Annotated in this window: 97 protein-coding genes; 67 read left to right on the top strand and 30 right to left on the bottom strand. The window is 61.8% G+C overall.

Translation table 11 applies throughout. The features are described 5' to 3' along the window. Positions 1-607, top strand: a 607-nt coding sequence (locus GH665_RS38995; protein WP_217361940.1) for a hypothetical protein, incomplete at its 5' end; no start/stop codon positions are given. 1,348 nt (positions 608-1,955) lie between these two features. Beyond that, positions 1,956-3,161 (top strand): DNA-binding protein, encoded by a 1,206-nt coding sequence (locus tag GH665_RS38610; RefSeq protein ID WP_153142221.1) that lies wholly within the window; start codon positions 1,956-1,958, stop codon positions 3,159-3,161. Positions 3,162-3,249: 88 nt separating this feature from the next. On the opposite strand, the gene GH665_RS38605 is transcribed toward GH665_RS38610, so the two are convergent. The 3 genes from GH665_RS38605 to GH665_RS38595 form a co-directional block, all read right to left on the bottom strand. Then, positions 3,250-4,317, bottom strand: coding sequence for a tyrosine-type recombinase/integrase (locus tag GH665_RS38605; RefSeq protein WP_153142220.1), 1,068 nt, complete (start codon positions 4,315-4,317; stop codon positions 3,250-3,252). Positions 4,318-4,381: 64 nt separating this feature from the next. After that, entirely contained in the window at positions 4,382-4,780 is a 399-nt protein-coding gene (locus GH665_RS38600) for a DUF2471 family protein (RefSeq protein WP_025496523.1), read from the bottom strand. A gap of 105 nt (positions 4,781-4,885) precedes the next feature. Continuing rightward, positions 4,886-5,512, bottom strand: a complete 627-nt coding sequence (locus tag GH665_RS38595) for a helix-turn-helix domain-containing protein (RefSeq protein WP_153142219.1) — start codon at positions 5,510-5,512, stop codon at positions 4,886-4,888. Positions 5,513-5,686: 174 nt separating this feature from the next. Here GH665_RS38595 and GH665_RS38590 point away from each other — a divergent pair, with 174 nt between their 5' ends. Continuing rightward, positions 5,687-6,886 (top strand): glycine C-acetyltransferase, encoded by a 1,200-nt coding sequence (locus GH665_RS38590; RefSeq protein WP_030102310.1) that lies wholly within the window; start codon positions 5,687-5,689, stop codon positions 6,884-6,886. Between the two features lie 13 nt (positions 6,887-6,899). Further along, complete coding sequence (tdh, locus tag GH665_RS38585; protein WP_028195988.1) at positions 6,900-7,931, top strand: L-threonine 3-dehydrogenase; 1,032 nt, start codon at positions 6,900-6,902, stop codon at positions 7,929-7,931. Positions 7,932-7,996: 65 nt separating this feature from the next. Here tdh and GH665_RS38580 read toward each other — a convergent pair whose 3' ends face one another. Further along, positions 7,997-8,647 carry a YceI family protein gene (locus tag GH665_RS38580; protein WP_153142218.1) on the bottom strand — a complete coding sequence of 217 codons (651 nt, stop codon included), beginning with the start codon at positions 8,645-8,647 and terminating at the stop codon, positions 7,997-7,999. Positions 8,648-8,756: 109 nt separating this feature from the next. On the opposite strand from GH665_RS38580, the gene GH665_RS38575 reads away from it, so the two are divergent. The 11 genes from GH665_RS38575 to GH665_RS38525 all read left to right on the top strand — a co-directional run bounded on the left by GH665_RS38575 (position 8,757) and on the right by GH665_RS38525 (position 19,775). Next, complete coding sequence (locus GH665_RS38575; protein WP_153142217.1) at positions 8,757-9,446, top strand: TetR/AcrR family transcriptional regulator; 690 nt, start codon at positions 8,757-8,759, stop codon at positions 9,444-9,446. 13 nt (positions 9,447-9,459) lie between these two features. After that, positions 9,460-9,939: a nuclear transport factor 2 family protein gene (locus tag GH665_RS38570; RefSeq protein ID WP_025496743.1), complete on the top strand. Its 480-nt coding sequence runs from the start codon at positions 9,460-9,462 to the stop codon at positions 9,937-9,939. A gap of 223 nt (positions 9,940-10,162) precedes the next feature. Then, a complete protein-coding gene (locus GH665_RS38565; RefSeq protein WP_153142216.1) occupies positions 10,163-10,681 on the top strand; it encodes a hypothetical protein in 519 nt (172 codons plus the stop codon). 611 nt (positions 10,682-11,292) lie between these two features. Beyond that, positions 11,293-11,988 (top strand): DNA alkylation repair protein, encoded by a 696-nt coding sequence (locus tag GH665_RS38560; protein WP_153142215.1) that lies wholly within the window; start codon positions 11,293-11,295, stop codon positions 11,986-11,988. Positions 11,989-12,330: 342 nt separating this feature from the next. Next, on the top strand, positions 12,331-14,721 hold the full coding sequence (locus tag GH665_RS38555; protein ID WP_153142214.1) for a HAMP domain-containing protein: 2,391 nt from the start codon (positions 12,331-12,333) through the stop codon (positions 14,719-14,721). A 73-nt stretch (positions 14,722-14,794) separates the two neighbouring features. Next, positions 14,795-15,529 (top strand): methyl-accepting chemotaxis protein, encoded by a 735-nt coding sequence (locus tag GH665_RS38550; protein ID WP_153142213.1) that lies wholly within the window; start codon positions 14,795-14,797, stop codon positions 15,527-15,529. Further along, a complete protein-coding gene (locus GH665_RS38545; RefSeq protein WP_153142212.1) occupies positions 15,526-16,065 on the top strand; it encodes a hypothetical protein in 540 nt (179 codons plus the stop codon). Before GH665_RS38550 ends, GH665_RS38545 begins: the two co-directional genes overlap by 4 nt. Positions 16,066-16,116: 51 nt before the next feature. Further along, complete coding sequence (locus tag GH665_RS38540) at positions 16,117-17,088, top strand: chemotaxis protein CheX (RefSeq protein WP_153142211.1); 972 nt, start codon at positions 16,117-16,119, stop codon at positions 17,086-17,088. A gap of 20 nt (positions 17,089-17,108) precedes the next feature. Further along, entirely contained in the window at positions 17,109-17,474 is a 366-nt protein-coding gene (locus tag GH665_RS38535) for a response regulator (RefSeq protein WP_153142210.1), read from the top strand. 118 nt (positions 17,475-17,592) lie between these two features. Next, the gene (locus GH665_RS38530; RefSeq protein WP_153142209.1) at positions 17,593-18,462 is read left to right on the top strand and encodes a class II glutamine amidotransferase; all 870 of its coding nucleotides are present in this window, start codon (positions 17,593-17,595) and stop codon (positions 18,460-18,462) included. Between the two features lie 146 nt (positions 18,463-18,608). Further along, the gene (locus tag GH665_RS38525) at positions 18,609-19,775 is read left to right on the top strand and encodes a porin (RefSeq protein ID WP_153142208.1); all 1,167 of its coding nucleotides are present in this window, start codon (positions 18,609-18,611) and stop codon (positions 19,773-19,775) included. A gap of 122 nt (positions 19,776-19,897) precedes the next feature. On the opposite strand, the gene GH665_RS38520 is transcribed toward GH665_RS38525, so the two are convergent. Next, on the bottom strand, positions 19,898-20,863 hold the full coding sequence (locus GH665_RS38520; protein ID WP_174771785.1) for a LysR family transcriptional regulator: 966 nt from the start codon (positions 20,861-20,863) through the stop codon (positions 19,898-19,900). A 237-nt stretch (positions 20,864-21,100) separates the two neighbouring features. Between GH665_RS38520 and GH665_RS38515 the strand changes: the two genes are divergently transcribed. The 6 genes from GH665_RS38515 (at position 21,101) to GH665_RS38490 (ending at position 28,534) form a co-directional block, all read left to right on the top strand. Then, positions 21,101-22,438: an MFS transporter gene (locus GH665_RS38515; protein ID WP_153142206.1), complete on the top strand. Its 1,338-nt coding sequence runs from the start codon at positions 21,101-21,103 to the stop codon at positions 22,436-22,438. Between the two features lie 12 nt (positions 22,439-22,450). Further along, positions 22,451-23,230: an SDR family NAD(P)-dependent oxidoreductase gene (locus GH665_RS38510; protein WP_153142205.1), complete on the top strand. Its 780-nt coding sequence runs from the start codon at positions 22,451-22,453 to the stop codon at positions 23,228-23,230. Positions 23,231-23,269: 39 nt separating this feature from the next. After that, the gene (gene ilvD / locus GH665_RS38505; protein WP_153142204.1) at positions 23,270-24,997 is read left to right on the top strand and encodes a dihydroxy-acid dehydratase; all 1,728 of its coding nucleotides are present in this window, start codon (positions 23,270-23,272) and stop codon (positions 24,995-24,997) included. Next, a complete protein-coding gene (locus GH665_RS38500; protein ID WP_153142203.1) occupies positions 24,994-25,923 on the top strand; it encodes an NAD(P)-dependent oxidoreductase in 930 nt (309 codons plus the stop codon). The genes ilvD and GH665_RS38500 overlap by 4 nt, the downstream gene beginning before the upstream one ends. Positions 25,924-25,936: 13 nt before the next feature. Then, a complete protein-coding gene (locus tag GH665_RS38495) occupies positions 25,937-27,250 on the top strand; it encodes an MFS transporter (protein ID WP_153142202.1) in 1,314 nt (437 codons plus the stop codon). 537 nt (positions 27,251-27,787) lie between these two features. Further along, complete coding sequence (locus tag GH665_RS38490; RefSeq protein ID WP_153142201.1) at positions 27,788-28,534, top strand: winged helix-turn-helix domain-containing protein; 747 nt, start codon at positions 27,788-27,790, stop codon at positions 28,532-28,534. Between the two features lie 9 nt (positions 28,535-28,543). Here GH665_RS38490 and GH665_RS38485 read toward each other — a convergent pair whose 3' ends face one another. The 5 genes from GH665_RS38485 to GH665_RS38465 all read right to left on the bottom strand — a co-directional run bounded on the left by GH665_RS38485 (position 28,544) and on the right by GH665_RS38465 (position 34,916). Further along, complete coding sequence (locus GH665_RS38485) at positions 28,544-29,467, bottom strand: dihydrodipicolinate synthase family protein (RefSeq protein WP_174771784.1); 924 nt, start codon at positions 29,465-29,467, stop codon at positions 28,544-28,546. A gap of 45 nt (positions 29,468-29,512) precedes the next feature. Further along, positions 29,513-30,871, bottom strand: a complete 1,359-nt coding sequence (locus GH665_RS38480) for an MFS transporter (protein WP_153142200.1) — start codon at positions 30,869-30,871, stop codon at positions 29,513-29,515. 71 nt (positions 30,872-30,942) lie between these two features. After that, positions 30,943-32,670, bottom strand: a complete 1,728-nt coding sequence (locus GH665_RS38475; protein WP_153142199.1) for an IlvD/Edd family dehydratase — start codon at positions 32,668-32,670, stop codon at positions 30,943-30,945. 371 nt (positions 32,671-33,041) lie between these two features. After that, entirely contained in the window at positions 33,042-33,800 is a 759-nt protein-coding gene (locus tag GH665_RS38470; protein ID WP_153142198.1) for an SDR family oxidoreductase, read from the bottom strand. Positions 33,801-33,953: 153 nt separating this feature from the next. Beyond that, positions 33,954-34,916, bottom strand: coding sequence for a GlxA family transcriptional regulator (locus GH665_RS38465; RefSeq protein WP_153142197.1), 963 nt, complete (start codon positions 34,914-34,916; stop codon positions 33,954-33,956). A 239-nt stretch (positions 34,917-35,155) separates the two neighbouring features. Between GH665_RS38465 and GH665_RS38460 the strand changes: the two genes are divergently transcribed. Continuing rightward, a complete protein-coding gene (locus GH665_RS38460; protein WP_153142196.1) occupies positions 35,156-35,794 on the top strand; it encodes an HD domain-containing protein in 639 nt (212 codons plus the stop codon). Positions 35,795-36,059: 265 nt separating this feature from the next. Then, complete coding sequence (locus tag GH665_RS38455) at positions 36,060-36,353, top strand: hypothetical protein (protein ID WP_028196015.1); 294 nt, start codon at positions 36,060-36,062, stop codon at positions 36,351-36,353. Positions 36,354-36,406: 53 nt separating this feature from the next. Here the strand turns inward: GH665_RS38455 and GH665_RS38450 are convergent, their stop codons facing one another. Then, entirely contained in the window at positions 36,407-37,993 is a 1,587-nt protein-coding gene (locus GH665_RS38450; RefSeq protein WP_153142195.1) for a Na+/H+ antiporter, read from the bottom strand. Between the two features lie 304 nt (positions 37,994-38,297). Here GH665_RS38450 and GH665_RS38445 point away from each other — a divergent pair, with 304 nt between their 5' ends. Further along, positions 38,298-39,368, top strand: coding sequence for an IS30 family transposase (locus tag GH665_RS38445; RefSeq protein WP_153135631.1), 1,071 nt, complete (start codon positions 38,298-38,300; stop codon positions 39,366-39,368). Between the two features lie 165 nt (positions 39,369-39,533). Here GH665_RS38445 and GH665_RS38440 read toward each other — a convergent pair whose 3' ends face one another. Continuing rightward, positions 39,534-40,259, bottom strand: a complete 726-nt coding sequence (locus GH665_RS38440) for a GntR family transcriptional regulator (RefSeq protein ID WP_030102283.1) — start codon at positions 40,257-40,259, stop codon at positions 39,534-39,536. A gap of 162 nt (positions 40,260-40,421) precedes the next feature. Between GH665_RS38440 and GH665_RS38435 the strand changes: the two genes are divergently transcribed. The 4 genes from GH665_RS38435 to GH665_RS38420 all read left to right on the top strand — a co-directional run bounded on the left by GH665_RS38435 (position 40,422) and on the right by GH665_RS38420 (position 46,953). Next, entirely contained in the window at positions 40,422-41,642 is a 1,221-nt protein-coding gene (locus GH665_RS38435) for a pyridoxal-phosphate-dependent aminotransferase family protein (RefSeq protein WP_030102282.1), read from the top strand. 192 nt (positions 41,643-41,834) lie between these two features. Continuing rightward, positions 41,835-43,121 carry an MFS transporter gene (locus GH665_RS38430; protein WP_153142194.1) on the top strand — a complete coding sequence of 429 codons (1,287 nt, stop codon included), beginning with the start codon at positions 41,835-41,837 and terminating at the stop codon, positions 43,119-43,121. Between the two features lie 37 nt (positions 43,122-43,158). Further along, the gene (locus tag GH665_RS38425) at positions 43,159-43,908 is read left to right on the top strand and encodes a 2-keto-4-pentenoate hydratase (RefSeq protein WP_153142193.1); all 750 of its coding nucleotides are present in this window, start codon (positions 43,159-43,161) and stop codon (positions 43,906-43,908) included. 24 nt (positions 43,909-43,932) lie between these two features. Then, positions 43,933-46,953, top strand: coding sequence for an FAD-binding and (Fe-S)-binding domain-containing protein (locus tag GH665_RS38420; protein WP_153142192.1), 3,021 nt, complete (start codon positions 43,933-43,935; stop codon positions 46,951-46,953). Positions 46,954-46,966: 13 nt separating this feature from the next. Here the strand turns inward: GH665_RS38420 and GH665_RS38415 are convergent, their stop codons facing one another. Further along, on the bottom strand, positions 46,967-47,887 hold the full coding sequence (locus GH665_RS38415; RefSeq protein ID WP_153142191.1) for an AraC family transcriptional regulator: 921 nt from the start codon (positions 47,885-47,887) through the stop codon (positions 46,967-46,969). Positions 47,888-48,049: 162 nt separating this feature from the next. On the opposite strand from GH665_RS38415, the gene GH665_RS38410 reads away from it, so the two are divergent. Further along, positions 48,050-48,949 (top strand): DMT family transporter, encoded by a 900-nt coding sequence (locus GH665_RS38410; RefSeq protein WP_153142190.1) that lies wholly within the window; start codon positions 48,050-48,052, stop codon positions 48,947-48,949. A gap of 25 nt (positions 48,950-48,974) precedes the next feature. Here GH665_RS38410 and GH665_RS38405 read toward each other — a convergent pair whose 3' ends face one another. After that, on the bottom strand, positions 48,975-49,892 hold the full coding sequence (locus tag GH665_RS38405; protein WP_153142189.1) for a LysR substrate-binding domain-containing protein: 918 nt from the start codon (positions 49,890-49,892) through the stop codon (positions 48,975-48,977). A 232-nt stretch (positions 49,893-50,124) separates the two neighbouring features. Here GH665_RS38405 and GH665_RS38400 point away from each other — a divergent pair, with 232 nt between their 5' ends. The 7 genes from GH665_RS38400 to GH665_RS38370 all read left to right on the top strand — a co-directional run bounded on the left by GH665_RS38400 (position 50,125) and on the right by GH665_RS38370 (position 57,786). Beyond that, complete coding sequence (locus tag GH665_RS38400; protein WP_153142188.1) at positions 50,125-51,453, top strand: MFS transporter; 1,329 nt, start codon at positions 50,125-50,127, stop codon at positions 51,451-51,453. Positions 51,454-51,573: 120 nt separating this feature from the next. Then, the gene (locus GH665_RS38395) at positions 51,574-52,833 is read left to right on the top strand and encodes a CaiB/BaiF CoA transferase family protein (RefSeq protein WP_153142187.1); all 1,260 of its coding nucleotides are present in this window, start codon (positions 51,574-51,576) and stop codon (positions 52,831-52,833) included. Positions 52,834-52,873: 40 nt separating this feature from the next. Continuing rightward, on the top strand, positions 52,874-53,674 hold the full coding sequence (gene scpB, locus GH665_RS38390; protein WP_153142186.1) for a methylmalonyl-CoA decarboxylase: 801 nt from the start codon (positions 52,874-52,876) through the stop codon (positions 53,672-53,674). Positions 53,675-54,309: 635 nt separating this feature from the next. Then, complete coding sequence (locus GH665_RS38385; RefSeq protein ID WP_153142185.1) at positions 54,310-55,026, top strand: ABC transporter permease; 717 nt, start codon at positions 54,310-54,312, stop codon at positions 55,024-55,026. Then, positions 55,023-55,919, top strand: coding sequence for a glycine betaine ABC transporter substrate-binding protein (locus tag GH665_RS38380; protein ID WP_153142184.1), 897 nt, complete (start codon positions 55,023-55,025; stop codon positions 55,917-55,919). Before GH665_RS38385 ends, GH665_RS38380 begins: the two co-directional genes overlap by 4 nt. 14 nt (positions 55,920-55,933) lie before the next feature. Beyond that, positions 55,934-56,587 (top strand): ABC transporter permease, encoded by a 654-nt coding sequence (locus tag GH665_RS38375; RefSeq protein WP_028196030.1) that lies wholly within the window; start codon positions 55,934-55,936, stop codon positions 56,585-56,587. Then, the gene (locus GH665_RS38370; RefSeq protein WP_153142183.1) at positions 56,584-57,786 is read left to right on the top strand and encodes an osmoprotectant ABC transporter ATP-binding protein OsmV; all 1,203 of its coding nucleotides are present in this window, start codon (positions 56,584-56,586) and stop codon (positions 57,784-57,786) included. The genes GH665_RS38375 and GH665_RS38370 overlap by 4 nt, the downstream gene beginning before the upstream one ends. 83 nt (positions 57,787-57,869) lie before the next feature. On the opposite strand, the gene GH665_RS38365 is transcribed toward GH665_RS38370, so the two are convergent. Beyond that, positions 57,870-59,300 carry an MFS transporter gene (locus GH665_RS38365; protein ID WP_153142182.1) on the bottom strand — a complete coding sequence of 477 codons (1,431 nt, stop codon included), beginning with the start codon at positions 59,298-59,300 and terminating at the stop codon, positions 57,870-57,872. A 129-nt stretch (positions 59,301-59,429) separates the two neighbouring features. On the opposite strand from GH665_RS38365, the gene GH665_RS38360 reads away from it, so the two are divergent. Then, on the top strand, positions 59,430-60,299 hold the full coding sequence (locus tag GH665_RS38360) for a LysR family transcriptional regulator (protein WP_217361956.1): 870 nt from the start codon (positions 59,430-59,432) through the stop codon (positions 60,297-60,299). A 39-nt stretch (positions 60,300-60,338) separates the two neighbouring features. On the opposite strand, the gene GH665_RS38355 is transcribed toward GH665_RS38360, so the two are convergent. Both GH665_RS38355 and GH665_RS38350 read right to left on the bottom strand, forming a co-directional pair. Then, positions 60,339-61,334, bottom strand: a complete 996-nt coding sequence (locus GH665_RS38355) for a LysR family transcriptional regulator (protein ID WP_153142180.1) — start codon at positions 61,332-61,334, stop codon at positions 60,339-60,341. Continuing rightward, a complete protein-coding gene (locus GH665_RS38350) occupies positions 61,331-62,767 on the bottom strand; it encodes an MFS transporter (RefSeq protein ID WP_153142179.1) in 1,437 nt (478 codons plus the stop codon). The genes GH665_RS38355 and GH665_RS38350 overlap by 4 nt, the downstream gene beginning before the upstream one ends. 86 nt (positions 62,768-62,853) lie before the next feature. Here GH665_RS38350 and GH665_RS38345 point away from each other — a divergent pair, with 86 nt between their 5' ends. The 3 genes from GH665_RS38345 to GH665_RS38335 all read left to right on the top strand — a co-directional run bounded on the left by GH665_RS38345 (position 62,854) and on the right by GH665_RS38335 (position 64,608). Continuing rightward, positions 62,854-63,519 carry a helix-turn-helix domain-containing protein gene (locus GH665_RS38345; RefSeq protein WP_153142178.1) on the top strand — a complete coding sequence of 222 codons (666 nt, stop codon included), beginning with the start codon at positions 62,854-62,856 and terminating at the stop codon, positions 63,517-63,519. Between the two features lie 136 nt (positions 63,520-63,655). After that, entirely contained in the window at positions 63,656-63,913 is a 258-nt protein-coding gene (locus GH665_RS38340) for a hypothetical protein (protein ID WP_028196034.1), read from the top strand. Positions 63,914-64,008: 95 nt separating this feature from the next. Then, on the top strand, positions 64,009-64,608 hold the full coding sequence (locus GH665_RS38335) for a LysE family translocator (RefSeq protein ID WP_153142177.1): 600 nt from the start codon (positions 64,009-64,011) through the stop codon (positions 64,606-64,608). Positions 64,609-64,641: 33 nt separating this feature from the next. Here GH665_RS38335 and GH665_RS38330 read toward each other — a convergent pair whose 3' ends face one another. The 6 genes from GH665_RS38330 to GH665_RS38305 all read right to left on the bottom strand — a co-directional run bounded on the left by GH665_RS38330 (position 64,642) and on the right by GH665_RS38305 (position 72,094). Then, entirely contained in the window at positions 64,642-65,865 is a 1,224-nt protein-coding gene (locus GH665_RS38330) for a winged helix-turn-helix domain-containing protein (protein WP_153142176.1), read from the bottom strand. Between the two features lie 199 nt (positions 65,866-66,064). Then, the gene (locus GH665_RS38325) at positions 66,065-66,352 is read right to left on the bottom strand and encodes a hypothetical protein (protein ID WP_153142175.1); all 288 of its coding nucleotides are present in this window, start codon (positions 66,350-66,352) and stop codon (positions 66,065-66,067) included. A gap of 157 nt (positions 66,353-66,509) precedes the next feature. Continuing rightward, positions 66,510-68,222 carry an FAD-dependent oxidoreductase gene (locus GH665_RS38320; protein WP_153142174.1) on the bottom strand — a complete coding sequence of 571 codons (1,713 nt, stop codon included), beginning with the start codon at positions 68,220-68,222 and terminating at the stop codon, positions 66,510-66,512. A gap of 93 nt (positions 68,223-68,315) precedes the next feature. Further along, positions 68,316-69,308 carry a DedA family protein/thiosulfate sulfurtransferase GlpE gene (locus GH665_RS38315; protein ID WP_153142173.1) on the bottom strand — a complete coding sequence of 331 codons (993 nt, stop codon included), beginning with the start codon at positions 69,306-69,308 and terminating at the stop codon, positions 68,316-68,318. Positions 69,309-69,651: 343 nt separating this feature from the next. Continuing rightward, on the bottom strand, positions 69,652-69,903 hold the full coding sequence (locus tag GH665_RS38310) for a hypothetical protein (protein WP_007178686.1): 252 nt from the start codon (positions 69,901-69,903) through the stop codon (positions 69,652-69,654). A 487-nt stretch (positions 69,904-70,390) separates the two neighbouring features. Further along, on the bottom strand, positions 70,391-72,094 hold the full coding sequence (locus GH665_RS38305; protein ID WP_153142172.1) for a methyl-accepting chemotaxis protein: 1,704 nt from the start codon (positions 72,092-72,094) through the stop codon (positions 70,391-70,393). 299 nt (positions 72,095-72,393) lie between these two features. On the opposite strand from GH665_RS38305, the gene GH665_RS38300 reads away from it, so the two are divergent. Next, positions 72,394-75,903: an ATP-binding protein gene (locus tag GH665_RS38300; RefSeq protein ID WP_153142171.1), complete on the top strand. Its 3,510-nt coding sequence runs from the start codon at positions 72,394-72,396 to the stop codon at positions 75,901-75,903. A gap of 12 nt (positions 75,904-75,915) precedes the next feature. On the opposite strand, the gene GH665_RS38295 is transcribed toward GH665_RS38300, so the two are convergent. Next, entirely contained in the window at positions 75,916-77,316 is a 1,401-nt protein-coding gene (locus GH665_RS38295) for a GntP family permease (protein WP_153142170.1), read from the bottom strand. 311 nt (positions 77,317-77,627) lie between these two features. Between GH665_RS38295 and GH665_RS38290 the strand changes: the two genes are divergently transcribed. From GH665_RS38290 to GH665_RS38220, 15 genes are all read left to right on the top strand, one after another. Continuing rightward, positions 77,628-79,094 carry a sigma-54 interaction domain-containing protein gene (locus GH665_RS38290; RefSeq protein ID WP_153142169.1) on the top strand — a complete coding sequence of 489 codons (1,467 nt, stop codon included), beginning with the start codon at positions 77,628-77,630 and terminating at the stop codon, positions 79,092-79,094. Positions 79,095-79,181: 87 nt separating this feature from the next. Then, complete coding sequence (locus GH665_RS39375; RefSeq protein ID WP_153142168.1) at positions 79,182-79,442, top strand: hypothetical protein; 261 nt, start codon at positions 79,182-79,184, stop codon at positions 79,440-79,442. A gap of 508 nt (positions 79,443-79,950) precedes the next feature. Next, positions 79,951-80,154: a hypothetical protein gene (locus GH665_RS38280; RefSeq protein ID WP_106352257.1), complete on the top strand. Its 204-nt coding sequence runs from the start codon at positions 79,951-79,953 to the stop codon at positions 80,152-80,154. Positions 80,155-80,245: 91 nt separating this feature from the next. Further along, positions 80,246-81,445: a serine hydrolase domain-containing protein gene (locus GH665_RS38275; RefSeq protein WP_153142167.1), complete on the top strand. Its 1,200-nt coding sequence runs from the start codon at positions 80,246-80,248 to the stop codon at positions 81,443-81,445. 235 nt (positions 81,446-81,680) lie between these two features. Beyond that, positions 81,681-81,971, top strand: a complete 291-nt coding sequence (locus GH665_RS38270; RefSeq protein WP_153142166.1) for an H-NS histone family protein — start codon at positions 81,681-81,683, stop codon at positions 81,969-81,971. Positions 81,972-82,596: 625 nt separating this feature from the next. After that, on the top strand, positions 82,597-83,121 hold the full coding sequence (gene fae, locus GH665_RS38265) for a formaldehyde-activating enzyme (RefSeq protein ID WP_028196048.1): 525 nt from the start codon (positions 82,597-82,599) through the stop codon (positions 83,119-83,121). Between the two features lie 82 nt (positions 83,122-83,203). Next, positions 83,204-84,241: an aldo/keto reductase gene (locus tag GH665_RS38260; protein ID WP_153142165.1), complete on the top strand. Its 1,038-nt coding sequence runs from the start codon at positions 83,204-83,206 to the stop codon at positions 84,239-84,241. Beyond that, the gene (locus tag GH665_RS38255; protein WP_153142164.1) at positions 84,238-85,677 is read left to right on the top strand and encodes an NAD-dependent succinate-semialdehyde dehydrogenase; all 1,440 of its coding nucleotides are present in this window, start codon (positions 84,238-84,240) and stop codon (positions 85,675-85,677) included. Before GH665_RS38260 ends, GH665_RS38255 begins: the two co-directional genes overlap by 4 nt. Positions 85,678-85,804: 127 nt before the next feature. Beyond that, positions 85,805-87,190, top strand: coding sequence for an MFS transporter (locus tag GH665_RS38250; protein WP_153142163.1), 1,386 nt, complete (start codon positions 85,805-85,807; stop codon positions 87,188-87,190). Between the two features lie 361 nt (positions 87,191-87,551). Continuing rightward, positions 87,552-88,115, top strand: a complete 564-nt coding sequence (locus GH665_RS38245; protein WP_028196052.1) for a fimbrial protein — start codon at positions 87,552-87,554, stop codon at positions 88,113-88,115. Between the two features lie 82 nt (positions 88,116-88,197). Next, positions 88,198-88,941 (top strand): fimbrial biogenesis chaperone, encoded by a 744-nt coding sequence (locus tag GH665_RS38240; protein ID WP_153142162.1) that lies wholly within the window; start codon positions 88,198-88,200, stop codon positions 88,939-88,941. 134 nt (positions 88,942-89,075) lie between these two features. Then, on the top strand, positions 89,076-91,805 hold the full coding sequence (locus GH665_RS38235; RefSeq protein ID WP_153142161.1) for a fimbria/pilus outer membrane usher protein: 2,730 nt from the start codon (positions 89,076-89,078) through the stop codon (positions 91,803-91,805). A gap of 100 nt (positions 91,806-91,905) precedes the next feature. After that, positions 91,906-92,874 (top strand): fimbrial protein, encoded by a 969-nt coding sequence (locus GH665_RS38230; RefSeq protein ID WP_246216547.1) that lies wholly within the window; start codon positions 91,906-91,908, stop codon positions 92,872-92,874. 312 nt (positions 92,875-93,186) lie between these two features. Beyond that, complete coding sequence (locus GH665_RS38225; protein WP_153142159.1) at positions 93,187-94,788, top strand: peptide chain release factor 3; 1,602 nt, start codon at positions 93,187-93,189, stop codon at positions 94,786-94,788. Positions 94,789-95,271: 483 nt separating this feature from the next. Beyond that, positions 95,272-96,438: an IS30 family transposase gene (locus GH665_RS38220; RefSeq protein ID WP_153134736.1), complete on the top strand. Its 1,167-nt coding sequence runs from the start codon at positions 95,272-95,274 to the stop codon at positions 96,436-96,438. Between the two features lie 125 nt (positions 96,439-96,563). Here GH665_RS38220 and GH665_RS38215 read toward each other — a convergent pair whose 3' ends face one another. Both GH665_RS38215 and GH665_RS38210 read right to left on the bottom strand, forming a co-directional pair. Next, the gene (locus tag GH665_RS38215; protein WP_167531068.1) at positions 96,564-97,514 is read right to left on the bottom strand and encodes a fimbrial protein; all 951 of its coding nucleotides are present in this window, start codon (positions 97,512-97,514) and stop codon (positions 96,564-96,566) included. Positions 97,515-97,856: 342 nt separating this feature from the next. Beyond that, the gene (locus GH665_RS38210; RefSeq protein WP_153142157.1) at positions 97,857-98,726 is read right to left on the bottom strand and encodes a LysR family transcriptional regulator; all 870 of its coding nucleotides are present in this window, start codon (positions 98,724-98,726) and stop codon (positions 97,857-97,859) included. 377 nt (positions 98,727-99,103) lie between these two features. Between GH665_RS38210 and GH665_RS38205 the strand changes: the two genes are divergently transcribed. Next, positions 99,104-101,461: a bifunctional acetate--CoA ligase family protein/GNAT family N-acetyltransferase gene (locus GH665_RS38205; RefSeq protein WP_153142156.1), complete on the top strand. Its 2,358-nt coding sequence runs from the start codon at positions 99,104-99,106 to the stop codon at positions 101,459-101,461. A 43-nt stretch (positions 101,462-101,504) separates the two neighbouring features. On the opposite strand, the gene GH665_RS38200 is transcribed toward GH665_RS38205, so the two are convergent. Continuing rightward, positions 101,505-102,050: a hypothetical protein gene (locus GH665_RS38200; RefSeq protein WP_153142155.1), complete on the bottom strand. Its 546-nt coding sequence runs from the start codon at positions 102,048-102,050 to the stop codon at positions 101,505-101,507. Positions 102,051-102,152: 102 nt separating this feature from the next. Next, positions 102,153-102,941: an IclR family transcriptional regulator gene (locus GH665_RS38195; RefSeq protein WP_153142154.1), complete on the bottom strand. Its 789-nt coding sequence runs from the start codon at positions 102,939-102,941 to the stop codon at positions 102,153-102,155. A gap of 316 nt (positions 102,942-103,257) precedes the next feature. On the opposite strand from GH665_RS38195, the gene GH665_RS38190 reads away from it, so the two are divergent. The 9 genes from GH665_RS38190 to GH665_RS38150 all read left to right on the top strand — a co-directional run bounded on the left by GH665_RS38190 (position 103,258) and on the right by GH665_RS38150 (position 112,354). Then, the gene (locus GH665_RS38190; protein ID WP_167531067.1) at positions 103,258-104,307 is read left to right on the top strand and encodes a sugar ABC transporter substrate-binding protein; all 1,050 of its coding nucleotides are present in this window, start codon (positions 103,258-103,260) and stop codon (positions 104,305-104,307) included. Continuing rightward, on the top strand, positions 104,304-105,824 hold the full coding sequence (locus GH665_RS38185; protein WP_153142153.1) for a sugar ABC transporter ATP-binding protein: 1,521 nt from the start codon (positions 104,304-104,306) through the stop codon (positions 105,822-105,824). The genes GH665_RS38190 and GH665_RS38185 overlap by 4 nt, the downstream gene beginning before the upstream one ends. Beyond that, positions 105,814-106,866, top strand: a complete 1,053-nt coding sequence (locus GH665_RS38180; protein ID WP_153142152.1) for an ABC transporter permease — start codon at positions 105,814-105,816, stop codon at positions 106,864-106,866. Before GH665_RS38185 ends, GH665_RS38180 begins: the two co-directional genes overlap by 11 nt. Positions 106,867-106,891: 25 nt before the next feature. Beyond that, the gene (locus GH665_RS38175; protein WP_174771782.1) at positions 106,892-107,254 is read left to right on the top strand and encodes a UxaA family hydrolase; all 363 of its coding nucleotides are present in this window, start codon (positions 106,892-106,894) and stop codon (positions 107,252-107,254) included. Positions 107,255-107,296: 42 nt separating this feature from the next. Beyond that, complete coding sequence (locus GH665_RS38170) at positions 107,297-108,610, top strand: UxaA family hydrolase (RefSeq protein WP_153142151.1); 1,314 nt, start codon at positions 107,297-107,299, stop codon at positions 108,608-108,610. A gap of 122 nt (positions 108,611-108,732) precedes the next feature. Beyond that, positions 108,733-109,773 (top strand): aldo/keto reductase, encoded by a 1,041-nt coding sequence (locus tag GH665_RS38165; RefSeq protein WP_153142150.1) that lies wholly within the window; start codon positions 108,733-108,735, stop codon positions 109,771-109,773. 7 nt (positions 109,774-109,780) lie between these two features. Continuing rightward, positions 109,781-110,611 (top strand): amidohydrolase family protein, encoded by an 831-nt coding sequence (locus GH665_RS38160; protein WP_153142149.1) that lies wholly within the window; start codon positions 109,781-109,783, stop codon positions 110,609-110,611. A gap of 67 nt (positions 110,612-110,678) precedes the next feature. Further along, positions 110,679-111,422, top strand: coding sequence for an SDR family oxidoreductase (locus GH665_RS38155; protein WP_028196061.1), 744 nt, complete (start codon positions 110,679-110,681; stop codon positions 111,420-111,422). Positions 111,423-111,505: 83 nt separating this feature from the next. Continuing rightward, positions 111,506-112,354, top strand: coding sequence for an ureidoglycolate lyase (locus tag GH665_RS38150; protein ID WP_153142148.1), 849 nt, complete (start codon positions 111,506-111,508; stop codon positions 112,352-112,354). Positions 112,355-112,471: 117 nt separating this feature from the next. On the opposite strand, the gene GH665_RS38145 is transcribed toward GH665_RS38150, so the two are convergent. Beyond that, complete coding sequence (locus GH665_RS38145) at positions 112,472-112,906, bottom strand: PaaI family thioesterase (RefSeq protein ID WP_028196063.1); 435 nt, start codon at positions 112,904-112,906, stop codon at positions 112,472-112,474. A 267-nt stretch (positions 112,907-113,173) separates the two neighbouring features. Here GH665_RS38145 and GH665_RS38140 point away from each other — a divergent pair, with 267 nt between their 5' ends. Then, on the top strand, positions 113,174-114,796 hold the full coding sequence (locus GH665_RS38140) for a methyl-accepting chemotaxis protein (protein ID WP_153142147.1): 1,623 nt from the start codon (positions 113,174-113,176) through the stop codon (positions 114,794-114,796). Between the two features lie 133 nt (positions 114,797-114,929). Here GH665_RS38140 and GH665_RS38135 read toward each other — a convergent pair whose 3' ends face one another. Then, positions 114,930-115,133 carry a cold-shock protein gene (locus GH665_RS38135; protein ID WP_007178724.1) on the bottom strand — a complete coding sequence of 68 codons (204 nt, stop codon included), beginning with the start codon at positions 115,131-115,133 and terminating at the stop codon, positions 114,930-114,932. Positions 115,134-115,276: the final 143 nt, after the last annotated feature.

The following is a 115,276-nucleotide window of genomic DNA, read 5'->3' as shown; positions in this document are numbered from 1 at the left end:
GCGTCTGGTCGAGGAGGGATTTGGCGAGAGCATACCGGCTGTGGTGATACACGTCTATAGCATGGGTCTCACCGTTCCCGGTGAAGTGAGCTTACGAGGCGCGACTCACCTCGAGCAACTCCCGAAAACTCTCACCTCACTCGTTTCGCACCAGGTTCAGGGCATCCTTACAGGTCACGGCATCCCGAAATACCGACCGATTTCCGTCCGTCGCGAACGGCAGCTATTTGATCCCGAATCTTCTCACCTCAAAAAAATTCTCTTGAATTTTGGCTATGCACACGCTACAGGCAGGACGCCCTCGCACTGCGCCAATGACGCGAATGCGCTCCAGTCCATTCCGGCTGAGAGGCGAGGGGAGGGCCCAGCGGGCGCACAGAGCGTCCTGTCCATATCTGCGCTGCAACGCAGCCCACCGGCATACAGGTCTGTCGAACACGATCATCACGCCTTCAGCGCGCGGAGATACGTACCTCAATCGCCACGCGTCAATCTGGATCAACCAGTTGCCATAGCGAGCAGACAGACCGAAAGCACCTGGCAACGCAGGCGCGATATCCGGGTCGGGGCAAATGCCCCCGAAAAAGCTCACCTTGACCTGTGTTGAGGGCTCGAAACGACGCGGCCTCCAGACCTGGAGACCTGAAAAAGCACCGATAAATGCTCCCGAAAAACCTCACCCATGAGCTGGAAGGAGATTTGCCAGGCCTCAAAAACAGCCCCCCGAAAAACCTCACCTTTGCGCAGCGCACAAAAAATATTCAATGATTTCATTAAGTTATAAAGCAACGTCTCGCCGGACATTCCGAGTGCGCTCCCGTATATCCTCACCTTTAGCTGTATTTCAGCGAAATCCGGCGTTTCCGGCCCCCGCAGAAAGGGCCCCGAAAAACCTCACCTTAGGAATTCAGCAGCGGCAAAATCGAAACTACTCCGACAGCGTCCGTAGGGCTTTTCCGGCCTGTTATAGCGATTTCGATCCTGTATTTCCTCACCTTAGCGATCTCGAGTGCCCCAAAAGCCTCCCGAAAAACCTCACCTTTGGCGCAAAACAGGTCATTTGATGAACCTGGGATCGCGCCGATCCCAGACTCCCGAATTCGCTCACCTTTGCCTGGCGCCGACCGAGACCCTCTTCGGCACAGCCGGAGAAATCTCCGTCGAAATCGGGCTCAGCTCCTGAAAACCCTCACCTTAAGCAGCGGAATGCACAAAATTGAGGCAAAAATGAAGCCTTAGCCCCGGAAAGCCTCACCTTCGGTTCTCGTTTTCTCCCGTCTTGTCTCACCAATAGGGTTTACGAGGTCGAAATAAGGGCAAAAAATGGAATCCAAGGGACTCCCGAAAGCGCTCACCTTTAGGGTATCAGCGCCTAACGCCGACTTTTGAGTACTGCCGGGCGATCCCGGCCGCTCAGGTCCCGCAAAATCTCACCTTTCGCTAAACCGCCCTTTTGGGGTGGCTCCTGAACCCGCTCACGTTCTGTCCCGCACCCGCTCACCGAGGCCCCCGAACCTCATCACTCAAAGCTCCCGCAAGACCTCACCACCTCTCCCGCAAAGCTTCACCTTACCGGGCTGAAACACCCGCCAGATAAGGGTTTGCCATGGCGTTAACGTTTTTAACATGGGTTCAAAGGTGTTTACTTTTATTACTCTCTAGAACTTCCCCCGCGTGTCCTTCGGACAAAACCTTTTCCACCCCTCAGCCGCCATCACGCGTCCGTGAAACAGTGCGCGATCAGAAAGAAACCACTGAAACTGCTTTATTTACAATGGTTTATTGGCTAGTCTTCGTTTTGTTTCACGGAAAAACCAGGCTTGCCTCAATCGCTTCGTCTATCAGCAGCCCTAGAACACTCCAATCGGACAAATAACGCTCACCACAAACAAATGCGTAGCAAACGATACGTAAATTGTTATGATTCATCCAATTTGAGCGATATCGAGGTACCCATGAATCTGGACCAGGAGCGTCAAGCAATCCGTGACGAGCTTGAATCGTTGAGGGCGAGCGGGGCGCGACGGCAGGAACTGTCGCTGCACGCCTGCAAGCGACTTTTTTTCGATTTGGGGATCCGGCCGTCCATGGCTGCGGTTCGTGATTTGACCCAAACAGGTAGCGCCAGCGACATACCCAAGGATATCGACCACTTCTGGGAACGCATCAGAACGGTGTCGCGCGTAAAAGTCGGTGCCGGCGCGATCCCGAAAGCACTGGAAGACCGCGCTGGAGAATTATTGGGTGCGCTCTTTGAAGAAGCCGTCGCCCAGGCCCGTTCGACCCTTGACGGCGAACGCCAGGAAATTCAGGCACAAATCACCGCGGCTGACCAACGCCTGCGGGAAGCCGAAATTCGCCGCGACGTGTCGGAAGAAGCGATCAGGCGCAGCGAGTTGAGGGCCGAAGCCGCATGGGAACGGGTCCGAACACTCGAAACCGAGCTTTCCAGCACCGCGACGCATGGGGCCGCTCACCAGGAAGGCCTGCTCGCAACGGTGCGCCGGCTCGACAGCGAAAACGAAACGCTGCGTCAGCGCCTCGAAACAGAACAAACGACCAACGCGACGCTCCGCGACCGAATTGATGCTCTGCATGTCGAATTGCGGCAAAGCACCGAGCACTATGCCCAACAGATAAAAGACGCTGTCGCCGAAGCTGAGCGGCGTGTGAAGCCAATGCTGGTTGAACTCGATTCGCTGCGCAGCATGGCGGCGACCTATCAATCGGGGGTGCGTGACGCTAGCCGCAAGGAATTTGAGTTTATCCAGCAGATTGCCGCCGCCAAGGCACGCGGCGACCGGCTCGACGCGCAACTGCGCGAGCAATCGGACGAAGTGGATACGTTGACAAAAGAAATCGCCCTGCTGCGCGGCCAACAGGGCATCGACCCGGCGATCGCCGCTCTGTTGTGTGCGTTAGTCGAAACAGGCAGGCTCACGTCAGACGAACTGACCGCGATCGGCACGGCAGCGGACGGTCATGTCACGCTGCCGCTGCGCTGCCCCAAATGTGAGGAAGGTGAGCCCGAGCTATCACAAGTGGATCACCGCTTCGAACTGCAATGTCCGGAGTGCGATCACTCGTCAGGGCTGGGTGAATCAAGGCTGGAAGCGGTTAGCCGGTTTTTGTCGAGCGGCTCGATTACTGCGTCGGCATGACGGTTCGGCGCGGTCGTCATAGCGGCGAAATCGCTAAAGGTGAGGAAATTCGGGACCTCAAGGGTGAGTATCTGCAGGACTCGCCGGATCACCCTTTCCTCGTCAAACGCCCGTCGCGCCGGGGTGTGGGCAATGGTGGAGCGGCGGGATCCGGTTCATCCACAACGGGCGAATCCTGTTGATCCATCCATCGTTGCCACGCCCGGTACAAACGGTTGGCGGACACTGCCTGTACAAATCCCAGCCACTGCCCGACCAGTTCCGCCTCGACCCCACTCTCGAATAGATCTGCGGCAAAAGTGTTGCGCAAGGTTTGTGGACTCGCTCGTGAAGTTCGCGACGCGGCAATGCCTGCTGCGTCGATCAACGCGTCGACTGCACGCAGCATGGTTGCCTTGTGCATTGGCCGTCCCGAAGGTGAAGCGGGAAAGACCAGATTGCCTGCCAATTCGGAAAGGCGCCGTTCAGCAAGCCATGAGTCGAGAACGGCCGCCGCGAAAGGCGTGAGCCGGGTACGCCGTGTCAGCATTGGATTCGCGGACTCGATCGTGACCCATGGCGAGCCCGCACTCACGCAACTAACTGTAAGCGCTGCGGCCTCGCCTGTCTTTAGTCCGCCACCCAGAAACACCGCAATCAGCGCGCGATCGCGCCGCTCTCTCCAGCGCTGCGCCATGGATAAGGCCGGCAATGGCGAAAACAGCTGGGCAATGAGCGCCGCTCGTTCGGCGTGGTCGAGAAAACCCGTCGGCTCGTTGTCGCGTGCATTGCGCCATGCTGCTTCGCCATCCTGAGCAATGAAACGAGCGGGATTGGTCGACGCGGATTCGATTTCTCGAACATGGTCCAGTACCCGTTCAATGAGCCGCAGATATCTGACACGCTGCGGTTTTCTGATCGCAAGGCCGCCCACGAATTCAGCGATGGTTTGCGTATCGACCGTGACCAGACTCTTCTGGCGAACGGCAAGCCAGTCGAGAAAAAGTCCCCACTGGGCTTGATAGACTTCAGCGGAAGAGCGCCTGAAATGCTGCTTGGCAAGCCAGGCGTCGAAGGCGATCTGGGGATCGCGGCGCCAGTCTTCACGTTCAACATCGAAGAGATCGGTTGACGGCGCAGGGCGCGGAACCGGGTCGGACAGATGAGGAGGTGACATACGCTATCTTTCCGTTAGTTGCGCATATTGTAGGTGGCAACTGATGAAAGTGCAGCGTTTAAAGTCAGTCGCCCCACGCCCGCGCGTGTTTTAGCGGAGCGTCTTTAGACTCAGGTTGCACGGCGCGGCGTGCTGCCTCTTCATAGGCCGAGACGGCGAACGCAAATACCGCCGGCAATGCGGTGGAGGTGCCGAAGTCCACCGCTTCGTCTGTTTCCGGATAGGGCAATTCGGAGGGCCGCTGGAACAGGCCGAGCATGATGGCGTCGTGCCGGCTGGCAAACCCGAGATCCGCCAATGCTTCAGCTTCGATTGCGTGGAGCAGGCGCCATGAGAGCGGCACCTGCTGGACGATATAGCGCGCAGCGATGTTGCGCACGATGTGTTCAAGATCGCGCGCCGCGGTTTGATAGCGCAGCGCGGCCAGAGCATGCTCGGCTTGGTCGGTCGTCAGGTCGTTCATTATCGGCTCCAGTCGATACCCTGTACTGTACAAATATACAGTGTCTCGTGCAACCTTAGCCGAACGGATAATTCCGCCAAAAGCCCGCAACGGTGCGCCCGTCAGTCAGCCGTGAATCACCACCAGCAATGCTTTCGCCTCGCCTTTTCCGGCGTTGCGGATCGCATGGGGTTCGTCGGCGACATAGCGCGCGGTATCCGCAGGCTTGAGCCGTTTCGTCGTGCTCGCCGCTTCAATGTCGATGGATCCCTGCAGCACCGTCAGATGTTCACGCGTGCCAGGTTCGTGCGCGTTCGACACCAGCGCCCCGCCCGGCTGCAGCGTCAGTTCGTACCACTCGAACTTGCCGGCCAACTCGATCGGTCCCCAGACACGCAACTGATACTTGGCTTCGTGCCCGCTCAAAGTCGGAATGTCGTGCGGACCGGAGACCGCGATCGCCTCGGGCGCCTTTTGCGGCGCGAACAGCGAATCGAGACTGACGCCGAGCGCATTCGTCAGACGCCAGGCGACCGCAATCGTCGGATTGGCCTTGTCGCGTTCGATTTCCGAGAGCATCGATTTCGACACGCCGGCCGCGCGCGACAGGTCGTCGAGCGTCATGCGCCGTTCGGCGCGCAGACGCTGAATCTGTTCGCCGACACGAGGCGGCGCTGCGATCGCCGGGACCGCGCCCGCGCTGGAAGGAGGGGCCGTGTTGGCTGCTGCACGGCGGTTTCCCGAACTTGCCATTTACTGACCTATCGTTTAGAGTTGTTCGACATACCGGATTTTAGTTCGGAAAAACGAAAATATCCGATAAAACTGACAGCCGACTATAACAGCCCGCCTCGACGTCGAACATGCCGCAGATACCAGCAGATGCCTGACGTGTCGGAGCGCACCACCCTTTCAGGAGTCTGGTTCATGCGTGACCTTTACTTCGCCCATCTGCGCGGCACTCTCGAGCAGATCCGCGCTGACGGTTTTTACAAAAACGAGCGCGTGATTGCCAGCCCGCAATCGGCCGACGTGCGTCTCGCGAACGGCACGGACGTGCTGAATTTCTGCGCGAACAACTATCTCGGTCTGGCCAACGACGCGCGGCTGATCGAGGCCGCCAAGCTTGGCCTCGATCACGACGGCTTCGGCATGGCGTCGGTGCGTTTCATTTGCGGCACGCAAACCGTGCACAAAGACCTCGAAAAAGCGCTGGCCGCCTTCCTGCAAACCGACGACTGCATCCTCTACTCCAGCTGTTTCGATGCGAACGGCGGTCTGTTCGAAACACTGCTCGACGAAAACGACGCCATCATTAGCGACGAACTGAATCACGCGAGCATCATCGACGGTGTGCGCCTCTCGAAGGCGAAGCGCTTTCGCTACAAGAACAACGACCTCGCCGATCTCGAAGCCAGGCTGAAAGAAGCCGATGCGGCCGGCGCGCGCTTCAAGCTGATCGCCACCGACGGCGTGTTCTCGATGGACGGCATCATCGCCAACCTCGCCGGCATCTGCGATCTGGCCGACCGCTATGGCGCCCTGGTCATGGTCGACGATTCCCACGCGGTCGGTTTCGTCGGCGAACATGGGCGTGGCACGCCGGAACATTGCGGGGTGCTTTCGCGCGTCGACATCATTACCGGCACGCTTGGCAAGGCACTGGGTGGCGCATCGGGTGGTTACGTCGCCGCGCGTCAGGAGATTGTCGATCTGCTTCGTCAGCGCTCGCGTCCTTACCTGTTCTCGAACACGCTAACGCCGAGCATTGCCGCCGCATCGCTGAAAGTACTCGAGTTGCTCGCCAGCGAAGAAGGCGCGCAACTGCGTGCGCGCGTGCGTGAAAACGGCGCGCGTTTCCGCCACGCGATGAGCGCGCTCGGCTTCACGCTCGTGCCCGGTGAACACCCGATCATCCCGGTCATGTTGGGCGACGCGCAACTTGCATCGAACATGGCTGATGCCTTGCTGAAGGAAGGGGTGTACGTGATCGGCTTCTCGTTCCCCGTCGTACCCAAGGGTCGTGCGCGAATCCGCACGCAAATGAGCGCCGCGCACACGCCGGAGCAAATCGATCGAGCCGTCGACGCGTTCGCGCGTGTCGGCCGTCAACTCGGCATCATCTGAAGCGGAGGCGCACATGAAGGCATTGGCAAAACTCGAACGCGCACCGGGCCTCACGCTGACAGATGTGAAGAAGCCCGAAGTCGGTCACAACGACGTGATGATTCGCATCACGCGCACCGCGATCTGCGGCACGGACATTCACATCTGGAAATGGGACGACTGGGCGCAAAAGACGATTCCGGTGCCGATGCATGTCGGCCACGAATACGTCGGTGAAATCGTCGAAATGGGTCAGGAAGTGCGCGGCTTTGCGATCGGCGATCGCGTGTCGGGCGAAGGGCATATCACTTGCGGCTTCTGTCGTAACTGCCGTGCAGGACGCCGCCATCTGTGCCGCAATACGGTAGGCGTCGGCGTGAATCGTGAAGGCGCGTTCGCCGAATACCTCGTGATTCCCGCGTTTAACGCATTCAAGATTCCGCCTGAAATCTCCGACGATCTCGCCGCGATCTTCGATCCGTTCGGCAACGCCACGCATACGGCGCTGTCGTTCAACCTGGTGGGTGAAGATGTGCTGATCACCGGCGCCGGGCCGATCGGCATCATGGCGGTAGCGATTGCGAAACACGTCGGCGCACGCAATGTGGTGATTACCGACGTCAACGACTATCGGCTCGAACTTGCGCGCAAGATGGGCGCGACGCGTGCGGTGAACGTCTCGCGCGAATCGTTGCGCGACGTGATGGCAGACCTGCACATGGCCGAAGGTTTCGACGTTGGGCTGGAAATGTCCGGTGTGCCGAGCGCGTTCACCAGCATGCTCGAAGCGATGAACCACGGCGGCAAGATCGCGCTGCTCGGCATTCCGCCGGCGCAGACCGCGATCGACTGGACCCAGGTTATTTTCAAGGGTCTCGAAATCAAGGGCATTTACGGCCGCGAGATGTTCGAGACCTGGTACAAGATGGTCGCGATGCTGCAAAGCGGGTTGGACCTGTCACCGATCCTCACGCACCACTTCAAGGTCGACGATTATCAGGAAGCATTTGCCACGATGCTCTCAGGTGAGAGCGGCAAGGTGATTCTCGACTGGACGGCTGCGTGAGCTAAAAAACGGCGCGCTCAATAGCAGCCACCGAAACGAAACGAAACGAAACGCCCGCACCGCGCTCACGCGCCTGCGGGCGTTTTAACGAACTCGGCCTGAACGCGTACATGAATATCGTCGCCCACTGCCGGGTACCACGTCGCCAGACCGAACTTCGCGCGGCTGAAATTACCTTCCGCAGAAAATCCGAGCGTGTCCTTTTTCGTCAGCGGATCGGGTGCGAAACCGTTGAAGGTCACCTCGAGCGTTACCGGTTGCGTGACACCATGAATCGTCAGATCGCCACTCAACGTGCCACGTGATTCGCCGGTGCGTTCAAAGCGCGTGCTGGTGAAGCGCACCTCCGGATAACGCGACACGTCGAGCATGCTCGCGCTTTTTACCATCTTGTCGAGGAGCGGCACGTTCGTGTCGATGCTCGCGGCGTCGATCGTGATCGTTGTGCTACTCCGGTCCAGCCCGCCTTCGTTCCAGTCGAGTTGCCCCTGCTTGCGGTCGAAGCGCATGGTGAAGCGCGAATATTTGAAGTGATCGATGTCGAAGCTGATGCTGGTGTGATCCGGGTCGAGCTCGTAATGTCCGGGCGGCACGCGCGTTTCGTTCTGGCTCACCGTATGGGTGAGCACGCGCACTGGCGTGCAGGCCATTGCCGTCAGCAGCGTTGCGCTGAGCAGCGCGGGTAAAAACATCGCGCGGAGAGTAGAGCGACTCATGAGATTCGTTCCAGTGGATCGATCGTCAATACGATAACAGCAAGCGTACCCAATCCGCCGAAGCGCGCAAAAACTTGACGAAGGAGAATGATCGTTCTACCCTTCGGGCATGGCTACTCAAAACCCGACTGAATCGGCTGCGCCGGGAAGCGCTCGCGAAAGGCTGCTCGACACGGCGGAGGCGTTGATCTACGCCGGCGGCATCCACGCTACGGGCGTCGATGCGATCGTCAAGCAGTCCGGCACCGCGCGCAAAAGCTTCTACACGCATTTCGAATCGAAAGATGCACTGGTCGTCGCCGCGCTGGAGCGGCGCGACGAACGCTGGATGAACTGGTTTATCGCGGGCACGCTGAAGCATGGCAAGACCGCGCGCAAACACCTGCTCGGCATGTTCGACGTGTTGCGCGAATGGTTTGCGTCGGAGGATTTTCATGGCTGCGCGTTTCTGAACGCCGCCGGCGAAATTGCCTCCGCGGACGACCCGATCCGGATCGTCGCGCGCAAACACAAGGAACGCCTGCTCGCCTTCGTGCGAAGCCAATGCGATGAATACGCCGCCGAATCAGGTATGGACGCTCGCGGCGCCGCGCGCTTGTCGCGCCAATGGCTGATCCTGCTCGACGGCGCCATCGCCGTGGCGCTGGTGAGCGGCGAGGCCGACGCCGCGCTCGACGCGCGAACTGCCGCAGAAGCCCTGCTCGATACCGGGTCTGCGAGCGGATCGAATCCACTCGCGGGTCAATCCGTGAGCAAGTCTCCAAGCAAACGAGCGCCATCCCGGCGCGCTGCAACCTGACTGAGAAACCACCATGGCCAACCCGATCGAAACCCGCCCACCCCTCCCGCCATTCACACGCGAAACCGCGATCCAGAAGGTGCGCGCCGCGGAAGACGGCTGGAATACGCGTGACCCGGAGCGCGTGTCGCTCGCGTACACCCCCGACAGCGTCTGGCGCAATCGTGCCGAGTTCACGCACGGGCGCGCGGAGATCGTCGGACTATTGCGCCGCAAATGGGCGAGGGAACTCGACTACCGCCTGATCAAGGAACTCTGGGCATTCACGGATAACCGCATCGCCGTGCGCTTTGCCTACGAATGGCACGACGATTCGAATAACTGGTTCCGTTCATATGGCAACGAGAATTGGGAGTTCGATGAACACGGGCTGATGGCCCGCCGTCATGCCAGCATCAATGATCTGCCGATCCGAGAGGCCGACCGTCTCTATCATTGGCCGCTTGGCCGCCGTCCCGACGACCATCCTGGCCTGTCCGACCTCGGCCTCTAGACCCTTCTCCAACATTGAAGGTGAACATCCGCCGGGTGTTCACCGCTCTGCCATCGGTTGTCCGTTATGGTTGCATCTGCGCCGTGCGGCACGTGCTGTGCCCGCGTGTCCGAGCGTGTCCTCCACATCGCCCGTGCGGGTTGAGGTACAGTGCGCGACGGACGGCAAGCGGAAATAACCAGAACGTAGATGACACCGGCGCTCGACCGGTGGCGGAGAACACATGCAATTTCGGCAGATCAGGAAGAACATTCGGCGTACTGCCGTGGCACTCGTCGCGAGCATGGCGGCGGCGTCCGCGGCACATGCGGGCAACTGGTGCGAGGGCGGCGTATGGGTCGACGCCATGCTCGGTTCGTATCACATCAATCCGGACCCCAATACCCATTTCGAGCAGTTCAATCCGGGCCTTGGCGTCGAATGCTGGCTCAACAATCAATGGGCGCTGACTGCCGGCGGTTTTCGCAACTCGCTGCGGCGGCCCTCGTATTACGGCGGCGGCGTCTGGGCGCCCGAGTTTGCGCACTGGGGCATCGTGCGGATCGCGGCGATGGGCGGGATCATCTCGGGCTATAACTACGGCAACTGGGGCTTGGGCCGCAATCACACGATCGGACCGGTGGTCGCGCCGATCGTGATGGTGGAATACAAGCGCGTCGGAGCCAACTTCATTGTGATTCCCCCGATTCCCTCGGACAATCTTCCGTTCACGATCGGGTTCCAGGTGAAGGTGAAGTTCTGATCCGCAAAGCCGCAAAGGTGAGCGGTTCCAGGATGGTGAGGAATTCCAGGAGATGGCGGCGTCGCGTTGAATGGTGAGGAACGCCAGGAAATTCCGTCACCTTAGCCAAAAGGTGAGGTGTTCCAGGAGACGTGCCGTCTCGACGAAAGGTGAGGCGTTCCACCGTGCATACCTTCACGTCGGCGAGAGGTGAGACGTTCCAGGAGGTGCTGCCAACTCCGTTAAAGGTGAGCTGTCCCAGGAGTTGAACTGCACCGCGGAAGTAAAAAAGCACATCAAGGTGAGACGTTCCAGGAGATCGCTCGCGAAAGGTGAGCGATTCCAGGAGGTGAGTAATTCCCGTGTTGAACGCGCACCTGTCATAAGGTGAGGATTCCCAGGAGGTCCTCTTTATGATCATTTATGGCGCCGCATTCGGCATTCGGCATTCAGCACATAGCTCACGATCGGGCAGGAAGCCAGAAACCATAGGTGAGAAGATTCAGGAGCGCGTGCGGTGAGAATAGTGCTACCTGTGCGCGCACTTTGAACTCAAAGGTGAGAAGATTCGGGAGGCTTGCGCCGAACGCAGCTACCTGCGAATCACATCCATTCAGGGAGCACTTTCCTCAATGACGCCCCGCGCTTTTGGCAAGGAAATCAAGGCGGCACTCGCGCCGCACGCGGACGCTGAGCGCGCGCTTGCGATGCGCGCCTATATGCGTGACCACTTCGAGTTTATCGGTGTGCCGACACCGCTGCGGCGGCAAGCGGTATTGCCGGTATTCAAGCGCTTGCCTGTGGAAAATGCCGATCATCTGCTGGCATGCGTGAATGTCTTATGGTCGATGCCGGAACGCGAATTCCAGTATGTCGCGTCCGACCTATTGGCGCGCAAATGGAAGATGCTTGCAGTGGCCGACATCGCACACTTACTGGCGCTCGCTCAGCGGAGCGCCTGGTGGGATTCGATCGATCCGCTGGCGGGTGTGGTCGGCGACGTTCTGAAAGCGGCGCGAATCCATACACCGGATGTGCAGGCCGAGATGGATGCGGCACTTCTGCACGAATCGCTGTGGGTCCGGCGCATTGCGATGATTCACCAACTCGGCTGGCGCGAACATACCGACGAAGAGCGCCTTTTCGGCTACGCGCGTTCGTTGGCTGCGGAAAGCGACTTCTTTATCCGTAAGGCAATCGGTTGGGCGTTGAGGGATTACGCGTGGCATGAGCCTGAAGCGGTCAGCGCCTTTCTTTCCGCTTCGAAGGACATCATGTCGCCGCTTACCCTTCGTGAGGCGTCGAAACATCTGTCACCGATCCGCTGACGTGCCGGGCGCGAAGCATTTGCCGCCCGATTAACCACATTCAATTAGCAAATCAGCAATGAGCGTCAACGCGCCACGCACTTTTGCAAAGCGCGGCGTACCTTAACGCGAAAATAAATGGGGTATAAGTGGCTAATAAATTGGCCGCTAGTTAACGGCACTCAAATCAAAAACTTTAGAAAAATATTTACGCCCCCGAGGGCCCGCAAAAACCGTGTAGTCATCGCTTAGTAACATGTGCGAGCAATACTCGGCAGCGCTGCAATCTTCAGTCAAATTCGCAAAAAAACGCGCCGCTCCTATCGAGGGCTGACGCGAAGGCCATACCCTCGGGGGTTTCACATGACTATCCGTCATCGCATCACGCTATTGGTTATCTTGATGTTCGTCGCTTTGTCCGCGATCGGCGGCTACGCGGTGTATCAGACGCGCGGCAGCGCAGCCGAAGTGCGCAAGGTGACCGAAGGCGTCGTTCCCAGCGCGCTCGCATCCGCGGACCTCGTCTCGCAAGTCAAAGACGTCCAACTCGCGACCATGACCCTGGTCTACGCGCCGGACGCCAACATGGTCAGCCAGGCTCAAGACGAACTGAAGAAGAAAAAGACCTCGTTGCAACAGGCCCTCGCGCTTCAAGCCAAAGACGCCGCGAGCCACGCTCAGCAAGGTCTCGTTTCACAGGCCAACGAGAGTCTCGAGAATTACTTCTCCGCTATCGCCGAGACAGCAAAAATGAAGGCCGACGGCAAGAACGAACTCGCGCAAGCGTATCTGTTCGCCAACGTGGCGCAGTATCGCGACGAACTCGAAGGCATCGTCGAAACGTTGCGCGTCGAGAAGAACCGCCAGAAAGACGAGGCGATCACCACGCTGAACGCCACGCTTTCCACCACGACGACGGCCATCGCCGCCGTCACCGGTATCGCGATTATTCTGCTGACCTTCATCGGCACGCTGCTCTACCGTCAGATCACCCGTCCGCTCAGCCGCATGCAGGCGATGATGAGCGAGATCGCGTCGAGCCAGGATTTCACGCGCCGCGTGCCGGTGGGCCGGCTGGATGAGATCGGACATTCGATCGTCGCTTTCAACGGCATGATCGAAAAGATCCAGGAAAGCTCGGCGCAACTCAAGCAGAAGACCGCCGACATTCAGGCGATGTTGCAGAACATGCAGCAAGGCATCTTGACGGTGGTCGACGGCGCCGTTATCCACTCGGAGTATTCGGCGTATCTGGAAGACATCTTCGAAACGAAAGACATCGCCGGGCGTGGTCTGATGGATCTGGTGTTCTCGGATACGGATCTCGGCTCGGACGTGCTCTCGCAAATCGATGCGGCGGCGCATGCGTGCCTCGGTGAAGACTGCATCAACTTCGCGTTCAATCAGCACCTGCTGGTGGGCGAAATTTCGAAGCGCATGGCCGACGGCCGCGTGAAGATTCTCGACCTGAGCTGGTCGGCGATTACCGACGAAAACGACATCATCGTGCGTTTGATGCTGTGTGTGCGCGACGTCACCGAACTGCGCAAGCTTGCCGCGGAGGCCAGCGAACAGCGCCGACGCCTCGACATGATCGGCGAGATTCTCGCGGTGAGCGAAGAGAAGTTCCACCACTTCATCGAAAGCTCCGCCGGCTTTGTCAGCGAGAACGAGCGCATTATCCGCAAGCATTCGGAAGCCGATCATGCTGCGATCGCCGAACTGTTCCGCAACATGCACACCATCAAGGGTAATGCGCGGACCTATAACCTGGCGCATCTGACGAACGTCGTTCACGAAACCGAACAGAGTTACCACGAACTGCGCCAGCCCGACGCGGATCGCTCATGGGATCAGGACCTTCTGATGCAGGAGCTGACGCGCGTGCGCGAGGCGATCGAGAGCTACGCGCGGATCAACGAGCAGAGTCTCGGCCGCAAGGCCAAAGCCGGTGCGAACAACGCCGGCCATGCTGGCCGCTATGTGATGGTCGAGAAAGACCAGATTCAGCAGACCCTGAGCATGCTGGACAGGACCAACGCCGGCGAACTCCACGAATTGCAGTCGATGCGCAATGCGATGCGCCAGGCCTTGAGCGCACTCGGCAGCGAAAGCGTGCGCGACGCGCTGTCCGGCGTGCTGGATTCACTGCCTTCGCTCGCGCAGGAACTCGGCAAGCCGGCGCCGAACGTGCGTATCGACGACAACGGCTACCGTCTGCGCGGCCAGACGGGCAGTACGCTGGGCAACGTATTCATGCATCTGCTGCGCAATTCGATGGACCACGGTATCGAAACCACCGAGGCACGCAGCGCGCACGGCAAGACGCCGGCCGGCACGATCGATATCGAAATGGGCGTGGATAGCGGCGCGCTGCAGATCACGCTCAGCGACGACGGCCGCGGCCTCGCGCTCGAACGGATTCGCGGCATTGCGGTGGAGCGCGGCTGGGTCGCCAGCGACGAGCAATTGAGCGACGAAGCTATCGCCGAATTCATTTTCCGGCCGGGTTTTTCGACTGCGGCAACGGTCACGGAAGTGTCGGGCCGTGGCGTGGGCATGGACGCCGTGCGCGACTTCCTCAAGCGCGAGAACGGCCGGATCGAACTACGCTTCACCGACGATCACAAGGGCGCATCGTTCCGTCAGTTCCAGACGATCGTCTGTCTGCCGGATAGCGTCGCCGTCGACACGCTGGGCGTGCAGGCGCGCGGCGACGCCGGCCAACTGCAAGTCGGCGCGATGGTGGATTGAACGTTGAGTGAACGCGGATCGACGGATTGACAGATCGACGCGCGTTTCGCGACGGACTTCGGAAGGATAGGTTGTGATTCAACAGTATGTATTGGCGGCGGCAGCAGGCAGCGCGGTGACCGCGCTGTTGGCATTTGTCGCGCACAAGTTGCACAGCACGAGGCTGACGGCACGGCTCTCCGCCGAAGCCGATGCGCGGCTCGAGGCGCGCTCGGCGGAACAGGCGGACCACGGTGAAGCGATCCGCGAACGCGAGCAGGCCGCGCAGGAGATGGAGGCGTTGGCCGCCCAGTTGAGCGAAGAGCTGCGGCAGCAATCGGCCAGCGTCGAAGAACTGCGTGCAACACTGAAAGCGGCGGCCGAAGACAAAGACCAGTGGGCGCATCAGGCTCAACAGATCGCCGGCGAAGCCGCGCGTCTGAAGAGCCTCGGCGCGACATTCGAGCGTTGGCACGAGCAGATGATCTCGCTGATGACGCAGAACCACGACATGCACGCGAAGAATCAGGAGCTGTCGTCGATCGTGCGGCATGTGGTGATCGTATCGCTGAACGCGTCGATCGAGGCCGCGCGCGCGGGTCCGGCCGGACGCGGCTTCGCCGTGGTGGCGAGCGAGGTCCGGGCGCTGGCTGCGCGGTCCGAGGAATTGTCGAAAAGCTATCGCGACAGCCTGCACCGCAACGATCTGACCACCACCTCCACGTTCCAGGACATCCAGGCCGGCGGCAAGATGATCGCGGCGTCGCTTTCCAGCGTCGAATCGCTCGCCAACCAGTTTCGCTCGAAGCTGCACCAGGTGCCGACGTGATTACGGGCAACGCCAGGGACAGCTTCGAACGCATTTTCCGCAAGGCGGCGCAGGCACGCCTGCCGCGAGACTCAGGCGATACGTGCGAGATCGTGCCGCTCGCCGAAGCCGGCACGGGCGCGACGAAGGACACCGAGGTGGTCGTGCTGACCATCTCGTCGATCATGTTCAGACTGCTGCTGATTCTCCACTTCGACGAGAACGACAGCACCCGCAACTACTTCCTGAATCAGGCCGACGAGCGCCCGTTCCAGGAAGTGTTTCTGGAAATCTGCAATCTGTGCTGTGGCGCGATGAACCAGGAACTGCTGCATTACTTCCCGGACCTCGGCATGTCGACGCCTTATGTATTGAGCGCGCGGTGTTTGGGGCATTTGCCGGAATTGAAGCCGGGTTTGCTGTCGTCGTATTCGATCACGCTGAACGGTTCCGTGCAGCTTGCCGCGACAGTCTGCGTGTGCGCGCATGCGCCGATCGATTTCGTGGCCGACACGAGCGCGATCGAGGAATCCAGCGGTGAGCTGGAGTTGTTTTGAGTTCTGAGTGTTGGCCATGACGTCGATATCCGCAGTGAGCAGGAACGCGAAATGAACATGAACAAACCGGTCAGCAAGGTGCTGGTGCTGGACGACTGCCCCGTGCATAAAGAGGCGTTGAAGCGCTTCTGCGACGAGCACAATCTGGTCGGCGTGAAAGTCGGCAAGAATCGCTTGCAGTCGGTGCTGCGCTCGAATATCGATCTGGGCGCGGTGCTGTTCGCCGAAGGCTACGGCGGCTCGGCCGAAGCGAGCGCCGAAATCGCGATCAGGATCAACGCGGTGCGCCCCGAGTTGCCGATCATCATGCGTCGCGATGCCGATCCGAGTCTCGAAGGGTTGCCGGAGAGCTTGCGCCGCGTGGTCTGCGCGACCTACGTCGCACACGATATGGCGCCCTTGCGCAAGGTGATCGACGAATACATTTTCAGCCTGGACTATCCGAACGCACTGGTGCGCGGCATCGCCGACATGACGCAGGCGATTCTCGGCGACGTGTTCAAGGATCTGAGCATCACGTGCGATACGCCTTATATCGTGCGGGACCGGATCATCTTCGGCGAGGTGTTCAGCCTGATTCCGCTCGAGAGCGCGTGGTGCCGCGGTTACATGATGATGCAGGCGGAAGAGACGCCGATTCTCGAACTGCTCGATCGCTATCGGACAAGCGAAAGCGCGGAAGACGGCGAAGCCAATTTCCGCGATCTGAACGGCGTGCTCGGTGAAGTGACGAATCTGATCTGGGGTTCGTTCAAGAACCGCTATGTCGGCGACGCGGATGCCTGGCTGCGCAGCCAGGTGCAGGTGCCGCTGCTGGTAAATCACAAGCACAAGTACATCTCGTTCGGCACCGGCAATCCGCAACTGTGTTTCATGTATTCGCTGACGGACCCGCGCTCGGGCCGCTCAGTCAAGCTGCATCAACGTTTTGTGTTCAGCCTGAGCTGGTCGCCGGAGGACTTCAGGGAAGTCACCGACGACGTCGGCGCAATGGTCGAAGCGGGCGAACTGGATCTGTTCTGATTGTTGTCATAGGAAAAAACATGTCGAAAATTCTGGTGGTGGATGACTCGAGCACGGTGCGTGACGAAGTGGCCGGCTTTCTGAAGAAAAACGGTCTGGACGTCGACACGGCGGTGGACGGCAAGGACGGCCTCGCTAAGCTGAAGGCCAGCCCCGGCATCAGGCTGGTGATCAGCGATGTCAACATGCCGAACATGGACGGCCTGACGATGGTCGAGAAGATTCGCGGCGAGCTCGCGAACACGACCGTCAACGTCATCATGCTGACGACCGAGAGCAGCCCGGCCATGAAAGAGCGTGGCAAGGCGGCGGGCGTGAAGGGCTGGATCGTCAAGCCGTTCAAGGGCGACGCGGTGCTGGAAACGTTCCGCAAGCTGGCAAGCTAAGGTGCTGCACGCATCCTGAACCGGCTAAAGGTGAGAGTTTTCGGGAGCCGGTGCGCGGGTGATTTGCAAAGCATGATTCGCTATAACGGCGGCGCCTGAAACACGCTAGTCTGCGAGCATGTGCCAATTGCTCGCCCTCAGCTGCGCGGAACCTACAGACGTCAGTTTCTCGCTGACGGGTTTTGCTGCTCGCGGCGGGCTCACCGACCATCATGTCGACGGCTGGGGCGTGGCGTTCTACGAAGACCGCGCGTGCCGCGTGTTCGTCGATGAAAAGCCGGCGTACCAGTCGCCGGTGGCCGAGTTCCTGCAGAGCTATCCGATCAAGTCGCGCAATGTCGTCGCGCATATTCGCAAGGCGACGCAAGGTGGCGCACGGGTGGAGAACTGCCACCCGTTCATGCGCGAGTTACGCGGCCAGCAATGGGTGTTCGCGCATAACGGCGACCTTCAACCGCTCGGCGATGCGAATGAGCCGGAACACGGGCCCTATGCGCCGGTCGGCACGACCGATAGCGAAGCGGCCTTCTGCTTCATCATGAATCGCCTCTATGCGCATTTCGCCGCTCAAGCGGAGATGCACGCGGACGTCGACGACATCGATGCCGTATTCGAAGTTATCGAACAGGCGACCCGCACGCTGAACCCGTATGGCATTTTCAACTTCGTGCTGTCGAACGGCACGGCACAATTCGCGTATTGCTCGACGCGTCTGTCGTACGTGATACGTCACTGGCCGTTTTCCAGCGCACGTCTCGTCGACGGCGACCTCTCGGTGGATTTCGCCGAACGTGGCACGCCGGCCGATCGCACCGCGGTGATTGCCACCACGCCGCTCACCGACGAAGTATGGACGGCCTGCGAACCTGGCGACCTGCTGATGTTCCGCAGCGGCGCGTTGTTGCGGCGCGCCCATGTCCCTGTTCCAGACGCCGTGCTCGCGACCTCGAAATACGCACTCTCCGAACTGTCCGCTGTCCCGGCGTGACATCGCGCCAATGCGTGGCCTTGGCAGCGGCCACGCTACCGGCACGTTCATATTCATCGAAGAATTACTTGGTTTGCCGAGACAGACTCCTCTCGTATCGTGTCGCCAGATTTAAACAAATACAACATTGACACGGGAACCTGAAAATGAAACGTCTTTCTCTCCTCGCATTACCCGCCGGTCTTTTGCTTGCGGCAAGCGCTCAGGCGCAAAGCAGCGTGACGCTGTACGGTATCGTCGACGCCGGTATCGCTTATGTGCATAACGCACAAAACGCGAGCGGCCAGAATCAGTCGACGCTCGTGAAGTTCAGCAGCGGCAACCTGTCCGGCAGCCGCTGGGGTCTCAAGGGCACGGAAGACCTGGGCGGCGGTCTCGCCGCGGTGTTCCAACTCGAGAACGGCTTCAACATCGGCACGGGCGCGCTTGGACAAGGCAGCCGCGAATTCGGCCGCAAGGCGGTGGTCGGCTTGTCGAGTGGCACGTGGGGGACGGTCACCCTCGGACGCCAATACGATCCGATCGTGGACCTGGTTCAAGGTCTCACGGAAGACAACTACTTCGGCGGCATCTTCGCCACGCCGGGCGATCTGGATAACTACGACAACAGTTTGCGCGTCAGCAACTCGGTCAAATACGTGAGTCCGCTGTTCGCGGGCTTCCAGGTCGAGGCGTTGTACGGCGTGGGCGGCGTGGCGGGTGCGACGGGCAACGGCCAGACCTACAGCTTCGGCGCGGCTTATGCGAACGGCCCGTTGTCGCTCGGCGTCGGTTACTTCTACGCGAACGGCGGCAACTCCACGACGGCGAATGTGCGTACCTGGAGCAGCAGTTCCGATTCGCTGTTCAACACGGTCATCAACGCGGGCTTTGCAAGCGCGAAGTCGATTCAAATCGTGCGTGTGGGCGGGCAGTATGTGATCGGCGCGGCAACGTTCGGTGCGGCCTACTCGAACACACAGTACGCGAACGACGCGTTCTCCGCGTTCCACAACACCGCCAAGTTCAACAACGGCTCGGTGTTCTTCAACTATCAGATCACGCCGGCCTTGCGCACGGGTGTGGGCTACAACTACACGTCGTTGACGGGTCCGAGTTCGGCGCACTACAACCAGGTCAACCTCGGTGCGGACTACGCGCTGTCCAAACGCACCGATCTGTATGCGTTGGCGGGGTACCAGAAGGCGAGCGGCAATACGCTGAACGCGGCAGGCAACGTAGTGAGCGCGCAGGCGTCGATTGGCAGTTACGGTGTGAATTCAGGCACGAACAGCCAGGAAGTTGCCGTGGTGGGTATTCGCCACAAATTCTGATTTGCCTATGAATGAGCCGGCCGCCTTGATGGTGGCCGGCTTTCCTTTTTGCCTTCAAATGGCCCAAAGGTGAGACTATTCGGGAGCCGACAGCCAATCGGCGATACGTGAGTCCACACGCATCATTCCGCCTCACCATCCAGCAATTCCGACGACGATTCCCGCAAGCATTCGCTGAACAGATCCGCCGCCGGCGCGGAAGTATCCGCGCGCCACACCAGTACGACTTCACCCAATGGTTCGAGCGGCGCGAGCGGCAATACGCGCATGCGTCCACGGCTCACGTGATGCCGCGCGATCGACAGCGGCAGGATCGACACGAAGCCCCCGCCAATCAGCAGCGACAGATTCAATGGCAACGAACTCGATTCGACCGCGCCGCGATCGAGCGGAATACCTTGGCCGGCGAGTGTCTCGGCCAGCGTCGCAAATGCGGGTGAACCCCGCAGTGGCGTAATCCAGCGCGCCGCGCGCAGATCGTTCCAGTTCACCGGCAGGTCCACCTTGCCGAGTGGGTGGCTCGTGCCGACGACAAACACGAACGGCTCGCGATGCAAGGTCTGCTGGCGCAGCAAGTCCTGGTTGTCGGCGATCCGGTTGCGGCCCAGGGCGAGATCGAGTTCGCCTTCGTCGAGCATCTTGATCAGCTTGTCGAGCGTGGCTTCCACGAACGACAGCGTGGCTGACGGCGCGCGCCGCATGAAGAGTTCAACCGCATGCGCGATGAGCGGCTGCGGAATCGTCACGACCGCGCCGAAGCGGACATGACCCGCCGTGCCGGTGGTCAGCGCGCTGACGTCGCGGCGCGCCAGTTCGATGTGCCGCAGGATTTCGCGGCCGCGCGCGGCCATCACCTTGCCGATGCTGGTCAACTCGACCGCGTTGCCGACTCGCCGGGCGACGGGTACGCCAAGCGCTTCTTCGATTTCACCGATCTGCTTCGAAATGGCGGGCTGCGTGACGTGGAAAGCGGCCGCGACCCGCGTCACCTGGCCGAGCTCCGCGAGGCTCACCAGGATGCGCAGGTGCGGCAGCTTCAGGCCGCTGCGAAAGAAGCGATCGATTGCGTCGTTTTCGGTGCTTGCCATTCGTGTTGACTCGGTAAACATAACTGAATGGTAATGACTTGCACCGAAACAGTGATTTGCGGTGCGACGCCCAACCCGGCTAATCTTCAGCATCGGCAGGACGGTAGAGCGTGAAACGGGTGGATCGAGCATAGCAGCTACGTGCCGACCGCATAACTCAGGGTATAACCGGAGTCGCGCCATACGCCGTATCACCGCGACCACAGCGCGCATCCAAGCGCGCGGAAGGAGACAAGTATGAGCACCCCACTGTATGGCGGCGCCGAGCGGCCCGCTGTGCCTGATAAGCCCGCGGAACCCGCAGAATCCGCCGAACGCGTGGCGTTGTACCGCAAGCTCGCCTGGCGCATCGTGCCGTTTCTGTTTCTCGCGTTCATTGTCGCGTATATCGATCGCGTGAACGTGAGCTTCGCCAAGTTGCAGATGCTCACCGATCTCTCGTTGAGCGAGACCGTGTACGGCGCGGGTGCCGGCATCTTCTTTCTCGGCTATTTCATCTTCGAGGTGCCGAGCAACCTCATCCTGCATCGCGTCGGCGCCCGTATCTGGATCGCGCGGATCATGGTCACGTGGTCGATCGTCTCGTGTCTGACGATGTTCGCGAGTGGCGCGACCTCGTTCTACATCTTGCGCTTTCTGCTCGGCGTTGCCGAAGCGGGTTTCTTTCCTGGCATCGTGCTGTATCTGTCGACGTGGTTTCCGTCGAACCGGCGCTCGCAGATCATCGCGCTGTTCATGGCGGCGATTCCCGTATCGGGTGCGATCGGCGGTCCAGTGTCGGGCTGGATCATGCAGCAACTCGCCGGGGTGCACGGGCTCGCCGGTTGGAAGTGGCTGTTTCTGATCGAAGGACTCGCCTCGCTGGTGGTGGGCATCGTCGCGTTCTTTGTTCTGCACGACCGCATCGAGTCGGTGAGCTGGTTGAACAAAGAGGAAAAGGCGTTGCTCGCGCGCGATCTTGAAGCCGATGCGCAGACCCGTGCGCATCAGACGGTACGCGGCGCGTTTGCCAATCCGAAGGTGTGGCTGCTCGGCCTGCTGTACTTCTGCATCGCGATGGGCAACTACGGGCTCGTCTTCTGGTTGCCGACGATGATCCGCGCGAGCGGCGTGGTGAGCGTGGCAAATATCGGTTTGCTGTCGGCGGTGCCGTCGCTGATCAGCGCGGTCGCGATGATCCTGATCGCGCGTCACGCGGACAAGCACGACGAGCGTCGCAAGCATGTGGCGGTGTGCGCGGTGCTGGGTGCCGCCGGCATGCTGGCGTCGGTGCTGCTCGGCCAACACGTATGGCTTTCGATGGCGGCACTGGTGGTCGCGGCGATCGGCATCAATTCGATCGCACCGGTGTTCTGGGGCATTCCGACTGCGCTGATGGGCGGCGTGGGCGCGGCGGCAGCCATTGCCGTGATCAATTGCACCGGCAATCTGGCGGGTTTCGTGAGCCCCTACGTGATCGGTTTTCTGAAGGATGCGACCGGCACTCTGCTGCCCGGCATGATCGTGCTCGCCTGCGCGCTGGTGCTGGCCGCCCTGATCGCGCTGGCGATGCCGGCCGCACGTAAAACAGCATGAGGAGAAAGAAGGATGACGCAGCAGGTTTGTATGGTCACCGGCGCGGCTACCGGCATTGGCGCGGCCACCGCGCTGCGCTTTGCGGGCGCCGGCTGGGCGGTGGCGATCGGTAATTTCGACGACAGCACGCGCGAAGCGGCGTTGGCGGTCGAAGCGCAATGCAAACAGCTTGGCGCCGAGACTATGGTGTTCGACGTCGACGTCGGTTCCGACGCGGCCTGCGTGAAAGCGGTCGATACGGTGGTCTCGAAGTGGCGCCGAATCGACGCGCTGATCAACTGCGCCGGCACGACGCGCTTCATTGCGCACGGCGATCTGGCCGCTGTCGACGACATGGAATTCGAGCGCGTGTATCGCGTGAACCTGATCGGCATGTTTCAGATGACGCGCGCCGCGGTGCCCGTGCTGCGCGATTCGTCGACCGCGGCACATAGCACGTCGGTGATCAATATCTCGTCACTGGCCGCGCTGAACGGTACAGGGTCTTCCATTGCCTATGCCGCCTCGAAGGGCGCGGTCAATACGCTGACGCTCTCGCTTGCGCGCAATCTCGCGCCGCGCATCCGCGTGAATGCGCTGGCGCCCGGCATGGTGGACGACGGTTTGCCGCGTCGCGTGCTGGGTGAAGAAGCGTACGCGAAGATCGTCGACAGCATGACGAATGTCGCGCCGCTCAAGCGCGTGTCGCAGCCTGGCGAGATCGCCGACCTGGCCTGGTTCATCGTCGCGCATGCGCCTTCGATGACCGGCCAGGTGATCGCGGCCGAGAACGGCATGTTGCTGAACGGCTGAACGTACGGCCCACGAACACGGATACGGACAGGAAAAACCATGAGCAACCTCCACAAGCACCGCTCGCGCACCGTCACCGAAGGCATCACGCGCACACCGCATCGCGCCTTCCTGCGAGCGACCGGTATGGACGACGCCGCGATCGAAAAGCCCTTCGTTGCGATTGTCGATACGTTCGGCGAAAACACGCCGTGCTCGATGTCGCTCGCGGCGGTTTCCGACAACGTGCGCCTCGGTGTCGCGGCGGGCGGCGGTGTGCCGATTCGTGGCTCGGCGATTTCGGTGTCGGACGGCACCTCGATGAACCATTCGGGCATGCGGTTTAGTCTTGTCTCGCGCGAGATCATCGCGGACAGCGTCGAAGTGTTCGTGCGCGCGCATTGCTATGACGCGTTCGTCGGCGTGGCCGGTTGCGACAAGACATTGCCCGGCATTCTGATGGGCATGGTGCGCGTGAACGTGCCGGGCGTGTTTCTGTTCGGCGGCGCGATGCTGCCGGGCATCGCACCGGACGGCACGCAGGCGACGATTCTGACCGCGATCGAGGCGGTCGGCGCGGCGCAACGCGGGGACATGTCGCTCGAAACCTTGCGCGGCATCGAGAAGCGTTGCACGCCGGGCGCGGGATCGTGCCCCGGCCAGTTCACCGCCAACACAATGGCGATGGTCGCCGAAACGCTCGGTCTCGCGCCGCTCGGTTCGGCGATGGTGCCCGCGGTCTACAGCGAGCGCATTGCGATTGCGCGCCGAGCGGGCGAGACCGTCATGAATACGCTGAAAAACGGTGGTCCGCTGCCGCGCGATCTGGTCACGCGCAAGAGCCTGGAAAATGCGTGCGCCGCAGTCGCCGCCACCGGCGGGTCGACCAACGCGGCGCTGCACATCCCGGCGATCGCGCACGAGGCCGGCATCCGCTTTACGTTGGACGATGTGTCCGAGGTACTCGCTCGCACGCCGTTGATCGGCGATCTGCAACCGGGCGGCAAGTATCTCGCGCTGGATCTGTATCACGTCGGCGGCGTGCCGGCGGTGCTGAATGCGCTGCTCGCGGGCGGTTTCCTGCACGGCGATACGTTGACGCAAACCGGCGAAACGCTCGAAACCGCGTTGAAGTCGTTCGCGGGCCCGGATGGCCGTGTTGTCCGTCCGCATAACGAGCCGCTGAGCGAGAACGCCGGGCTGGTGGTGTTGCGCGGCAATCTCGCGCCAGACGGTGCGTGTCTGAAAACTGCCGGCCTGAAATCGCTGGTCTTCAGCGGCACCGCGCGGGTGTTCGAAACCGAAGAGGCATGCATGTCGGTCGTGTCGAAGCGCACCTATCAGGAAGGGGACGTGCTCGTGATCCGCAATGAAGGGCCGAAGGGCGGCCCCGGTATGCGCGAGATGCTCAGCGTGACCGCGGCGATCTACGGCCAGGGCATGGGCGAAAAAGTCGCGCTGCTGACCGACGGACGCTTCTCCGGCGCGACGCGCGGTATGTGCATTGGCTACGTCGGACCGGAAGCGGCGGCGGGGGGCCCGATTCGTTTGCTCAGAGACGGCGATCGGATTCATATCGACGCGCACAAAGGCACGCTCGATGTTGAATTGAGCGACGCGGAACTCGCGCGACGCAATAACGAGGTTGTGCCGTTCACGCGGGGTCGGCTCGGCGGCGTACTGGAGAAATACGAAGCGCTGGTGCGGCCGGCGAATCTCGGCGCGGTGACGCACTCGGGTGCGGTGGAGTGGCCTTATGAAGCGTCGATCGGCGAGAATGAAGCATGAGCGCCGCCGTCGCGCCGGATGCGCCGCGCGTCGGTTTTTGCGGCATCGGCAAGATGGGCGAGCCAATGGCCTGGCGCCTGCTCGCGGCCGGGCATGCGCTGCAGGTGTGGAATCGATCGCCGGCGAAACTGGCGGCGCTGGCGGCAGAGGGCTGTGTCGTCAGCGACTCGCCCCGGCAACTAGCCGAAGCAAGCGACGTCGTGATGCTGTGTCTCGGCGATGGCCCCGCGGTTGAAGACGTCGTGTTCGGCGCACAGGGGCTCGTGCATGCATCGACCGCACCGAGGTTTCTGGTCGACCATTCGACCATCTCGCCCACCGAGACCCGGCGCCTCGCCCAGCGTTGGCACGAACTGACCGGTGGAGCGTGGATCGACGCGCCCGTGTCCGGCGGCACAGCAGGCGCGGTGACAGGCACGCTTGCGATCATGTGCGGCGGCGGCGTGAGCGACATTGCCGCGGTCGAACCGTTGCTGCGCGCCTATGCCTCGCGTGTCACGCGCATGGGCGCGACCGGCGCGGGGCAAGCGACCAAGCTCGCGAACCAGGCAATCGTCGTGACGACCATCGCGGGTATTGCGGAAGCCTGCGTTCTCGCTCAACGCGCCGGCATCGACGCCGCTGCGATGCCGGCCGCCTTGCGAGGCGGTTGGGCCGATTCGGTGCTGCTGCAAACCTTGATGCCGCGAATGCTAACACCGCCGTCGAGTCCATCGGGCACGATCCGGACGATGCTGAAGGATCTCGACGCAGTGGCGGAGTTGGCGCGCGAGGCCAATGCGCCATTGCGCGCGGTCGGCGAGGTGCGCAAGCTTTTGCAGGAAGCGGTCGGTCGGGGACTCGGCGATGAAGACATCTCGCAGATCGTCCGGGTTCTGCTCGATCAGCGCATGACATATGAGCCGGAAACCAACAACGAGGTTTAAGCAGGAGACCACCATGTCCAGTCTTGAATCCGCCAGTCTTTCGGAAGAAACTCCGGCGCGGCTTACCCGCTCGCAATGGCGCATGATCATTCTCGCGAGTCTAGGCGGCGCGCTCGAGTTCTACGATTTCGTCGTCTATGGCATCTTCGCGCAGTTCATCGGCCGTGCATTCTTTCCGATGGACGATCCGATTGTCGGCTTGATGCTTTCGTTCGCGGTGTTCGCAGTCGGTTATCTCTCGCGGCCGGTCGGCGGTATCGTGCTCAGCTATTTCGGCGACAGGTACGGACGCCGGCGCGTGTTTATCGTCTCGGTGATCGTTGTCTCGATGTGCACGATCGGCATGGGTATCGTGCCGACGTACGCGACATGGGGCATCAGCGCCACGCTGTTGATGATCCTGCTGCGTCTCATGCAGGGTTTCTGCCTCGGCGGCGAGTTGCCTGGCTCGATCACCTATGTGGTCGAATCGGTGCCTCGGCGCGCGGGACTCGTGTGCGGCATTGTGTTCTTCTGCGTGAACTCCGGTGTGCTGCTGGCGGCAGCCGTCAATCTCTCGGTGCATAGCTTTCTGAGCGGCGACGACGTCGCGGCGTACGGCTGGCGCATCGCATTTCTGTTCGGCGGTGCAATCGGCCTGTTGAGTTTCTGGCTGCGCCGCAAGCTCGAAGAAACGCCTGCGTTTGCCGAGATGAAGCATCTCGCCGCGAAGCATCCGCTGGCAGAACTGCTGCGTGAGCACTGGCGGCCCGTGTTGCTCGGCATCGGCACGACAGCGGTGGTCGCAGCATTCAATGGCTTGCTGTTCGCGCACATGCCCGCGTACCTCGACCGCGTGTTGCACTACGATCCGCGCCGCGTGGCGATTGGGCAGAACGTCGGTCTCGCGGTGGTGTCGACGGGTATTCTGCTGTCCGGCTGGCTTGGCGACAAACTGCCGAGGCGTTTCGTACTGCGCTTCGGCTCGCTGCTACTTGCCGTGTTGAGCTATCCGTTCTATCTGGCAGCAAGCCGCCATACGACCGACATCGTGCTGCTGCTCGCGCTAGCCGGTGTGGCCGCGTGCCTTGCTAACGGCACGTTCGCCTGCATCATCGCCGACATGTTTCCCACGCGCGTGCGTTTCAGCGGCGTGGCGCTGACCTTCAATGTCAGCTTTACCGTGTTCAGCGGCACCGCGCCGTTGATCGCCACGTGGCTGATTTCGTCGACGGGGAATGTTGCCGCGCCAGCGTATTTCATGGCGGCGTGCGCGGCGCTCTCGCTGGTCGCGAGCTTTGGATTGAAAGCGGTGAGCGGAAAAATCGATTCACGCTCGACCGGTTGATATCGTCCTAAGGATGGTGCCGTTCAACGGCATCATCGTCCCTGTGCCGATTCCGGCAGGCTCCGAAAGCACCTCGCTGATCGCCGCGCGCAATGCCGCCCGGCACACCATCGCTTACCTGGGTATGCAGAATACCCGAGCCTTTCCAAAGGTGAGGGTTTGCGGGAGTGACCTATTCGCGAGCGTCGGCGCCCCGCCCAGCATGCCTTTGCGGCCTGCCCCCAAGCTCGAAAGGTGAGCGTTTTCGGGAGTAGTCGGAGATGTGCTTCGCGCCGAACCCCAACCGCTCCGTGCCAAAGGTGAGACTTTTCGGGAGTACCCACGCGCATCGCACGGTGGCTTTGCTGGCGCTCCCCATATCACGTTCCGCGTTGAAAGAGTTGGGAAGAAATTGGCAACCTTGGGGGCTGTTCCGCGTTTTGAGATGACGTGCCTACAGGGAAGATGGCGACGCGGACGACAAGCGGTCAGCGGATTTGCTATTCCCGCAAGCCATCGCCTGTCTCTGAAAACCGATCGTCTCCTGGAATCAGTTGGATGAGTCAGCACATTCTTTTTGTTGGCGCCGACGGCGGCTTAACGGCCGTGGTGGGCGAATCTTTACGCGGGCAGGGCTGCGGGGTGTCCGCTCGTCCGCATTGCGCGGGGCTAAAGCACGTGATCGAGATGGAGCGGCCGGCGTTGCTGGTGCTCGACATCTCGGCGCCGCACGGCGACGGCCTTGCCGTGTTGCGCGACTTGCGCATGAGCGGCAACGACATGCCGGTGATTTTGCTGTCGGAGAGCCGTAAGGCGATTGATCGGGTGATTGGTCTCGAACTCGGTGCCGACGATTTCATGAGCAAGCCCGCCGACCCTGCCGAACTGCTCGCCCGCATTCGCGTGTTGCTGCGCCGGCGCGGCGCGCTCGCACCAGGCGCGCCGGAAACACGGCCACCCTATCGCTTTGGGCGTTGCGAGCTGAATTTCTCCGCGCGTGAACTGCGCCGCGACAACGAACATTTTGCGTTGCGCAGTTCGGAATTCGCGTTGCTGAAAATCTTCGTCAATCACGCGATGACGGTGCTCACGCGTGTGCAACTCAACGAGAAATTACGCGGCAGTAGCGTATTGCATCAAGGGCGCAGCCTCGATGTATCGATCTGGCGGCTGCGGCGGCTGATCGAGATCGATCCTTCCGAGCCACGCTACGTGCAGACCGTGTGGGGACGCGGCTATGTGTTCGTGCCGCACGGCGAGATTGGGGCGGCCGAACGCGACGCGCTGGTTGCGCCCGGCGTGTGAGTGAGCGAATTAAGGCAGCGGTCCGAGCATTTCGGCGAAGCGCCGCGCTGCTTCGAGACCGAAGCGACTGGGCAGTAATTTCGCGTCGCGATCATGCTGGACGTCAAAACCCATTCGCCATGCAGCAATTCGTTTGCCGTAACAGATCAAGGTATCGAGCGACTGCATGACGAAGACGATAGCCGGCAGCACCTGCCGGTACAGAGCTTCGGCTTGCGCAACGTCGCCGCCGACGAATGCCTGATAGATCCGTTGCTGCCAGTCGAAACAGTCGGGCGCGACGATCATGCCGGCGCATCCGGCACGCAAGTTATCGAGCAACTCCATTCCGCCGCGCCCGTTGAGCACCGGCATCAGATGCCCGACCCGCGCTACCGTCTCCGCAAGCACGATCGACGGCCCTTCCCCCTTGAGCAAACGAAAATTCGGACACTGGGCCGCAAGACGCTCGAGACTTTCCGCGGACAAGCCGACGCCCAGATATTCCGGCGCGTTCTGGATGCCGACCCTTGCGTCGAGTCCGTCCATGACGGCGGCGAAGAAATCGAAATAGAACGCCTCCGGTTGCGGCACTGTACCGGCCGCCAGCGCGGGCGGTTGCAGGATCAGCGAACTGGCGCCTTGCGCAAGCGCATAGTGAGCCAGATCGCGCTGCGACTCGACTGAACTGCCGCTCACCGTCACCATCAGTGGCAGCGTGCCACCGCTATCTTCGATGGCCCAGCGGATGATCTGTTCGCGTTCGGTTTGCGAGAGCTTGTTGACCTCGGTGGCGAGCCCTAGCACCGCGACCCCGGGAGCCTGTGCCCGCACGGCGGCTTTCATTTGCCGGCGCATGGCCGCGCGGTCCAGACGATTGTCGCGATCGAAGAAGGCGTAAAGGATCGGGTATATACCAGCGATGTTGCTGGAATAGGTGGCGGGTTGGTTCATGACTTCGGAGTCCATTACGGGTGAGAGGGCGAGCGCGTTCGGTCGTCACTCGACACGATTGAACCGGCGCCGCCCGGCGTCGTTGACCGAGGGCGCCCCGGCACCTTGCGCTTGACGTTCCGACCGGCGGATGACCGCCTGCATAACGAACGTCATCAGTGCGCCGAACGCGAGGCAGGCAGACAGAAACAGCATTGGCGCAATAACGCTGCCGGTGCGGTCCTTGATCATCGGCACGACGTTCTGAGCGATGAACCCGCCCAGGTTGCCGATCGAGTTGATCGCGGCGAGCCCCGAGGCGGCGCGCGCACCCGTCAGAAACCGGCTGGGCAGGGACCACAACACGGGCTGCCCGGCAAACATGCCGGCTGCCGCGAAGCACAGGCAAACGAACTGCAGCGCGTGGCCGGGCACGAAGACGCTGAGCAACAGGAAAAACGCACCTAACAGCGCGGGCACGACGATGTGCCAGGTCTGCTCATTTCGCGCGACCGAATGGCGTGGCACCCACCAGAGCGCAACGCCGACCATCAGCCAGGGAATGACATTCAGCAGCCCGTTGACGGTGTTGCTGACGCCGAATCCTTTGACAACCGTAGGCAGCCAGTAGCTGAGACCATACGCCGACAGCGGGAAGAACAGGAAGTAGAACGACATGAGCAAGACGCGGCCGTCGAGCAACACCGCGAACGGATTGCCATGAGCTGACGGTGCGACGCGCGCGGCTTCTGTTCGCAACGTGTCAGTCAGCCAGTTCTTCTCGGCTTCGCTCAGGAAGGGCGCGTTTCGCGGCGTCTCGGGCAAGCGCCGCCAGACCACTGCACTCATCAGCACCGCCGCCATGCCTGTGACGACGAACACCCATTGCCAGCCACGCAGACCCAGCAGTCCGTCGAAATCCAGCAGGACACCGCCGATCGGCGCGGCAATCGCATTGGCGAGCGCGCTGCCGATCATGAAATAGCCGACCAGCCTTGCCCGGAAGCGAGCGGGGAACCAGAGCGTCAGGTAGTACAGCACACCAGGATAAAAACCCGCTTCGCAAACGCCGAGCAGAAAACGCAGTATGTAAAGCATCGCCGCGCTATGCGTGAAGCCGAGCGCAACCGTGACCGCGCCCCACGACAACATGATTCGCGCGAACCAGCGACGCGCCCCGACTTTGGCGAGCATGACGTTGCTCGGTATCTCGAACAGCAGATAGCCGATGAAAAACAGCGAAGCGCCTAGACCATAGGCCGCTTCGCTCATGCCGAGATCGGCCACCATTTGCAGCTTGGCGAAACCGATGTTCTGCCGGTCGATATAGGCGATCAGATAGAGCAGGCCGAGCAGCGGCATCAGTTTCAGCGTAGCGCGTTCAATGACCCGATCGCCGTCGACGGCCTCATGTTGCAACTTCATTCCGTCTCCTTGATTTCATGCCGCGGGCGGCCACTGTTCCGGCCGCTGCTGCGCCGGCGCCTTGCGTTTGCTCAATGCGAATCGCGCGGAACTGCCGCGCCGCTCGAACCGACGAGAAACGCCAGATCGGCACCGAGATTCGCCTGCTGAACGGTATCGACATACAACTTGTACCAGCCGCGCGCGGGTGGCGTTGGTGCTTGCCATTCCGCGCGACGGCGCGCCAGCTCCGCCTCGTCGACATCCAGATGCAGGCGCCGCCCGGCGACGTCGAGTTCGATCATGTCGCCGTCGCGAACCAGCGCCAGCGTGCCACCCGCCGCGGCCTCGGGCGCCACGTGCAGCACGACCGCGCCGTATGCCGTGCCGCTCATGCGACCGTCGGAAATGCGCACCATGTCGGTAATGCCCTGCTTCAGAACCTTGGTGGGCAGCGGCATGTTCCCGACCTCGGCGAAGCCCGGATAGCCCTTCGGTCCCGCACCTTTGAGCACCATCACACAACTGGCGTCGATATCGAGATTTTCGTCGTTGATTCGCGCATGCAGGTCTTCGACGTTCTCGAACACCACCGCGCGGCCGCGATGCTGCAGCAGTGCCGGCGTAGCAGCCGAAGGTTTAATGACTGCGCCGTCCACGGCGAGATTGCCTTTTAGTACAGCGATCCCCGCCTTGGGTTTGAACGGCGCGGCAACCGGAAAGATGACTTTGCGGTCGAAGCATTCGGCATGGCTGACGTTCTCCCAGATGCTGCGGCCATTGACCGTCAATGCATCGCGATGCAGCAGTTTCGCTTCACCGAGTTCGCGCAGCACTGCCGGCACGCCACCGGCGTAATAGAAGTCTTCCATCAGGAACTCGCCGGACGGCTGCAGGTTCACGAGGCAGGGAACGTCGGAGCCGCGTTCCCAGTCTTCCAGCTTCAGATCGACGCCGATACGCCCGGCAATCGCGAGCAGGTGCACCACGGCGTTGGTCGACCCGCCGATCGCCGCATTGACGCGGATCGCATTTTCGAACGCCTCACGCGTGAGGATCTTGCTCATCGTCAGGTCTTCACGAACCATTTCGACGATGCGGCGCCCAGCCATATGCGCCAGCACCTGGCGGCGTGCGTCGACGGCAGGAATCGCGGCGTTGTGCGGCAAGCCCATGCCAAGCGCCTCGACCATGGAGGCCATGGTCGAGGCCGTGCCCATGGTCATGCAGTGGCCGCGCGAACGGTTCATGCAGCTTTCCGCCTCGATGAACTGCGTCATATCGAGCGTGCCCGCGCGCACCTGTTCCGACATCTGCCAGACGCCCGTGCCCGAGCCAATGGTTTCGCCACGGTAACGGCCGTTCAGCATCGGGCCGCCCGAGACGGCCAGCGCGGGCAAATCGCACGAGGCCGCGCCCATCAGCAGCGCGGGCGTGGTCTTGTCACAACCGCAGAGCAGGATCACGCCGTCGATCGGATTGCCGCGAATCGATTCTTCGACGTCCATTGACGCGAGGTTGCGGAACAGCATAGCGGTGGGGCGCAAATTCGATTCGCCCAACGACATGACCGGAAATTCCAGTGGGAATCCGCCCGCTTCGTAAACCCCTTTCTTGACGTATTCGGCGAGTTCGCGAAAGTGCGCATTGCAGGGGGTCAATTCCGACCACGTATTGCAGATGCCGATCACGGGGCGGCCGTCGAACAGATGATGGGGTAGACCCTGATTTTTCATCCACGAGCGATGAATGAAACCGTCTTTGTCGGCCTTGCCGAACCAGGCCTGGCTGCGCAGCGCCTTCTTGGGTGGGGTGCTCATGATCGTCTCCTCGGTAACGCCTTTGTGGAATTGGCGGATGGCCCGCTTATTCCAGCTTTTTGAACAGGCGGTGTAGCCAGAAAGAAGCATTGTTGCCGGTTAACTTTATGAGCGGCACGGCGCTACGTCAACTTATGCAGGGACGTCCCACATATAAGGGCGGTTTTTATTTATCTCTGAATTAGCGATACTAATTAATACAAAAATGCATTCACATTGTGCTGCTGAAGCACTGCACGTTGTGTGGATTTCGGGAGAAGAGCCGGGCGAGATGCAATGATCTCGCCGGCGTGCGATACGTTGCTATGCGTTACGATAGGACGGCTTATCCGCCGAAAGGTGAGGGTTTACGGGAGCAGAGAAGCCCTGGTTCAGCCTTGCTTTGCCACCTCGCGAATGTCGGCCACCGGCGTTTGCCCGAATGCATCGCTGAAGGCGTAGTCGAGCACCTGGGTCGCGCATTGTTCAGGCGTCGAAAGCTGCCCATTGCGCTTGAGGTCTTCGAATTTTTCGCGCATCGGGAACTGTTCGGTGCCGCTGCCGCGAATTTCCGCCTGCATATTCGTATCGATGACGCCCGGCGCCAGGCTGCAGATACGCAGCGCACGATTCGCGTCGAGTGTGACGGCGCGCGCGTGATGATCGAGGGCGGCCTTGGTTGCGCAGTAGATGCTCCAACCCGGATACGCGTTGCGCGCCGCGCCGCTCGAGATATGCACGATGCGCCGATCGGTCGCGTCGGTGCTGGCGGCGGCGAGCGCGCTTGCCAGCATGAGCGGCGTGGCGACGTTCAGACTCACGGCGGTGGCGATGTCCGCGGCGTTCTGGCCTTCGATCGGGCCGATCGGCTGAACCATGCCCGCGTTGTTGATCAGCAGTACGCTTTGCGCACCGCTGACGAAGTTGCGCAGAGCCTCGGTTGCGACCCACTGCGCGACGCGGGTGGGATCGGCGAGTTCGAGTTCGATTTCTTCGAGCAGTGCCGGGAAACGCGCTTTAAGCGTGGCATGACGCGAGCGGGACAAACCCAGCACCGCGACGCCGCGCGCCAGCATTTGTTCAGCAAGGGCTGCACCGAGGCCGCGCGTGTGGCCGGTAACGATCGCGCGGATGGGAGAGGAGGTGGACATGTCGTTCCTTGTGATCGTTGGCTTGAGAAGAGCGTTATTTTCGCACGCAACGTTTGGTGCTTGCAGCGAGGCTGATTGTCAGGTTGCGTTCGGGCGATCCCGCCGCCGCAACGCTGCTCCCTTCTTATCCCCTTCGCACCTTCCTCGGGCAGATCAGGTGGAGCGAAAGCGCTCGCGATACTGCATCGGCGTGACGCCGATCCGCTTCATGAAGACAATGCGCATCCGATCCGCGGTGCCGAAGCCGCAATCGTAGGCGATCGTTTTGAGCGCCGCGCCGCTGCTTTCGAGTTGTTTGCGCGCCGCATCCACGCGGGCACGCTCGACAAACTCGTGCGGCGTCACCTGGGTTTCCTGCACGAACACGCGTGCGAAATTCCGTGCGCTCATTCCCGCCACATCCGCCAGTTGTTGAACCGTGAAGCGCTCGCGAATCCGCTCCATGACATGCGCCTGTACTTTGGCGACTGGCGAAGTCTCATCGGCGGGGGCGGTCAGATACGGGCTGAACTGCGATTGGCCCCCTTGCCGCTGGGCGAAGACCACCAGCCGTTTGGCGACGGCGAGCGCCGTGTGCGGGCCGTGGTCCTCCGCGACTAATGCAAGCGCCAGATCGATGCCTGCCGTCACGCCCGCGGATGTGACCAGGTTGCCGTCGCGCAGATAGATCCGGTCGAAATCGACATGTGCTCGCGGAAACTGCGCGGCGAGTTGTGCCGCGTGCTGCCAGTGCGTCGTGACATGGCGCGCGTCGAGCAGTCCGGCATGGCCGAGCGCGAACGCGCCGGTGCAGACCGAACCAAAACGCTCGCACTGCGTGGCGGCGCGCGATAGCCATTCCAGCAAACGTGAGTCGGGCGCGGCGCCTTCGGGCAGCGCGGGGCCGCCGGCAACCAGCGCAAGATCAAACGGGCGATGCGCCTGGTCGAACGTCGCATCGGCGACGAGCGTCATGCCGTTGGACGCACGCAATGGACCGGGCTGCGCGCTAAGGAGCGTGACCTCATAGTGATCTTGCGGTGCGAGGAACCGATTGGCTTCGGAAAACACATCGACTGGACCGGCCACGTCGAGCGCTTGCACGCCGGAAAAAATCGCAATCGCAACGGTGGGCATCGAGTGATTTCCTTTGACGGTGGACGGAATCCGCACGCTGCGGCAGTCAACGCGGTGCGTTTGGCAGGGTTCAGCGGCCCATGGTGATTGCCCGCGACAGCGCGCCGGCCAATACTGAAGCTCATCGGACGCGCTGCCTGAACGGTCAGAGCAGCATCGCGGTCCAGCATACCAAACGCGCTATTCACTCACCAGGACCGCGCGTCAGGTTCACTCGAGTCTTTCATGGAGCACTTAACATGACCACGATCGCAGGCATCAAGATCCCCGACAGCATGATGACGCGCGAAGCCACGCAACTCGTGCGCGATACCGAAACCGAACTGCTGTACCACCATTCGCGGCGCGTGTTCCTGTTCGGTTCGCTGGCCGGCGCGCGCAAGCAACTCAAGTACGACCCCGAACTGCTGTACATCGGCGCGATGTTTCATGACATGGGGCTTGTCGCACCGTATAGCAGCGAGCATGACCGCTTCGAGGTGGACGGCGCGAACGCGGCGCGTGACTTTTTGCAGCGCCACGGCATTGGCGAAGACGATATCGAGCAGGTGTGGAATTCGATTGCGCTGCACACCACGCCTGGGATTCCACAATATATGAAGCCGGTGGTAGCGCTGGTCACGGCCGGCGTGGAGATGGACGTGCTGGGCCTCGCTTACGACGAGTTCACCGAGCAGCAGCGTCATGAGGTTACGCATGCCCACCCGCGTGGCGCGCATTTCAAGGAAGGCATCATCGACGCATTCGCGCATGGCACGATTCATAAACCGGAGACGACCTTCGGCAACGTGAAGGCAGACGTGCTGGCGCTGAAAGACCCGCATTACCATCGGGAAAATTTCTGCACGATGATTCTGGGCTCGGCGTGGAAGGATTAATTAGTCGGCGCGCAACGGCGAAAGTGACAGCCGCACACAAGAAAGTTCATCGACACTAAATTCATTTAGCGTGTCATTTCCAGTAAGTGCAAGCGACTAAACCCCTGAAACACCCGGACGATCGTGCATGGCGGCCAGCCCCGGGTGTTGCATCCTCAGAACCGGCACGTGCAGTGGGTCGACCACGGCAAGCCAGTCTGAGTACTGAACGTTGCTTATGTAGCCCTTGTTTAAGGCGGGCTACTCACGTAAGACTGGAGATGACATGAAATCGATCCGAGCCGTACTGATGTGCGGACTGTTGCCGCTCGCACTTGCAGCGGGTTCTGTGCAAGCCCAAGGAATAGGACGTGCCGGCACCTATCTGATGCCGCCCGAGTACAGCATGATGATGGACAAGCTGACGCCTGAACAGCGCACTCAGGCGATCGCCATCCAGCAGAAAATGATGCAGATGGACATGGAGTATCAGGACACGATGGCGCAGATGGAGATGAAGCATGCGCACGAGATGATGCAGATGCAAAGTCAACTGCTCGATATTTTCAAAGGCCATTGAGCCCACCACGGTTCGACCGGCACGCGTCTCGACTCATCGCAGACGCGTACCGGTCATCCTCTGCCATGCAGGGCCGCGATTTCCTGCAAATCGAGATCCCGCTCAAGCACGGTTAGCAGTTCATCATGAATCAACCCTGACCGGTGCATCCGCAACAACTCGCGGCGACCAGCCGCCACGGCGGCAAGCACGACGTCGTAATGCGCGGATCGAACATCGGAGGGATATTCCGTCACATCCTGGTAGGTTTCGGTCATCCGTGCCCGATAGCTATATTGTTCCAGCAGGCGCGGATGAATCACTTGTCCCTGGGCGTCGTGCACGAGCGGTTGGATCGCTGCAAGCTGCGTCGCTTCGAGCCTTGCCCATGCCTGAGGTTCGGTCAAATGCTGCTCATTTCTCTCGGAGGCGTGATCGGGATTGATCCAGCGAATCAGCGGTCCGATCGTTGTGCCTTGACCCAGCACCGTTACCAGAATGACCGCGAACGAAGCGACCAGAATCAGATCGCGCCCGGGCAGCGCTTCGGGCAACGAGAGCGCGATTGCCAGTGTCACCACGCCACGCATGCCGGCCCAACTCGTCACGGTCGCCGAGCGCCAGTCGAGCGCAATGTTTGCGCGCTGCATCAGCTTGCAGACCAGTCCCTTCAACATTTCGACGGCGAACACCCACACGAAGCGCGATAACACGACTGCCGCGATCACCGCGCCAACGGCCGGGGCCAACGCAGCCAGCGTGTCGCCGACCCCGCCCAGCCGCACGATTACGCTGCGTAGTGACAGCCCGATGAGAATAAAAACCAGCGCTTCCATCAGGAAGATCAGGATCTGCCAGAACGCTGTGCCGCGTGTACGCACCGAAGCCGAGAAGATTTCATGCTGGTGCCAGCCGAGCACCATGCCGCAACTGACGGTGGCGATCACACCTGACACGTCGAGTATGTCGCCCGCGATATAGCTGATCCACGCGGAAAGTACGGATGCGGTGATGATCAGGTACGCGTCGTCGAGATAGCGCAGCAACCTGACGACCACAAAGCCGACTGCGATGCCCACCGCGACGCCACCCAGTCCGAGCACCGCAAACCGTCCGATCGCATGTTGTGCGCTGAACGTGCCCGTCAACGTGGCCGCGACGGCGAAGCGGAACAGGACAATGCCGGCGGCGTCGTTGAGCAGGCTCTCGCCTTCGAGTAGCACCATCAACCGGCGTGGTAACGCGACGCGTTCGAGCACGGCTTTTGCCGCGACGGCGTCAGGTGGCGAGACGATTGCGCCGAGCGCGAAGCATGCTCCCCACGGGAGCGCCGGCACGACCCAATGGACGACCAGGCCGACCGTCAGGGTCGTGAAGGCAACGGCGCCGACTGCGAGCAGCAGGATGCCGCCGAGATTGCGCTTGAACTCGTCCCATACGGAGAAGTAGGCGCCGTCCATGAGGAGTGGCGGCAGGAACACGATCAGGACCAGTTCAGGATCGAGGTTGATGGGGGGCAGGCCCGGCACGAACGCCATTGCGGCGCCGCCGACCAGAAGCGCTGCGGCGGGCGGCAGACGTAGCCGCTTGGCCAGCAGTTCGAGGCCGACCATCGCGGCGAGCGACAGCAGGACGAGTTTGAAAGCCATGACGGAGGACATGCGGGGGCCTCGACGAGTGGCAAAGGGTGGGGTTTCTTTTTAACACAGGGCGGGGCTTCTGCCTGCGGTTGAGCCTGTGGGGGATACGTGTGCGGTATCAAAGACTTGGCTTGTCTGTGCGCTGGTTGTCCACAGGCTTGGGCACAAATTGTGTGGACAAGTTTTTTTGCCTTTGCGGCGCTTGGTTTGGTTGTGGCTTTAGGGGTGTTGGCCTTTCCTTGCTTTGTTAGTGGTCTATTAGTGTTGCCCCTGTGCGGGGCGGTTTCAAAATACAAGTGCAACAGCCTCAGTTAGGATGCGTTGCATGGGAAAAATATACGAACATCTGAGCGTCGAAGAGCGCGGCGTGATCTTTGCGATGAAGATGGAGAATCGCAAATCAAGCGAGATTGCGCTCGCTTTGCAGCGCTCGCGCAGCACGATCAGTCGGGAGTTGAGGCGCAATAACTGGAAGCCGAAGCACGAACGCGGCGCACTGGGCAGGCCGCCGGTTGCGGGTGGATACAATGCAACATCGGCCGGGCGCAGGGCTGCACAGCTTCGTCATAAGCCGCGTCGCGAACGCAAGCTACAGCCTGAAGGAGCCCTGTGGGCTGAAGTGCGTCAGCATCTGGACGAGTGTCACTCGCCCGAACAGATTTCTGCCGAACTCAAACGTACCCATCCAGACGAACCTGCCTTGAATGCCTCACACGAAACCATCTACAACGCCATCTACGCCATGCCGCGTGGAGAACTCAAGCGCGAGTTGGTGGGTCTGTTAAGACAGGGGCGTAGCACGCGCAAGCCGCGCACGCGAGGCGAAGACCGACGGGGCAAACTGGTCGATATGGCTAGCATCCATATCCGGCCTCCGGAGGCCAATGAGCGGCGGATTGCCGGACATTGGGAGGGGGATCTGATCAAGGGTGCGGGCAACCGTTCGGCAGTGGGCACACTGATCGATCGCAGCACGCTGTTCGTGATGCTGGTGAAGATGGAGGACAGCACCGCCGAAGCCGCGCTCAAGGCGTACAGTGCGGCGTTTGCGCCGCTCGATCCGGATTTGCTGAAGACCCTGACTTACGATCAGGGCAAGGAAATGGCGCTACACAAGAAGCTGGCCGAAACAACCGGTATCAAGGTGTATTTCTGTGATCCGCATAGTCCCTGGCAACGCGGTATCTGCGAGAACACCAATGGGTTGCTGCGCCAGTTCCTGCCGAAGGGCGTGGACCTGTCAAAGTTCACGCAGCGCGAACTCGATGCCATCGCGCTGAACCTGAATCGGCGACCTCGCAAAACACTCGGCTGGCGCCGGCCCGGCGAGGTCTTCATTGATAACTGCGCCAGACAGGGAATTGTTATCGACCCGGCTGTTGCACTTGGTATTTGAAACCGCCCTACTTTTCTTTGCGGCCGGCAAAGAAAAGTAGGTGCTGCCCCGCACAGGGGGAACGCTAATAGACCACTAACAATTCAAGGAAAGGCCAAAAGACAAACAGACCACGAACAAGGCAACCCCAAAGACCCAGCTCAACAACAAACCCGCCGGGCAGGCTCAAGCCTTCAACACCGAAGCCGCCACTTCCTCCCTCGATTGCACTTGCAAAACCGCATCCCTCTTATCCAGCAAATGCTGCCGAAGAATCGCGCTCAACTTCTTCCCATCCCGCGCCTCAAGCGCCTTCAACATCTCATCATGATCATGAATCGCGCTATCCCACTTAGGGATCTGAAAATTCGACCGGAACCGCAACGCCTGCAAGCGCCGATTCACAGCAACGTAAGTCTGCCGCAGTGCTGAATTCCTCGCCGCTTCATTGATCTTGTCGTGAATCGCCTGGTTGCGGCTGTAGTACCCAGCCAGATCGTTCTGCGTGCGGCAAGCAAGCATCGCGTAGTGCAACGCCTTGATCTCAGCGAGTTCGGCAGCCGTCATCCGCTCCGCCGCCAGTTCGCCCGAAAAAGCCTCCAGACCACTCATCAACTCAAAGGTCTCGCGCAACTCCGCTTCCGACATCTTCGACACCGACGCACCGCGGTTCGGTGAAATCTCGATCAGCCCTTCGGCGGCGAGCACCTTCAACGCCTCCCGCAACGGCGTGCGCGAAATCCCCAGCGTCTCGCATAACTCGCGCTCGTTCAGTTTCTTGCCCGGCTCTAGCACCCCCTCGACGATAAAACGGCGAATGTGCTCCACCACCGTGTCGTGCAAGCGCTGACGCTCAACCTTCGGCATCAGCGGGGACGCGGCCACACCCGCATCGAAATCCGAATTTTGCATACAAAAACCCTCAACATCGTGTTAGGCAGGATTTTAGCGGAAGCATCCAGATTAGTTAATAGCACGGGTAAACACCGGTATCGACAGGCAATTTTCGCCTTGGATTCGTCACGGATCGTCTGATATAGTTTTTTGAATGCAAAATTCAATCGGAGGAGCCCAATGCTCAAGCTAGACTTTCACCCCGCTGGCCGTCACTTCCTGCAGATCCCGGGTCCGAGCCCGGTGCCCGATCGCATTCTCCGTGCGATGAGCTACCCGACGATCGATCACCGCGGCCCCGAGTTCGGCGAACTCGGTCTGAAGGTGCTCGAAGGCATCAAGAAAATCTTCAAGACGCAACACCCGGTGGTGATCTATCCGGCTTCCGGTACCGGCGCCTGGGAAGCGGCGCTGTCGAACACGCTCAGCCCCGGCGACAACGTATTGATGTTCGAAACCGGTCACTTCGCCACGCTGTGGAAAAAGATGGCGGAAAGCCTCGGGCTGAAGCCGGAGTTCCTCGGTCTGCCTGGCATCGAAGGCTGGCGTCGTGGTGTGCAGCCGAACATGATCGAGGAGCGCCTGCGCGCCGACACGCAGCACGCGATCAAGGCAGTGTGTGTGGTCCACAACGAAACCTCCACGGGCGTCACCTCGGATATCGCCGCCGTGCGCCGCGCGATCGACGCCGCCGGGCACCCGGCGCTGCTGCTGGTCGACACGATCTCGGGTCTCGCCTGCGCCGACTATCGCCATGACGAATGGGGCGTCGACGTCACCGTGTCGGGCTCGCAAAAGGGTTTGATGCTGCCGCCGGGCATCAGCTTCAACGCGATCTCGCCGAAGGCGGTGGCCGCCAGCAAGCAGGCCAGATTGCCGCGCAGCTTCTGGGACTGGACCGACATCGTCGAGATGAACAAGACCGGCTACTGGCCGTACACGCCGAACACGAACCTGCTGTACGGGCTCAACGAGGCGCTGGAGATGATTCTCGGCGAAGGGCTCGATAACGTTTTCGCCCGTCATGAGCGCCTCGCCGAAGCCACCCGCCGCGCGGTTCGCGCGTGGGGTCTGGAGATCCAGTGTGCGGACCCCGCCGTGTATAGCCCGGTGCTGACCGGCGTGATGATGCCGGATGGTATCGATGCCGACGCGGTGCGCAAGGTCATCTACGAACGCTTCGACATGTCGCTCGGCACGGGCCTCGGCAAGATGAAAGGCCGCATGTTCCGCATCGGCCATCTGGGCGACTGCAACGACCTGATGCTGCTGGCAACACTGGCCGGTTGCGAAATGGGCCTGCGGCTCGCGGGCGTGCCGCTCAAGGAAAGCGGCTTGCCTGCCGCTATGGAGTGGCTGAGCCAGCCGACTCAGGCCTCGGGACTGAAAGCCGCAGCTTAAGCACCTTCAGCACCTGAGCACTCAGGCGCATCTCGCAGCAGGGGAAGGCGGGGAGCACTTCCCTCACGAAACCGCGCATAGAACGCGGCTCATGAACAACAAGCGATATTCCCGCGGCGCAGACCGCTGACGGGCGACGATGCAGCGCGCCATTCCAGGCGCGCCGTCGACAGACTGCAATGGAGAGAGACGATGAAGCGGTTTCGTGTGAGCAGTGCGACCAGTATCGTTCTAGTGATGCTCTGCATCATGTACTTCATCACCTACCTTGACCGCGTCAACGTCAGCACCGCGGCGGCAGGTTTTGGCAAGGAATTTGGCCTGTCCCATACGGAGGTAGGCCTCGTGTTTTCCGCTTTCGCTTATCCGTATCTGATTTTTCAGATCATCGGTGGTTGGGTCAGCGACCGGTTCGGCGCGAAACGCACGCTGATTTTCTGCGGCGCCATCTGGGGGGCAGCGACTTTGCTGACCGGTCTCGCGGGTGGCCTGGTCTCGTTGCTGGCCGCACGCGTGCTGCTCGGTTTCGGCGAAGGCGCCACGTTTCCCGCCGCGACCTCCGCGATGGCGCGCTGGGTCGCGAAAGAAAAACGTGGTTTTGCGCAAGGCATCACCCATGCGGCATCGCGTATCGGCAATGCGGTGGCACCGGGCTTGATCGTGCTGGTGATGGCCACATGGGGCTGGCGCGAATCGTTCTATATCTGCGGCGTGTTCAGCTTGCTGTGGGTCGCGGTGTGGGCGTTCACGTTCACCGAACATCCGAAAGATCATCCGCGAATCACGGCCGAGGAACTTGAAGTCTTGCCCGCGCCGAAGCCGAAAGCGGCCGGCGTGCCGTGGGGCAAACTGTTTCGCCGCATGTGGCCGGTCACGATCGTGTACTTCTGCTACGGCTGGACTTTGTGGCTGTTCCTTAGCTGGATTCCGCAGTACTTCCTGCACAGCTATCACCTGCAATTGCAAAAGTCGGCGATCTTCGCCTCGGTCGTGTTCTTTGCCGGTGTGCTTGGCGATACGCTCGGCGGCATTGTGACCGACTGGATCTTCACGCGTACCCGCAGCCTGAAGCGTGCGCGCAGCTGGATGGTGTCGGTGTGTATGTTCTTTTGTCTGCTCTCGCTGATTCCGCTGATGTTCACGCACCACCTGTATCTGTCGATGGCGTGTCTCGCGTCGGGCTTCTTCTTCGCCGAAATGACGATTGGTCCCATGTGGGCGATTCCGATGGACATCGCGCCGGAATACTCAGGCACCGCGAGCGGCATGATGAACACCGGCTCGGCTTTTGCCGCGATCGTCTCGCCGGTGGTTGGCGGATTCCTGATCGACTACTTCGGTAGCTGGGAGTTGCCGTTCGTCGGCAGCATGCTGTTGATGGCGATCGGCGTGGTGCTCGCGTTCCGCATGCAGCCGGAAAGCAAGTTCGATCTCAACGCGGCCGACAAAGCGCATGCGACTACCGGCGTGGGCGCATAAGCAGGCAGCACCGTTCCTTCTCTTCGCCTTGAAAGCAATGACAACATCACTGAGTCAACGTCTCGCCGACGCGCGCCGCCATCACCTGACGCTCGATGCGTTGCCGCCGGCGCAGATGCCGGCAGACGGCGCCGCCGCCTACACGATCCAGCACGATATTCTGCGCGCGCTGGACGCGCCGATCAGCGGCTGGAAGATTGGCGCGAAATCCGACAGCGGCCCGATCCAGGGCGCACCGCTGCCGGCGAGCGATCTGCACGCCAACGGCGCACGGTTGCCGCGCGAAGCCTTTACGCCGCTGGGACTCGAACTGGAGATCGCATTCCGCTTCGGCCGCCGTTTCGAGCCATCCGCCACGCCCTATAGCGAAGCCGACGTGCACGGCGGTATCGGCTCGATCGGCGCGACCATCGAGATCGTGGCGAGCCGGTACGCCGGCTGGCCCGACGTCGACAAGCTCGCTCAACTCGCAGATTTGCAGAATCACGGCGCGCTGATCGTCGGTGAATTCACGCCGTATCGCGAGGATTTTCCGTTTGTGACGCCGTCGTTGCGGTTCAGCTTTGAAGGGCTCGACGTGGTCGAGACGACGCCCGCCAATCCGGCCGGCGATCCGCGACGCCTTCTGACATGGCTTGTCAATCACGCCACGTCGCGCGGCATTGCGATCACGCCGGAGATGATCGTCACGACCGGTTCGTACACCGGAATGTTTTTCCCGCAGAGCGCGGGCACGGCCAGCGGGCGCATCGAAGGGCTCGCGCCGATCAGCCTGACACTGTATTAGTCCGTTTTCTTCCAGGCCGACGATATGACGAACCCCACCTCCGCTTTGCTCGTCAAGCCGATCCATCTTGTGCCGTCCGCCGCGCGCCTGACGACGCCGCTCGCGCAGCATCTGCGCAAGTCTTTGCGCGGCGACGTGTTATTCGATGCGGCGAGCCGCGGCCGTTATTCGACCGACGCGTCGATCTATCAGATCGTGCCGATCGGCGTGGTGGTGCCGCGCGATCAGGACGATCTGCGCATCGCGCTGGAGATTGCGCGTAGCGAGAAAGTGCCGCTGCTCGCGCGTGGCGCGGGTACCAGCCAATGTGGCCAGACGGTCGGCGAAGCGCTGGTTATCGATACCAGCAAATGGTTGAACAACATCGTCGCGTTCGATGCCGACGCACGCACCGTGACGGTTGAGCCGGGCGTCGTGCTGGACCATCTGAATACATGGCTGAAACCGCATGGCCTGTGGTTCCCCGTCGACGTCTCGACGGCGGCGCAATGCACGATCGGCGGCATGGCCGGCAACAACTCGTGCGGTTCGCGGTCGATCGAATACGGCAACATGGTGCACAACGTCGATGCGATCGACGCGATTCTTGCCGACGGCAGTGAAGCACATTTCGCGTCATTGCTGGAGGCGCCGCAAGGCGCGCGCCTGCAGCAGATCGTGGAAGGCGTGAAGCGGATTGCCGAGCGCGAGCATGATGAAATCGTCGAGCGCATCCCGAAGGTGCTGCGGCGCGTAGCGGGCTACAACATCGACCTGTTCGATTGCCAGAACCCGCGCGCTTATACCGACGACGGTATCGCCAATCTCGCGCATCTGCTGATCGGCTCGGAAGGCACGCTTGCGTTCAGCCGGCAATTGACGCTGAAGCTCGCGCCGCTGCCTCAGCATAAAACGCTAGGCGTGGTGAATTTCCCGACCTTCTGGCAAGCGATGGATCTCACGCAGCACATCGTCAAGCTGAAGCCGGTGGCCGTGGAGCTGGTCGATCGCACGATGATCGATCTGGCGATGAGCAATCCCGCTTTCCGGCCGGTGATCGAGAAGGCGCTGGTCGGCGAGCCGCAAGCGATCCTGCTGGTGGAATTCGCGGGCGAGAACGCTGACGAGCAGCTTGCGTCGCTCAAGCAACTCACTGAACTCATGGCCGATCTGGGCTTGCCCGATTCGGTCGTCGAGATGCCTGCCGCGAACGAACAGAAAGCGCTGTGGGAAGTCCGCAAGGCCGGACTGAACATCATGATGAGCATGAAGGGCGACGGCAAGCCGGTCTCCTTCATCGAAGATTGCGCGGTGCCGCTCGAACATCTGGCGGAATATACGAGCCGCCTGACCGAGGTGTTCCATCGGCACGGGACAGAAGGCACGTGGTACGCGCATGCGAGCGTCGGCACGCTGCACGTGCGGCCGATTCTCGACATGCGGCGCGACGGCGCGCTCAAGATGCGCGCGATCGCCGAAGAAGCGGCCGCCCTGGTGCGTGAATACAAGGGCGCATATTCGGGCGAACACGGCGACGGCTTGTGTCGCGGCGAATGGGTTGCATGGCAATACGGGCCGCGTCTGAACCAGGCGTTCACCGAGATCAAGGCGCTGTTCGATCCGGACAATCGTTTCAATCCCGACAAGATCGTGCGTCCGCCGAAGATGGACGATGCGCGCAATTTCCGCTTTGCGCCGGGCTACGCGGCGCGTCCGATCGAGACCGCGCTCGACTGGTCCGCATGGAACGTCGAGCGCGATCCGCTGACGGGGCAGGAGACATTGCCGGGTAGCGGCAACGATCTGGCGGGCGGTCTCGCGAAGGCCGTCGAGATGTGCAACAACAACGGTCATTGCCGCAAGTTCGATGCGGGCACCATGTGCCCGAGTTATCGCGTGACGAAGGATGAGCAACATGTGACACGAGGACGCGCGAACACGTTGCGTCTCGCGATCTCCGGGCAACTCGGCGAAGCAGGACTCGCCAGCGACGACGTCAAGGACACGCTCGATCTGTGCGTCTCGTGCAAGGGCTGCAAGCGAGATTGCCCGACGGGCGTCGACATGGCGAAGTTCAAGATCGAGGCACGGGCGGCGCGCGTCAAACGGCATGGACTGCGTCTGCGCGACAGGCTGGTGGCCTTCATGCCGCGCTATGCCGCAACGGCGAGCCGGGTGCCGGGATTGATGGCGTTGGCCGATAACGTGCCGGTGTTGTCGGCGTGGTTCAAGCGGGCGGTAGGTTTCGCGCCAGAACGCACGCTGCCGCGTTTCAGGAAATCGTTTCTGGCGAGCGCGTCGGCGGCGAAGCCGCCTCGAGGCGGCGCGCTGAAAGAAGTGCTGCTGTTCGTCGATACGTTCAACAACAACATGGAGCCCGAGAACGCACGCGCCGCGCAACAGGTGCTGGAAGCCGCCGGCTACACGGTGCACTTCAATACGCGCCAAGGCGAGCGGCCAGTGTGCTGCGGCCGAACCTTCCTCGCGGCCGGTCTGGTCGATGAAGCGAAGCAGGAAGCGCGGCGCATGCTCGATCTGTTCAAACCTTTTGTCGAGCGCGGCGTGCCGATCGTCGGATTGGAGCCGTCGTGTTTGCTGTCGTTGCGCGACGAGTTTCTGCACTACGGTTTCGGCGAAGAAGCGCAACGGCTTTCGAAACAGGCGTTTCTGTTCGAAGAGTTTCTGGTGCGCGAGGAAAAAGCCGGCCGCTTGCAACTCGCATTGAAGCCGTTAGCAAAGGAGCAGGCGCTCGTACATGGTCACTGCCACCAAAAGGCTTTCGATGCGTTCACGCCCGTGCAAACCGTGCTGAAGTGGATTCCTGATCTCAAGGTGTCGACGGTGGAATCGTCGTGCTGCGGAATGGCGGGCAGCTTCGGCTACGAAGCCGAGCATTACGCGACATCGCAGGCAATGGCGGAACTCTCACTACTGCCGGCGGTGCGCAAGATCGATGGCAATACGGTGATGGTCGCGGACGGCACGAGTTGCCGGCATCAGATTCACGATGGCGCGGGCGTCGACGCGATTCATGTCGCGCGTGTGCTGGCGATGGCTTTGCAGTGAGGGCGGTGAGCCACTAGGCGGCGCCGACCACCTGTCGATACGCCGCCGGCGCCACGCCGACGTTTTCACGAAAGCGATGGCTGAAGTGGCTGGCGTTCGCATAGCCGCATTGTTCGGCGACTTGTGCGAGCGGCAGCCTCGTGGTGCGCAGCAGCGTGCGGGCGCGGTCGAGCCGTTGCTGCGCGATCCAGGCCGCGGGCGGGAGTCCGAACGACGTGCGGAACATGCGCGCGAGATGGAACTCGGATAGTGCCGCCACACCGGCAAGCTCGCCGAGCGTGAGCGTTTGCGCGAGATGGTTCTCGATGTAATCGCGCAAGCGCCGCCGGGTCGCAACCGACAAACCGCCCTTCAGCGATGCATCCGTGCGGCGCACGCCTTGTGCGCGCAGCAGCAGACTCAAGACCTGATGCGCGGCCTCGTTGGTCCGCAGCAGGCCATCGGGGTCCTGCCAGTCTTCGTTGGCGAGCGATTGACACAGGCTCGCGATGCGGGCGTCTTCGAAATAGGTGCGATCGGCCAGCGTCAGTTCGCGCGGCTCGCGATCGAGTTCCTGCACGGCGCGCTGCGTGAAGTGTTCAGGCAGGAAGTACAGATGCATGAAATGCATGTGGCCGCGCACCCACCAGCGCGATTCATGCTCGCCGGGCAACGCGCAGAGCCGCGACGGCGCGCCATAGCGCCCGGGCATTTTCTGACGCTCGGTGCGATAGCCGCCATCCAGATAGCACGACAGCGTGTGATGGCCGGGCCGCTCATAGATGGTTTCGGCTTCCTCGGTGTCGCGGGTCCAGACGGCGATGGCGAGTCGGTCGCCCAGCCACGCGAAGCGTTCGAGATTCGCATTGGCGCTCTGCAGCGTGTGACAAACCGACTGAAGGCCGAACGGCGTTTCAGTGGATTCGATCACGGAGGCGGGCAGGGTGGCGTTCACAGAGACGAGCGGGATGCATTCGATGACAGGGCGAGCAGCCAGTATACGGCGAGCGGTCGCGGGCGGTGTATCACCCCGAAAAAGTGCGCAATCCTGGACAACTGCCTTTGCCGGCACCGCAGCATAGTGGGGCTCTCCCTTATTGCTGCCACAGGCTTCGTCATGAATTTTTTGCTCTATGCCGCCACCGTGCTGATCTGGGGCACCACGTGGATCGCGATCAAATGGCAATTGGGTTCGGTACCGCCGCCGGTGTCGATTGCGTGGCGTTTCTGGATCGCGGCACTGGTGCTGTTCGCGCTGCTGCGCATCATGCGCCGGCCGATCTGGCCGCCGCGCGCCGCGTGGCGCTTTCTTGCCGCGCAAGGTCTGGCGCTCTTCTGTCTGAACTTTCTGTGCTTCTACTACGCGGAACAGGTGGTGCCGAGCGGCCTCGTCGCGGTGGTGTTTTCTACCGCGCCGCTGCTGAATTCGATCAACGGCCGGTTGTTCATGGGCCGTCCTTTGCAGCCGTCGGCGATTGCCGGGGCGGCATTGGGGCTGGTCGGCATCGTCTGCCTGTTCGTTCAGCAGATGGCCGGGCACCTGGGCGACCACGCGGTATGGTTAGGGCTCGCTATCGCATTCCTTGGCACCTTGTGCTTTTCGGCCGGCAATCTGCTGTCCAGCCGGATGCAATCGATGGGCTTGCACCCGTTCGCCACCAATAGCTGGGCCATGCTGATCGGCGCCAGCATCCTGACGGTGGGAAGCGTGCTGGCCGGTTTCTCGTTCTCTATCGAGCCCGGCGTGCGTTATCTCGGCGCGCTCGCTTATCTGGCGATCTTCGGCTCGGTGATCGGTTTTACGGCGTACCTGATGCTGGTCGGACGCATGGGACCGGAGCGGGCCGCTTACTGCACCGTGCTGTTTCCGATCGTGGCGCTTGCTGTCTCGACGATATTCGAGGGCTACCGATGGTCCGCGTTGGCGGTGCTCGGGCTCCTGCTGGTGGTGGCGGGGAATCTGGTGGCATTCGATCTCACGCGGCGACTCTTTGCGCGGCGCGTGAACGCGTCCTGACCGCACCGCGCTTTGTGGCTGTGCCTTAATCCGCCGCGGCCCACTCCGGCCGCTTGCCAAGGCTGTCGAACAGTTCGAGTATCGTCGCCTTGACCTTCTGCACGGCATTGCTCAGCAACGCCGTGTCGTGCCAGCAGAGCGACAGCTCGCGCGAGAAAAGCGGGTGATCGACCTTGGCAAGCTTGAGCTTGTGCTCGTCGAGTTCGACGTGCGCGGCCGTCCACGGCAGGATCGTCACACCTAACTTTGCCATCACCGCGGCGAACAGCAGCGCGGTGGAACTGGCTTCGAACAGAATCTCGCACGGCAGCCCGGCTTCGCGCAGCGCCCACTCGACGCGGCTGCGAATCGTATTCGGCGCGCTCGGCAGAATCAGCGGCATACGCCCGAGTTCGGCGATCGACACCGGCTCGCGTGGCATCTGAAACTCCGGCCATGCGATCAGATAGAGCACCTCGGCGAGCAGCTTCTGCGCGGCGACCCCGCGCGTTTCGACTGCGTCCACCACCACCGCCAATTCCACTCTGCCGCTGCCGATCAGACTGCCGAGTTCCGCGCTCGGCGCTTCGAGCAGTTCCAGCGCGATGCCTGGGAAGCGGTCGCGAATCGTGCGTGCAAGCGGGATCGCCACCATCCGCGCCGTGCTCGACGGCATGGCAACCGACACTTTGCCCTGCGGTAGCTCCGCGTCTTGCCGCAGCAGCTCGCGCGTGCTGTCGGCCTGCCGCAGCAACTCGATCGCGTGACGGTACAGCGTTTGCCCGGCTGCGGTGGGCGCCACGCCCTGCACGCTGCGCTCGAGCAACTGCATCCCCAGATCGCGTTCCAGATTACGCATCTGCTGGCTGATCGCGGGCTGGGCGATATGCAGTGCCTCGCTCGCGCGCGTGACGTTGCCGAACTCCACCACTTTGACGAAATACCGCAGTTGCCGCAGGTCCATGCTCGTCGCTCGCTCCTTCATCCCATAACGAAATCCGATTGAGCTAGAGAAATATCATATTTTTAGATTATCGAGTGGGTTCTTATACTCGACTCACAAAAAACCGAAGCGTGCCCAGCGTGAGCTGTCCGGCGCAGCTTCAAAACGGCCGGCGTCCGTCGGCGGCAACCATGTTGCATGGGACCCGGGTAGCGCGCTAAAGCGCGAACTCTGGTCGACACAGGAGACAAGAATGGCTAAAGCGATCACCGCATCGACGCCCGGGCTCAAAGCCGGGCGCACGCCTCTCACCCGCGAGCAGATTGGCGGATTCTGGGCGGTTTACTCGGGATGGGTGCTGGACGGCGTGGATTCCGTGATCTACGCGCTGGTGCTGATTCCGGCGCTCACCGAATTGCTGCCCAACTCCGGGATTGCCGCGACGCCAGGCAATCTGGGCATGTACGGCTCGATCCTGTTTGCGCTGTTTCTGATCGGCTGGGGGCTGTCGTTCATCTGGGGGCCGCTCGCCGACCGTTTTGGCAGGGTCAAGACCTTGGCCGCGAGCATTCTGATCTATTCAGTGTTCACCGGCGCCGCGGCGTTCGCGCACAACGTCTGGGAATTGGCCGCCTTCCGGCTGATTGCAGGCATCGGCGTGGGCGGCGAATGGGCGCTGGCGGGGACCTATGTTGCCGAGAGCTGGCCGGAAGATCGCCGCAAGATGGGGGCGGGCTATTTGCAGACCGGTTACTACGTTGGTTTTTTCCTTGCTGCTTTGTTGAACTACACGGTCGGCGCGACGTATGGCTGGCGCGCGATGTTCCTGTGCGGCCTCGCTCCGGCGTTGCTGGCGATTTTCACGGTGCTCAGGGTGAAAGAGCCAAGGCAGTGGCGCAAGGCCACGCATGGAGTCGGTCAGACGAACGCCGCAGCCGCGCCGAAACGCCGGCCGCTGATGGAGATATTCGCACCGGCCTATCTGCGTCGCACGTTGACGAGTGCGAGTCTCGTGGGCGTCGCGATCATCGGCCTGTGGGCCGGGTCGGTCTACGAAGCGAGCGCCGTCGTGACGCTGGCGACACGCGCCGGCATCGACCGCGTCGGCGCGGTGCATCTTGCTTCGATCGGCGCCGCGGTGTTGTCGGTCGGGACGATCCTCGGCTGCCTCGCTGCGCCGTGGCTGGCAGAGCGGCTTGGGCGCCGCGTCGCGCTGGGGGTGTACTTCGCCGGCATGGCGGTGTCGATCGTGTTCGCTTTCGGCTGGGTCTTCTATCTGCCGAACGGACTCAACCTGTTCATGGTGTCGCTGCTGTTTCTCGGCTTCTTCGGCGGCAATTTCGCGATTTTCTCGCTGTGGCTGCCCGAGCAATACCCGACCCGGATACGCGCCACCGCGTTTGCCTTCAACGCGTCGGTGGGCCGCCTGCTCGGCGCCGGTGTGAACTTCCTGCTGGCTGCCGCGATTCATTGGCAAGGCTCGCTCGGGTTGCCGATTGCGTGGACCGCAGTGGCCTTTGGGATCGGCCTGCTGATCTTGCCGTTTGCTGTCGAGACCCGTCATCAGACGTTGCCGGAATAGCGCCTCGCCGAGCGCATCGGTCGTGCTGCCCGCGCCGGTCTTTGGGTGTTGCAGTGCGGGCAGCGCGCAAGCGCGTCACACAGGCTATTCGCAGCCGTCATCAATTCGCTGGAGAACTGAATGCAAGCGTTACAAGGAATCAAGGTCGTCGAACTGAGCCGTGCGCTGTCGGGGCCGTTCTGCTCCATGGTGCTGGCCGATCTCGGCGCGGATGTCATCAAGGTCGAACCGGGTCCGGGCGGCGATATGAGCCGGACCTGGGGGCCATTCGACCGTGGTGTGAGTACCTACTATCTCTCCTGCAATCGCAACAAGCGCGGCGTGTGCATCGACTTTCGCAACCCCGAGGGACTGGCGGCGATTCATCGGCTGATCGACGATGCCGACGTGGTGATCGAGAACTTCAAGCCTGGCACCATCGACAGCATGGGGCTCGGTTACGACGTGCTCAGCGCGCGTAATCCGCGGCTGGTGATGGGCAGCATCAATGCATTTGGCGCGGATGGTCCGATGAGCGGCTGGCCCGGTTTCGACCAGATTGCGCAAGGGTATTCCGGCCTGATGAGCCTGACCGGTTTCGCCGATGGCGACCCCACGCGTACCGGTACCGCGATCGGCGATCTGAGTTCGGGCATGTGGCTCGCGATGGCGATCCTGTCCGCGTTATTGGAGCGCGAGCGAACCGGGCGTGGCCAGCATGTGAGCACCTCGTTGCTTGCGAGTCTGGTGGGGCTTTTGAGCGTGCATGGGCAGCGCTACCTGAGCCTTGGCGACATTCCACGCCGCACCGGCAACGCGCATGCGGTGATCGCGCCCTATGGCGTATTCGAAACCGCCGATGGCCCGCTCAACATCGCGCCGATTACGTCGGACATGTGGCTGCGCTTGTGCCAGTTGCTGGATTTACCCACGTTGCCGGACGACCCCCGCTTCGCGACCAACGAAGCCCGCGTCGCGCATCGCGACGAATTGAAGGTGGCACTGGAAACGCGTTTAAAGACGCGTAGCAAAAGGGAGTGGACTGAACTTTTCATCGGCGTGGGATTGCCGGCCGGGCCGATCAATACGTTAGACGAAGTATTTGCCGACCCTCAGGTGCAGCATTGCCGATTGGTGGAAACGGTCGAGCATCCGACACTCGGCGCGCTGCGCCAGGTCGTCACGCCGATATCGGGTTCGACGATACCGGGTGAGGCTTCGTCTCACATCAGCCGGCATGCGCCGCCGGGTCTTGGCGAACATACTGTCGACGTATTGCGCGAAGCGGGTTTCGACGAGGTTTCGATCAAGGCGTTGCTTGCCGCTAAAGCGGTGCATCAACAGGGCGAGTATCTGTCGAAGGAGAAGGCTGGGGAGCGCGAGGCTGGCGTTACCCAATGAGCAGGATGCAAATCTTGAAACATGCTGTAGAGGTCACACAATGAACACACCGAACGCGTTGCCGTTCACGGTAACAGTTGAGATAGCGGATGAACGGATCGCACGTTTAACGTTCAGCCATCCTACGCGCAGGAATGCGCTCAGCGCGGAGTTATTGCAGGCACTCGACTCGCACCTCTGCGAGCTTGCTGCGCGGCGAATTCCGGTCGTGATACTGGGCAGTGGCATCGGGCAGGACGTTTGGAGCGCGGGCCACGATCTTGGCGAGTTGATGCACGACCGCGATCCGATTGCGTACGGCAAGCCGTTGGAGCAGGTATTGCGCCGCGTGCGTGCGTACCCGGGCGTGGTGATCGCGATGGTATCGGGTTCCGCGTGGGGCGGCGCGGTCGATCTGGCGATGAGTTGCGACCTGGTCGTTGCCGACGGCAACGCGCGCTTCGCGATGACGCCGGCGAACATTGGCTTGCCTTACACGACGAGCGGCCTGCTGCGATTCTTCAACAATGTGCCGATTCACGTGCTGAAGGAAATGTTCTTCAGCGCGCAGCCACTCGACGCTGCGCGCGCCGAGCGCTTCGGCGTGATCAACCTCTTGGTCGACAGCGACAAACTGGAAGCAACGGCGCTTGAAATGGCGCGGGGAATAGCGAGCAAAGCGCCGCTGGCGATCCAGGCGGTGAAGGAGCAACTGCGGATACTCGAGGACCTCCAACCCATGCCTGTGCAGGCGATGGAACAGATTGCCGAGCTTCGCCGACAGGCGTGCGAGAGCGCAGATTTCAGCGAGGGACTGGCCGCGTTTTCGGAGCGGCGGCCTCCGGTGTTTGGCGGCAAGTGAACCATGAGTCTGCCGGGGTGATGAATGCGTGCCGCACGCATCGGCAGGGTTCAAGGTGAGCGTTTTCGGGAGCCGGGAAAGAACCAGCCGGTGAGCTTTTCCGGGGGCAAAAGGGCGGGCGCCCCGCACGGGGCAACGCTGATAGACCACAAACAGAACGAGAAAAGATGCCCCCAGATTGCCCGGAAAGCAGCAGCGTAAATGCTATGGATTAACCACATGGGTAGACGAAGCTACCCAACATCCGTATAATCCCAGCATCCTAACCGTGAAATTCCAGCTACATAGCTCAAGTTAGAAGGGGTTGAGTGCAAATTAGCAGTAAATCGCATTCGGCCTACCGCAGATCAAAAACCAGCACCTCAGGGGCCTCAGCCCCCGTTAAGCGGCCAAGCTACCTGGCGTAGCTATCCGCATCATCGATGGATCTGGCACCAGTCTTCGCTGACTGGCAAGCCACCGAAGGCGAAAGCAAAACCACCGCCCTCGCGCCGAGGAAAAAACAGACTCCCCGGCACCACTCGGTTCAATTCGCGGCACTAGCCGCGTCCCGAACTTCCCATTCGCAGCGTCATCACGACGCCTGTGCGGCGTGGCTATTTCCGCGCGTCGCTCGAACAAGGAGGCGCATCTTCATGATTCAACGTCCTGCCAGACTGATCGGCAGTCTTGTCGCCATCGGCATTGTCATCGCGCTGCTGTGCCGCGCGATCGACCCCGGCGCATTGCACCAGTACGCACCCGATCTCGTCTATTACACGAAACGGCATCTGCTGCTGGTCGGTTACTCGATGGCGCTCGCACTGCTGGTCGGCATCCCCTGCGGCGTGCTGCTCAGCCGGCCGTCGTTCGCGCGTCATGCCGAACGTTTCATGCAGATCTTCAACATCGGCAACACGATCCCATCGTTGGCAGTGCTGGCGATCGCGCTCGGCATCTTCGGCATTGGCGATATACCTGCGTTGGTCGCGCTGTTTCTCGCATCGTTGCTGCCGATCACCCGTAACGCCTACGAAGGCATGAAAAGCGTGTCGCCCGCCTTGCGTGAAGCAGCCCGAGGTCTCGGCATGACCGGCTGGCAGTCGCTGGTGCGTGTGGAGCTACCCAACGCGATGCCGATCATCATCGGCGGCGTGCGGACGGCGCTTGCGATCAACGTGGGCAGCGCACCGCTCGCGTATCTCATCGGCGCGGACAGCCTCGGCACGCTGATCTTCCCAGGCATCTATCTGAACAACCAGCAGCAGCTTTTGCTCGGCGCCGCGGCCACCGCGATTCTCGCGCTGGTGCTCGACGGCATCGTCTCGGCCGGCAGCCGCTACCTGCTCGCACGACGCGGGGTGACGACATGATGAATCTGTTCAAACGCAGCCGCTGGATCGCAGCCGGTGCGCTGCTCTTCACCAGCCTCCATGCAAGTGCGGCCACCCTGGTACTCGGTGGCAAGAACTTCACCGAGCAATACGTCCTGACCGAAATCACCTCGCAGTATCTGCGCGCGAAGGGCTACACGGTCGACGCCCGCACCGGTCTCGGCAGCACGCTGTTGCGCAGTGCGCAGGAGAACGGCCAGGTCGACATCACGTGGGAATACACCGGCACGGCCGCGATTGTCTACAACAAGATCACCGAGAAGCTCGATCCGAAGACGATGTACGAGCGCGTGAAAGCACTCGATGCAAAACGTGGCCTCGTCTGGCTCGACTGCTCGCCGTTGAACAACACCTACGCGCTCGGTTTGCCGCAGCAGGTAGCGCAGCAAACCGGCATCCGCACGATTTCGCAACTCGCCGCGAAGATCGCCGCCGAGCCGAAGAAGAAGCACGTGTTCGCGATGGATGCGGAATTCGCCAATCGTCCGGACGGTTTGAAGCCGCTGGAAGCCGCCTACGGCATGCAGTTCAGCCGCGCGGAAACGCGTCAGATGGATCCGGGCCTCGTCTACACGGCGCTGCATAACAACCAGGTGCCGATCGGTCTGATCTATACGACGGACGGCCGCGTGAAGGGTTTCAACATCGTGCCGCTCGAAGACGACCGCCACTATTTCCCCGCGTATAACGCCACGCCGGTGGTGCGCAAACCGATCCTCGACCAGAACCCGCAACTCGCCGCGCAGTTGAACGCGCTGTCCGACGCGCTGAACAACGACGCCATGCTGGAGATGAACAAGCAGGTCGACATCGACGGCAAGCCGGTGCGTGAAGTCGCAGCGGAGTTCCTGCGCACGCACAAGCTGCCCTGAGCGGAGACCTTGATATGACTGTATTCGACTACTTATCGGCCAACTGGCCGGAGCTTCTGCAACTGACCGTCCAGCACATCTGGCTGGTGGGTATCGCGGTGGGATGCGCAATTATCGTCGGCGTACCCCTTGGTATCCTGATCAACCGGCATGAGTGGCTTGCCGCGCCGCTGTTGAGCGTTGCAACGGTGGTGCTGACCTTGCCGTCAATCGCGCTGTTCGGCTTGATGATTCCCGTGTTCTCGCGCTTCGGCCAGGGCATCGGCGCGGTACCCGCGATCACCGCCGTGTTCCTTTACTCGCTGCTGCCGATCATGCGTAACACCTACCTTGCGCTACGCAACGTGGACGCCGGTATCAAGGAAGCCGGTATTGGCATCGGCATGACGGATTGGCAACGCTTGCGCCTCGTCGATTTGCCGCTTGCAGTGCCGGTGATTCTCGGCGGCGTGCGCACGGCGGTGGTGATGAACATCGGCGTGATGACGATTGCCGCGGTGATCGGCGCGGGCGGCCTCGGCACGCTGATCATCCGCGCGATCGGCCAGAGCAACATGATGAAACTATTGGTAGGCGCGGTGCTCGTGAGCGTGCTCGCGATCGTCGCCGACTTGCTGCTGCAAGCGCTGCAACGCTTGCTGACACCGAAGGGAGTACAAAAGACATGATCGAACTCGACAAACTGACCAAGACGTTTACGCAGAAAGACGGCCAGCAGGTACGCGCCGTCGACTCGGTGAGCCTCACTGTCGGCGAAGGAGAAATCTGCGTGTTTCTCGGACCGTCGGGCTGCGGCAAGACCACCACGTTGAAGATGATCAACCGTCTGATTGCGCCGACCTCGGGCCGCGTGCTGATTAACGGCGAGGACACCTCGGCGTTGAACGAAGTGGAACTGCGCCGCCATATCGGCTATGTGATCCAGCAGATCGGCTTGTTCCCGAACATGACGATCGAAGAGAACATCACGGTCGTTCCGCGTCTGCTCGGCTGGGACAAGAAGCGCTGCCGCGAGCGCGCAACCGAGTTGATGTCGATGGTCGCACTCGATCCGAAGCAGTATCTGAAGCGCTATCCGCGCGAGTTGTCGGGCGGGCAGCAGCAGCGGATCGGCGTGATTCGCGCGTTGGCTGCCGATCCGCCGGTGCTGTTGATGGACGAGCCGTTCGGCGCGGTTGACCCGATCAATCGCGAGTCGATCCAGAACGAGTTCTTCCAGATGCAGCGTCAGTTGAACAAGACGGTGATCATGGTGAGCCACGATATCGACGAAGCGATCAAGCTCGGCGATCGCGTCGCGGTGTTCCGCCGCGGGCAATTAGTGCAATACGATCATCCGGACACGCTGCTGGCGCACCCGCGCGATGAGTTTGTCGGCGCGTTTGTCGGTCAGGACAGCACGTTGAAGCGCCTGCTGCTGGTCAAGGCCGGTGATGCCGCGACGCAGCCGGAAACCGCCTGTGCCGATATGCCGCTTACGCGCGCGTTCCAGATGATGGACGACAGCGATAACCGCTACCTGACCATCGTCGACGATAACCAGCAGGCGCTCGGTTACGTGACGCGCCGTGCCGCGCGCGCGGGGCAGGGTGTGTGTGGCGAGCATCTGAGCGAGTTCAAGGCAACGGTGAGCGCCGACGAGCATCTGCGCATCGTGCTGTCGAAGATGTATCAGTTCAACTCGTCGTGGATGCCGGTGCTGGATGGCGACGGTCGTTACGTCGGCGAAGTCACGCAAGATTCAATCGCCGACTATCTGAGTTCAGGCCGCTCGCGCCGGCAGACCGGTCAGGCGGCGATCGTGTCGCCTGCCTTGGCCGCGGCGGAAGCGGCCGCTGCTCACGCGGCGGCGTCAGAGCACAGTTGAGATTCGGAACCACCGTTGGTTGAGCGGGCGGCGCGTGGCCCACGCTACGACTGAAGCGTCGGCCGCGCCAGGCGAGAAATAACTCAAGCCGCGCGCCGGCCTTCGTTCCACGCCGGCGCGAAGGCCGCGAACGCGGCCAAAGCCGCTGCGCTCGCATACGTCGCTAGCCCCATTCCAGCAACCCACCACAACGATGTCGACACATGCGGCGCCAGAATCGTCGCCGCACCCGCCATCGCGACGCCGACGAGGCCGCCTGCCTGCCGCAACGCATTCAGCACGCCCGAGGCCACACCTGCCAACTCGCCGGGCACCTGTTCCAGCACGGTCGAGATCATCGGCGGCACCGACAACGCCGTCCCGCCGCCGAACATCACCATCGCCGCATACGTCACGACCCACGGCGCACGCCATTCCAGACTCATTGCCATTGCCGGTACCGCAAGAGCGGCCAGCGCGAGTCCGGTTGTCATGAATTGCGTTGCGGTGAAGCGCCCATGCAACTTGCCGGCTAGCACGTTGCCAAGCGACAGGCTGCCGGCGAGCGGCAACAACGTAAGACCGATCTGCCGCGCGTTGAAACCGAACTCGCCGTGCAGATACAGGCTCAACTCGAACAACAAGCCGAAGTAGCCGACGTACACGAGCGTGCCCATCGCATTCATTGTCACGAACAGACGATTGCTGAACCACTCGAGAGGCACCATAGGATGACGCACGCGCCGCTCGACAACAACGAGCGCCAACACAGCCAGAACGGCGAGCAACGCCGCGCCCCACACCTCAGGCGCAGCGATCCCGCGTGACGGTAATTCGATCGCCGCATAGCAGAGTGCGCCGAGCGCGACGATGCTCGCCAACTGCCCACTCCAGTCGAAATGGCGCCCGACGCTGCGCGTCGCGTGCCGCACGACCACCCACGCGCCAGCGAACGCAACGATACCCGTCGGCACATTGATCAGAAACGCACTGCGCCAGCCGAACCCTTGCACGAGGAGGCCGCCCAGCACCGGCCCGATCGCCGCCGCGACCGATGCAATCCCTGCCCATGCCGCGATAGCACGCCCACGTTCGGCGGGGTCCTCGAAGGTGCTGCGCACGATGGCGAGCGACGCCGGCAGGAACAGCGCTGCGCCGCTGCCTTGCACGAAACGCGCGGCGACCAGCGCGCCGACGGTCGGCGCCAGTCCGCAGGCTGCCGAGGCAACAACGAACAACGCAAGTCCCCACAGATACACCGCCTTTGCACCGAAGCGGTCGGACGCGACGCCGCCTGCCAGGATCAGTGCGGCGAAACTCAGCGTATACGCATCGACGATCCACGCGAGGCCGCCTACTGACGCGCCCAGGCTCATGTGCATCGCGGGCAGGGCGACGTTGACGATGGTGGTGTCGAGCACGGCCATGAACATGCCGCTCGCCACCAGCGCGAGCGTCAGGCGCCGCCGCTTTGCGGCACGTTCCCTGTCGGCCAGCTCGGTTGGCAGCGTTTGTTCAGCGGCGCATTCGGTCATCGCGCGTTTCCTTGGGCCAGATCTGCAATTGAATCGATCGACGAAGTCTAGTCACTTGCAGGAATGCAATAAAGCGGTGATTTCGCATGTGTATGATGCAAAGATGCATCACGGATAGCGCAACCAATGATCAACTGGGACAACGCACGATTTTTTCTCGCTGTGGCGCGTACAGGCACACTGCGCGGCGCGGCCGCACAACTCGGTGTCGACCAGGCAACGGTTGGCCGGCGAATCGCCGCGCTCGAAGAAACGCTTTCGACAACGCTGTTTCTGCGTACCCCCGCCCTGTTCGTGCTGACGCCGGCTGGCGAGGCCTTGCTCGGCGCGGCCGAGACGATGGAGCAGGCGGCTTTGTCGATCGAGCGGCGGATTGCCGGACTCGACGACCGGCTGGCGGGCACGATCCGCGTCGCCACCACCGATTCACTCGGCAAACGTTTCGTGGTGCCGGCCATCGCCAAGGTACGGCGCGCGCATCCGTGCATCGAGATCGTGTGCGTGACGTCCGCGCAGATCAGCAATCTGACGCGGCGTGAAGCCGATGTGGCGATCCGCACACTGCGGCCCGATGCACCGGACCTGATCGCGCGCAAGCTCGCGCAACTGGAGGTCGGCATTTACGCGTCGCGCGAATACATTGCCGCACGCGGCGAGCCGCGCGAAGGCGAGGCATTCGAAGGTCAGGATCTGGTGATGTATCAACAGCCGGTCTCGCCGTCGATGTGGGCGGCTCTGTGCGGAGAACCGACTTCGCGTGGGCGTCTCGTGTTCCAGACGCAATCTACCGCGATGCTGTTCGAAGCCACCCTTGCCGGTTTCGGGATTGCCGAGCTGCCGTGTTTTCGCGCCGATTACGAACCGGAGCTGGTGCGTGTGATGCCGCATCGCGCGGAGCCGTTCGACGTCTGGGTGGTCGCGCATGCCGATCTGTACAAGACCGCGCGGATTCAGGTGTTGATTGCGGCCGTGGCCGAGGAGTTCGCGCAGGCGCGTTGAGGCGAGCAGTGCCGGTGCTGCTGGTGCTGCCAATGCGCCCTAACGCGATGCCGTATCGACGTCGTAACACCCTTGCTGCGCATCGAGTACGGGCCAGAACGGCGGTTCGGCTAGCGGTGGCGATGCCTTGACCGTCCCCGGCGCATTTTCAAAAATCTCGGCGAGCCAGTCGACAAACGCCCTCACGCGCGGCGAAATCTGCCGGCTTTTCACATACGTCACAGAGATGGGAATTGCTGTGGGCTTGCACTTCGGCAGGACCTCGATCAACTGTCCGGATGCCAGATACGGCGCGACAGTGGCGCGCCCGGGCTGAATCAGCCCCAGGCCTTCAAGACCGCAGGCGAGATAGGTGTGTTCATCGTTCACGTGAACGAAGCTGTCCACCTTCACCTTGCTCGGCCGCCTTGCCACGCTGAAATCGAAGTCCACACGCCGCCCGGTTTGCGTCGACAGCCAGTTCACCGCGACGTGACCCGAGAGATCGTCGAGATGCCTCGGTTGGCCGAAGCGCGCCAGATATGCCGGGCTCGCGCAGGTGACGCGTTCGAGCAACCCGAGGCGGCGCGCGAGCAGCCGTGAGTCGGGCAACTCGCCCAGCTCGATGCTGCAATCCACGCTTTCGCTGACGGGATCGAGGGCACGCTGAATCACGCTGAGCGCCAGCTCGACATGCGGATGCAGCGCACGGAACGAGGCCAGCGCGGGCACCACGATCGACGCGGCGATCATCCCCGGCATTGCCACGCGCAAGCGGCCGCGCAAATTCTCCGGACGGTTGAACAGGCCCGATTCGACCTCTTCAATCGCGGCGAGAATCTGCGCGCAGCGTTCGTAGTACGCGGCGCCTTCCGCGGTCACCGTGACCTTGCGCGTCGTGCGTACCAGCAATTGCACGCCGAGCAGGGACTCGAGCGCCTGCACGGTGGTTGTCGCGGTGGCGCGCGGAATTTCGAGGGATTCGGCGGCGCGCGTGAAACTGCTGGCGTCGACGATGCGCACGAAGATCCGCATGGCCTGGACTCGATCTATCACGATGCTTCTCCGGTAAGGCGCGCTTGCGGGCGTTGGCGGATCAGCCCTGCCGCGAGCAGAGGCGCGAACGCGAACGTCGCGAACAGCCAGAACGCGGTGTGTTGCGCACCCGGCAGCGGGGCGAGGGTCGTCAGACCGGCGCCATTTGCGACGAGGCCCGCGAGCGCCGAGCCGAACGCCATCGCGAACAGTTGAATGGTGGTGATCGAGAGTGACGCGAGGTTCTCTTCGCCTGGCTGCGCGGCGGTAAACACCCGGGTGAGCAGATGCGGCCAGCCGATCCCGACACCCAGCCCGACGCTCGTGAGCGCCGCGCACAAGGCGAGCGTGCCAGCCGAGCCGTCGAACAACCCGGCGATAGGCATCAGCCACGCGAGGGCGGCGAGTCCGAGTGCCGCGACCAGCGGACCGGCGCGGCTCAGACGCTGCGCTACGGTGGCGGAGCGGCCCGCGCTGAACATCGAACCGACCGACCAGCCGGCTGCCATCAACGCTGTCAGATAACCGGCGGCCAGCGGCGAACGTCCGTGGATCGTCTGCAGGAAATACGGCACGAAGATTTCACTCGTCACGCCGATACCGAGCAGACTCATGCAGGCGTAGATGCTGCCGATTCGCGTGCGAATCGAGAACGAGCCGCTCGGCAGCAGGCGCAGGGCGGCGCCGCTGCGTTCGAGTCTGGCGAGCAGCCATACGAGCCCCAGGCCGGCGATGACGCCGAGTGCGTTCCAGCGCATGTCTTCGGTCAGGGCGGCGAGGGAAATCACCAGAACCGAAGCGCCAAGCAGGCTGACCTTCAGCAACGGGATCGGCTGCGCCGCCGCGTCGCCATGGGTGCGTTTGTCGTCGACCTCGCGATGCACGATCACGGCGAGCAGCAGCACAACCGGCAGCAATACCCAGAATGCCAGGCGCCAATCGCCGAGCTGCGCGAAGATGCCGCCGACCGCTGGACCGCACAAGGTCGCCACGCCCCACATACCTGAGACCAGCCCCATTGCTCGCGGCCACAGGCGTTCTTCGAACACCACGCGAATCAGCGCATAACTGAGGGCGAGCAGAATGCCGCCACCGAGACCTTGCAGCGTGCGGCCGGCGAGCATCCAGGGCATTGACGGTGCAATCGCGCACACCACGGTGCCCAACGCGAACACCGCCAGCGCGCAAAAGTATGCGGAGCGTGCGCCGAGCACCGCGAGCAGGCGCACCGACAACACCGAACCCAGAATTGACGCGACCACGAACAGCGTGGTGTTCCACGCGTACAGTTCGAGCCCGCCGATGTCATGCACGACCGAAGGCAGGATCGTGGTCGCCACGTACACATTGGTGGCATGCAGCGCGACGCCGCCGGCGAGACCGAGCGCCTTCCAGCCGTTACTGCCGCTGAGCAGATCGCCCCAGGCCGGCACATCCGATTGCAGATTTTTCATATCATGGACAGCCGTGCGGGGCTGGCTTATTATGCAAGTATTGGCTTGGATAATAATGTGCTCCGATGAGATATGCAAATGAAAGCTTGGAAAATTCGACGGTGAACGCGCAGGCCGTGCCAACGTCCGCACCGGTGGATCGCATCCTGAATCTGTTGAAGACGCAGGGGCCTTTGTCGACGGCGTCGATCGCGAGCGAACTCGGCATCACCGTCGAAGCTGCACGGCAGCAGATCCAGAAGCTGCTGCCGTACGGCCTGATCGAAGGGCGCCAGGCGTCGCAGGCGGGGCCGGGGCGGCCGAGTCAAAGCTGGGGTTTGACGGAAGCGGGCAACGCGCGCTTTCCGGACACGCATTCGCAATTGACTGTGCAATTGCTCGGTTCGATCCGCCAGTTATTCGGCGAAGACGGGCTCGACAAATTGATCGATCAGCGCGCAATAGAAACGCGCGCGAACTATCTCTCCGCGCTCAAGCCGATCAAGAGTCTCAAGGCGCGGCTCACGCGGCTGGCGGAGCTGCGCAGCGCCGACGGCTATATGGCCGAATTGCAAAAAGACGGACGCGACTGGCTGCTGCTCGAGAACCACTGTCCGATCTGCGCGGCAGCGCGCACCTGCCAGGGTTTTTGCCGCACGGAGTTGCAACTGTTCACGGAGATCGTCGGCGAGGAAGGCTCGATCGAGCGCGAGGAGCATGTGCTTTTTGGCGCGCGGCGCTGTGCTTATCGCGTGAGGGTCAAGAGCAGATAACGTTCGTGCGGCGAAGAATCGCTGACGTGAATCGTGCTGGGTCCGATCACGAATGGACGGCGGGGCACGATCGGTATATAACAACATGAAAGAATGGTTTTGTTTACCGATGCATTAAACGGAGAGATGTTTCATCATGACGCAAGACGTAACGCCTCAGCCTCCCCCGGGCGACCGGCCCGATCTGGAACACCTCGATGCGGCGCTCAGTCACGTGGATCAGCAGGTGTCGTCAGGCAGCATTGCTTCGGGTGCTGCAAAGGGCATTCTGTATAGCCTGATCGAAACGCTCGGCGCGTTCGTCGGCGATCCCGACCTGCCGGAGCACGCACGTTCGGGTTATCAGGGGCTGCTGGAAGCCGCTCGCGAATTGCGCGCCAAGCTGGAGCGCTGAAGGCGGCGTGATTCGGATCGCAGGCGCCGCGTCATTTCGGCGGCGCTTCACTCTGTGATAAAAAGGCGCATTGTTTATAACATTGCGCCTTTTTTATGCTTTCCTCGTCTGAAATCGCGTTGCTGGCGGTGGGCATTATCGTCGTACTGGTTACGCCGGGCCCAACCAATACGCTGCTCGCTGCGGCCGGGTTGCGCCAGGGCATGCAGCGCTCGTTGCCGCTGATCGCTACCGAACTGGCCGGCTATCTCGTGTCGATTTCAGTGTGGGGACATTTTCTCGCGCAAGCCGAACACGCGTTGCCGTGGTTGCCGTCGCTGCTGCGCGTGGCGGCCGGGGTGTACATCGCGTATCTCGCTGTTGATATGTGGCGCGCGGCGGTGGCTTTGCCCGAATCGGCCCACCAGGCGAGCGGCATGCGCACGCTGTTCGTGGCGACGTTGCTCAACCCGAAAGGCTTGTTGTTCGCCGGTACGATCTTCCCCGCCGTCGCGTTTGTCCATGTTTCCGCGTATGCCGTGGCGATGCTGATGTTCGCCTGCCTGCTGGTGCCGATTGCACTTGCATGGATCGCGTTTGGTGCGGCGCTTGGCAGCGGTAAGCTCAGTTGGCTGAATCCGGTGAAGATGCAGCGCGGCGCGTCGATTTTGCTCGGCGTGTTTTCGTTGTCGCTCGCGTGGGCGGCGCTGCATTGAGAGCGCGGATGGTCGAGCGCGGCTGTTGCGCGGTTACGCTTCCATCCTGCTGTCCGCGCTTAACGCTTCAAGCCATTCCGGCGGCGCCGAGGCAATTTCCAGTTGCGGTGTGCCGTGCCAGTCCGCGCAGCGTTGCAGAGCCCGGCGCAGATCGCCCGCAAGCCTCGCGCTGAATCGCACGCCGGGTTCGATGTGCAGCGATTTCAGTTCGAACACGCCGTTGGTCCGATGCGCTTTCGCATCCACGCGGCCGACCAGGCGCCCCCGGCTCAAAAGCGGCAACACGAAGTAGCCGTATTTGCGCTTTGCCGCCGGTGTGTAGCATTCGATCGCATAGTCGAAATCGAAGAGCGCGGCGGCGCGCTTGCGGTCCCACACCACCGGATCGAAGGGTGACAGCACCGTGGTGACGGTTGACGCGAGCCTGCCGGTCGCCGCGTCGTCGATCATCGGCGCGAATTCATGATGGACGAAGGTGTCCTGCTTCCAGCCCTCCACTTGCACCGGAATCAACTCTCCCTGGTCGGCGAGTGCTCGCAGTTCGTCGCGATAGGGGCGGCGCGGCAGCCGGTAATAATCCGCGACCCAATCGGCACGTACGACGCCGAGCGCGCGGCAGGTGCGGCGTAATGCTTCCGCAGTGACGGTTTCTCGCGGCGGCAGGTCGCGCGCATCGTCCCAATCTGGTAATACGCGTTCGGTCAGATCGTAGACGCGATGAAAATTGCGCCGCTCGGCCACCATCAGTTGCCCAATCGCGAACAGCACTTCCAGATGGCGTTTCTCCGGCTTCCAGTCCCACCAGCCGTTGCTCTTGCCTGCCTCGCGGACGAAGTCCGCTGAACGCACCGGGCCCGTCGCACGAATATGCGCCAGCAGTTTATCGATGTCCTTGCGATGCTTCTTGTGCCACTCGGCGGCGTACTTCCAGCCCATGTCGCTCGGGTCGAGCATGCGGTGACGCAGCAGGCCGTAGTCTTCGGTCGGCACGAAACAGGCTTCATGCGACCAGTATTCGAACAGGTTGCCTTCGGCGAGATGTTCGTCGAGCCATTGCTGCGGATACGCGCCGAGCCGGCTGAACAGCACGAGATACGGACTGCGCGCGACCACGTGGATCGTGTCGATCTGCAATTGCGCCATGCGGCGGATGGCGTCGAGCACGTCAACCTTGACGGCTTTGCGGCGCGGCGGTGTCAGCAAACCTTGCGCGGCCAGATGCAGGGTGCGCGCGGCGGATAGAGGAAGAGTCTTCACGTGAGCGTCGGTCACAGACTTGAGCTACGGACTTGAGTCACGAGTTTCGGTCACCCGTGACGGCGATGGGAACGGACGCGAGGTCCGGCCAGGATCAGCAGCCGCTACTGTAGCGCGATTACGGAAGGCGGATCGGCGTGCGGCACGACCGGCGCATGGCGTGATGCAAGGCAACGCGGCCGACCGGACATGGCCGATCTCACCGATGGTGCCGATCCCAGCCGCGGTGGCGGCCATGGTCATGGTGCCCACGATACCCGCGGTAGTAATCGCCCCGATACCCATAGCCGTACGCCGGCCGCACCGGCGCATAAACCACCGGCGGCGGCGCATACACAGGTGGGGGTGCATAAACCACTGGCGGCTGGGCGTACACGGGGCCCGGCGTGTTGACGAACACGCCGACGTCCACCCGCGCCAGGGAAGAGGTCGAGGCGCAGGCGGCGGCAAGGCCGAAGGCGGCGAAAAAGATCGCGCGTTGGATCATGCTTGTCTCCTGTTCCGAAAGAGTCAGCCATTCACTGTCGAATGGCTGACGATGATCTTACGGAACAGAAAGCAAAGCAGGTGCAACCAGTTGAAGGCGTGTGTAACAGCAGATTACCCGGCGGCCCGCCGGGTCTGCGCGTCTTCCAGCAAGGGGCTCAAGCCCCCAATGCGACCGCTTCTCCCGCCGACACGGCCAGCAGTTGATGGATCTGCGCGACAACCGCCGCACCTTCGCCGACCGCCGCCGCGACGCGTTTCGTCGAGCCGGCGCGCGCGTCGCCGATCGCATAGACGCCATCGACGGTAGTCGCGAGATCGCACACGGATGCACCGTCCACGCTGGTGCCGGTTAGCACGAAGCCCTTGTCGTCCAGCGCCACGCCGCAGGTGCGCAGCCAGTCGGTATTCGGGTCCGCGCCGGTGAAAAGGAACAGATGCCGCGTATCGAAGCTTTCGGTGCCGTCCGGCAGCGGCTTCTTCAAGACGACCGACGCGAGGCCGATTTCGTCCGCTTCAAGCCGGCCAATTTCCGAGTTCGGGTGCACGAACACATTCGGCAGAGAGCGAATCCGGTCGATCAGATAGCGCGACATGGTGGCTTCAAAGCCGCTGCGGCGGATCAGCACGTGAACCTTGGCCGCGTGTGTCGCCAGATAGACGATCGCCTGGCCCGCCGAGTTGCCGCCACCCACCAGTACGATCTCCTGGCGCTTGCACAGCTTGGCTTCGACCGGCGACGCCCAGTAATAGACGCCGCGCCCATCGAAGCGGTCGAGCCCTTCCAGCGCCGGGCGCCGATAGACCGCGCCGCTCGCGATCACGATCGCGCGGGAGGTGATCTGGCCGCCGCACTTGAGCTCCAGCCGGTACGGCGACTCCCCGCAATGCAGCGCTTTCACGTGGACCGGAATCGCGACGTGTGCGCCGAATTTCTGCGCCTGCACGAAGGCGCGGCCGGCCAGCGCCTGGCCGGAAATACCAGTCGGAAAGCCGAGATAGTTTTCGATCCGCGAACTGGCGCCGGCCTGGCCGCCTGGGGCGCGGCTGTCGAGCACGATGACCGAGAGGCCTTCGGAGGCCGCGTACACGGCCGTCGCAAGGCCCGCCGGCCCCGCGCCGACGATCGCGACGTCGTATACATGCGAATCGTCGAGATCGGGCAGCAAGCCGAGGCAGGTGGCGAGTTCCGGCATGCTGGGGTGACGCAGCACCGAGCCGTCCGGGCAGATCACCAGCGGCATGTCTTCCTTCTGCGCGGCGAATTGCTCGATCAGACGCAGTGCGTCTTCGTCGCGTTCGTCGATGACCGAGTGAGGGTGACCGTTGCGCGACAGGAAGCCTTGCAACATCACAAGCCTCGAGTCCCGGCTATTGCCGATCAGGATCGGACCGCCCGCACCTTTTTCGATCAGCGACACGCGCCGCAGGATCAGCGCGCGCATGATGCGCTCGCCAAGTTCGGCCTCGGCGACGATCAACGCGCGCAGCTTGACCGGCGGAATCAGCAGCGCGTCGACCGCGTCGACAGCCATGCCGTTCACAAGTGCGGGTCGCCCCGACAGTTGACCGACTTCAGCGAGAAAGTGCCCCGCGCCGTGTTCCGCAATCACGACCTCGCGCCCAATGCCGTCGCGCTGATAAATTTTGACGTGTCCTTTCAACACCACGAACATGCCGGGACCAGTATGGCCGGTTTCGAACAGCAGCTCACCGGCTTCCCAGTGGCCCACTTCGCCGAACCGGCGCAGACGGTCGATTTCCGTGCACGTGAGTTCGGGGAACATCTGATGCATGCGCGTCGAGAGCGACGAAAACGGCGCGTCGGCGACGACGGCTTGTTGCCCTTCAGCTTCTTGAGTCGACAGCATTGAACCGCTCCTTCTGTGTTCATCCGGATTGATCGGCACGGGGGGCGAAGCGGCGCGGGCGCGCGAGGGCGCCGGTATGAATGCGCTGCTGCGCTACACGGCCTTTGGCGCGATATCGTCGACCGCCACGTCGGGCGGTGCCATGCCGGGCAGCGCGTCCACCGCTCTGCCCGAGTCGCGCCAGGCTTCCATGCCGCCGCGCAACGGCAGCACGTCGGCGAAGCCGGCTTCGTTCATCTGTTTGGCCATCCATGCCGCGGATATTTCGTTTGGGCACGAACAGTAAATCACCACCTTCTGATCGTGCGGGTACGTCGCGACGATCTCGTCGAGCTGCCGCTCGTCGGCAAATTGCGAACCCGGAATCACGAACGGATCGAGTGCGCGCTTTTCCTGCGAGCGGATGTCGAACAGTATCGGCGTTTTGCCGGCCGCGACCAGCTTGCCCAGTTCGTCGACTTCGATGCGCTGGGTCGCCAGCTTGGCGATCAACTGGCGCCGGCGGATCCAACGGTAGGCGGCATACAGCAGCAGCAACGCGACGGCCACCAGCGCGGCGGTGCGGCCGAGCCGTCCGGCCATGGTGAACAGCATGTCGATCTGCTTGGCGAACAACGCGCCGATGATCAAGCCGGTGCCCGACCACAAAGCTGCGCCGATACCGTCATAAGTGAGAAACGTGCGGTAGCGCGCGCCCATGGCGCCGGCCATCGGAATCGACACGATCGAGAGGCCCGGCACGAACTTCGCCACGGTCAGCACGCGCACGCCCCAGCGGCCGAAGAAGCGTTCGGTCTTTTTTACACAGGTGTCGCGCGATAGGGAAAGACGGCAGATCGCTTTCAGCGTGTTGCCGCCGTACATACGGCCGGCGAGATACCAGGCGCTGTCGCCGATCAGCGTGGCGAATATCGACAACACGAGGACCGGCATCAGTTGCGTACCCACTGAGCCGGGATGCATGGCTGCCATCGCCCCGAACAGCACGAGCGACGGCATCGCCGGCACCGGCAGCCCGAGCGAGGCCGCCAGCACGTTCGCGAAGACGAGCGCCGGTCCATATTGCTCGACGAGATCATGTAGCATCGGCTTACATCCGCAGCCCTTTCGAGCACGGCGCTGGTAGGAAAGGCAAGGGAGAATGTAAAGATTATGGACGCATTTTCAAGACGTGCAAACGCTCGGCAAACAGGCCGCTATCTGGCGCTTGAAAGCCGGGCCGCAACCGGCCTGGCCGACTAAAAATGCGGATTAACTGCGCGAATCGAATAAAACGGAATTGATTGAAGCATACGCCATCCGTGAGCGGCGAATAATGCGCTACGGACGCCCGTAGGGCGTCCCGCAGTTCACAAACCAGGCTTGGCGGTGCAGAGGCCGCGTAAGGCATTTATTGCACGTGACAGGCGCAATGCCGAACGCGACAGCTTTACTGGCGATGATTGTGCTGTTCGCCCGGCAACTCCGCGCCGTGCGCGCGAATGGCCGCAATCAGTTCGGCAGGCGTGATTTCGTAGCGCACTTCGCGGTGAATGCCTGGCTTGCGCTCATCGACCTCGATCAGAAGAATGCCTTTGCCGTCTTCTGTCGATTCGAGGCGCAGCGAGCGGAGTTCGCGCGCCGTTGCGTCGTCGTATTCGGTGAGCAGGGCCATTGACCCGGAGGACCCGGTAGTGCGCATCGAGGTTGTCCTTGTTCCGTTGTTGATCGAACCATTGTAAGGGCAGGCCGGCGCGCCGTCTGTCGCGCCGCGCTCACATCTGGGAGTCTGCCCTTCCACCTATCTGCCTGCCTGCCGGGCGCCGCGCTGTGCTGGCCAATAGCTGGCGGGGCCCGCTGGGCAACGCGGACCGTGACGGCCGCCCGATCGTGGGCCGCCCGATCGTGAACAGCCAGTTTAACGCGACTCCCCGCCGCGACGGTTTCATTTTTCGTGCCCCGTGGCGGTGCAACCCTTCTCCTTGGCTGTCATGGTGCTGACGCGCGCTTCGGTTAAGACCGGGCGCCGCACCGGAAACAACGCGCAAAAAAAAGCCCGTCCCTGGAGGGGCGGGCTGCTAAACGCCGTTGTTACTCGGGTCAGCGTGTCCTTACAACCAACTGAGCGCTGACGCTGTCATCGTGCTGCGCCAATTCTGTGCTGTCGAGGTGGGAGTAACGCCGATCCGTCAGATTAAAGTCGCTTCTTCCTGCCGGGCTTCGGGCGCCATTGCGTGCGCTGTGTCGTGCCTGAATCCGGGCGCCGGCTTAGGTGTCACATGCAGCGCCGCATGGTGCGCGGGCACCGGTTGCGCGGCACGCGGCGCGGGCGTTGCATCGGCGACCGTGAACAGGCGCACTGCTTCGTCCAGCACGTCGGCCTGCTCCGCGAGACGTTGCGCCGTGGCGGCCGCCTGTTCGACCAGTGCGGCGTTCTGCTGCGTGGCGCCGTCCAGATGCGAGACCGCCTGGTTGACCTGGCGAATCCCCTCGGCCTGCTCGCTGCTCGCATTCGCCACGTCGACGATGATCGACGACACGCGGCTCACTGCCTCATCGATCACGCGCATCTGCGAGGTGGTGCGGGCAACCAGTTCCGTGCCGAGCGCCACTTCGGTCGCGCTCGCCTCGACTACCGTCTTGATTTCCTTCGACGACGCCGCGCACCGTTGCGCCAGCATCCGCACTTCGCCCGCGACGACCGCGAACGAGCGGCCCGCTTCGCCCGCGCGGGCTGCTTCGACAGCGGCATTCAGCGCAAGAATGTTGGTCTGGAACGCGATGCCGTCGATCACCCCGGTGATGTCGGCAATGCGTTTCGATGCCGCCGTGATACCGGCCATGGTCTGCTCGACCTGACCCGCGATCTTGCCGCCGACGGCCGCCGCCGCTTGCGCGTCTTTCGCCAGATCGAGCGCGCGCACGCTGGCATCGGCGTTGGCTTGCACGGTGGTGGTCAGTTGTTCCATGGTGGCCGCCGTCTCTTCGAGCGACGCCGCCTGCAATTCGGTGCGGCGCGCGAGGTCGACATTGCCGCTGGAGATTTCACGCGCATTGTCGAGCATGCCGGTGATCTGCGCGCGCACGTCGTAGACGATCGCCGCAAGATTTGCCTTCAACTGATTCAACGCCTGCAGCACGTCGCCGAGATCGTCGTGACGCGCGATCACCAGATCGGCGGTCAGGTCGCCCGCGGCGAGGCGGGTCGCGAAACCGGACATGTCGCGAATCGGTTCGGCGAGTTGCCGTGTCAGCATCCGCCATGACAGCAGGCTGAACGCGGCGGTGACGCCGAACGCAATCCAGAACGGCACGGGCGGCGTGCCTCCCCATGCAGCGAGGCCGGTCAGCAACAAAGCCAGCGGCGTGATCGCATAGCCGACCGCCGCACGCGTCGCGACCGGCAGGCGCATCAGCGATTGCACACGGCCGAGCACCCCCGTGCGCACGACCACGCCGCGATGCAGCTTGAACGCGCGCGACGCGCCGGTGCGGATGCGCGCGTACAGGGCTTCGGCGGCGCGCACCGCGTCGCGTTCCGGTTTCACACGCACGCTCAGATAGCCGACCACGGTGCCTTTTTCGACCACCGGCGTGACGTTCGCGTGCACCCAGTAGTGGTCGCCATTCTTGCGGCGGTTCTTGACCAGCGCGGTCCACGGGCGGCCGTCGCGGATCGTCGCCCACATGTCGGCGAAGGCTTCGCGTGGCATGTCGGGATGACGGATCAGATTGTGCGGCTGGCCAATCAGTTCTTCGCGCGTGTAGCCCGAGACGGCGATGAAGGCCGGGTTGCAATACTGGATGCGGCCGGTCAGATCGGTCGCGGAAACAAGCATCTGTGACGAAGGGAATTCGTACTCTTGCCCGGTGACAGGCTGATTGTTGCGCATGGCTTTCCTTGCAGGTGCGGACGCGCGTCCGCACGGTCCTTACATCTATGCAAGGAATAACGGCATTAACCCCGTGGGCTTGAGGGTTTCCCAGTAAACCACTCAGGTTTATCGCCCGCTGTGCCGTTATCGCAAGGTTATCTTCATGCGCGTTGCGTCGTCGGCGGAACGGGTGCCAGATGCGTTTCCCGGGCCCTTCAAAAGCGTTACACTGCGCCGGACAAGGCCTGCAGACGTATTTCGTTGCCCCCGATACCCGCAGTGGTCTGCCTGCGCGAATCCGCTATTCAAGCGACCCGATGCAGAAGATCCTCGACCGGACTCAGGAGTCACTGGCCCACGCGTTTGCTTCGCTCGCGCAAAGCGCGAAGCGTCAACAGCGCCTGTATCTCGCGACGATCGGATCGTTGATGCTGATCGTGGTGATATTCACGTTGCTCCTGGCCGTGCTCGCCGCGGCCAAACAACTGGATTACCGGCGCGCCTTCGCCACGCAGAATGCCGCCGATATCACCGCGCTGCTGCATCGTGAGCAGGCTTTCTTGCGACGCGCAGAGCTGACGCTGGCTTACTACGGCACGTTCGAAGGTAAGTTGCCGTTACCCGAGGGCATGGTGGAATCGGTGCAGAAAACGGGAGCGGCACGCAGCCTCGTGGAGATGGGCGGCGCGCATGTCGATCTGCTGGTCGGCGATGCGACCCGGGCGGCCTGGGGGCCGCAGTTGAATGTCAAACTCTCGCGCCTGTATCAGACCGGGGTGTCGACGCTGGCGACCGAGCAGGCCTTCGCGTTGCGCCAGCGTGCCATGCTGGTCGGACTGAACGAAGACTACGCGGTCATGCTTCCCGCAGTCGACGCGCCGGGTGCCGCATCCGGCACCGATGCGCTGTTGCCGCAACCGGAAACCATCGGCACGCTGCGCGACTCGATCGAGCGCCAGTTGCAGGCTCAAACCGGCAAGCGCGTGCCAGGCAAAGGCGAGCTTATCTGGCTCGGTCCCTATCGTGAACCGTTGCAGGGCATAGCGGTGATCGCCGCCGTGAGCGCCTACTATGACGGCGACACACCGGTCGCGCTCATCACGACGAGTATCCCTGTTAGCGGATTACCGGACTATTTCACCCGTCCGGCGGCCGAGGGGACGCTGCTGCTCATGAGGCCGGATCGACGCGTGATTGTGTCGTCGCCGCCGGTCGATGCGGGCACGTCGCAAATGCTGCGGGACATCGTTGTCGACATGCCCTCCGACGGCTATCGCTACACGCGCGAGGGCGCTGTGCTGGCCGAGCCGCTCACGCCGGAATTCGGCTCAATGGTGGGTTTTCTGCCGTGGCGGGCGTTAGTCTGGGCGCTGCGCTGGCAACTGGCGGCACTTGCCGGTCTTGCCCTTCTCGTATTGGGATCCATCGCGCTAACCGCCCGTCTATGGGGGCTGCGTCTGTTACAGAAGACGTACGCCGAAACCACCCGTGCGCTGGAAAGCGAAACCATCAATCACATTCTCGTCAGCGCGACGCCGATTGGTTTATGCATCGTTCGGCAAAGCGATTTTTCAATTCTCACCGCCAATGCGCTGGCCGGCGAGTTGCTGCATATCGAACCGGGCAGCAACCGCTTGCCGCCGCATATCGTCGGCGAGTTCTCGGCGCAGGCGCCGGACAAGCCTTCCGTGATGGCGTTTGCAAAGGTCGCCGCTTTCGTCGCGCCGGCGCGATCCTCGCCACCCGCTGCGCATTTATCGCAGCCGGCAGCGCAACCGCAACTGCAGCCGCAGGCACAACCGCCGGCGGACGAGAGCGAAGCGCCGCCCGCGCAGTTTCTGCAATTCACTTACGCTGCCGCGCGTTATGCCGGCGAAGACGTCCTGTTCTGTGCGATTCTCGACGTGACCGCGCAGCATGCGCTTGAACAGCAACTGCGGCTCGCGCAGCAGCACTCCGAGAGCATGATGCGGGCGCGTTCGAATTTCTTCGCGTCGATGAGCCACGAAATCCGTACGCCGTTGAATGCGCTGCTCGGCAATCTCGAACTGTTCGCGCGGACCCCGGGTCTCGAAGCGCACACGCAACGGCTCGCCACGCTGGAGGTGGCGGCCGGTGCGCTGCGCGGCATCGTCAACGATATTCTCGACTTTTCGAAGATCGACGCCGGTGAGATGAAACTCGTGAGCGAGTCGTTCAGGCCAATCGACGATCTGGAAAATATCGCGCTTTCCTACGCGCCGATGACAGGCGATCGCGCGATTCGCTTCTATTCGCATCTGTCGCCGACGCTTAACCAGGTCTTGCGCGGCGATCGCACGCGCATTGCGCAGATCGTCAACAACCTGTTGAGCAATGCGTTCAAGTTCACGTCGTGCGGCAAGATCACGTTGAGTGCCGAAGTGAAGGACGACCTCCAGGGCCGCCCGATTTTGATCTGCCGGGTCTGCGATTCGGGCATCGGCATGGACCAGACGCTGGTGGCGCGCATTTTCAATCCGTTCGAGCAGGGCGAAGCGAGCACCTCGAGCCGCTATGGCGGCACCGGCCTCGGCTTGTCGATCTGCGCGCGGCTGTGCGAACTGATGGGCGGCCATATTTCGGTCGAGAGCGTGCTGGGTGTCGGCAGCGCGTTCAGCGTTTCGATCCCGCTCGCACCGCCTCCGGATGAGTTGCGCGAGCCGGTCGTCGAACCGGCTCACCGGGGCAATGTGCTGGTGGTGTCGCAGGAACGCGAGTCAGGGAAGATCATCGACAGCGGCCTGCATCGGGTAGGGTGGACGGTTCACACGGTCGGGTCGATGCGCAACGCACAAGCATGGTTGCGTGTGAACCGGCCGGAGGTGATGGTGGTCACCGGCGAATACGATCTCGACGCGATTGCATCGTTGCGTGCGGCGCATCCGGCAGGCGTGGTGTGGATCACCCGCACCGGACCTCATCGTCCGGTTTCGCGTGGCGACGGCGTGCTCGAAGTGACGGAGTTCAGCCACAAGGCGATTCTGGCTGCGGTCGATCTGGCCGCCACGGGGGCTGACGAGACCGCGGCGGCGCGGCTGCCGGCTCCCGCCGCATTGCCGCTTTCCGAAGCCAATCCGGCCTTGCAAGGCTTGACGGTGCTGGTCGCCGAAGACAATCCGCTGATCCAGACTTTGATCGTCGAGCAACTCGATGCGCTGGGCTGCCTGCCGACGATTGCCGGCGACGGACGCCAGGCGCTGGCGGCATTCGAGCAAGGGAATTTCGAAGTGGTGCTGACCGATATTCACATGCCGGTCATGGATGGATACGGGTTGCTGGCGGCATTGCGCAAAGCGCACGCGGACTTGCCGGTGCTGGCTTTTAGCGCGGTAACCGACAGTCAGCAGGAAGAGGGCTGGCGCGAGCGAGGCTTTAGCGGGTATGTCGCGAAACCGGCGTCGCTGGACGAGTTGGGGGCGGCGCTGCACGCTGCGGCATCCGCACGAGTTGCGCCGGCGGCTGCGATCCCGACTGCGGCTGGCTCAGCCGCCGCCCCAGTGAACACGCTTAGCGCGGACGACAAGTCGCGTTACATGGCCATGCTCAAAGAGCATCTTCAAAACGATCTGCCAAGGCTGCTGGCGATCGTCGAAGAGGAGGACCGGGAAGCCTTGGGCGGCTGGGCGCATAGCGCGGCCGGCGGGTTCCTCGTGGTGCAGGAGCAGCGATTCGCACAGCAGTGCCGCGAACTGCAACGGCTATGCGAGAACGGCGAACGTTGGACAACCGAGATGGACGAACGCTCGATCTCGCTGCATGAGGCGATATGCGATCACTTCGGATTGGACGAAGCGTCGATGCACTGACGCCTCAGGCGGTCACACCAGCCCGGTCATGTAATACACCGCGATCACGAAGAAAACCGCCAGCGTCTTGATTACCGTCACGGCGAAGATATCGCGGTACGACTGGCGGTGCGTGAGCCCGGTCACCGCCAGCAGTGTGATCACGGCGCCGTTATGCGGCAGCGTGTCCATGCCGCCGCTCGCCATGGCGACGACCCGGTGCAACACTTCCATTGGGATATGCGCCGCTTCCGCGCCCTTGATGAACGTGTCGGACATGGCCGCGAGCGCGATGCTCATGCCGCCCGATGCCGAACCCGTGATACCCGCCAGCGAGCTTACCGAAACGGCGGCATTGACGAGCGGATTCGGAATGCTCTTCAGCGCGTCGCTCACTACCAGGAAGCCCGGCAAGGCCGCGATCACGCCGCCGAAACCATACTCCGAAGCGGTATTCAACGAAGCCAGCAACGCGCCCGCCACCGCAGCCTTGGTGCCGATCGCAAAGCGCTCGCGCACGCGGCCGAACGCCGTTACCACAACCATCACGATACCGAGCAACAGCGCGCCTTCAACGGCCCAGATCGCGACGACGCTTTTGATCGTTGTCGTGACCGGTGCATGGATACCCGGCAGGATGTCCGGTGCGACGGTGTACGACGCGCCGTACCAGTTCGGAATCCAGCGAGTCAGCAGGAAGTTCGCTACGCCGACCAGCACCAGCGGCGCGACCGCGAGCAGCGGATGCGGCAATTGCTTCGATTCGACGCGTTCCGGTTCGTTGACGAGATCCGTGCCGTAGCCTTCGCCGGTCGCCATTGCCGCGCGGCGGCGCCATTCCAGATAGGTGAGGCCGACCACGATGATGAACAGCGAGCCGATCACGCCAAGCGCGGGCGCGGCCCAGGAGGTGGTTTTGAAGAAGGTGGTCGGGATGATGTTCTGGATCTGCGGCGTGCCCGGCAGCGAATCCATTGTGAACGAGAACGCGCCGAGCGCGATCGCGCCGGGCATCAGGCGTTTCGGAATATTGCTCTGGCGGTACAACTCGGCCGCGAACGGATATACGGCGAACACCACCACGAACAGCGAGACGCCGCCATAGGTGAGCAAGGCGCACACCGCGACGATCACCGCATTGGCGCGCGAGCGGCCAATATAGCGGATGGCCGCGGCCACGATCGACTCCGAGAAACCAGACAGTTCGATGACCTTGCCGAACACCGCGCCCAGCAGAAACACGGGGAAGTAAAGCTTCACGAAACCGACCATCTTCTCCATGAAGATGCCGGAGAACACGGGGGCGACGGCGCCCGGATCGGTGAGCAGCACTGCCCCGAGCGCGGCGATCGGCGCAAACAGAATGACGCTGTAGCCGCGATACGCGGCAAACATCAGAAACGCCAGCGCGGCGAGGACGATAACAAAGGACATTGAGTCTCCGAAGCTTGGTTGTTCTACGTGTACGCCGTCCCGATGAGAGCGACGGCCCGGCGCCCGCAAATGCAGATTCCATGCCACATGCGCTGCAGCGGCCTGCCCGTTGATTCCACAGGCGAAGTTCGAAACGTGATGCGGCCGATTGTACCCAAACGTCTCTAAATCGGGACGCAAATCATCCGAGCGTACGTTGAATTGAGGTTAAACCCTTATTGGGTAGGCTTGCTGGCGATCTCGCCGATGAGATAAGCTGTCTACGATATGAGACAAGCATAATTAAAACGATAGCCGGAGACAGCGACACCATGATGAACGACTGGGCGGGCCTTCCTGCCACTTACGGCGACGTACTCCGCCGGGCGATGGAATCGCTCTTCCGGACGTTCGAAAATTTCAGTGAAGGCACGTTCATTGTCGACGCCGAGGCGCGCGTCGTCTGGATCAACAAGCGCTACGCGGCGCGCTTCGGTTTTTCGGACCCGCAGCAGGCGATCGGCCGGGATTGCGAGGAAGTGATTCCCAACAGTCTGATGCGCGAGGTCGTGAATACCGGCAAACCGATTCTGCTCGACATCCTCGAAACAGACCGCGAGCCGCTGGTGGTGACGCGGCTGCCGCTGAAAGACGACGCCGGTGAAACGGTAGGCGCGGTGGGTTTCGCGCTGTTCGACGAACTGAAGGCGCTCACGCCACTGTTTTCCCACTATTCCCGCGTGCAGGACGAGTTGATCGCGACGCGTCAGTCGCTCGCGCAGGCAAGGCGGGCGAAATACACGTTCGGCAGTTTTGTCGGCACGAGCGCGGCGAGTCTCGAGGTCAAGCGCCAGGCGCGCCGCGCCGCGCAACTCGAGTCGCCCGTACTGTTGCTCGGCGAAACCGGCACCGGTAAGGAACTGCTGGCGCATGCCATTCACGGCGGGTCGGCGCGGGCGAATCAGCCGCTCGTGACGGTCAACGTGGCGGCGATTCCGGACACTTTGCTCGAAGTCGAATTCTTCGGCGCCGCGCCCGGCGCCTATACCGGCGCGGACCGGAAAGGGCGGGTCGGCAAATTCGAGCTCGCGAACGGCGGCACGCTGTTTCTCGACGAAATCGGCGACATGCCGCTGCCTTTGCAGGGCAAGCTGTTGCGCGTGCTGCAGGACAAGGAGTTCGAGCCGCTCGGCTCGAACCGGATCGTGCGCGCGGACGTGCGGATCATCGCCGCGACTTCTGCCGATTTGCCGGCGCTGGTCGCGGCGGGGCGTTTCCGCGCAGACCTGTTCTATCGGCTGAACGTGCTGACAATCCAGGCGCCGGCGCTTCGGGAGCGTTTGTCCGATATCGAAGCGCTTGCCTACGCCATGCTGGAGGACCTGTCGACACAGGCGCGCGGCGCCAGTCACTTTGAATTGCAGGACGATGCTCTGCAGCTGCTGTGTTCGTACGGCTGGCCCGGCAACGTGCGCGAGCTGCGCAATACGTTGGAAAGGGCTGTGATGCTGTCGGACAGCGAGCGAATCGATGCGCGTGCGCTGGCGCCGTTTATCGGTCCGTCACATGGCGGCCATCGTCCACAGGTATCTATGGTCCCTGAAGCGCACACTTCGGACCCAGCGGCAGGGTTGCCCGGAGCAACGTCTTGGAGCGACGCCATGGCCGCATTCGAAAAACGCTACCTGGGCGACGCCTTGCGCGCCAATGGCGGCCGCGTGATCGAGACGGCCATGCAGATCGGCATGGGCCGCGCGACGCTCTATAAGAAGATTGCGGCATACGGTATCGAGGTGTGAGAAAGTCCGGCGTCATCGAATGACGCAGCGCAATGGCCGCGTGGCACAATCGCGTGATCGAAAAACAAGACGTGATCGGGGTTTCAAATGAAACACAGCCTTTCCCTTTTCGCGCGCCGGGCCTGTGCGGCGCTGGCGCTTCCCGCAATCGCTATTCTGGGTGGTTGCAGCAGCAGCGCGCCGCTGTTTCTATCCGACGGCCGCCCGACTACGCTGGTCCAATGTCCAGTCGGCTCCGACTCCTGCTCGCAACAGGCAAACGCGGCTTGTGGCGGTGCTTTCGACGTCGTGCGCCAATCCAGCGATAACGGCACGCTGAGTCTGATATACGCCTGTCGCGCAAAATAACGTTACGCCAGCCAACAGCTGGCATAACACGAGTGACAGTTTCCTTTCTTTATCCCCGTCGCGAGCCGTGACGGCGGGCATCTCCCTCTCAGTGCAAATCTCCTTTTAGCGGCCGAACCCGGCCATACGGCCAGTTGACTTTGCCCAATACGCATATGGTCGTTATCAATACTGGGCTCCAATGCGCATTTCTGAAAACGGTTATCATGCGCGTTGCGTATTTATTGAACTGCTCCCAAGTAATTGCTTATATTGTCCATGCCGATCACAAAGCGCTCCGGGTTCTCCATTAAGCCGGGTCGGTGCGGCACCTAACGGAACGTGAAGATTCCGGGCAGTATCCTCGTCTGGCCGGCTCAGCGTTAAAACATATATGAAGATTTTGCCGAGTTACGGCAGGCCGGATTAACGGCGCAAGAAAGTTTTTCCGTTTGAGTGGCTGGATGATGTAATTGCGGCATGCTTTATGCTTTTTAAACGAGTCCAATGCGTAATTCCGGGGAAAACAATGAATCATCATCAACTCGAAAAAGATATCGAACATCTTGAGCATGTAATTTCACATATCTCTGCAGAAGACCGCATCCCCCTGTCCTATTGGCGCAACCGCATCGCTTTGGTGTCCGGGGCGGCCCTGGTGCCGGCGCAGGCCAGTCGCGTCAAACGGCTCGATGCAGCCCTGTCGGCATTGGAGGGGCGGAAAAAGGCGTGACCTCCCTCAGGAGGGAGGGTGACGTGTACCGTCTGATCGGGTAACGTTTCCTGAAAAATAAGGGAACGTAACACTTGGGATCAGGAGGAGCATGCAACCTGCAGGACTTTCAGCCGTCAGGCTGACGGCGCTTACGAACGCCATGCAAGGCTATGTGGAGCGCGACGAGGTGGCGGGCGTCGTTTCGCTGGTCTGGCGGCGCGGTGAAATCGGCTATTTCGAGCCGCTCGGCCTGCGTGACGAAGCGGCGCAATTGTCCATGGAGCGCGATACGCTGTTTCGTATCGCCTCGATGACCAAGCCGGTTACGAGCGCGGCGATCCTGATGCTGGTCGAAGAGGATCGCCTCGCACTCGATACACCGATTTCCTTGTGGTTGCCGGAGCTGGCGGCGCCGTCCGTGCTGCGCGACCCTACCGGCCCGCTCGACGAAACCGACCCAGCCAGAACGCCGCTTACCGTGCTCGATCTGCTCACGCATCGTGCCGGCTATGCCTATCACTTCACCGCCACCGGTCCGTTGGCCGAGGCTTACGCGGCGGCCTTCAACGGTATTGAAGCGCGCGGCGACGCGAACGCATGGTTAAAACGCATAGCCAGTTTGCCGTTGATGTTTCAACCCGGCTCGCGCTGGCACTACGGCATCGCGACCGACATTCTTGGCGTGCTGATCGAGCGAGTCAGCGGCATGCGGCTCGGTGATTTTTTCCGGACGCGGATCTTCGAACCGCTGGGCATGCGCGACACGGCGTTCTGGGTGCCCGACGCGCAGCTCGCGCGTTTGGCGACGGCTTATGGCGTCGCGCCGGGCACGCAGCGGCGCGTGATCGAAGACCATCCGTCGGCGAGCAGTTGGGCGAATCCTGACCGGTTCCAGAGCGGCGGCGGTGGCCTTGTCTCGACCGCGCAGGACTATCTGCAATTCGCGCAGCTATTGCTCGGGCGGGGGCGCGTCGGCTCGACGCGTTTGCTGTCGCATCGCTCGGTCGATCTGATGCGCTCGAATTTTCTGACCCGCGACCAGCGTCGTGTGCCGGCGTTCGGCCAGGTGATGTGGGCGGGACAGGGTTTTGGCCTCGGTCTGTCTATCGTCGACGATCCGGCGCAGCAGTTGCCGCTCGGCTATCGCTCGGCAGGTTCGTTCGGCTGGCCGGGGGCGTATGGCACCAGTTGGTTTGCCGATCCGGTGGAAAACCTGATCGGTATCATGCTGATTCAGCGGCGGGCTGTCGAACCCTTCCCGATGTCGCTCGATTTCGAACGCCGCGTGTACGATGCAATTGACGATTGAGTGCATTGGCCACGGCAGTTGAACCGGCCATCCTGAACCGCGGGTAACCGTGCCACCCGGCGCGAACGTACCTTATGTGGGCCGCCTGACGAGGGTCGCCTTGCGGGTCTCTCTATCCGGCACTTTTTTCGTCTGATAGTGTCCTCCAATCCCCCGCGGGACTTCCTTCGGGGCGGGGGACTTCTTCTGAGGCGTCCGCGCAGAGCGGTTCGTCAAATCGATCGGAGTACCCGCCATGGCCACATATAAGCAGTTGACCGCACAACTCGAAAAGCTCCATAAGGAAGTTGCCGCGGCACGCGAAAAAGAAATCGCGCAGGCGATCGCCGATATCAAGCAGAAGATTGTCGACTACGACCTGACTGCGGAAGAGCTGGGTTTTACCAGGAAGCATGCGGCAGCACGCAAGACCGCTTCGGTAGCCAAATACCGCAACCCGAAAACCGGCGAGACGTGGACCGGCCGAGGCCGTTCGCCTGGCTGGCTCGTGGGCAAGAATCGGGAGCGCTTTCTGATCGAAGGCTGAAGGTGTGCCGAGCGTCGCGCATGCGCGCGCAACGCGCCGGATTTTTCTGAAGTGAGCTTGCGTAGAGTTTTTCTTGCACCGCTGAGAGGGTCCCGAAAACGCTCACCTTTCGCTGGAGCCTGCAACGCGCAGCGCGGATTTCGCGCGCTGCCTCGTATCAGGATGGATTGTTTCGGTGAGCCTGGTTTTGTCGGATGACGCACCTTGCGGTGCGCTTATCCCAGCGGGCCGGCGTAACGGGCCGCCTTCCTCGAAACCCGCGCCGGCCTTTGCTGGCGGGCGTTCCCAGGCTATGCGAAGCATCGCGTGACGCGTCGTCTGGTTCCCCTGCTACCTTTTCCCCTGACGTTAGCCAGCCGCCGAACCTCACGCCATGAGTGCGTGAGCGGCTCGCGATGTCTTCACTTTTCATTCCGATTCGAGGTTCGCAATCGCGAGTCCCGAAAACCCTCACCTTTGCGCGTGTCCGGATGCGCGACGCGATGCGTCGCGTTATCGCCATGCAGGGTGCTCGGGCAAACCCGGAGATGAGTTCGCCTCATACCCCGGATCAAAACTCATCGATACATGGTCGCGAAGACCCGACAGCACAATGGGTCATCTACTCACCCCCGACGGAAAGACCATGAGCGTATCGACAGACAAGCAACTCTTTATCGGCGAAGGATTCGAAGGCCCAGGTGTCAACCTCGCGCACATCAACGTGCTCGTCGGCCCGCGCAACGGGCCTGCGGGTCAGGCTTTCGCCACCGCGTTGGCGACGCCTTCCGCGGGGCACGCGCCGTTCGTCGTGATCGCGAGACCAGGCGTGCCGACCAAGCCGCTCACGCTGTACGTGAACAAGGCGCAGATCGGCAGTGACTTCCACGGCAACGCGACGTGGGGCGCCTCGCAGGCCGGTATTGCGAAGGCGGTGGCGGAGTCGCTCGAGAACGGCACGCTGCCGCCCGAAGCGGAAAACGATTGGGTGGTGGTGTCGGCGAACTGGGTCAATCCGGCCACGGACAATCTCGACGCCGTTTTCGACAACAACTACCGTGCGTGCAAAAACGCGATCCTCGCGGCGATGAAGGGCCTGCCGCATCGCGATGAAGTGTTCGCCGCCGCGCGCGACGTATCGAATCCGTTCTACACACCCAAACAACGTTAATCACACGCAACGCGGTTCGCGCGCCGTGAGTGCCGCGCGACCGCCTGCGCAACTGGATGCGATCAGCAAGGAGACAAGCACGATGGAATACATTCGCCTCGGCCAATCGGGTCTGAAGGTTTCGCGTCTGTGCCTCGGCACGATGAACATGGGCACGCCGCAATGGAAGCCGTGGATTTTCGACGAGGCGCAAAGCGAGCCGATCGTGCGCCATGCGCTCGAAGCCGGCGTCAACTTTATCGACCTCGCTGATTTCTACTCGACCGGTGTTGGTGAAGAAGTGGTGGGCCGGATTCTGAAACGCATCGCACGCCGCGAGGAAATTGTTGTGACGACCAAGGTCGGCTACGACATGGGCACGTATCAGAACGCCGGTGGTCACTCGCGCAAACACGTCATGGACAGTATCGACGCTTCGCTCACGCGGCTCGGCATGGATTACGTCGATATCTACATGCTGCATTTCTTCGACGTGAATACGCCGGTCGAAGAAACCATGGGCGCGTTGAACGATATTGTCCGCGCCGGCAAGGCTCGCTATGTCGGCGTGTCGACGATGTACACGTGGCAGTTCGCCAGGATCATGCAGGTGTGCGAGCGCAACGGCTGGCACAAGCCGATCAACATGCAGTTGCAACTGAACCTCGCCTATCGCGAAGAAGAGCGCGAAATGATTCCGTACTGCCAGGATCAGGGCGTCGGCGTGTCGGTGTTCAGTCCGTTGGCGCGAGGTCTGCTGACCTGCGAGCCGAATTCGACGCGCAACCAGACTGACTTCTTCACCGCACAGATGTATGGCGATGTGGCTTCGCGTGAGATTGCCGCTTCGGTGGCGCGGGTGGCCGCGCGGCGCGGCGTGTCCGCTGCGCAGATCGCGCAGGCCTGGGTGCTGAATCACGGTGGTGTGGCGAGCATGCTGGTGGGCGCGGATACGCCGGCGCAATTCGATAGCGCGTTGGCCGCGTTGAGCACGAAGCTGTCCGACGACGAACTGTTCGAACTCGAGCGCAATTACACACCGTGCGATCTGATCAACGACTACACCGCCGGCAAACGCATCGCGCGTGAGCCACGGCTGGCGCAAGGCAGCTTCGTCGAAACCCTGGAGAAAGCGGCATGAATGAGTTTTTGCGGACTGGCCAATATATCGGTGGCGAATGGTACGAAAGTGCGACGCGGTATCCCGTCCTGAATCCGGCGACGGGTGACGTCATCGCTCAAGTGGCCAAGGGTGGTGCCGCGGAAACCACCCAGGCCATTGCCGCGGCCGAGCGCGCGCTTCCTGCATGGCGGAAACTTACAGCGAAAGAGCGCGGCGCCCGCGTCAAGCGATGGGGTGAGTTGATGCTCGAACACCGCGAGGCACTGGCCGAACTGCTGACGCTCGAGCAAGGCAAGCCGCTCGCGGAGGCGCGCGGAGAAGTTGGTTATGCGGCGAGTTTCTTCGAATGGTTCGCGGCAGAGGCGAAGCGCAGTTACGGCGACGTGATTCCGAGCCCGAATCCCAACGCGAAGATCATCGTGACGCGTGAACCGGTAGGCGTGGTCGCGGCGATTACGCCGTGGAATTTCCCGCTCGCCATGATTACGCGCAAGGCCGGACCGGCGCTCGCGGCGGGCTGCACAATGGTGCTCAAGCCGTCCGAGGAGACGCCGTTGTCGGCGTTCGCACTGGCGGTGCTCGCTGAGAAGGCCGGGATTCCGGCCGGCGTGTTCAACATCGTGTCCGGCGACGCGATCGAAATCGGCGGCGTGCTGACGGCGTCCGAGGTGGTGCGAAAATTGTCGTTCACCGGTTCGACACGCGTTGGCAAACTGCTGGCGAAGCAATCGGCGGACACGCTGAAGAAGCTGTCGCTGGAGTTGGGTGGTAACGCGCCGTTCATCGTATTCGACGATGCTGACCTCGACGCGGCCGTGCAAGGCGCGATGGCATCGAAATTCCGTAATACAGGGCAGACCTGCGTGTGCGTGAACCGCTTCTACGTGCAAGACGGCATTTACGACGCGTTCACGCAGGCGTTGACCGCGGCGGTGCGCAAGATGCGCGTCGGCAATGCGTTACAGGGCGACGTCGAGCAAGGTCCGCTGATCAATCAGGCGGCGCTGCGCAAGGTGGAAGCGCACGTCGCCGACGCGCTGCAGAAAGGCGCGACCGTGCTGACCGGCGGCAAGCCGCACGCGCTCGGCGGCACGTTCTACGAACCCACGGTATTGGCGAATGCATCTGCTTCGATGCTGATCGCGTCGGAAGAAACCTTCGGGCCGGTCGCGGCGTGTTTCCGGTTTCTCACGGAAGAGGAGGCGATCACGGCCGCCAACGACACCCCGTTCGGTCTCTCCGCCTATTTCTATACGCGCGATCTGGCTCGCGCATGGCGGGTCGGCGAAGCATTGGAAAGCGGCATGGTCGGCATCAACGAAGGCATCTTATCGACCGAAGTTGCGCCGTTCGGCGGCGTCAAGCAATCGGGCCTCGGGCGAGAAGGGTCGAAGTACGGTCTCGATGAATACACCGAACTGAAGTACATGATGATGGGCGGCCTGCGCGGCTAGCCCCGACTCAGGTGCTCATGTGTCCGCCGCGCGTGGCAGGGCCTGTGCGACGGGCATGCGCGGCCATTGCGGGTGAATGATGCTATGTCACCCGCGTAATGGCCGCCAACATAACGAAGGAGACACTGTGAGTAATCAGGATTCCCAGGTGGCCGCCATCGGTCTCGTTGCCACTCCGCCGCGCGCCGCGATACCCTCGGCGCACGCAGCTATTCCTCTCGACGACGTTCCGTTGAACGCGTTCCATATCAAGATCGCGGGTTTGACCTTTGGCGCGCATTTTACAGAGGGCTTTGCGCTGGGGACGATCGGCTATGCGCTCGCGTCGCTGAACCGGCAGATGCCGCTCGACGCTTTCTGGATGGGCATGATCGGCAGTTCCGCGCTGATGGGCATTTTTCTCGGCAGCCTTGTGTTTGGCTGGCTGTCGGATCGGCTCGGACGACAGAAGATCTTTCTGCTCAGCTTCCTGATCATCACCTTGGCGGCTTTCGCGCAGTTTTACGTACGCTCGCCTCTGGAGTTGTGTTTGCTGCGTGTGTTGATCGGCTTCGGGATGGGTGGCGACTTTGCCGTCGGACACGCGATTCTCGCTGAATTCTCGCCACGCAAGCATCGCGGCACCCTGCTGGGGTCATTCAGCGTGGTGTGGACGATCGGCTACGTGGCGGCCAACGTACTCGGCATGCATTACGCAGATGCCTCTCCGGACGCGTGGCGCTGGCTGCTCGCGTCGGCTGGCTTCCCGGCTTTGCTGGTGCTGATTCTGCGCATGGGCACCCCCGAGTCGCCGCGCTGGTTGCACGGCAAGGGACGCGTCGAGGAAGCCAAGGCGATTGTGCTGAAGCACTTCGGTGCGAACGTGACACTCGATGGCGCGCATGACGACCACGCGCAGATGCCTGGCGGCTTTATGCGTCTGTTCAAAAAGGACCTGATTCGCCGGACGATTTTCAATTGCGCATTTTTTGTCTGCCTTGTGATTCCGTATTTCGCGATCTACACGTTTTTGCCGACCATCCTCAAGGCGATTCATTTGAACAATGACTCGGGCGCGGATTTCCTGCTGAACGGCTTTCTCGTGCTGGGCGCGCTGATCGGTATCTGGCTCACGATCAAGTTGCCGCGGCGCGTGTTTCTGATCGGCTCGTTCGCGGTGACGTGTTTATCACTGATTGCGTTGAGTTTGCTGCCGGAATCGGCGACGCTTGGGGTGATCGTGGCGTTTGCGTTGTTCACGCTCACAATGTCTGCATTCTCTAACTTGGTGGGCGTGTTTCCGCCCGAGTGCTTTCCGACCGAAGTGCGCGCATGTGGGGTCGGGCTGGCCATTGCATGTAGCCGGCTCGGATCCGCGGTCGGCACCTTCCTGCTGCCACTCGGCATCGTACAGCTTGGTTTTCACGCCACCATGATGGCGCTGGCGTTTGTTTTGTTCGTCGGGATGATGGTGTCGATTGCGTGGGCGCCGGAGACCAAGCATCTAACCTTGAATGAGGCAGCGGGCGGATAGCGCTGCACTGCATTATCCCGGTTCCAGGAGAGCCCGAAGCGTCTGAATGACGCTTCGGGCTTTTTTTCATTCAGAGAATTGTCTTGTTCTGTATCCCACAAATAGGAACTTGTCAGATAAACCCGAAAAATTCGGAAGAATAATCTTAAAAATTAAGAATGCTCTGAGATACACCTGTAAGGCAAAACCCTAACATTCAATTACGCCCTGAACATGATTTCAATGGCTGGCAACAGAAGGGCAGCCATGAGTGGCAGTGCCGAAAGACATTGAAACGGCCAAGGCGAGCGACGAATGGGTGATGAGCACAGATTCGTCGTCGAATTTGACCACAACCTTTTAACCAAGTGGAGCAGTAACAATGAAAAAGTCTTTCCTCCCTACGCTCGTCGTCGCAGGCAGCCTGTTGGGTCTCGCATCGATCGGCGCTCACGCAGCTGACGGCACGATCACGATTACCGGCACGGTGTCGGATAGCACCTGCTCGGTCAACGGCGCAGCGGCCGGTACGGCTGCCGACAAGGCCATCGTACTGCCGACCGTGTCGGCCAACTCGCTGGCTGCTGCCGGTGCTGTGGGTGGTACGTCGAGCCCGACCGATCTGGCATTCAGCCTGAGCGGCTGTACGGGTACCGCGACCAAGGCGGTTGCACGTTTTGAAAACGGTCCGAACGTCGATCAAACCTCCGGCTACCTGAACAACCAGGCCGCAGGCGGTGCAACCAACGTGCAAGTGCGTTTGCTGAACGCGAACATGCTGCCGATCAATATCACCACGGGCGCGAACAACGACCTCACCAACAACGGTGCGACGATCGCCAGCGGTAGCGCGGCGCTGAAGTACTTCGCTCAGTACTACTCGAAGGGCGGGGCCACCGCAGGTGCCGTGAACACGTCGGTGCAGTACACGATGCAGTACCAGTAATACGGCGAACTGAGGCGTTCGCTTATGCGAGCGCCTCTTTTTCGCAGCTTTATTTCGAGATTGATTAAAAAAGGTGAATGACATGAAAGTGCTCGGTCGAATGGCGATAGGACTCGGTTTTGCCTGTGCGTTGCTGGCAGGCAGCGCAGATGCAAGCGTGACGATCGGCGGAACGCGTGTGGTGTATCCGCTCGACCAGCGCGAAGTGACAGTCAAGCTGGATAACGATAGCCGCGAGCCGTCGTTGGTCCAGGTATGGATGGACGAAGGCAATGCCGACGCAAAGCCCGGCGATATTCACGTGCCTTTTGTCATCACGCCGCCGATTTTCCGGATGGACCCGCGGAAGTCGCAAACACTTCGCGTGATGTACAGCGGAGAAGCATTGCCGACGGATCGCGAATCGGTGTTTTGGCTCAACGTGCTGGACATTCCGCCGAAGGCGGCCAACAGCGGCGAACAGAACGTGCTGCAGCTGGCATTCCGCACCCGTATCAAGGTTTTCGTGCGGCCGTCGAAGCTGCCGGGCAAGCCGGAAGACGCACCGGCACAGTTGAGCTGGCAAGTCGTGCCGTCCGCGGATGGCAAGGGACAGGCGGTCAGCGTGTCGAATCCGACGGCGTATCACGTGTCGTTTAGCGAGATCGACGTCGTCAGCAGCGGTCACACGTTCAAGAACGAAACGGGCGGCATGGTTGCGCCGCATGCCACCGAGGTATTTCCAATCGCGAAGATGAATGCGGTTGGAGCAGGCTCGACTGTTCACTTCACCGCTATTAGCGACTACGGCGGCGCGATGCCGGGCGAGGCGCAACTCGGTCAGTAAGACGAAGGCCTGACGCGAGGCGGCGCCCAGCCGCCACTTTCTCCAAACAGGTTTCACAGACAGCGCAAGTTGCTCCGGCAACTGGCAAGGGGCGACTCACGCCTGCTGTTTGCCAAATTGAAGTCAATCGAATCATGAAACTCTCACCTCACCATCAGTCACATGTTCGCGCCGGCTCCCAGCATGGCCCGTTTGGGCTGAACCCGGTCACGGCCGTCGTTTTGATGGCTTTCGGGGTGGTGGGAGCGTTTCAATCGGTAACTGCAAACGCAGCCGAACCGGACCAACCCAACACGGGTGTCATGTTCGACACGACATTCCTGAGAACCGATGCGTCCCAACCCGTCGACGTCGCGCGCTTTGCGCATGGCAATAATGTATCGCCGGGCGCTTACATGGTCGACGTGTGGCTCAACGGCACGCGCGTGGCGCGCGAGGAAGTGCGCTTCGTAGCGCAACCCAATGGCGATGGTGCGCGCGCGTGTCTCAGCCGCAAACTGCTGCGCAACCTCGGCGTGGACTTCGCGAAGGTCGCGGCGGATACCGGTGCAAAGACTGGCGACGCCGCCGGGGTTCATGAAGGCAAGAGCGACGGCGAATCAAAGCGCGAAGCCGACTCGACCGGTACCGTCGGTTCAGACGCCGCTAGCGAAAATGAATGTGTCGATCTGACTGCCGTGGTGCCTGAGTCTTCGCTCGACTTCGATTTCTCGGAGCAGAAGCTGACGCTATCGGTACCGCAAAAGTACATGAGCAACGCGGCGCGTGGTTACGTGCCGCCGGAAATGTGGCAGCAAGGTGTCAATGCCGGTTTTGTTAGCTATAACGCGAATACCTATCGCACCGATGGTTCGGGCGCGCATTCGACGCAGAGCTATCTGGGCCTGAACGCGGGCGTGAATATCGGCTCCTGGCATCTACGCCATCAGTCGTCGTTGTCTGCAGGAACGGGCCAGGGTACGCAATTTGACAACATCGCTACCTACCTGCAGCACGACGTGACGAAGCTGCGTTCGCAGGTCACGCTGGGTGACAGCAATACGACCGGCGACGTGTTCGACAGTGTGGCGTTCCGCGGCGCGCAGATTGCCACAGACGACCGTATGTTGCCCGAATCGCTGCGCGGCTATGCGCCGGTGGTGAGAGGCGTGGCGGAATCGAACGCTCGCGTCACTGTGCGTCAGAATGGACAAGTGATCTACGAAACCAGCGTTTCGCCTGGCCCGTTCGAGATCAAGGATCTGTACGCGACCGGCTACGGCGGTAACCTCGACGTGACCGTCACTGAGGCGGACGGCCGTACCAAGAGTTTCAGCGTGCCGTATGCGTCGGTTGCACAGTCGCTGCGCGCGGGCACCACGCGTTTCTCGGTGACGGCTGGCCAACTGCGCAATCAGTTTCTCGAGACGAAGCCGAACTTTGCGCAGTTCACGTTGCAACGTGGCCTCACGAACCTCGTTACCGTCTATGGCGGCGGTATCGCGGCGAACGGTTATATGGCGGGTAATGCGGGCGCGGCACTCAACACGAAGTTCGGCGCATTTTCGGCCGACATAACCGGCGCGCAGACTCAGGTGCCGCAGCAAGGTTCGCAGCAGGGTACGAGTCTGCGGATCGGTTACAGCAAGTTCATCGACCCGACCAACACCAACATTGCGGTCGCCGCGTACCGTTTTTCGACTTCCGGTTACCTGAACCTCGCTGACGCTGCGTCGGTGCGCGACCTGGCTTCGCACGGCGGCGATATCAACACGGTGTTTCGTGAACGCAATCGCCTGCAGCTTACGGTCAACCAGAATTTCAAGGACAAAGGCACGGTGTTCCTGTCCGCGTCGTCACGTCAATACTGGAACCGCAACGGCAACGACACGTTCTATCAAGCCGGCTACACGAACAGTTTCAAGTACGGCACGTACAGCATCACGGCGGGACGCACGCGCTCATCGAACGGCGCGCTGTCGAACGAGTATTTCGTCAGCACGACGATTCCGCTGGGCCACAGCCAGCACGCGCCATTGCTTTCGACCAACCTGTCGAACAGTTCGGGTGGCAGTACCAACATGCAAGCGAACCTGAGCGGTTCGCTGGGCGACAACAACGAGTACTCGTACAACGCGTACGGCACGTATGGCCATAGTAGTGGCAGCAACACCGGTAACGCTGGCGTGAGCGCCGTCTACCGTGCGCCGTATGCACAGATCACGGGTTCTGCGAGCACCGGTTCGGGTTCGAGCCAGGTTTCGGCCGGCGTGAGCGGCACCGTGGTCGCGCATCCGGGTGGCGTGACGTTGTCGCAGACGGTGGGCGATACGTTCGGCATCGTGTCCGCACCGGGCGCGGCCGGCGCGGCTGTTTCGAGCGCAGCGGGCGTGAAGCTCGACAGCCGTGGCTATGCGGTCGTGCCGTACCTGACGCCGTATGCGGTGAATACCGTCGACATCGACCCGAAGGGCACCTCGACGGACGTCGAATTCGAATCGACCTCGGAGCAAGCTGTGCCGCGACTGGGTTCGGTGGTGATGCTGAAGTACAAGACCGTGAACGGCCGCGCGGCGCTGGTTCGTGCGCCGATGCTGGGCGGCAATGCGTTGCCGTTTGGCGCCGACGTCACCGACGACGCCGGTCACACGGTGGGCGTAGTCGCACAGGACAGCCGGATTTTCGCGCGCGGCTTGCAGGATCAAGGGGCGTTGTTTGTGAAGTGGGGCGCAGCGGCGTCGGAGCAGTGCCGGATTGATTATGTGTTGCCGAAGCAGAGTGGTAAGGCGGGGGCGGCTTATATGTCGGTGGAAGGGCATTGCGTGGGTGAAGCGGGCGCGAGAAGCGCGGACGCAGGCGCGCCGTCGCAGCGCGCAATCGATTAAAGAGGGCGGTATTGTGTGCGTACCAAATCATCTGAAAATGGCTGGCCGGTTTGTTGCCGCGTGGCGTCGCGTTTGCTGCCTATTGGTTGCGGTCGTGGCGATGCTCTTCGCAGCGACATCGGCACATGCGACGTTGTCCTGTACGGGCTATCGCTACACCGGCAACGCGATCAGCGCAGGCCGAGTCATTGTTTCCCCGTCTGTCGCCGTTGGCACAACTGTCGCCAATCCGCCGATGGCGTTCCCCGTTGCGGATTGTTCTGGCGGGACAGGCGGCGAGCAAGTCACCTTCACCATACACACGTCTAGCGCGTTGGCGGCGGGCTTCAACGACGTCTATCAGACGAACATTCCCGGTATTGGCATTCGCTATCAGGTTACTCCGCGATGCGTTGGGTCAACCAGCCCCGCTACGCTCGCCAATAACGGCATCCAGTCGGTCTGCACGTTGCCGTCAGGCGTTAATAACGGGCTGGGGTGGAATGTTTATCCCAGCCTGGTTGTGACCGGTGCCATTCCAGCGGGCGGGACGGTGTTGACCACGGTACCCACGGTTGTGGTCGGTTGGCAGATGCCAGGACAAGCAGAGCAGGCTCTGGCTAATTTTTACACCGGCGCCGCAAGCGGCACGATTGTCACGCCGGCGTGCACGGTGACCGAGACCGCACAGTCCGTCGGGCTTCCGCGGGTGCTCACCAGTTCAATGGCATCCGGCGTTGGAGCCGTGGCCGGCACCCAGTCGTTCTCCCTGAGTTTCACGTGTTCGGCCGGTGCGAACGTCTACATGACGCTGTCAGACGCGGTCAATCCGGTAAACCGCACGACCACGCTTGCGCTTGCGTCGGACTCCACGGCCAAGGGCGTCGGAATTCAGGTCTTGAATACCGCGGGATCGCCCGTCACGTTCGGGGCGGATTCATCGGCCAGCGGAAATCCGGGGCAATGGTTGATTGGCGCGTCGGTGAATGGGCCGCTCAACGTGCCATTAAGCGCGCGCTATATCCGCACGGGCACGGTTTCGGCGGGATCCGTCAAGGCTCTTGCGACGCTCACCATGTCGTACCAATGAAGGCGGCAACCTTGCATTGCCCGATATGGGCGGATTGCGGCGGCGGGTGGCATTACGCATAGCCTTTTCTTACGACCGTCCCCATGACGTGTATCATTCGCTCCTTGCGCCGTTCTGCGTCGGCGAGTCCTGCTTTCTCGAACGCTCGTTCGTGACCCGTTTCCCGAGCGGCCCTGCGCCCCTTGCGACGCGGGTTTTTCGTCTTGCTATCGAAGCTCCGCGCCGTAGCGCGAGGCGCGGCGGATCGACTGCCACGAGCAGATCGCAGCCGCCGCAGACCGCCCGAACCCCTATCCGTGACCGCCAGACCCGATGTCAGTCTCCGAACTCAAACGCCGCCGCACGTTCGCGGTCATTTCCCACCCGGACGCGGGTAAAACCACGCTCACGGAAAAGCTGCTGCTTTTCTCGGGCGCGATTCAGATCGCCGGTACCGTGAAGGGCCGCAAGAGCAACCGCTACGCGACGTCCGACTGGATGGAGATCGAAAAGCAGCGTGGCATTTCGGTGGCCAGTTCGGTCATGCAGTTCGAGTACGGCGACGCCGTCATCAACTTGCTCGACACGCCGGGCCACGAAGACTTCTCGGAAGATACCTACCGCGTGCTGACGGCGGTCGACGCCGCCGTGATGGTGATCGACGGCGCCAACGGCGTCGAAGCGCAGACGCTGAAGCTGCTCGAGGTTTGCCGTAGCCGCAAGACGCCGATCGTCACCTTCATCAATAAGCTCGACCGCGAAGTGCGCGAGCCGCTCGAACTGCTCGACGAGATCGAACAGCATCTGGGCGTCGCCGCCGTGCCGTTCACGTGGCCGATCGGTATGGGCAAAGATTTCCAGGGCGTCTACGACATCCAGCGCGACCAGGTGCGCCTGTTCCGCGCCGGGCAGGATAAGGCAGGTGGCGAAGTCGAAACGCTGCATGCGCTCAGCGACGAAGAAGGCGAACGCCGCTTCGGCCATGCCTGGGTGAAGGCAAAAGAAGAGATCGACCTGATCACCGGTGCGTCGCCGGATTTCGATCGCGAGCAGTTTCTGTCGGGTCAGCAATCGCCGGTGCTGTTCGGCTCGGCAATCAATAACTTTGGCGTGAAGGAAATTCTCGACGCGCTGGTCGATCTGGCGCCGCCGCCGTCGATGCGCATGACGGTGCAGCGTCCGGTGATGCCGGACGAGCCGAAGTTCACCGGCGTCGTGTTTAAGGTGCAGGCGAACATGGACCTGGCGCACCGCGACCGCGTGGCGTTCATCCGCGTGTGTTCGGGCCATTTCGAACGCGGCATGGCCGTGAAGGTGACGCGCACGAACAAGACGTTCCGCGCCAATAACGTGGTGACGTTCCTGTCGCAGCGTCGTGAGACGGTGAGTGAGGCATATCCGGGCGACATCATCGGTATCCCGAATCACGGCACGCTGAGTCTCGGCGATACGCTGACCGAAGGTGAGCAACTGCAATTCGTTGGTTTGCCGTTCTTTGCACCGGAAATTTTCCAGACTGTTGAAGTGGTCGATCCGATGCGCGCCAAACAGCTCGGCGAGGCGCTGAAGCAGCTCGGCGAGGAAGGCGCGATTCAGGTGTTCCGTCCGGAAGTCGGCGGTTTGATGATTCTTGGCGCGGTGGGCCAACTGCAGTTCGAAGTGGTGTCGCACCGTTTGTCGACGGAATACAAGGTCGCCGTGCGGATGGCGCCGGCGCGTTATCGGATGTCGCGTTGGGTGACCTGCGACGATGCAGCCGAGTTGCGCCGTTTCACCGATTCATACGCTGCGCGGATCGCGCTCGATGCATCGGATGCGCCGACGTATCTGGCTTCGCATGTTTCGGAAATCGAAGTCGCGCAGAAGGCGTGGCCGAAGATCGTCTTTAACGAGTTGCGTGAGCATTCGGGCGCGCCGTTCAAGAAGGCGATGTAGAGGGAAGTGTTGTCCAGCAACGCGTCAAGGTTGACCAACATGATGCAAAGGCCCGTCGAAAGGCGGGCTTTTTTGCATCAAGGTTTCCGACGGGTATCGGACTTGTCTGTGTGCGGTGATGGCCGGTGATCGGTCGGCTATGGCATGTGACCACGACGTGCTCCCGCATTTAACAGGCGTCCGTTCGCGCTCGACGGCCTCGTCAGTCGCCGGACCCACTCCTCAACAATCCTCGGCGCTTCCACCAACAGGCGTGCCGCTTGACTCGTCATGCGACTTGCGGCACACCGGTCATATCCCAGCTCATGTTGATATTGTTTGAACATGTCGACGAGCAACTCGAGTATGACGTCGGTGACGGCGCCTTTCGTCAGTCATAATAGTAGGATTCCTATATATTGAGGATGCGAAAGTAATCAGGGGCGGATTCAACCGGTCATTGCAACACCTCTGTTCCAATACGGAAATGGAGTGTGGAGCACGATGGAACGACAAAGAAAACATTGGTTGAGCGCGGAGCAGAAGAACGAGATATGGAGGATGTGGCGCGAGGGTGAGTCGTTGAGCACAATCGCGCGCATGCTCGAGCGTCAGCCGAGTGGGGTTTATCGGGTTGTTCACAAGACCGGTGGAATCTCTCCGGTCGCTCGTACACGATCTGCCCGGTCACTGACACTTGCCGAACGCGAGGAGATATCGCGGGCCTTGGGGGCAGACAGATCGTTGGGCCAGATTGCCCTGCAACTGGGGCGCTCGAAATCGACCATCAGCCGGGAGATCGGGCGCAATGGCGGTATTCAGCGATATCGGGCGCACGAGGCCGATGCGAATGCCTGGGAGCGTGCACGGCGGCCCAAGGCGTGTGCGTTGTCGGGCAACGCGCGTCTGCGCCGGCTGGTGGCAGCCAAGCTCAAATTACAATGGGCTCCTGTACAGATAGCGGGATGGCTCAGGCGCGAGTTCCGGGTCAACAAGGACATGCAGATATCTCACGAGACGATCTACCGCAGCCTGTTCATCCAGGCGCGCGGGGTGCTTAAAAAGGAACTCGTCACCCATCTTCGTACGAACCGTACGATGCGTCAGGCGAAGAGCGCCTCGGCAAGCGGCCAGAACAGGGGCAAGATAATCGGGGCAGTGTCGATCAGCGAAAGACCCGCTGAAGTGGAGGACCGCGCGCTGCCCGGTCACTGGGAGGGCGATCTGCTGGCGGGTTCGAACAACACCTACATTGCCACACTGGTGGAGCGGCACTCGCGTTATGTGATGCTGGTCAAGGTGGCAGGCAAGGACACGGCAAGTGTGGTGTCCGCGTTGATAAAACAGGTGAACAAGCTGCCAAAAGAACTGCGTGGATCGCTGACATGGGACCGCGGCACGGAAATGGCGAGCCACCGGAACTTCACGATTGCCACGGACGTGCAGGTGTATTTCTGCGATCCGCGAAGTCCATGGCAACGGGGCAGTAATGAAAACACGAATGGCCTGCTGCGTCAGTACTTCCCCAAAGGCGAGCCGGTGGGCGGCTATTCGCAGTCAGAATTGAACAAGGTCGCCGCGCGCCTGAACGGTCGGCCCCGGCAAACCTTGCAATTTATGAACCCGGCTGAAAAACTGGCAGAAACGTTGGGTGTTGCGTTGACCGGTTGAATCCGCCGGATTTTCATTTGCCTGTCTTGGCTGTCTGCATAAAGTATGCCCGTCCTCTTAAATAGCAAAGGCCGCGTCTGGAGACGTGGCCTTTGCTCTATCCGGATCTTGCTACATGCTTTCCGCTATTGATAGGACATCGTATAGGTGAGTGTGCCGTTGATCCTGCCCGATCCGAGCGCTCCGGTTCGGTAATACTGGACAGCGAGCGGTATTGGGTAGGAGCCTCCCGTCGCGGGGCTATAGGCGGAGAGAACATGTGGCGTTCCGAGGCTGACCGCTACGCTTGACGAGTCCTTGAGGACAAAGCCGACGCCTTGCGATGTGCTCGTCGACCCTGCCAGGAACGTGCCGTTGGCGGCATTAATGACCCCGCCTGGCGCGTCGAGTTGATACGTGATCTGCTTCATGCCAGACGGGCAGTTGTTGAGGGTGATGGTGAACGGCGTATTTCCAGCAGTGGAACCGACGGCCGGAAGGTCCTTCGGACCCACCTTTGGCATTTCTAGGGATTGGACCGTATTGATCGAGCAACTGGACGCGACGACGGTGCCTGCCGTGACTTTAAGGGTCGCGACAGTTACGCCACTCTGGCTGAAGGTACCGACTAGCGTTCCGTCGATGATACCGCTTCCCACTGGTCCGGTGACGACCACTTCGATCCCCCAGGCAGCTCCGCTATATGACCAGTAACCTCCGTAGTTGCCCGAGTTCGTAGGGCCAAAATAGCTTTTGATCCCACTCTGCAGTCTATAAAAGCGGATGCCAATGCCGGGAACATTGGTCGAATAGGTCGCCGGGCTGCTTGCGGCCAATGGGCCGCCGTTTACTCCGTAAGACCAGCTGTCGTTGGCATCGCACGACATGTAATTGCCGGTCGACGGGATCGCGCTCTGGGTGGGAGGGGAATAGATGACAGTCCCGACAGCCGAGTTAGGCGCAATCGTAATTGCTGGAATTGCGAACGTGTGGATTTGGGGACCCGCGCCGCCGACCCACGTACAAGTGGCATGCACGGACGTCACACCGAGAAGAAAGATGACGCACGCTTGAAAAATGGACCGGAAAACAACCATTAGATGCGTCCCTCGCGTCGCCGGACGCCACGCAGGTTTGCCTATGCGTCGAACGAACGCAGCGCAATTTCTCGGGGAATACATGTTTATACCTCGGCGTGAACAAGAATCGGGCAACGAAACCCATTGATATGGATGACGGCACGATCCGAAATCGGATTGCCAATATGGCGCGGGCGTGGGGTGCGCGACGTCGGCTGTCACGCCCTATGCTTCTGACACGGCCACGCACCGGCATCGTTGGACAATTCAAATATTCGCCGAACCACATCTCAATAAACATCGGAATATTCTCAATTTGTCGGAATATTCTGATCTGTTCGTCCTGAAACCTAAGACGCCTCACCCCATCTTCAAAACATCTTCCCGCATCCACCCCGCAAACGCTTGCACATACTCCAACCCGGCATGCTTTTGCGCCACGTCGAGCCAATACCCAAACGGCCCCGTCACCTCGATATCGGAAAACTGCGCGAGACTTCCATCGGCCAGTTCCTCGACGATCATGTTGCGATCGACGATCGCCAGCCCCGCGCCTTTGCGCGCGGCGCGAATCGCCTGCTCCAGTGTCGAAAACTCGATGCCGTTATCCGCGTAACGCGCGGGCATGCCGGCCTTCGCGAGCCAGTTGGGCCACAACTCGAGCCGCGTATCGTTATGCAGGACATGAAGCGCCGGCATGTGTTCGAGCAGGATGTCGAGCGGTTGACCGAGCAAGCTTGGTGCACCGACCAGTACGTGGCGCTCGATCATCAACAGTTCGGAATGCGTATCGGGGAGCGCGTCGCGTCCGAAGCGGATGTTGCAATGGCAGTCGGAGGTGGGCGCGGTGCGCACAGAGAGTTCGACGTCCGGCATTTCGTCCGCCAGCGATCCAAGCCGCGGCGAGAACCACTGCGTCGCGAACGTGGGCGGTACCGCCAGCACGAGGCGGCGTTTGCCTTTCGCTGCGGTGATCTGACGGAAACCGCGCTCGATCGTATCGAAGGCGTCGGAAAGGCAGGGCAGCAGTTGCAGGCCCGTTGGCGTCAGACGAATACCTTTGTGATCGCGCTCAAACAGTTTTTCGCCGAGCGATTCCTCGAGCAGCTTGATCTGCCGGCTCACCGCGCCTTGTGTCACGCAAAGGGCGACGGCCGCGCGATTGAAACTCATATGACGCGCCGTTTCTTCAAAGAAGCGCAACGCGATCAGCGATGGCAAGCGCCGCATAACTCACCTTCTATTTCTTGTGGTCATCCGGGCAGGCACCGTGGATTCAGAAGCGAATCTCAAACCCAGGCGTGGACGGAATCAGGTTGTGCTGCATCGCTGGCGGTGCGTTGTCTCTGACGCGCTGTCTGGTTCCCGTGTCACGGTGAACCGGCGATTTTCAAGGCAAGCCGCTTTCATAGCGGCTCCAGAATTGTCGCATCGAAGGTCGCCGCTTTGCCTAATCGCGATAAAAAAACTCCAATGCACGTTGATGCCGGTCGGATAGAGCGGGAGCCGAGTCATCGAGAAGCCCCGCGCAAGCATCCGACTTCGCCTATCCTGACGAAGATGCGCGCCGTCCCGTCGGTGCGCCCATGGCCATCAGCGGAGCACCCGTGACTGTTCGCAATCTCGACGCCTTGTTCCGACCCAAATCCGTTGCCGTGATCGGCGCCTCCGAGCGGCCGGGCAGCACCGGCGCGATGGTGTGGTCGCGCGTGCTCGAAGGTGGCTTCAACGGCCCGCTGTGGCCGGTCAATCCGAAGTACGAGATGCTCGGCGGTCATCGTGTGATCGGCGACGTCGGCGATCTACCCGAGGCGGCCACCGTCGCGGTGATCTGCACGCCACCGGACACGTGGCCGGGGATCATCCATAAGCTCGGAGGGCTGGGCACGCGCGCGGCGATCATCGTCGGCGAAGCACGGTGTGACGACGATCGCCTGCAGCTCCGGCGCGCGCTCTCGGCGGCGCGGCCGCATCTGCTGCGCATCGTCGGGCCGGGCAGCCTCGGCGTGGTGTCGCCGGCGCTGCACGCGCATCTCGGCGCGCCGTCGTGCACGGTGAAGGCGGGTGGGGTCGCGTGGGTCTCGCAGTCGAATGCGCTGACCAATGCCGTGCTCGGCTGGGCGCATGCGCGCGGCCTTGGGTTCTCGCACGCGGTGGCGTTGGGGGGCGAAGCCGACGTGGATGCTGGCGATGTCCTCGATTACCTCGCGAGCGATCCTGGCACGCGCGCCATCCTGCTCGAACTGGATACGGTGCGCGCGGCGCGTAAGTTCATGTCGGCGGCGCGCGCGGCGGCGCGCAACAAGCCGGTGCTGGCGTTGCGCTCGGGCCGTGCCGATCCCGCCGACGGGCTCTACACTGCCGCTTTTCGGCGCGCGGGCATGGTGCGGGTGGACTCGCTCGACGATCTGCTCGATGAAATCGAAACGTTGGGCGTCGGTCGCGTCGCGGCGGGCGCCACGGCCACGCTGATCACCAGCGATAGCGGCCTTGCCACACTCGCCTGCGACGCCTTTGCCGCAGCCGGCGATACGCTCGCACCGTGGCCCGCTGAAGCCGACGCGGCGTTAGCCGAGGCACTGCCGTACGCGGTGGCGGGCAACCCGCTGCAACTTGGCGACGACGCCCGTCCGGAGCACTTCGGCACGGCGCTCAAACTGCTCGCCGAGCATCGCAGCACCGGTACGGCGTTCGTGGTGCACGCGTCGACGCATGGTGCGCCGGTCGGCGAGGTCGCGCAGGCGTTGATCGAGAATCAGCGTTTCGCGTATCGCGGGCTGCTGGCGTGCTTTTTCGGCGGCGTGGATGCGGCGACGCGCGACGCGCTGCATGCACAGGGAATCCCGGTCCACACGACACCGCAACGGCTCGCCCGCGCGTTCGCGCGTCTGGTCGACTACCGGATGGGCCGCGAATTGCTGATGCAGACGCCGGAGGGTTTGCCGGCACAGATTCCCGAAGCGATCGACGCCGCTCAGGCGCAAGCACGTACCGCACTCGCCGCAGGTGAGCACCAACTAACCGGCGAAGCGGCGGCGCGCTTTCTTGGGCGTTTTGGACTGCGGGTCGAGGCGCAGGCCGCCAAACCGGTCGTCGACATCAGCGTCGAGCTTCATGACGACGACAACTTCGGCCCGGTCTTCCGCTTCACCGCGCCATCGGTGGATGGTGTGTCCGAGCCGATGCGCGTCTACGGCCTGCCACCGTTCAATCCGATGCTGGCGCGCGATATGGTCACGCACTCCCGCTACGCGCGCCTGATCGATCCCGAGCCGGCATTAACCGCCTTGACGGCGCTTTCGCAGGCGGTCTGCGACGTCAAGGAGATCGTCGGCCTCACGCTGACGCTGCGGGTTTTCAAGGACCACGTGGTGGTCGTCGAGCCGACCCTGAGTCTCGCGCCGAAGCGCAGCCGGCTCGCGATCGTGCCCTATCCGCGCCGCTTCGAAGAGACGCTCGACTGGCAAGGCATGCGGGTAACGGTGCGGCCGATCCGTCCGGAAGACGAAGCCGCGCATCACGATTTCGTGGAAGCGATGACGCCCGAAGATTTACGCCTGCGGTTTTTTGGGGCGGTCGGCAGTTTCGACCATTCGCAACTCGCACGCATGACGCAGATCGATTACGACCGCGAAATGGCGCTGATTGCCACAGTGACGAACGAAGACGGTTCGACGCGCACGCTCGGCGTCGTGCGTGCCGTCGCCGATCCCGACAACGAGACAGCGGAATTCGCCGCCGCGGTGCGCTCCGACCAGAAAGGCCGGCGCCTTGGGCAATTGCTGATGGACCGGATCATCAAATACGCGCGGGCGCGCGGTACGCATTGGCTGGTCGGTGAGGCGTTGCGGGAGAATACGCCGATGATCGCGCTGGCCAGATCTTGTGGCTTCACCATCACGCCGACAGAGGATCCGGGCGTGGTCGGCTTCAGAATGGCGCTGGATGAACCCGCGCAGGGATGAACGGCGGCTTGGTGCCGCGTTCAGCCCTCGCGGGTAACGAGCCTCAAGCCGGCAGCTTCGCTGCGGCTTCGTCCACCTGCGTGCGGGTCACCGACAACTCTTCCAGCAACGCCTCGGCGTAGACCGCGCCGGTTTCGCGTTCCAGACGCGCGATTGTCGCCGCGCAACGGTTCAGGTCCTTCAGCGTCGCGATGAACGACTTCACCGACTCGCCCGCCTTGAAGGCATCGAACAGCGGAACGCGGATATCGTCCGGCAGCGGACGCGCCGTCCATTGATACGGCTTGCCGTTGTAGGTGAACGACGGCGGCAGCACGCGTTCTTTCTTCGCGGCCGGAATCAGGCCGAAGGTACGCGCGGCGTCGCCGATCTGTTCGGCCGAAAACAGCTCGTCCGGGCTGATGTCGAATTGCTGGATGAAAGTCTCGATGCTTTGCATCGCCGCGGCACGGTCGTCGCGGCGCTTTTGCGCGTGAGCGACGATGTCGCGCAGTTCGTCGGCTTCTTCAGGCGTAATCGTGAAGCTCGACTGCTTCTGCTGAAGTTCGGAAAAACGCAGGAATTCGGAATCGGTCAGAAGTTTCGCCATTGCTTAATCGAGGGCGCGCACGAGTGGACCCATGCGGCGTCATTTTTGAGAGGGTCGCCATTCTAAACCATGTGCGCACGCGGACGATTTTGCGGCGACTCGTTAGACGGCCTCTTCCCGAAACATCGACAGCGCCTGCACCGTCTCGCGCAGCAGCGTCGTTGCGGCTTCCAGCGTTGGTGCGACGTATTCGTCGATGCGCCGCAAGTACGGGCAGGTCAGCGCCGCGATGGCCTGGCCAGACGGCCCCTGGACCGGAAAGGTGACGTCGGTCACGCCGAACGTCTGCTGGCTGTCCTTCTGCGAAAAACCCGCCGCGCGAATCCGCTCGCAGGCCTGCTCCAGCGCATCGCGATCGATCGTGACTTCGCCCTTCACCTTGGTGTGCTCGGCCAGCATCTGCGCGCGCTGCTCGATGCTTTGAAACGCGAGCATCACGCGGCCCGACCCTGTATCGATCAGGCCGACCCGCGAACCGAGCCGCACTGACATTCCCCACGTGCCCGGTCCGTCCACCTGCGCGATCACCAGCAGATTGCCGCGGTCGTAGACCGCCAGATGACAGGATTGCTCGGCAGCATCGGCAAAGCGCTGCATCAGCGGCAGCGCTTCGGAGATCAGCCGGTTCATCGGCGGATGACGATGCGCGAGCGCATACAGCTTCAGGCTCAACGAATAACGGTCGCCGCCCGCCGAGCGCACCACGTATTGCCGCGCGACCAGCCGCTCGAGCATCCGGTACATCTCGCTTGCGTTACGTCCTAGCAGTTTGGTGATTTCGGCGCGCGTCAGTCCCTCTTTCTGCTCCGCGAGCAGTTCGAGAATGTCGAGACCCTTGTCCAGCGCGGGGGCGCGGTAGCGCTCGGCGTCGTCTTTGTCTTCTGCGTCCATGGTGGGCGAGGTTCCGTGAGGTGCTCTCATTATCTGGCGCGTGAGTGTAAGTGCGTGGCGAATCTGAAGCGAGATGGCGACGGTCCAGGGAAAACACGGACGCTTGGTGCAGTGCACATTGCTTGACTTCAAAAAGTCCGTATATGAATAATACGTTCATTGGTGAATTTTCACCAATACCGATAAGACGATAAGAAAGCGCAGGACGCAGTGCCCGTCACTCGCGTGACCGGGTCACACAGTTCAACAACGCATTTACCTTGCATGGGGCCGGAGTAAGCGTCAAAGCAACTCCGGACCGACACAGGAGACAACCATGTCGTTCGCAAAGGGGTCGTTCACGGCTCGCCGTTGGTTTCGCAGTTCGCTATTTGCCGCCGCAGCGGCAGTGTGTGTCGGCGGCGTTGCCGTCAGCAGTGCCGCGCAAGCCGCCGAAACCGGCAAGGTCGGTCTCGGTCTGCCGCTTCTCACGTCGCCGTTCTGGCAGTCGTACAACAACTATCTGCCCAAATACGCGAAAGACATGGGCATCGATATCCTCGCGCCGGTCAATTCGAACGGCGATCCCGCCCAGCAGATCACCGACATGAACAACCTGCTGAACCTCGGTGCAAAGGGCATCGTGGTCGGCCCGCTGGATTCGGCGGCGATCAGCCGTGCGCTCGATGCAGCGGCGGCGAAGAACGTCCCGGTGGTCGCCGTCGACGTCGCGCCGACGCAAGGCAAGGTCGCGATGGTAGTGCGGGCCGACAACCACGCCTATGGCGAGAAGGCGTGCAAATACATCGGCGAGCATGTGAAGTCGGGCAAGGTGGTGCAGATCATGGGCGACCTGGCCTCGGTGAACGGGCGTGACCGGTCCGAAGCGTTCCGCTCGTGTTTGAAGGGCTTTCCGGGCTTGACGCTGCTGGAGATTCCGGCAGCCTGGAAGGGCGATGTGGCGGCCACCGCACTCGACAGCCTGCTTACCGCGAATCCCGACGTGAAGGCGATCTACATGCAGGCGGGTGGCGTCTATCTGTCGCCGACGCTGCAAACCCTGCGCCGCAAGCAGATGCTGTTTCCGGCCGGCAATCCGAAGCACGTTGTGATCGTCAGTAACGACGGCATTCCTCAGGAGTTCGACGCAATCCGTCGCGGCGATATCGACGCGACCATTTCGCAGCCCGCCGATTCCTACGCGAAATACGGTCTCTTCTATATCAAGGCTGCCTTGGCTGGTCAGACCTTCAAGCCGGGCCCGACGGATCACGGCAGCAACATCATCCAGTTGGCGCCGGGCATTCTTGAAGATCAACTGCCCGCGCCGCTCGTCACGAAGTCGAATGTCGACGACAAAGCCTTGTGGGGCAATACCGTTAAATGAGCGAGCCGACGCCCTCCGTGCCGGTGGTCGAAGCGTTTGAGGTCACTAAACGCTTCGGCTCCACGGCTGCGCTGAAAGACGTGAGCATCCGCGTGATGCCCGGCGAGTCGCATGCGCTCGTCGGGCGTAACGGGGCGGGCAAATCGACGCTGGTGTCGATCCTTACCGGCCTGCGCAAGCCCGATACCGGCGAGGTGCGTTTTAGCGGCACGGCCGCGCCGTCCATCGCGGATCGCGATGCGTGGCGCGAGCGTGTCGCCTGCGTTTATCAGCATTCGACGATCATCCGCGATTTGAGCGTTGCGGAGAATCTGTTCATCAACCGGCAGCCGTTGCGCGGTGGCGTGATCGATTGGCACGCGATGCGCCGCGACGCGCGCGAGTTACTCGATCACTGGAAGATCGACGTGCGCGAGGACGCGCGCGCCGGCGATCTGAGCGTGGAAGCACGGCAACTCGTTGAGATTGCGCGGGCGCTGTCGTATGGGGCGCGTTTCATCATCCTCGATGAGCCTACCGCGCAACTCGACGGCGACGAGATCAAGCGACTGTTTCGCCGCATCAGCGAATTGCAGCGCGAAGGCGTGACGTTCCTGTTCATCTCGCACCATCTGCAAGAGGTCTACGAAATCTGCCAGGCGGTGACGGTGCTGCGCGACGCGCGGCATATCGTCAGCGCGCCGGTTTCCGCGTTGCCGCGTGAGCAGTTGATCGAAGCGATGACCGGTGAGCGTGGCGGCCTCGCTGTCGCCGACGCGGCAGCGCGCGCTGCGTTGCCTGCGGACACGGCCATTGCGCTGGAAGTGAAGGATCTGGCCGGTGCCGATTACGAAGGCGTGTCGTTCACGGTGAAGCGCGGCGAAGTAGTCGGGCTAACTGGCGCAACGAGCAGCGGCCGCACGAGCGTGGCCGAAGCAATTGCAGGTCTGCGCGCGGCGAAACGCGGCTCGATCAGCGTCGATGGCGCCACGTTGCCGCCCGGCGACGTGCCCGCGGCACTGGCGCACGGCATCGGCTGCGTGCCGAAGGATCGCCATCACGAAGGCTTGGTGCTGACGCAATCAGTGGCCGAAAACGCTTCGATGACGATCACACGCCTGCTCGGCAAATTCGGCATCGCACCCCCGGCGAAGAAAAATGCTTTCGGTCAGAAGATGATCGATGCGCTCGGCATCGTCGCGCAAGGCCCCGAGCATGTGGTGTCTGGACTCTCGGGCGGCAATCAGCAGAAGGTGGTGATGGCGCGCGCGCTGGCCACCGATCCCAATGTACTCGTACTCATCGACCCTACGGCAGGCGTCGATGTGAAATCGAAAGAAGCGTTGCTGTCAGTCGTGGATCGCGTGCGCGAAGACGGTAAAGCCGTGCTGGTCGTGTCAGGCGAACTCGACGATCTGCGCACCTGTGACCGCGTGCTGGTCATGTTCCGCGGCCGTGTCGCGGCCGAATTTCCCGCGGGTTGGCAGGATCACGACCTGATCGCATCCGTTGAAGGAGTCAGTCTCCATGAAGAATAGTGTGCCCAGCCCTGCATTCGGCACCGCGCAAGGTCCGGCGCAGCAGCCCGTCGCCCAGGCGACGCGCGGCAAACGCGCTCGCAGTGAACTCGCCCGGCTGCGCGAACTGGCGTTGCTGCCCGCGCTGGCGTTGCTGCTCGTAATCGGTGCGTTCGTCAGCCCAAGCTTTCTGACGAAGGCGAATCTGATCAGCGTGTTGGGTGCGTCCGCGGCATTGGCGTTGGTCGTGCTCGCCGAATCGCTGATCGTGTTGACCGGCAAGTTCGATCTGTCGCTCGAGTCGACGGTGGGCATTGCGCCCGCCGTCGGCGCAATGCTGGTGATGCCGGTGGCGTCCGCGGGCTTCGGAACGGAGTGGCCAGCCGCCGCCGGCCTGTTGGCCATTCTGGTGGTCGGCGCGGTGATCGGCTTCGTCAACGGTTTCCTGGTGGTGCGTTTGCGGCTGAATGCATTCATCGTCACGCTGGCGATGCTGATCGTTTTGCGCGGCATGCTGGTCGGCGCGACCAAGGGCGGCACATTGTTCGATATGCCGCCGTCGTTCTTCTCACTTGCCACCACGATTGTGCTCGGCTTGCCGTTGTCCGTCTGGCTTGCGGCGGCCGCATTCGCGATAGCCGCATTCGTGCTGCGCTATCACCGCGTGGGCCGCGCGCTCTACGCGATTGGCGGCAATCCGGAAGCGGCGCGCGCGGCGGGGATTCGCGTCGAGCGCATTACGTGGGGCGTATTCGTGCTCGGCAGCATGCTGGCTTCGGTGGGCGGGTTGATCGTCACGGGCTACGTCGGTGCGATCAATGCGAATCAGGGTAACGGCATGATTTTCACGGTGTTCGCGGCGGCGGTGATCGGCGGCATTTCGCTCGACGGCGGCAAGGGCACGATGTTCGGCGCGCTCACCGGCGTGTTGCTGCTCGGCATCGTGCAGAACCTGCTCACACTTGCCCAGGTGCCGTCGTTCTGGATTCAGGCGATCTATGGCGCGATCATCCTCGGCTCGCTGATGGTAGCGCGGCTCGCCAGCGGCGAAGGCCAGAACTAATGCGTACGCATCACGGAGAACTCACTTGACCAGCCGCCCGTTGGAAACATCGCAAGCGCCCCAAACCTCGCAAAGTTCGCAAACCGACTCACGTCTGATCCTGCTCAGTCCCGCGGATAACTGCCTGATCGCGGCGGCGCGTCTCGATGCGGGCACGCAGGTCGAGATCGAAGGCGAGCGCGTGACGCTTACCAAAACGATCGACCTGGGCCACAAAGTCGCGCGCCGCGATCTAGCCAAAGACGACAAGGTATTGCGTTACGGCGCGGTGATTGGACACGTGACCGAGGCGGTGGCGCGCGGTGCGCATCTGCATACGCACAACCTCGAAAGCGATTATTTGCCCACTTATACGCACGACGCGGGCCACGAGTTCGTTCATCACTGATTTGAGCACAATGAAGTGGCCTCGCGCCGCGCTGGAATGATCATGACTGACACTTCCGTAGCATCCGCCGCCTTGCAACGGCCCGCGCTGCAAGGCTATCTGCGCAGCGATGGCCGTAAGGGCATCCGCAATGTCGTCGCAGTGGCGTATCTTGTCGAGTGCGCGCATCACGTCGCGCGCGAGATCGTCACGCAGTTTCGCGAACCGTTCGATGCATTCGACGATCCCTCGGCCGAGCGCGAACCGCCGGTGCATCTGATCGGCTTTCCAGGCTGCTATCCGAACGGGTACGCCGAAAAGATGCTCGAGCGTCTCACCACGCATCCGAACGTAGGCGCGGTGCTGTTCGTATCGCTCGGGTGCGAGAGCATGAACAAGCACTACCTCGTCGACGTCGTGCGCGCAAGCGGCCGTCCCGTCGAAGTCCTGACGATTCAGGAAAAAGGCGGCACGCGCAGCACGATCCAATACGGCGTCGACTGGATTCGCGGCGCGCGCAAGCAACTTGCCGCGCAGCAGAAAGTGCCGATGGCGCTGAGCGAACTGGTGATCGGTACGATTTGCGGCGGCTCGGACGGCACCAGCGGCATCACCGCGAATCCGGCCGTGGGCCGCGCGTTCGATCATCTGATCGACGCCGGCGCGACTTGCATTTTCGAGGAAACCGGCGAGCTTGTGGGCTGCGAGTTCCATATGAAAACGCGCGCTGCAAGGCCAGACCTTGGGGATGAAATTGTCGCGTGCGTAGCGAAGGCGGCGCGCTACTACTCGATCCTCGGACATGGCAGTTTTGCGGTCGGCAATGCGGACGGCGGCCTCACCACGCAAGAAGAAAAATCGTTGGGCGCGTATGCAAAAAGCGGCGCATCGCCGATTGTCGGCATCATCAAACCTGGCGATGTTCCGCCGACCGGCGGCCTCTATCTCCTCGACGTCGTACCCGACGGCGAGCCGCGCTTCGGCTTTCCGAACATTAGCGACAACGCGGAAATCGGTGAGCTGATCGCATGCGGTGCGCACGTGATTCTGTTCACGACCGGACGTGGGTCGGTGGTTGGCTCGGCGATTTCGCCGGTCATCAAGGTATGCGCGAATCCCGCGACGTACCGCAATCTCGCCGGCGATATGGACGTTGATGCAGGCCGCATTCTCGAAGGCCGCGGCACGCTCGACGAAGTCGGCCTCGAAGTGTTCGAGCAAACGGTGGCGGTGTCGCTCGGCGCGGCGTCGAAATCGGAAATGCTCGGACATCAGGAATTCATCCTGACGTACAAGACTTTCGAACCAGTCGGGCCGGCTTGCCTGCCGTCGAGTGCTGCGCCGCTGCATCAGGTCGTTGCGATCGCATCGCACTGAGCGGATTCGATCTATTGGCCTGGCCTATCAACCGTCAGGCCGTGATCGGTTCAGCGGTCATCAAGGCGGTGGGCAAAGACCGTCCGCACGTGTTAAAACATCATAAACAGGAGACGCGGTCCATGACGGCAACGATCGGTTCGAAGATCGAACAGCGGCGCGGCATCGGCCGCCGTGCATTACGAGTGAGCGGATTGGGACTCGGCACGGCGCCCTTGGGCGGCCTTTATCGCGATCTGTCCGATGAAGAAGCACACGCGACCATTGCCGCTGCGTGGGACGCCGGCGTGCGGTTTTTCGACACCGCCCCGCATTACGGCCATACGAAAGCCGAGCACCGTTTAGGTGACGCGCTGCGTGGCTATCCGCGCAGTGAATACGTGCTCTCCACCAAAGTCGGGCGCCGTTTTGTGCCGCGCACCACCCCCTACGACGGCAGCGAAGGCTGGCAAGACCCGCTGCCGTTCCAGGCGATCTACGATTACACGCACGACGGCATTCTGCGTTCGTTCGAAGACAGCCAGCAGCGCCTCGGCATTGTCGATATCGACATTCTTCTGGTGCACGATATCGGCGTTGTTACGCATGGCGACAAGAATTCCCATTACTGGCGGCAACTGACCGAAGGCGGCGGCTTTCGCGCGCTCGACGATTTGCGCGCCTCGGGCGCGGTCAAAGCGGTTGGACTCGGCGTCAATGAAGGCGCAGCCATACTCGACGCGATGGCTGAATTCGACATCGATTGCGCGTTGCTCGCGGGCCGTTATACGCTGCTTGAACAGGCCACGCTCGACGATCTTTTGCCGGAGTGTGAAAAGCGCGGCGTCAGCATCCTGTTAGGCGGCGCGTTTAATTCGGGCATTCTGGCGCGCGGTGTCAATGGTGACCTGAAATTCAATTACGGCGATGCGCCGAGCGAAATCATCGAGCGCGTCGCGCGGCTCGAAACGGTGTGCCGCGTGCATGGCGTGCCGCTCGCTGCCGCGGCCTTGCAGTTTCCGTATGCGCATCCGGCGGTCGCGACTGTATTGACCGGCGCGCGCAGTGCCGACGAATTACGTGAGAACGTTGCGTCGTTCGAGTTGCCGATCCCCGCGGCGTTGTGGTCCGCGTTGCGTGACAAGGGCTTGCTCGACAGCCGCGCGCCCGCACCAGAGGATTGATTTGACGATGCCTATCGACGCGCACCAGCACTATTGGGACCCCGCTCGCGGCGACTACGAGTGGCTCACGCCGGAACTGAAGATCCTGTACCGGCCGTTCGGTCCCGCCGATCTCAAACCGCTGCGCGAAACAGCGGGCATCGAGCGGACGGTGGTGGTGCAGGCGGCGCCGACGATCGACGAAACACGTTACTTGCTGGACATCGCGCGCAACGAACCTTCGATTGCGGGCGTGGTCGGCTGGGTGCCCTTGCTGTTGCCCAACGCGCCGGCTGTGATCGAAGCGCTGGCGCGCGAGCCGAAGTTCAAGGGCGTGCGGCCGATGCTGCAGGATTTACCTGACGACTCGTGGATCGCGAACCCGGATCTGGCGCCGGCCATCGATACATTGATCGCGCACGACCTCGCGTTTGACGCGTTGATTTACGCGCGGCACGTCGAGTATTTCGAAACTTTCGCGGCGCGTTTTCCCGCGCTGCGCATCGTCGTGGATCACGGTGCGAAGCCGCCGATCCGCTACGGCCGCGCCGGCTGGCCAAGCTGGGCCGAGGCGATTACCCGGCTCGCTCAACTGCCGCACGTGCATTGCAAGCTCTCGGGGCTCGTCACGGAAGCGTCGCCTGGCTGGAGCGAAGAAACGCTGCATCCGTATGTCGACCATCTCCTGCAGTCATTCGGACCCGAGCGTTTGATGTGGGGCAGCGACTGGCCGGTGCTCGATCTGAACGGCGACTATCTGATCTGGCACTCGGTGGCGAACACCTTGCTCGCGTCCTTGAGCGACGCCGAGCGTGAAGCGGTTTTTGGCGGCAACGCCGCTGCGTTTTATCGACTTTGATGTGACACGCGTCGTGACGAAAGCAAGTTACGAAGACAACAGAAAGCCCATTGAACTGGAGTCGTAGATGACACAAAGACTGGCCGGCAAGACGGCCCTGATCACCGCGGCAGGACAAGGCATTGGTCTGGCCACCGCGGAACTGTTCGCGCGCGAAGGCGCGCGCGTGATCGCCACCGATATCCGCATCGACGGACTCGCCGGCAAACCGGTCGAAGCGCGCAAGCTCGACGTGCGCGATGGCGCGGCGATCAAGGCGTTGGCAGCCGAACTCGGCGCGATCGACGTGCTGTTCAATTGTGCGGGCTTCGTGCACGCTGGCTCGATCCTCGAATGCAGCGAGGAAGATTGGGACTTTGCCTTCGACCTGAACGCGAAGGCGATGTACCGCATGATCCGCGCGTTTTTGCCCGCCATGCTGGAGAAGGGCGGCGGCTCGATCATCAATATGTCGTCGGCGGCATCGAGCGTGAAGGGCGTGCCGAACCGCTTCGCTTACAGCGCGTCGAAGGCCGCGGTAATCGGGCTGACCAAGTCCGTCGCTGCGGACTTCATCACGCGTGGTGTACGCTGTAACGCGATCTGCCCGGGCACGGTTGCTTCGCCGTCGCTCGAACAGCGGATCGTCGAGCAGGCCAAGGCGCAAAACGCGACGCTCGAAGCCGTGCAGGCGGCTTTTGTCGCGCGTCAGCCGATGGGCCGAATCGGCAAGCCGGAAGAGATCGCCGCGCTGGCGCTGTATCTCGCGTCAGACGAATCGTCGTTTACCACCGGTCATGCGCATGTGATCGACGGCGGCTGGTCGAATTGACTCGACGCACACGGGCGGCCATGGGCGCCCGCTGACCCACGAACCGAAACACGAACTGAATATCACTGAAAGGAAGTGCCAGGATGAAACTGCTTCGCTATGGGCCGAAAGGCCAGGAAAAGCCGGGCTTGCTCGACGCCCAAGGCAAGATTCGCGATCTGTCGAAGGTGGTGGGCGACATCGACGGCGCCGCGCTGACCGACGAAGGCCTTGCCAAACTGCGCGCGCTCGATCCGGCTTCGCTGCCGGTTGTGGAAGGCAACCCGCGCGTGGGCCCGTGCGTCGGCAAGATCGGTAAGTTCATCTGTATCGGGCTGAACTATGCGGACCACGCGGCCGAATCGAATCTGCCGGTGCCGTCGGAACCGGTGATTTTCAACAAGTGGACCAGCGCGATCTGCGGCCCGAACGACGACGTCGAAATTCCGCGCGGTTCGAAGAAGACCGACTGGGAAGTCGAGCTCGGCGTGGTGATTGGCAAGCCGGCGAAATATATCGACGAAGCCAACGCGCTTGATTATGTCGCCGGCTACTGCGTGATCAACGACGTGTCGGAACGCGAATGGCAGATTGAACGCGGCGGCACATGGGACAAGGGCAAGGGTTTCGACACGTTCGGCCCGATCGGTCCGTGGGTCGTGACGCGCGATGAAGTGGCCGATCCGCAGAACCTGAGCTTGTGGCTCGAAGTAGACGGCCACCGCTATCAGAACGGCAGCACGAAGACGATGGTGTTCGGCGTGGCGAAGCTGGTGTCGTATGTGTCGCAGTGCATGAGCCTGCAACCGGGCGACGTGATATCGACCGGCACGCCGCCGGGCGTCGGCATGGGCGTGAAACCGAATCCGGTGTTCCTGAAGCCGGGCCAGACCATCCGTCTCGGTATCGAAGGTCTCGGCGAGCAGACGCAAAAGACTTACGCGGCCGAGTGATTTGGCTGCCTGTTGAAAAGCGTTGTTGATGCAGCAAATGAAAGGCCGTTCCCGCGCGAGGTGGGAACGGCCTTTTGCTTCTTTGGCCCGCTTCTTTGACCCACTTCGTTCGCTCGTTTAGCTCGCCTGTTCGTGCTCGCCGTTCTCGCTGATGCGATTGATGGTGCCCTGCGCGACAGCGACGAGCTTCTCGCGGCCGCCATCCATCACATACACATTGCACTGGCAGGTTGCCTGCAGCCGGCCCGCGTAGACCACCCTCGCCCGCGCGATTAGCGTGCCGTTCACCACCGGCCGCAGATAGTTGATCTTGTACTCGCCGGTCACGACCTTCGGGCCAAGCGACAGCGCACCGGCGAACGTCAGCGCATTGTCCGCGAGATAACTGATGACGCCGCCATGCACGAAGCCATGCTGTTGCCGCAACTCGTCGCGGATCGGCAGGCAGAGCGTCAGTTCGTTGCTGTCCGTGTGCATCAGCTCCGCGCCTAGCAGCATGCTGAACGGCTGGGCATGCAGTGCGCCGCGCGCCCGGTCGAGGATGTCGGTCATCGTGATTCCTTCGGGCGTGGCCCGTAGTGGCATCTGCACCGGCGTGCGTTGTGCAGTCCCTACCCACTCTAGGAAGCGCCGATGCACCGCGTCAAGGTGAATCCGAAATATCTGCGCGGCATTGTTGCGCAAATTGACGGGAATTGCGGAGTTGGCCGAGGAAAAGGGGATGTAAGGCGATCTTTCGCGAAATTGATCTTAAGCAAAGTTCAGGCTTGCCGTTAACCCTGACGTAGTTCCCGCCATTCTTTGCTTTAGGTGTTCACGATGTTCAGCAAGATCAAGGTCGCATCCGGCCTGTTGTGTGTTCTGGCCGCGTTCTGCGTTTTTCAGCTCGTCACGGTGGGGCTGGGGTTCTGGTCGCTCACGCGCACGCACGACGACGTGGGCGATCTGTCGAACATCGCGTTGAAGCAGGTGGATGCGGTCAATGAAACCACCCAGCACCTGATGGATGCGCGCATCAACCTGTCGCGCGCCGGTACGCGCATGGTGCGCGGCGGCGCCGAGCCGACCGACATCGTGCAGCATGCTCGCGAACAGCTGAGCGCCGCCGAACAGTCCTTCAACGCGTTCGTGAGCGCGCAGAAGACCAGCGACGAAAACACGGCGCGTGCCACCGCACTGGCCGAGAAATACAAGAAGCTGCACGACGCGCTGACGGAGTTGGCGCAGTTCCTCGATTCGAACAATATTCAGGCGTTTCTGGACCAGCCGACGCAGGGCTTTCAGGACGCCTATCTCGGCGAGTCGCGTAATTTCGTGCAATTCGGCACGACGGCGAGCCGGGCGTCGATCGATTCGATCGACAGCCGCATGGCGATGTTCCGTACTGTCAGCATCGCGATTCTGGTGCTCCTGGTGGCAGGCACGGTCGGCGTGTACGCCGCGCTCCGCAAGGGCGTGGTAGCGCCGCTGGAAGAAGCCGGCCGTCACTTCGACCGGATCGCGCAAGGGCGACTCGACCAGCCGATCGCTTCGCGCGGCACCAATGAGATCGGCCGCTTGTTCTCGGGCCTCGCGAAAATGCAGGCCAGCGTGGCGCGCACCGTGCAAACCGTGCGCGAATCCGCCGACTCGATTCACCTCGGTGCCGATGAAATCGCTACCGGCAACGCCGATCTGTCGGCTCGCACGGAAAATCAGGCGGCCTCGCTCGAAGAAACCGCGTCGAGCATGGAGGAATTGACTGCCACGGTGCGTCAGAACGCCGATCACGCCCGTGAAGCCAATGCGCTTGCCGAAACCGCGCTCGAGGCGACCTCGCGCGGCAGCGAAGTGGTCAACGAGGTGGTCGAGAAGATGCGCGGCATCGCGCAAAGCTCGGACAAGATCGCCGAGATCATTTCGGTGATCGACGGCATCGCGTTCCAGACCAATATCCTCGCGCTGAACGCGGCCGTGGAAGCGGCCCGTGCGGGCGAGCAGGGCCGAGGCTTTGCCGTGGTGGCGGGCGAGGTGCGTGGGCTGGCTCAGCGCAGCGCGCAGTCGGCGAAGGAAATCAAGACCCTGATCAGCGAATCGGTTGCCGAGATTCAGGGCGGCTCGGCGCTGGTCGAGCATGCCGGCGAAGCGATGAGCAACGTTTCAGCATCGATTTCGCGCGTCACGCAGATGATGGCGGAAATCAGCGCGTCGTCGCTCGAGCAGAGCACGGGTATCGAGCAGGTCAACCAGGCGGTGGTGCAGATGGACGAGATGACGCAGCAGAACGCGGCGCTTGTCGAAGAAGCAGCCGCGGCGGCAGCTTCACTGCATCAACAGACGCAGCAATTGAAAGAAGCGGTCTCTGTGTTCGAAATTTCGGAAACTGTGTTGCGGACGCAACAAATCGGCGACTTGCACGGGCAAACGGCGGCGTTTGGGCTGTCGGGAATGCGGGCAATCTGAATCGTACAGACGCTGTACAGGCTTGGCAGCGGTGCCCAAAAAGAGGGCATCTGCAATAGAAAATGGCCCGCGAAAGCGGGCCATTTTGCATTAGACGCGAACGCCTAAGGGTGCTTCAAGTACCGGAAGGTACTTAGGCCGGCTGGATGTTCGCAGCCTGCTTGCCCTTCGGGCCTTGCTTAACTTCGAACGTCACCTTCTGGTTTTCCTGCAGGGACTTGAAGCCGCTGCCTTGAACTTCCGAAAAGTGCGCGAAGAGATCTTCACCGCCGTCGTCCGGCGTGATGAAGCCAAAGCCCTTTGCATCGTTAAACCACTTCACAGTACCTGTTGCCATTTTTGATCCAATAAATGTTGTGTGTTGCATTCGCGACCGCTATTTCTCAACGTGAGATCGAGCGCGAAGTGAGAGTTGTATCACGTCTTTATGATGGACGCCAATCAACCCGTATTCGGGTATTCCCCCGATTAGGCCCTTTG

Source organism: Paraburkholderia agricolaris, from assembly GCF_009455635.1.
Classification (GTDB): domain Bacteria; phylum Pseudomonadota; class Gammaproteobacteria; order Burkholderiales; family Burkholderiaceae; genus Paraburkholderia; species Paraburkholderia agricolaris.
The sequence above is the reverse complement of the archived record's forward strand: the minus strand, read 5'-3'. Positions and strand labels throughout refer to the sequence as shown.

Excerpts from the sequence above, each read along its gene's own strand:
- GH665_RS38570 (WP_025496743.1), top strand. The coding sequence starts at position 9,460 with ATGGCCAACCCGATCGAAACCCGCCCACCCCTCCCGCCATTCACACGC.
- GH665_RS38425 (WP_153142193.1), top strand. The coding sequence starts at position 43,159 with ATGACAACATCACTGAGTCAACGTCTCGCCGACGCGCGCCGCCATCAC.
- GH665_RS38170 (WP_153142151.1), top strand. The coding sequence starts at position 107,297 with ATGACTGACACTTCCGTAGCATCCGCCGCCTTGCAACGGCCCGCGCTG.
- GH665_RS38325 (WP_153142175.1), bottom strand. The coding sequence starts at position 66,352 with ATGATCCAACGCGCGATCTTTTTCGCCGCCTTCGGCCTTGCCGCCGCC.
- GH665_RS38140 (WP_153142147.1), top strand. The coding sequence starts at position 113,174 with ATGTTCAGCAAGATCAAGGTCGCATCCGGCCTGTTGTGTGTTCTGGCC.
- GH665_RS38590 (WP_030102310.1), top strand. The coding sequence starts at position 5,687 with ATGCGTGACCTTTACTTCGCCCATCTGCGCGGCACTCTCGAGCAGATC.
- GH665_RS38200 (WP_153142155.1), bottom strand. The coding sequence starts at position 102,050 with ATGGCGAAACTTCTGACCGATTCCGAATTCCTGCGTTTTTCCGAACTT.
- GH665_RS38600 (WP_025496523.1), bottom strand. The coding sequence starts at position 4,780 with ATGAACGACCTGACGACCGACCAAGCCGAGCATGCTCTGGCCGCGCTG.
- GH665_RS38195 (WP_153142154.1), bottom strand. The coding sequence starts at position 102,941 with ATGGACGCAGAAGACAAAGACGACGCCGAGCGCTACCGCGCCCCCGCG.
- GH665_RS38605 (WP_153142220.1), bottom strand. The coding sequence starts at position 4,317 with ATGTCACCTCCTCATCTGTCCGACCCGGTTCCGCGCCCTGCGCCGTCA.
- GH665_RS38290 (WP_153142169.1), top strand. The coding sequence starts at position 77,628 with ATGATGAACGACTGGGCGGGCCTTCCTGCCACTTACGGCGACGTACTC.
- GH665_RS38470 (WP_153142198.1), bottom strand. The coding sequence starts at position 33,800 with ATGTCCACCTCCTCTCCCATCCGCGCGATCGTTACCGGCCACACGCGC.
- GH665_RS38445 (WP_153135631.1), top strand. The coding sequence starts at position 38,298 with ATGGGAAAAATATACGAACATCTGAGCGTCGAAGAGCGCGGCGTGATC.
- GH665_RS38320 (WP_153142174.1), bottom strand. The coding sequence starts at position 68,222 with ATGCTGTCGACTCAAGAAGCTGAAGGGCAACAAGCCGTCGTCGCCGAC.
- GH665_RS38135 (WP_007178724.1), bottom strand. The coding sequence starts at position 115,133 with ATGGCAACAGGTACTGTGAAGTGGTTTAACGATGCAAAGGGCTTTGGC.
- GH665_RS38150 (WP_153142148.1), top strand. The coding sequence starts at position 111,506 with ATGAAACTGCTTCGCTATGGGCCGAAAGGCCAGGAAAAGCCGGGCTTG.
- GH665_RS38310 (WP_007178686.1), bottom strand. The coding sequence starts at position 69,903 with ATGCGCACTACCGGGTCCTCCGGGTCAATGGCCCTGCTCACCGAATAC.
- GH665_RS38450 (WP_153142195.1), bottom strand. The coding sequence starts at position 37,993 with ATGTCCTCCGTCATGGCTTTCAAACTCGTCCTGCTGTCGCTCGCCGCG.
- GH665_RS38405 (WP_153142189.1), bottom strand. The coding sequence starts at position 49,892 with ATGGACCTGCGGCAACTGCGGTATTTCGTCAAAGTGGTGGAGTTCGGC.
- GH665_RS38315 (WP_153142173.1), bottom strand. The coding sequence starts at position 69,308 with ATGCTACATGATCTCGTCGAGCAATATGGACCGGCGCTCGTCTTCGCG.
- GH665_RS38540 (WP_153142211.1), top strand. The coding sequence starts at position 16,117 with ATGAACATGAACAAACCGGTCAGCAAGGTGCTGGTGCTGGACGACTGC.
- GH665_RS38275 (WP_153142167.1), top strand. The coding sequence starts at position 80,246 with ATGCAACCTGCAGGACTTTCAGCCGTCAGGCTGACGGCGCTTACGAAC.
- GH665_RS38370 (WP_153142183.1), top strand. The coding sequence starts at position 56,584 with ATGATCGAACTCGACAAACTGACCAAGACGTTTACGCAGAAAGACGGC.
- GH665_RS38210 (WP_153142157.1), bottom strand. The coding sequence starts at position 98,726 with ATGCGGCGCTTGCCATCGCTGATCGCGTTGCGCTTCTTTGAAGAAACG.
- GH665_RS38440 (WP_030102283.1), bottom strand. The coding sequence starts at position 40,259 with ATGCAAAATTCGGATTTCGATGCGGGTGTGGCCGCGTCCCCGCTGATG.
- GH665_RS38535 (WP_153142210.1), top strand. The coding sequence starts at position 17,109 with ATGTCGAAAATTCTGGTGGTGGATGACTCGAGCACGGTGCGTGACGAA.
- GH665_RS38455 (WP_028196015.1), top strand. The coding sequence starts at position 36,060 with ATGAAATCGATCCGAGCCGTACTGATGTGCGGACTGTTGCCGCTCGCA.
- GH665_RS38525 (WP_153142208.1), top strand. The coding sequence starts at position 18,609 with ATGAAACGTCTTTCTCTCCTCGCATTACCCGCCGGTCTTTTGCTTGCG.
- GH665_RS38300 (WP_153142171.1), top strand. The coding sequence starts at position 72,394 with ATGCAGAAGATCCTCGACCGGACTCAGGAGTCACTGGCCCACGCGTTT.
- GH665_RS38160 (WP_153142149.1), top strand. The coding sequence starts at position 109,781 with ATGCCTATCGACGCGCACCAGCACTATTGGGACCCCGCTCGCGGCGAC.
- GH665_RS38495 (WP_153142202.1), top strand. The coding sequence starts at position 25,937 with ATGTCCAGTCTTGAATCCGCCAGTCTTTCGGAAGAAACTCCGGCGCGG.
- GH665_RS38215 (WP_167531068.1), bottom strand. The coding sequence starts at position 97,514 with ATGGTTGTTTTCCGGTCCATTTTTCAAGCGTGCGTCATCTTTCTTCTC.
- GH665_RS38520 (WP_174771785.1), bottom strand. The coding sequence starts at position 20,863 with ATGGCAAGCACCGAAAACGACGCAATCGATCGCTTCTTTCGCAGCGGC.
- GH665_RS38420 (WP_153142192.1), top strand. The coding sequence starts at position 43,933 with ATGACGAACCCCACCTCCGCTTTGCTCGTCAAGCCGATCCATCTTGTG.
- GH665_RS38460 (WP_153142196.1), top strand. The coding sequence starts at position 35,156 with ATGACCACGATCGCAGGCATCAAGATCCCCGACAGCATGATGACGCGC.
- GH665_RS38410 (WP_153142190.1), top strand. The coding sequence starts at position 48,050 with ATGAATTTTTTGCTCTATGCCGCCACCGTGCTGATCTGGGGCACCACG.
- GH665_RS38340 (WP_028196034.1), top strand. The coding sequence starts at position 63,656 with ATGACGCAAGACGTAACGCCTCAGCCTCCCCCGGGCGACCGGCCCGAT.
- GH665_RS38530 (WP_153142209.1), top strand. The coding sequence starts at position 17,593 with ATGTGCCAATTGCTCGCCCTCAGCTGCGCGGAACCTACAGACGTCAGT.
- GH665_RS38230 (WP_246216547.1), top strand. The coding sequence starts at position 91,906 with ATGCTCTTCGCAGCGACATCGGCACATGCGACGTTGTCCTGTACGGGC.
- GH665_RS38395 (WP_153142187.1), top strand. The coding sequence starts at position 51,574 with ATGCAAGCGTTACAAGGAATCAAGGTCGTCGAACTGAGCCGTGCGCTG.
- GH665_RS38490 (WP_153142201.1), top strand. The coding sequence starts at position 27,788 with ATGAGTCAGCACATTCTTTTTGTTGGCGCCGACGGCGGCTTAACGGCC.
- GH665_RS38245 (WP_028196052.1), top strand. The coding sequence starts at position 87,552 with ATGAAAAAGTCTTTCCTCCCTACGCTCGTCGTCGCAGGCAGCCTGTTG.
- GH665_RS38575 (WP_153142217.1), top strand. The coding sequence starts at position 8,757 with ATGGCTACTCAAAACCCGACTGAATCGGCTGCGCCGGGAAGCGCTCGC.
- GH665_RS38400 (WP_153142188.1), top strand. The coding sequence starts at position 50,125 with ATGGCTAAAGCGATCACCGCATCGACGCCCGGGCTCAAAGCCGGGCGC.
- GH665_RS38610 (WP_153142221.1), top strand. The coding sequence starts at position 1,956 with ATGAATCTGGACCAGGAGCGTCAAGCAATCCGTGACGAGCTTGAATCG.
- GH665_RS38145 (WP_028196063.1), bottom strand. The coding sequence starts at position 112,906 with ATGACCGACATCCTCGACCGGGCGCGCGGCGCACTGCATGCCCAGCCG.
- GH665_RS38565 (WP_153142216.1), top strand. The coding sequence starts at position 10,163 with ATGCAATTTCGGCAGATCAGGAAGAACATTCGGCGTACTGCCGTGGCA.
- ilvD (WP_153142204.1), top strand. The coding sequence starts at position 23,270 with ATGAGCAACCTCCACAAGCACCGCTCGCGCACCGTCACCGAAGGCATC.
- tdh (WP_028195988.1), top strand. The coding sequence starts at position 6,900 with ATGAAGGCATTGGCAAAACTCGAACGCGCACCGGGCCTCACGCTGACA.
- GH665_RS38435 (WP_030102282.1), top strand. The coding sequence starts at position 40,422 with ATGCTCAAGCTAGACTTTCACCCCGCTGGCCGTCACTTCCTGCAGATC.
- GH665_RS38225 (WP_153142159.1), top strand. The coding sequence starts at position 93,187 with ATGTCAGTCTCCGAACTCAAACGCCGCCGCACGTTCGCGGTCATTTCC.
- GH665_RS38430 (WP_153142194.1), top strand. The coding sequence starts at position 41,835 with ATGAAGCGGTTTCGTGTGAGCAGTGCGACCAGTATCGTTCTAGTGATG.
- GH665_RS38560 (WP_153142215.1), top strand. The coding sequence starts at position 11,293 with ATGACGCCCCGCGCTTTTGGCAAGGAAATCAAGGCGGCACTCGCGCCG.
- GH665_RS38500 (WP_153142203.1), top strand. The coding sequence starts at position 24,994 with ATGAGCGCCGCCGTCGCGCCGGATGCGCCGCGCGTCGGTTTTTGCGGC.
- GH665_RS38510 (WP_153142205.1), top strand. The coding sequence starts at position 22,451 with ATGACGCAGCAGGTTTGTATGGTCACCGGCGCGGCTACCGGCATTGGC.
- GH665_RS38220 (WP_153134736.1), top strand. The coding sequence starts at position 95,272 with ATGGAACGACAAAGAAAACATTGGTTGAGCGCGGAGCAGAAGAACGAG.
- GH665_RS38475 (WP_153142199.1), bottom strand. The coding sequence starts at position 32,670 with ATGAGCACCCCACCCAAGAAGGCGCTGCGCAGCCAGGCCTGGTTCGGC.
- GH665_RS38385 (WP_153142185.1), top strand. The coding sequence starts at position 54,310 with ATGATTCAACGTCCTGCCAGACTGATCGGCAGTCTTGTCGCCATCGGC.
- GH665_RS38295 (WP_153142170.1), bottom strand. The coding sequence starts at position 77,316 with ATGTCCTTTGTTATCGTCCTCGCCGCGCTGGCGTTTCTGATGTTTGCC.
- fae (WP_028196048.1), top strand. The coding sequence starts at position 82,597 with ATGAGCGTATCGACAGACAAGCAACTCTTTATCGGCGAAGGATTCGAA.
- GH665_RS38270 (WP_153142166.1), top strand. The coding sequence starts at position 81,681 with ATGGCCACATATAAGCAGTTGACCGCACAACTCGAAAAGCTCCATAAG.
- GH665_RS38365 (WP_153142182.1), bottom strand. The coding sequence starts at position 59,300 with ATGACCGAATGCGCCGCTGAACAAACGCTGCCAACCGAGCTGGCCGAC.
- GH665_RS38350 (WP_153142179.1), bottom strand. The coding sequence starts at position 62,767 with ATGAAAAATCTGCAATCGGATGTGCCGGCCTGGGGCGATCTGCTCAGC.
- GH665_RS38260 (WP_153142165.1), top strand. The coding sequence starts at position 83,204 with ATGGAATACATTCGCCTCGGCCAATCGGGTCTGAAGGTTTCGCGTCTG.
- GH665_RS38185 (WP_153142153.1), top strand. The coding sequence starts at position 104,304 with ATGAGCGAGCCGACGCCCTCCGTGCCGGTGGTCGAAGCGTTTGAGGTC.
- GH665_RS38240 (WP_153142162.1), top strand. The coding sequence starts at position 88,198 with ATGAAAGTGCTCGGTCGAATGGCGATAGGACTCGGTTTTGCCTGTGCG.
- GH665_RS38465 (WP_153142197.1), bottom strand. The coding sequence starts at position 34,916 with ATGCCCACCGTTGCGATTGCGATTTTTTCCGGCGTGCAAGCGCTCGAC.
- GH665_RS38165 (WP_153142150.1), top strand. The coding sequence starts at position 108,733 with ATGACGGCAACGATCGGTTCGAAGATCGAACAGCGGCGCGGCATCGGC.
- GH665_RS39375 (WP_153142168.1), top strand. The coding sequence starts at position 79,182 with ATGAAACACAGCCTTTCCCTTTTCGCGCGCCGGGCCTGTGCGGCGCTG.
- GH665_RS38480 (WP_153142200.1), bottom strand. The coding sequence starts at position 30,871 with ATGAAGTTGCAACATGAGGCCGTCGACGGCGATCGGGTCATTGAACGC.
- GH665_RS38280 (WP_106352257.1), top strand. The coding sequence starts at position 79,951 with ATGAATCATCATCAACTCGAAAAAGATATCGAACATCTTGAGCATGTA.
- GH665_RS38515 (WP_153142206.1), top strand. The coding sequence starts at position 21,101 with ATGAGCACCCCACTGTATGGCGGCGCCGAGCGGCCCGCTGTGCCTGAT.
- GH665_RS38595 (WP_153142219.1), bottom strand. The coding sequence starts at position 5,512 with ATGGCAAGTTCGGGAAACCGCCGTGCAGCAGCCAACACGGCCCCTCCT.
- GH665_RS38485 (WP_174771784.1), bottom strand. The coding sequence starts at position 29,467 with ATGAACCAACCCGCCACCTATTCCAGCAACATCGCTGGTATATACCCG.
- GH665_RS38305 (WP_153142172.1), bottom strand. The coding sequence starts at position 72,094 with ATGCGCAACAATCAGCCTGTCACCGGGCAAGAGTACGAATTCCCTTCG.
- GH665_RS38235 (WP_153142161.1), top strand. The coding sequence starts at position 89,076 with ATGAAACTCTCACCTCACCATCAGTCACATGTTCGCGCCGGCTCCCAG.
- GH665_RS38155 (WP_028196061.1), top strand. The coding sequence starts at position 110,679 with ATGACACAAAGACTGGCCGGCAAGACGGCCCTGATCACCGCGGCAGGA.
- GH665_RS38180 (WP_153142152.1), top strand. The coding sequence starts at position 105,814 with ATGAAGAATAGTGTGCCCAGCCCTGCATTCGGCACCGCGCAAGGTCCG.
- GH665_RS38555 (WP_153142214.1), top strand. The coding sequence starts at position 12,331 with ATGACTATCCGTCATCGCATCACGCTATTGGTTATCTTGATGTTCGTC.
- GH665_RS38380 (WP_153142184.1), top strand. The coding sequence starts at position 55,023 with ATGATGAATCTGTTCAAACGCAGCCGCTGGATCGCAGCCGGTGCGCTG.
- GH665_RS38190 (WP_167531067.1), top strand. The coding sequence starts at position 103,258 with ATGTCGTTCGCAAAGGGGTCGTTCACGGCTCGCCGTTGGTTTCGCAGT.
- GH665_RS38580 (WP_153142218.1), bottom strand. The coding sequence starts at position 8,647 with ATGAGTCGCTCTACTCTCCGCGCGATGTTTTTACCCGCGCTGCTCAGC.
- scpB (WP_153142186.1), top strand. The coding sequence starts at position 52,874 with ATGAACACACCGAACGCGTTGCCGTTCACGGTAACAGTTGAGATAGCG.
- GH665_RS38335 (WP_153142177.1), top strand. The coding sequence starts at position 64,009 with ATGCTTTCCTCGTCTGAAATCGCGTTGCTGGCGGTGGGCATTATCGTC.
- GH665_RS38375 (WP_028196030.1), top strand. The coding sequence starts at position 55,934 with ATGACTGTATTCGACTACTTATCGGCCAACTGGCCGGAGCTTCTGCAA.
- GH665_RS38255 (WP_153142164.1), top strand. The coding sequence starts at position 84,238 with ATGAATGAGTTTTTGCGGACTGGCCAATATATCGGTGGCGAATGGTAC.